Origin of the sequence: Rhizobium sp. Root1212, from assembly GCF_001424985.1 — a bacterium.
GTDB lineage: Bacteria > Pseudomonadota > Alphaproteobacteria > Rhizobiales > Rhizobiaceae > Pararhizobium.
In genome coordinates this window covers 115,344-230,686 of record NZ_LMDA01000023.1, presented here as the reverse complement: position 1 = coordinate 230,686, position 115,343 = coordinate 115,344, and the positions used below count along the sequence as shown (strand labels likewise).

101 protein-coding genes and 1 tRNA gene (2 of these 102 cut by a window edge) are annotated in these 115,343 nt (G+C 62.2%); 60 read left to right on the top strand and 42 right to left on the bottom strand.

Annotated features, from left to right (window positions below; genetic code table 11):
* The 6 genes from ASC86_RS19140 to ASC86_RS19115 all read right to left on the bottom strand — a co-directional run.
* Positions 1-422, bottom strand: partial view of an FAD-binding dehydrogenase gene (locus tag ASC86_RS19140; RefSeq protein WP_056324835.1) — the start only. Its footprint begins 1,216 nt before the window's first position; 422 of the gene's 1,638 nt are visible here — the first part of the coding sequence; its start codon is at positions 420-422; its stop codon lies beyond the left edge, outside the window.
* 135 nt (positions 423-557) lie between these two features.
* Complete coding sequence (locus ASC86_RS19135) at positions 558-1,589, bottom strand: peptidoglycan -binding protein (RefSeq protein WP_056324832.1); 1,032 nt, start codon at positions 1,587-1,589, stop codon at positions 558-560.
* 3 nt (positions 1,590-1,592) lie between these two features.
* Complete coding sequence (locus tag ASC86_RS19130; protein WP_056324829.1) at positions 1,593-2,669, bottom strand: MotA/TolQ/ExbB proton channel family protein; 1,077 nt, start codon at positions 2,667-2,669, stop codon at positions 1,593-1,595.
* Between the two features lie 137 nt (positions 2,670-2,806).
* Positions 2,807-3,607, bottom strand: coding sequence for an inositol monophosphatase family protein (locus tag ASC86_RS19125; protein WP_056324827.1), 801 nt, complete (start codon positions 3,605-3,607; stop codon positions 2,807-2,809).
* A gap of 286 nt (positions 3,608-3,893) precedes the next feature.
* Complete coding sequence (locus ASC86_RS19120; protein ID WP_244477653.1) at positions 3,894-4,991, bottom strand: tetratricopeptide repeat protein; 1,098 nt, start codon at positions 4,989-4,991, stop codon at positions 3,894-3,896.
* 78 nt (positions 4,992-5,069) lie between these two features.
* Entirely contained in the window at positions 5,070-5,723 is a 654-nt protein-coding gene (locus ASC86_RS19115) for a thiamine phosphate synthase (RefSeq protein ID WP_056324822.1), read from the bottom strand.
* Between the two features lie 88 nt (positions 5,724-5,811).
* On the opposite strand from ASC86_RS19115, the gene ASC86_RS19110 reads away from it, so the two are divergent.
* A complete protein-coding gene (locus ASC86_RS19110; protein ID WP_056324819.1) occupies positions 5,812-6,591 on the top strand; it encodes a sulfite exporter TauE/SafE family protein in 780 nt (259 codons plus the stop codon).
* Between the two features lie 106 nt (positions 6,592-6,697).
* Complete coding sequence (locus ASC86_RS19105; protein ID WP_056324816.1) at positions 6,698-6,958, top strand: metalloregulator ArsR/SmtB family transcription factor; 261 nt, start codon at positions 6,698-6,700, stop codon at positions 6,956-6,958.
* A 115-nt stretch (positions 6,959-7,073) separates the two neighbouring features.
* Here ASC86_RS19105 and ASC86_RS25370 read toward each other — a convergent pair whose 3' ends face one another.
* Entirely contained in the window at positions 7,074-7,244 is a 171-nt protein-coding gene (locus tag ASC86_RS25370; protein ID WP_082510305.1) for a DUF465 domain-containing protein, read from the bottom strand.
* Positions 7,245-7,455: 211 nt separating this feature from the next.
* Here ASC86_RS25370 and ASC86_RS19100 point away from each other — a divergent pair, with 211 nt between their 5' ends.
* The 6 genes from ASC86_RS19100 to ASC86_RS19075 all read left to right on the top strand — a co-directional run bounded on the left by ASC86_RS19100 (position 7,456) and on the right by ASC86_RS19075 (position 11,321).
* On the top strand, positions 7,456-7,659 hold the full coding sequence (locus ASC86_RS19100) for a YdcH family protein (RefSeq protein ID WP_056324814.1): 204 nt from the start codon (positions 7,456-7,458) through the stop codon (positions 7,657-7,659).
* A 49-nt stretch (positions 7,660-7,708) separates the two neighbouring features.
* On the top strand, positions 7,709-8,173 hold the full coding sequence (gene purE, locus ASC86_RS19095) for a 5-(carboxyamino)imidazole ribonucleotide mutase (RefSeq protein WP_056325186.1): 465 nt from the start codon (positions 7,709-7,711) through the stop codon (positions 8,171-8,173).
* The gene (locus ASC86_RS19090) at positions 8,170-9,225 is read left to right on the top strand and encodes a 5-(carboxyamino)imidazole ribonucleotide synthase (protein WP_056324811.1); all 1,056 of its coding nucleotides are present in this window, start codon (positions 8,170-8,172) and stop codon (positions 9,223-9,225) included. Before purE ends, ASC86_RS19090 begins: the two co-directional genes overlap by 4 nt.
* Before the next feature lie 176 nt (positions 9,226-9,401).
* Positions 9,402-9,527, top strand: a complete 126-nt coding sequence (gene ykgO, locus ASC86_RS19085) for a type B 50S ribosomal protein L36 (RefSeq protein ID WP_018327898.1) — start codon at positions 9,402-9,404, stop codon at positions 9,525-9,527.
* A gap of 158 nt (positions 9,528-9,685) precedes the next feature.
* Positions 9,686-10,279, top strand: coding sequence for a hypothetical protein (locus ASC86_RS19080; protein ID WP_156387115.1), 594 nt, complete (start codon positions 9,686-9,688; stop codon positions 10,277-10,279).
* A 43-nt stretch (positions 10,280-10,322) separates the two neighbouring features.
* On the top strand, positions 10,323-11,321 hold the full coding sequence (locus ASC86_RS19075) for an alpha/beta hydrolase (RefSeq protein WP_056325181.1): 999 nt from the start codon (positions 10,323-10,325) through the stop codon (positions 11,319-11,321).
* 54 nt (positions 11,322-11,375) lie between these two features.
* On the opposite strand, the gene pyk is transcribed toward ASC86_RS19075, so the two are convergent.
* The gene (gene pyk / locus ASC86_RS19070; protein WP_056324806.1) at positions 11,376-12,815 is read right to left on the bottom strand and encodes a pyruvate kinase; all 1,440 of its coding nucleotides are present in this window, start codon (positions 12,813-12,815) and stop codon (positions 11,376-11,378) included.
* Complete coding sequence (locus tag ASC86_RS19065; protein WP_056325179.1) at positions 12,815-13,261, bottom strand: DUF1036 domain-containing protein; 447 nt, start codon at positions 13,259-13,261, stop codon at positions 12,815-12,817. The genes pyk and ASC86_RS19065 overlap by 1 nt, the downstream gene beginning before the upstream one ends.
* Positions 13,262-13,486: 225 nt before the next feature.
* Between ASC86_RS19065 and ASC86_RS19060 the strand changes: the two genes are divergently transcribed.
* The 3 genes from ASC86_RS19060 to ASC86_RS19050 all read left to right on the top strand — a co-directional run bounded on the left by ASC86_RS19060 (position 13,487) and on the right by ASC86_RS19050 (position 14,967).
* Complete coding sequence (locus ASC86_RS19060) at positions 13,487-14,281, top strand: N-formylglutamate amidohydrolase (protein ID WP_056324803.1); 795 nt, start codon at positions 13,487-13,489, stop codon at positions 14,279-14,281.
* A 22-nt stretch (positions 14,282-14,303) separates the two neighbouring features.
* Positions 14,304-14,597, top strand: coding sequence for a DUF1244 domain-containing protein (locus ASC86_RS19055; RefSeq protein ID WP_056324801.1), 294 nt, complete (start codon positions 14,304-14,306; stop codon positions 14,595-14,597).
* 106 nt (positions 14,598-14,703) lie between these two features.
* Complete coding sequence (locus ASC86_RS19050; RefSeq protein ID WP_056324798.1) at positions 14,704-14,967, top strand: DUF2312 domain-containing protein; 264 nt, start codon at positions 14,704-14,706, stop codon at positions 14,965-14,967.
* A gap of 116 nt (positions 14,968-15,083) precedes the next feature.
* On the opposite strand, the gene ASC86_RS19045 is transcribed toward ASC86_RS19050, so the two are convergent.
* Both ASC86_RS19045 and ASC86_RS19040 read right to left on the bottom strand, forming a co-directional pair.
* Positions 15,084-16,910 carry a DUF882 domain-containing protein gene (locus tag ASC86_RS19045; protein ID WP_056324795.1) on the bottom strand — a complete coding sequence of 609 codons (1,827 nt, stop codon included), beginning with the start codon at positions 16,908-16,910 and terminating at the stop codon, positions 15,084-15,086.
* Between the two features lie 183 nt (positions 16,911-17,093).
* A complete protein-coding gene (locus tag ASC86_RS19040; protein WP_056324793.1) occupies positions 17,094-18,635 on the bottom strand; it encodes a sigma-54 dependent transcriptional regulator in 1,542 nt (513 codons plus the stop codon).
* Positions 18,636-18,891: 256 nt separating this feature from the next.
* On the opposite strand from ASC86_RS19040, the gene ASC86_RS19035 reads away from it, so the two are divergent.
* From ASC86_RS19035 to ASC86_RS19025, 3 genes are read left to right on the top strand one after another with little or no spacing between them, the layout of a single operon-like run.
* Positions 18,892-20,742, top strand: coding sequence for a M3 family oligoendopeptidase (locus tag ASC86_RS19035; RefSeq protein ID WP_082510303.1), 1,851 nt, complete (start codon positions 18,892-18,894; stop codon positions 20,740-20,742).
* A 19-nt stretch (positions 20,743-20,761) separates the two neighbouring features.
* The gene (locus ASC86_RS19030) at positions 20,762-21,919 is read left to right on the top strand and encodes an aminodeoxychorismate synthase component I (protein WP_056324790.1); all 1,158 of its coding nucleotides are present in this window, start codon (positions 20,762-20,764) and stop codon (positions 21,917-21,919) included.
* A complete protein-coding gene (locus ASC86_RS19025) occupies positions 21,916-22,542 on the top strand; it encodes an aminotransferase class IV family protein (protein ID WP_056324787.1) in 627 nt (208 codons plus the stop codon). The genes ASC86_RS19030 and ASC86_RS19025 overlap by 4 nt, the downstream gene beginning before the upstream one ends.
* A gap of 6 nt (positions 22,543-22,548) precedes the next feature.
* On the opposite strand, the gene ASC86_RS19020 is transcribed toward ASC86_RS19025, so the two are convergent.
* Entirely contained in the window at positions 22,549-23,457 is a 909-nt protein-coding gene (locus ASC86_RS19020; RefSeq protein WP_056324784.1) for a sensor domain-containing diguanylate cyclase, read from the bottom strand.
* A gap of 346 nt (positions 23,458-23,803) precedes the next feature.
* Between ASC86_RS19020 and ASC86_RS19015 the strand changes: the two genes are divergently transcribed.
* From ASC86_RS19015 to ASC86_RS18985, 7 genes are all read left to right on the top strand, one after another.
* Complete coding sequence (locus tag ASC86_RS19015; protein ID WP_056324779.1) at positions 23,804-25,255, top strand: homospermidine synthase; 1,452 nt, start codon at positions 23,804-23,806, stop codon at positions 25,253-25,255.
* A gap of 165 nt (positions 25,256-25,420) precedes the next feature.
* The gene (locus tag ASC86_RS19010) at positions 25,421-25,786 is read left to right on the top strand and encodes a hypothetical protein (RefSeq protein WP_056324777.1); all 366 of its coding nucleotides are present in this window, start codon (positions 25,421-25,423) and stop codon (positions 25,784-25,786) included.
* 222 nt (positions 25,787-26,008) lie between these two features.
* On the top strand, positions 26,009-27,859 hold the full coding sequence (locus tag ASC86_RS19005) for a 5'-nucleotidase C-terminal domain-containing protein (protein WP_056324774.1): 1,851 nt from the start codon (positions 26,009-26,011) through the stop codon (positions 27,857-27,859).
* 129 nt (positions 27,860-27,988) lie between these two features.
* The gene (hemH, locus tag ASC86_RS19000) at positions 27,989-29,023 is read left to right on the top strand and encodes a ferrochelatase (protein WP_056324772.1); all 1,035 of its coding nucleotides are present in this window, start codon (positions 27,989-27,991) and stop codon (positions 29,021-29,023) included.
* A gap of 91 nt (positions 29,024-29,114) precedes the next feature.
* Positions 29,115-30,116 carry an SPFH domain-containing protein gene (locus ASC86_RS18995; RefSeq protein WP_056324769.1) on the top strand — a complete coding sequence of 334 codons (1,002 nt, stop codon included), beginning with the start codon at positions 29,115-29,117 and terminating at the stop codon, positions 30,114-30,116.
* 3 nt (positions 30,117-30,119) lie between these two features.
* Positions 30,120-30,578 carry an NfeD family protein gene (locus tag ASC86_RS18990; RefSeq protein ID WP_056324768.1) on the top strand — a complete coding sequence of 153 codons (459 nt, stop codon included), beginning with the start codon at positions 30,120-30,122 and terminating at the stop codon, positions 30,576-30,578.
* Positions 30,579-30,659: 81 nt separating this feature from the next.
* Entirely contained in the window at positions 30,660-32,120 is a 1,461-nt protein-coding gene (locus ASC86_RS18985) for an outer membrane beta-barrel protein (protein ID WP_056324766.1), read from the top strand.
* A gap of 135 nt (positions 32,121-32,255) precedes the next feature.
* On the opposite strand, the gene galU is transcribed toward ASC86_RS18985, so the two are convergent.
* On the bottom strand, positions 32,256-33,143 hold the full coding sequence (galU, locus tag ASC86_RS18980) for a UTP--glucose-1-phosphate uridylyltransferase GalU (RefSeq protein ID WP_056324763.1): 888 nt from the start codon (positions 33,141-33,143) through the stop codon (positions 32,256-32,258).
* A gap of 350 nt (positions 33,144-33,493) precedes the next feature.
* On the opposite strand from galU, the gene ASC86_RS18975 reads away from it, so the two are divergent.
* Positions 33,494-34,666: a lytic murein transglycosylase gene (locus ASC86_RS18975; RefSeq protein ID WP_244477652.1), complete on the top strand. Its 1,173-nt coding sequence runs from the start codon at positions 33,494-33,496 to the stop codon at positions 34,664-34,666.
* A gap of 118 nt (positions 34,667-34,784) precedes the next feature.
* Positions 34,785-36,026, top strand: coding sequence for a DUF459 domain-containing protein (locus ASC86_RS18970; protein ID WP_082510301.1), 1,242 nt, complete (start codon positions 34,785-34,787; stop codon positions 36,024-36,026).
* A gap of 69 nt (positions 36,027-36,095) precedes the next feature.
* On the opposite strand, the gene ASC86_RS18965 is transcribed toward ASC86_RS18970, so the two are convergent.
* Positions 36,096-37,553, bottom strand: coding sequence for a glutamate synthase subunit beta (locus ASC86_RS18965; protein ID WP_056324759.1), 1,458 nt, complete (start codon positions 37,551-37,553; stop codon positions 36,096-36,098).
* A 149-nt stretch (positions 37,554-37,702) separates the two neighbouring features.
* Positions 37,703-42,418, bottom strand: a complete 4,716-nt coding sequence (gene gltB, locus ASC86_RS18960) for a glutamate synthase large subunit (RefSeq protein WP_056324756.1) — start codon at positions 42,416-42,418, stop codon at positions 37,703-37,705.
* A gap of 522 nt (positions 42,419-42,940) precedes the next feature.
* Between gltB and ASC86_RS18955 the strand changes: the two genes are divergently transcribed.
* On the top strand, positions 42,941-43,987 hold the full coding sequence (locus tag ASC86_RS18955; RefSeq protein ID WP_056324754.1) for a low specificity L-threonine aldolase: 1,047 nt from the start codon (positions 42,941-42,943) through the stop codon (positions 43,985-43,987).
* 133 nt (positions 43,988-44,120) lie between these two features.
* A complete protein-coding gene (locus ASC86_RS18950) occupies positions 44,121-45,113 on the top strand; it encodes a bile acid:sodium symporter family protein (protein ID WP_056324751.1) in 993 nt (330 codons plus the stop codon).
* A 59-nt stretch (positions 45,114-45,172) separates the two neighbouring features.
* Here the strand turns inward: ASC86_RS18950 and ASC86_RS18945 are convergent, their stop codons facing one another.
* Complete coding sequence (locus ASC86_RS18945; RefSeq protein ID WP_056324749.1) at positions 45,173-45,649, bottom strand: Hsp20 family protein; 477 nt, start codon at positions 45,647-45,649, stop codon at positions 45,173-45,175.
* A gap of 450 nt (positions 45,650-46,099) precedes the next feature.
* On the opposite strand from ASC86_RS18945, the gene ASC86_RS18940 reads away from it, so the two are divergent.
* Complete coding sequence (locus ASC86_RS18940; protein ID WP_056324746.1) at positions 46,100-47,104, top strand: alpha/beta hydrolase; 1,005 nt, start codon at positions 46,100-46,102, stop codon at positions 47,102-47,104.
* A gap of 3 nt (positions 47,105-47,107) precedes the next feature.
* Here the strand turns inward: ASC86_RS18940 and hisN are convergent, their stop codons facing one another.
* Positions 47,108-47,881, bottom strand: a complete 774-nt coding sequence (hisN, locus tag ASC86_RS18935) for a histidinol-phosphatase (RefSeq protein ID WP_056324744.1) — start codon at positions 47,879-47,881, stop codon at positions 47,108-47,110.
* Between the two features lie 20 nt (positions 47,882-47,901).
* Here hisN and ASC86_RS25910 point away from each other — a divergent pair, with 20 nt between their 5' ends.
* Positions 47,902-48,153, top strand: a complete 252-nt coding sequence (locus tag ASC86_RS25910; protein ID WP_156387114.1) for a hypothetical protein — start codon at positions 47,902-47,904, stop codon at positions 48,151-48,153.
* Positions 48,154-48,298: 145 nt separating this feature from the next.
* Here ASC86_RS25910 and ASC86_RS18930 read toward each other — a convergent pair whose 3' ends face one another.
* A complete protein-coding gene (locus ASC86_RS18930; RefSeq protein ID WP_056324741.1) occupies positions 48,299-49,183 on the bottom strand; it encodes an N-formylglutamate amidohydrolase in 885 nt (294 codons plus the stop codon).
* A 194-nt stretch (positions 49,184-49,377) separates the two neighbouring features.
* Here ASC86_RS18930 and cpdR1 point away from each other — a divergent pair, with 194 nt between their 5' ends.
* Positions 49,378-49,740, top strand: coding sequence for a response regulator CpdR1 (cpdR1, locus tag ASC86_RS18925; protein WP_056324737.1), 363 nt, complete (start codon positions 49,378-49,380; stop codon positions 49,738-49,740).
* 108 nt (positions 49,741-49,848) lie between these two features.
* Positions 49,849-49,923: transfer RNA gene (locus ASC86_RS18920), tRNA-Val, on the top strand.
* Between the two features lie 135 nt (positions 49,924-50,058).
* Here ASC86_RS18920 and ASC86_RS18915 read toward each other — a convergent pair.
* Both ASC86_RS18915 and ASC86_RS18910 read right to left on the bottom strand, forming a co-directional pair.
* Positions 50,059-50,325, bottom strand: coding sequence for a DUF1488 domain-containing protein (locus tag ASC86_RS18915; RefSeq protein WP_056324735.1), 267 nt, complete (start codon positions 50,323-50,325; stop codon positions 50,059-50,061).
* A 663-nt stretch (positions 50,326-50,988) separates the two neighbouring features.
* Positions 50,989-52,302 carry a calcium-binding protein gene (locus tag ASC86_RS18910; RefSeq protein ID WP_056324732.1) on the bottom strand — a complete coding sequence of 438 codons (1,314 nt, stop codon included), beginning with the start codon at positions 52,300-52,302 and terminating at the stop codon, positions 50,989-50,991.
* A 472-nt stretch (positions 52,303-52,774) separates the two neighbouring features.
* Here ASC86_RS18910 and ilvD point away from each other — a divergent pair, with 472 nt between their 5' ends.
* Positions 52,775-54,619, top strand: a complete 1,845-nt coding sequence (ilvD, locus tag ASC86_RS18905; RefSeq protein ID WP_056324730.1) for a dihydroxy-acid dehydratase — start codon at positions 52,775-52,777, stop codon at positions 54,617-54,619.
* Positions 54,620-54,688: 69 nt separating this feature from the next.
* Here ilvD and opgC read toward each other — a convergent pair whose 3' ends face one another.
* From opgC to ASC86_RS18885, 4 genes are all read right to left on the bottom strand, one after another.
* Positions 54,689-55,891, bottom strand: coding sequence for an OpgC domain-containing protein (opgC, locus tag ASC86_RS18900; RefSeq protein WP_056324728.1), 1,203 nt, complete (start codon positions 55,889-55,891; stop codon positions 54,689-54,691).
* Between the two features lie 140 nt (positions 55,892-56,031).
* Positions 56,032-57,000 (bottom strand): alpha/beta hydrolase family protein, encoded by a 969-nt coding sequence (locus ASC86_RS18895; protein WP_056324725.1) that lies wholly within the window; start codon positions 56,998-57,000, stop codon positions 56,032-56,034.
* Between the two features lie 108 nt (positions 57,001-57,108).
* Positions 57,109-57,510 (bottom strand): VOC family protein, encoded by a 402-nt coding sequence (locus ASC86_RS18890; RefSeq protein WP_056324724.1) that lies wholly within the window; start codon positions 57,508-57,510, stop codon positions 57,109-57,111.
* Between the two features lie 40 nt (positions 57,511-57,550).
* Complete coding sequence (locus ASC86_RS18885; protein ID WP_056324722.1) at positions 57,551-57,997, bottom strand: MarR family winged helix-turn-helix transcriptional regulator; 447 nt, start codon at positions 57,995-57,997, stop codon at positions 57,551-57,553.
* 73 nt (positions 57,998-58,070) lie between these two features.
* On the opposite strand from ASC86_RS18885, the gene ASC86_RS18880 reads away from it, so the two are divergent.
* The 13 genes from ASC86_RS18880 (at position 58,071) to ASC86_RS18820 (ending at position 80,034) form a co-directional block, all read left to right on the top strand.
* Positions 58,071-58,799 carry a thioredoxin family protein gene (locus tag ASC86_RS18880; protein ID WP_056325170.1) on the top strand — a complete coding sequence of 243 codons (729 nt, stop codon included), beginning with the start codon at positions 58,071-58,073 and terminating at the stop codon, positions 58,797-58,799.
* A 105-nt stretch (positions 58,800-58,904) separates the two neighbouring features.
* Positions 58,905-59,684: a VOC family protein gene (locus ASC86_RS18875; protein ID WP_056324720.1), complete on the top strand. Its 780-nt coding sequence runs from the start codon at positions 58,905-58,907 to the stop codon at positions 59,682-59,684.
* A 178-nt stretch (positions 59,685-59,862) separates the two neighbouring features.
* Positions 59,863-63,180: a transglutaminase family protein gene (locus ASC86_RS18870; protein WP_056324716.1), complete on the top strand. Its 3,318-nt coding sequence runs from the start codon at positions 59,863-59,865 to the stop codon at positions 63,178-63,180.
* A gap of 2 nt (positions 63,181-63,182) precedes the next feature.
* On the top strand, positions 63,183-65,594 hold the full coding sequence (locus ASC86_RS18865; RefSeq protein WP_056324714.1) for a circularly permuted type 2 ATP-grasp protein: 2,412 nt from the start codon (positions 63,183-63,185) through the stop codon (positions 65,592-65,594).
* Positions 65,595-65,626: 32 nt separating this feature from the next.
* Complete coding sequence (locus tag ASC86_RS18860) at positions 65,627-66,505, top strand: transglutaminase family protein (RefSeq protein WP_056325167.1); 879 nt, start codon at positions 65,627-65,629, stop codon at positions 66,503-66,505.
* A 173-nt stretch (positions 66,506-66,678) separates the two neighbouring features.
* Positions 66,679-67,914: a VWA domain-containing protein gene (locus ASC86_RS18855; protein WP_156387113.1), complete on the top strand. Its 1,236-nt coding sequence runs from the start codon at positions 66,679-66,681 to the stop codon at positions 67,912-67,914.
* Positions 67,915-68,171: 257 nt separating this feature from the next.
* Positions 68,172-70,637: a glycogen/starch/alpha-glucan phosphorylase gene (locus ASC86_RS18850; RefSeq protein WP_056324708.1), complete on the top strand. Its 2,466-nt coding sequence runs from the start codon at positions 68,172-68,174 to the stop codon at positions 70,635-70,637.
* A complete protein-coding gene (gene glgB, locus ASC86_RS18845; RefSeq protein ID WP_056324706.1) occupies positions 70,634-72,832 on the top strand; it encodes a 1,4-alpha-glucan branching protein GlgB in 2,199 nt (732 codons plus the stop codon). The genes ASC86_RS18850 and glgB overlap by 4 nt, the downstream gene beginning before the upstream one ends.
* 92 nt (positions 72,833-72,924) lie before the next feature.
* Positions 72,925-74,184, top strand: coding sequence for a glucose-1-phosphate adenylyltransferase (gene glgC, locus ASC86_RS18840; protein ID WP_056324703.1), 1,260 nt, complete (start codon positions 72,925-72,927; stop codon positions 74,182-74,184).
* A 1-nt stretch (position 74,185) separates the two neighbouring features.
* Positions 74,186-75,625, top strand: coding sequence for a glycogen synthase GlgA (gene glgA / locus ASC86_RS18835; RefSeq protein WP_056324701.1), 1,440 nt, complete (start codon positions 74,186-74,188; stop codon positions 75,623-75,625).
* A 4-nt stretch (positions 75,626-75,629) separates the two neighbouring features.
* On the top strand, positions 75,630-77,261 hold the full coding sequence (locus tag ASC86_RS18830; protein ID WP_056324698.1) for an alpha-D-glucose phosphate-specific phosphoglucomutase: 1,632 nt from the start codon (positions 75,630-75,632) through the stop codon (positions 77,259-77,261).
* A 238-nt stretch (positions 77,262-77,499) separates the two neighbouring features.
* Complete coding sequence (gene glgX, locus ASC86_RS18825) at positions 77,500-79,464, top strand: glycogen debranching protein GlgX (RefSeq protein WP_056324697.1); 1,965 nt, start codon at positions 77,500-77,502, stop codon at positions 79,462-79,464.
* Between the two features lie 81 nt (positions 79,465-79,545).
* Complete coding sequence (locus ASC86_RS18820) at positions 79,546-80,034, top strand: MaoC family dehydratase (RefSeq protein WP_056324694.1); 489 nt, start codon at positions 79,546-79,548, stop codon at positions 80,032-80,034.
* Positions 80,035-80,205: 171 nt separating this feature from the next.
* Here the strand turns inward: ASC86_RS18820 and ASC86_RS18815 are convergent, their stop codons facing one another.
* The 4 genes from ASC86_RS18815 to ASC86_RS18800 form a co-directional block, all read right to left on the bottom strand.
* The gene (locus tag ASC86_RS18815) at positions 80,206-80,754 is read right to left on the bottom strand and encodes a sarcosine oxidase subunit gamma (RefSeq protein WP_056324691.1); all 549 of its coding nucleotides are present in this window, start codon (positions 80,752-80,754) and stop codon (positions 80,206-80,208) included.
* Entirely contained in the window at positions 80,747-83,740 is a 2,994-nt protein-coding gene (locus ASC86_RS18810; protein ID WP_056324689.1) for a sarcosine oxidase subunit alpha, read from the bottom strand. The genes ASC86_RS18815 and ASC86_RS18810 overlap by 8 nt, the downstream gene beginning before the upstream one ends.
* Positions 83,737-84,078: a sarcosine oxidase subunit delta gene (locus ASC86_RS18805; protein ID WP_056324686.1), complete on the bottom strand. Its 342-nt coding sequence runs from the start codon at positions 84,076-84,078 to the stop codon at positions 83,737-83,739. Before ASC86_RS18805 ends, ASC86_RS18810 begins: the two co-directional genes overlap by 4 nt.
* Before the next feature lie 73 nt (positions 84,079-84,151).
* Positions 84,152-85,405: a sarcosine oxidase subunit beta family protein gene (locus ASC86_RS18800; RefSeq protein ID WP_056324684.1), complete on the bottom strand. Its 1,254-nt coding sequence runs from the start codon at positions 85,403-85,405 to the stop codon at positions 84,152-84,154.
* 358 nt (positions 85,406-85,763) lie between these two features.
* Here ASC86_RS18800 and rpsU point away from each other — a divergent pair, with 358 nt between their 5' ends.
* A complete protein-coding gene (gene rpsU / locus ASC86_RS18795) occupies positions 85,764-85,997 on the top strand; it encodes a 30S ribosomal protein S21 (protein ID WP_056324682.1) in 234 nt (77 codons plus the stop codon).
* 239 nt (positions 85,998-86,236) lie between these two features.
* On the top strand, positions 86,237-87,142 hold the full coding sequence (locus ASC86_RS18790) for a tetratricopeptide repeat protein (protein WP_082510298.1): 906 nt from the start codon (positions 86,237-86,239) through the stop codon (positions 87,140-87,142).
* A 106-nt stretch (positions 87,143-87,248) separates the two neighbouring features.
* On the opposite strand, the gene ASC86_RS18785 is transcribed toward ASC86_RS18790, so the two are convergent.
* The 3 genes from ASC86_RS18785 to ASC86_RS18775 all read right to left on the bottom strand — a co-directional run bounded on the left by ASC86_RS18785 (position 87,249) and on the right by ASC86_RS18775 (position 90,891).
* Entirely contained in the window at positions 87,249-87,473 is a 225-nt protein-coding gene (locus ASC86_RS18785; protein ID WP_056324680.1) for an aa3-type cytochrome c oxidase subunit IV, read from the bottom strand.
* Between the two features lie 185 nt (positions 87,474-87,658).
* Positions 87,659-88,426, bottom strand: a complete 768-nt coding sequence (locus ASC86_RS18780; RefSeq protein ID WP_056324678.1) for a hypothetical protein — start codon at positions 88,424-88,426, stop codon at positions 87,659-87,661.
* A 161-nt stretch (positions 88,427-88,587) separates the two neighbouring features.
* The gene (locus ASC86_RS18775) at positions 88,588-90,891 is read right to left on the bottom strand and encodes an EAL domain-containing protein (RefSeq protein ID WP_056324675.1); all 2,304 of its coding nucleotides are present in this window, start codon (positions 90,889-90,891) and stop codon (positions 88,588-88,590) included.
* A 412-nt stretch (positions 90,892-91,303) separates the two neighbouring features.
* On the opposite strand from ASC86_RS18775, the gene ASC86_RS18770 reads away from it, so the two are divergent.
* Positions 91,304-92,071, top strand: coding sequence for a gamma-glutamyl-gamma-aminobutyrate hydrolase family protein (locus ASC86_RS18770; protein ID WP_056324673.1), 768 nt, complete (start codon positions 91,304-91,306; stop codon positions 92,069-92,071).
* Between the two features lie 61 nt (positions 92,072-92,132).
* Here the strand turns inward: ASC86_RS18770 and ASC86_RS18765 are convergent, their stop codons facing one another.
* The 3 genes from ASC86_RS18765 to ASC86_RS18755 form a co-directional block, all read right to left on the bottom strand.
* Entirely contained in the window at positions 92,133-93,110 is a 978-nt protein-coding gene (locus tag ASC86_RS18765) for a 2-hydroxyacid dehydrogenase (RefSeq protein WP_056324671.1), read from the bottom strand.
* 61 nt (positions 93,111-93,171) lie between these two features.
* Positions 93,172-94,191 (bottom strand): LacI family DNA-binding transcriptional regulator, encoded by a 1,020-nt coding sequence (locus ASC86_RS18760; protein WP_056324669.1) that lies wholly within the window; start codon positions 94,189-94,191, stop codon positions 93,172-93,174.
* Between the two features lie 80 nt (positions 94,192-94,271).
* Entirely contained in the window at positions 94,272-94,781 is a 510-nt protein-coding gene (locus ASC86_RS18755; RefSeq protein WP_056324666.1) for a MarR family winged helix-turn-helix transcriptional regulator, read from the bottom strand.
* 94 nt (positions 94,782-94,875) lie between these two features.
* Between ASC86_RS18755 and ASC86_RS18750 the strand changes: the two genes are divergently transcribed.
* From ASC86_RS18750 to ASC86_RS18740, 3 genes are all read left to right on the top strand, one after another.
* Positions 94,876-95,667, top strand: coding sequence for a creatininase family protein (locus ASC86_RS18750; RefSeq protein ID WP_056324664.1), 792 nt, complete (start codon positions 94,876-94,878; stop codon positions 95,665-95,667).
* Between the two features lie 249 nt (positions 95,668-95,916).
* Positions 95,917-97,041, top strand: coding sequence for a GTP-binding protein (locus tag ASC86_RS18745; protein WP_056324662.1), 1,125 nt, complete (start codon positions 95,917-95,919; stop codon positions 97,039-97,041).
* Positions 97,041-98,030, top strand: coding sequence for a WD40 repeat domain-containing protein (locus ASC86_RS18740; protein WP_056324659.1), 990 nt, complete (start codon positions 97,041-97,043; stop codon positions 98,028-98,030). Before ASC86_RS18745 ends, ASC86_RS18740 begins: the two co-directional genes overlap by 1 nt.
* Positions 98,031-98,039: 9 nt before the next feature.
* On the opposite strand, the gene ASC86_RS18735 is transcribed toward ASC86_RS18740, so the two are convergent.
* Both ASC86_RS18735 and ASC86_RS18730 read right to left on the bottom strand, forming a co-directional pair.
* Entirely contained in the window at positions 98,040-98,495 is a 456-nt protein-coding gene (locus tag ASC86_RS18735) for a glyoxalase superfamily protein (RefSeq protein WP_056324657.1), read from the bottom strand.
* A gap of 282 nt (positions 98,496-98,777) precedes the next feature.
* Complete coding sequence (locus ASC86_RS18730; protein ID WP_056324654.1) at positions 98,778-99,083, bottom strand: hypothetical protein; 306 nt, start codon at positions 99,081-99,083, stop codon at positions 98,778-98,780.
* A 243-nt stretch (positions 99,084-99,326) separates the two neighbouring features.
* Between ASC86_RS18730 and ASC86_RS18725 the strand changes: the two genes are divergently transcribed.
* Complete coding sequence (locus ASC86_RS18725; protein WP_056324651.1) at positions 99,327-99,893, top strand: hypothetical protein; 567 nt, start codon at positions 99,327-99,329, stop codon at positions 99,891-99,893.
* Positions 99,868-100,488: a hypothetical protein gene (locus ASC86_RS18720; RefSeq protein WP_056324649.1), complete on the top strand. Its 621-nt coding sequence runs from the start codon at positions 99,868-99,870 to the stop codon at positions 100,486-100,488. The genes ASC86_RS18725 and ASC86_RS18720 overlap by 26 nt, the downstream gene beginning before the upstream one ends.
* Before the next feature lie 54 nt (positions 100,489-100,542).
* Here the strand turns inward: ASC86_RS18720 and ASC86_RS18715 are convergent, their stop codons facing one another.
* On the bottom strand, positions 100,543-101,133 hold the full coding sequence (locus ASC86_RS18715; protein ID WP_056324646.1) for an N-acetyltransferase: 591 nt from the start codon (positions 101,131-101,133) through the stop codon (positions 100,543-100,545).
* A 94-nt stretch (positions 101,134-101,227) separates the two neighbouring features.
* Positions 101,228-102,361 (bottom strand): ornithine/lysine decarboxylase, encoded by a 1,134-nt coding sequence (odc2, locus tag ASC86_RS18710; protein ID WP_056324644.1) that lies wholly within the window; start codon positions 102,359-102,361, stop codon positions 101,228-101,230.
* Positions 102,362-103,065: 704 nt separating this feature from the next.
* Between odc2 and ASC86_RS18705 the strand changes: the two genes are divergently transcribed.
* The 3 genes from ASC86_RS18705 (at position 103,066) to ASC86_RS18695 (ending at position 105,691) form a co-directional block, all read left to right on the top strand.
* Positions 103,066-103,959, top strand: coding sequence for a LysR family transcriptional regulator (locus ASC86_RS18705; RefSeq protein ID WP_056324641.1), 894 nt, complete (start codon positions 103,066-103,068; stop codon positions 103,957-103,959).
* An 83-nt stretch (positions 103,960-104,042) separates the two neighbouring features.
* The gene (locus ASC86_RS18700) at positions 104,043-104,684 is read left to right on the top strand and encodes a DUF1007 family protein (protein ID WP_056324639.1); all 642 of its coding nucleotides are present in this window, start codon (positions 104,043-104,045) and stop codon (positions 104,682-104,684) included.
* Entirely contained in the window at positions 104,678-105,691 is a 1,014-nt protein-coding gene (locus ASC86_RS18695) for a nickel/cobalt transporter (protein ID WP_056324637.1), read from the top strand. Before ASC86_RS18700 ends, ASC86_RS18695 begins: the two co-directional genes overlap by 7 nt.
* 4 nt (positions 105,692-105,695) lie before the next feature.
* On the opposite strand, the gene ASC86_RS18690 is transcribed toward ASC86_RS18695, so the two are convergent.
* The 3 genes from ASC86_RS18690 to ASC86_RS18680 form a co-directional block, all read right to left on the bottom strand.
* Positions 105,696-105,911, bottom strand: coding sequence for a hypothetical protein (locus ASC86_RS18690; RefSeq protein WP_056324634.1), 216 nt, complete (start codon positions 105,909-105,911; stop codon positions 105,696-105,698).
* 116 nt (positions 105,912-106,027) lie between these two features.
* Entirely contained in the window at positions 106,028-106,771 is a 744-nt protein-coding gene (locus ASC86_RS18685) for a tellurite resistance TerB family protein (protein ID WP_056324630.1), read from the bottom strand.
* A 117-nt stretch (positions 106,772-106,888) separates the two neighbouring features.
* Entirely contained in the window at positions 106,889-107,527 is a 639-nt protein-coding gene (locus ASC86_RS18680; protein WP_056324628.1) for a 2-dehydro-3-deoxy-phosphogluconate aldolase, read from the bottom strand.
* Positions 107,528-107,726: 199 nt separating this feature from the next.
* On the opposite strand from ASC86_RS18680, the gene ASC86_RS18675 reads away from it, so the two are divergent.
* From ASC86_RS18675 to ASC86_RS18650, 6 genes are all read left to right on the top strand, one after another.
* A complete protein-coding gene (locus tag ASC86_RS18675) occupies positions 107,727-108,200 on the top strand; it encodes a CYTH domain-containing protein (protein WP_056324625.1) in 474 nt (157 codons plus the stop codon).
* A 56-nt stretch (positions 108,201-108,256) separates the two neighbouring features.
* Positions 108,257-109,216: a rhodanese-related sulfurtransferase gene (locus ASC86_RS18670; protein ID WP_056324622.1), complete on the top strand. Its 960-nt coding sequence runs from the start codon at positions 108,257-108,259 to the stop codon at positions 109,214-109,216.
* Positions 109,217-109,535: 319 nt separating this feature from the next.
* Complete coding sequence (locus tag ASC86_RS18665) at positions 109,536-110,588, top strand: LacI family DNA-binding transcriptional regulator (RefSeq protein WP_056324620.1); 1,053 nt, start codon at positions 109,536-109,538, stop codon at positions 110,586-110,588.
* A gap of 9 nt (positions 110,589-110,597) precedes the next feature.
* Positions 110,598-112,049, top strand: coding sequence for a xylulokinase (gene xylB / locus ASC86_RS18660; protein ID WP_056324617.1), 1,452 nt, complete (start codon positions 110,598-110,600; stop codon positions 112,047-112,049).
* A gap of 24 nt (positions 112,050-112,073) precedes the next feature.
* Positions 112,074-113,381, top strand: a complete 1,308-nt coding sequence (xylA, locus tag ASC86_RS18655) for a xylose isomerase (protein WP_056324615.1) — start codon at positions 112,074-112,076, stop codon at positions 113,379-113,381.
* Between the two features lie 305 nt (positions 113,382-113,686).
* On the top strand, positions 113,687-115,198 hold the full coding sequence (locus ASC86_RS18650) for a globin-coupled sensor protein (RefSeq protein ID WP_056325161.1): 1,512 nt from the start codon (positions 113,687-113,689) through the stop codon (positions 115,196-115,198).
* Positions 115,199-115,231: 33 nt separating this feature from the next.
* Here ASC86_RS18650 and ASC86_RS18645 read toward each other — a convergent pair whose 3' ends face one another.
* Positions 115,232-115,343 carry the final stretch of a LacI family DNA-binding transcriptional regulator gene (locus tag ASC86_RS18645; RefSeq protein ID WP_056324611.1) on the bottom strand. 920 nt of this gene lie beyond the right edge of the window, so the window shows 112 of its 1,032 coding nt (coding positions 921-1,032); its start codon lies off the right edge, out of view; it ends in the stop codon at positions 115,232-115,234.

Below are 115,343 nucleotides of genomic sequence, written 5' to 3'. Positions count from 1 at the left end.
GTGACATGGAAGCGCGGCACGGAGTTGCCGTGGCCATGGGCTAGCCCGCCACCACGCTCGGCCCATCCGACCACCGGAAACCAGCGCATGCCGAGACTATGCAGCCACGAGCGTTTCTCGCCCGCCGCGAAATCGAGATAGGCATCCGCCCAGAGCCGCGGCCAGTGGTCCTCCGGCCGGTCGAAGCCGGCGGAGCCCATCCAGTCCTGCCGGGCAAGGGCGAGGCTGTCGCGGATGCGCATGCGCCGCTGCTCGGGACTATCGACGAGGAACAGGCCGCCCAGCGACCAGAAAGCTTGCCCACCGAGATTCTGCTCGCCTTCCTGATCGACGATGATGACGCTGCGGCCACGCTCCGCAGCTTCCGTCGCAGCGACAAGGCCCGCAAGCCCCGCGCCGATGACAAGCACTTCGCAATCCATGCGCTCCCTCCCGATATTCGCCAAAAGCTTACGCGGACGTAAGGGTAAAGCAACAGCAAAGACGGGAACGAGATAGGTTGAGGGCGATGCCGTGGATACCCTTCTCCCCGCGGTGAGAAGGGAAAACCGCCGCCGCTACTTTTCCGTCAGCTTCAGCTCGATGCGGCGGTTCTGGTCGCGGGCTTCCTTGCTGTCGCCTTCGGCGATCGGCTGGAATTCGCCGAAACCGGCAGCCACCAGCCTGTCGGCCGGCACGCCCCTGGAGATCAGGAATTTCACCACCGACGTCGCGCGCGCCGATGAAAGCTCCCAGTTGTCGGCATAACGGCCGGAGCCGGAGAGCGGCACGTTGTCGGTGTGACCGTCGACGCGCAGCACCCAGTTGATTTCCGGCGGAATTTCCTTAGCGAGATCGAGCAGCGCCGTCGCCAGCTTCGCCATCTCCTCCTGCCCTGCCGGATTGAGTTCGTTGCCGCCGGAAGGAAAGAGCACTTCCGACTGGAAGACGAAGCGGTCGCCGACGATGCGGATGTTTTCGCGGTCGGACAGAATTTCGCGCAACCGGCCGAAGAAATCGGAGCGATAACGGTTCAGCTCCTGCACCCGCTGGGCCAGCGCCACGTTAAGCCGGCGGCCCAGATCGGCGATCTTGGTCTGCGAGGCCGTATCCTTGGCCTCGGAGGCCTGCAAAGCGTTTTCGATGGCGGCGATCTGGCTGCGAAGGGCGGCGATCTGCTGGTTGAGCAGATCGATCTGGCTCATCGCGCGGGCGCTGACCTGCTTTTCGGTATCGAGCTGCCCCGTCAGGTCGCCGATCCGCTGATTGGCAACATCCGAGCTACCGGTGCCCTGATCGAGCAGCGCCTGCAGCCGGGAGCGCTCACCCTCGGAGGTCGCCAGCGATGCCTGCAGGTTGGCGAGCGAATCCTCCAGATCCTGCTTGCCGCTCTTTTCCAGCGCCAGAAGCTGGGTCAGTTCGTTGATCTGACTGTTCAGTCGGTTCAGCACATCGTCCTTGCCGCTGATTTCACGGCTGAGCAGGAACTGCGCCAGCACGAAGACCGACAGCAGGAACATGATCGCCAGCAACAGGGTCGACAGGGCATCGACGAAGCCCGGCCAGTAATCGACCGTGCGATGGCTTCGGCCCTTGCGCGCCAGAGCCATCGATCATTCCCCCGCTTCGTCGCGCAACGCGCGATTGGTGCGTTCGCTATGAACGGGCTTTTCGCCGATGCGGGCGGAAAGCTTGTCGAGCGTCTTGCGCATCGATTTCGCCTCCTCCTGCTGCGCCTCGATCCAGTCGCGCAGCATCTGCTGCTCGCCGCGCATGTTCTTGACGAGGCCCTGTATGCCTTCGGCGAGGCTTGCCATGGCAGCCGTGGTGCGCTGGCTCATGCCGCCGTCCTGGTTGAGGCGGTAGAGCTGTTCCGTCAGGGCGCGCAGTTCCTCGCTCGGGGCACCGTTCGGGCCGTCGGAGACGACGGTATGATCGGAAGAGACATCTGTGACGGAGGAGAGCCAGTTTTCAAGCTCGGTGTAGAAGCGGTTCTGGGCGCGGCCGGCCTGCAGGTCGAGGAAGCCGAGGATCAGCGAACTCGAAAGACCGAAGAGCGAGGTCGAAAACGCGGTGCCCATGCCCGAGAGCGGCGCGGAAAGGCCGGTCTTCAGGGCGGAAAGCACATCCTCGGTGCTGCCGGAGCCGGCATCGAGCGACTGGATGACCGTGTTGATCGAGCTGATCGTGCCCAGCAGACCCCAGAAGGTGCCGAGCAGGCCGAGGAAAACCAGCAGGCCGATGAGGTAGCGGGACGTATCGCGCGATTCGTCGAGGCGAGTGGCGATCGAATCGAGGATCGAACGCAGCGCCGCGGTCGAGATCGCCATCGAATGCCGCTGGCCGATCAGCGCCCGCATCGGTGCGAGCAGCACCGGCTCGCGGCCGACCTTGTCGGCACTACCGGCGGCGCGGAAGGAATTGAACCAGCGCACTTCCGGGCGAAGGCCAAGCACATGATGGAAAACGAGCAGGATACCGATCAGCAAAACGCCGAGGATCAGGCCGTTGAGGCCCGGATTGCTCATGAAGGCCGCATGGGCCTGACGAAACAGAATGGCGCCGACGAACGCGACGATGATCAGGAAAATCACCATGATCCAGAAGAAGATCATGGGGCTCGTCAGTTTCTGGGGATTGTATCCGTCACTGAGGCCGCTGTCCCAGCCCGACAGTTCAACTTTCGCCATAGGGCTTCAGTCTCCGCTTTTGCATTGCGCAGCTGCACACAAAAATAGGTGCGTCGCGGCGTTGGCCGGGAGACTAGAGGAACTTTGTGCCGAATTGAAGAGCAAAGGCGCCGGTTTGCACCGGCGCGACGCGGTGCTTACTTGCCCGGAACCGGACGGTGCAGGACCTCGTGCAGGGCCTTGCGGATATATTCGTTGCCGGCAACGATCGAGCCGTCTTCTATCGGCTTGTTGCCTCCGTCGATATCAGCGACCCAGCCGCCGGCTTCGCGGATGAGCAGGATGCCGGCTGCGAGGTCCCAGGCGTGCAGGTCGCGCTCCCAGAAACCGTCGAAGCGGCCGGCCGCGACATAGGCGAGATCGAGCGCGGCGGCGCCCATGCGGCGGATGCCCGCGACTTCGCCCATGACATGGCGCAGCTCGACGAGATAGGTGCCGTGGTTGCTGTGGCCGAGATGCGGCGTGCCGGTGCCGATGACGGCATCCGACAGGTTCTTGCGGGCCGCGACGCGCAGGCGGCGATCGTTGAGGAAGGCGCCGCCGCCGCGTTCGGCGGTGTAGAGTTCGTCGGTCGCCGGGTTGAGGACGACGCCGGCGACGATTTCGCCCTGGCGTTCCAGCGCGATCGAGATGGCGAAGTGCGGAATGCCGTGCAGGAAGTTGGTGGTGCCGTCGAGCGGATCGACGATCCAGCGATGGGCGCCGTCCGTGCCGATGATCTCTTCGCTCTCCTCGCCGAGGAAGCCGTAGGTCGGGCGCGCCTTCAGGAGTTCTTCGCGGATCAGCTTCTCGGCCTTGCGGTCGGCCTGCGAGACGTAGTCGCCCGGACCTTTCAGCGACACCTGCAGGTTCTGAACTTCGCCGAAATCGCGGGCCAAGCCCTTGCCGGCCTTGAATGCGGCCTGAACCATGACATTGAGAAGAGCAGAACGGGCCATCTTGGCTTCCTTTGGAACGGAAATGCCGGCCGCAGCAACGACCGGCAGAAAATAGACTTACAGAGCGCCGCATCGGAAGTCGATGCAGGGGCGCTCACCTTATTCAAACATCGGGGTCTCGGCGCGGATGACACCATCGGGAGATCGCAGTCGTGCCGGACCAGTCAAGGCAGAGCCTGAGGCGCACGGCATTGCCGACCGTCTGACCCACGATCAGCCGACCGGGCGCTTCAAGACCACAAACGCGGCCAAAATTCAAGCCTCGCCTTGAAAAGAGGGTAAAGCCTCAGGATGGGCGGTGTTTGTTGGCCGCATCGAGCGCCGCCTTCTGCTGGTCGTCCTCAAGGCCGAGATAGAAATCCTCCAGCGCCGGATCGGTGAGGCCGGCGCGGCGCGACAGCACATACCACTTGGCCGCCTCGATCGGATCGGGCCGCGTGCCGATGGCGTTGACATAGAGGTGGGCAAGCTTGTTCTGCGCCACGACATTGCCGCGTTCGGCCGCCCGGCGCATCCACTTGAATCCCTCTTCCAGATTGCGGTCGCCGCCGACGCCATCGACAAGCCAGATGGCAAGGTCGAGCTGGGCGGTGTCGTAACCGGCCTTGGCGGCGCGCGTCAGCCATTGCCGCGCCGTCTCGCGCTTGGCCTCGTCGATGCCGTCGACATTGAGATAGATTTGCGACAGCGCATATTGCGCATCGGCAATACCTTGCTCGGCGGATTTCTCATAATAGGGCTGGGCCGCCTTCAGGCCCTTCGGTCCCGGCATGTCTGCGACGAGAAGTTGGCCGTAGTTGAATTGCGCCAAGGCATTTCCGCTGTCGGCCGCCTTCTTCATCATCTCTTCGGAGCGTTTGCGGTCGCGGGGAACATCGCGGCCATCCATCAGAATGAGAGCGTATTTGAACATCGCCGAGGGATTGCCGGCATTGGCAGCCTGTTCATACCAGAAGGCCGCATCCTTGGTGTTTTTCGCAACACCAAGCCCTTGCGAGAAAATCTCGGCAACCAGCGTCTGGGCAGCGGCATCGCCGAGCTGCGCCTTCGGCAGGGCGATTTCGAGCGCCGTCAGATAATAGCCGCGCTGGAAGGCGCCGTAGGCATCGTCCGGCTTGCCCTCGAACGGCTTCTCGGCCGGAAGCGCCGGCAGCACCGCGCCCATGCGGTCGAACACGCCGACGCCGCCGGAGGGCTTGACCGGCTCTTCCGCCTTCGTCTGGATCTTCTTGGCATCGACCGGCGGCTGCAGCCGCAGAACCTCGTCTTCCGGCAGGGCGGCGCCATTGAACGGCGTGATACGGCCGCGCTTTTCGGCCGGTGCCTGTTCCGGCTCCTGCGTCACGCCCGGCAAGGCCTCCTGCGCGAAGGCGACGGAATGCATTCCCACGACCGGACCAAGGGTCAGGCCGAGGCAGAGCATACTGGCGGTCAGGCGGCGGCGATGTGACATGGAATGGTCTTAATCTTCAAACCGTGGCGCTTTTTCGTCAAGAAGCGCGTTAACGTTCGAAACGATCGAGGCAGCCTGCTCCGGCTCGGCAAAGACGGCAAGGCGCAGCGCCACGAATTCCGCCCCCGTTTCCGCCACCGCAAGCGCCGATTCCGGATCAGTGCCGCCCATGACGATGCAGGGGATTTCCACCATCGAGGCCCACCATTCGCCGAGCCCCAGGTTTTTCGGATGGGCCTCAGGCTTGATGTCGCCATCAAGCTTGCCGAAGAAGATGTAATCCGGCCGCACCTCGCCCATTTCCAGCGCGTGGTGGCGGTCGGCCGCATTGCCGCCGCCGACGATCAGCTTCGGCGTGAATTTTTCGACCGCTTCCCCCAGCACTTCGGCATTGCCGGTGACATGCAGGCCGTCCGCCTTGGCGCGGCCGGCAACACGGCTGTCGCCGGCGATGAGCGCAGCGGCTCCCGCCTGTTGCACGACCGGCACCAGCGTCTCGGCATGTTTCTGGAAGGCATGCTCGTCGAGGCCGTATTGCGGCAGGATGACGGAGGCGACATCGCCGCCCCGCAGCGCATCGCCCACCACCCGCGCGCACGCCTCGGCATCGGCGATATCCGGCGCGACGAGAACGAGGCGGCAACGATTGTCTGTAGTGCTCATGTGTCTCTCCATGAGGGACACGGGGGCCCACTCGATTTGATTTCAGAAAAGCGATAGACCGTGCAGGCAAAAGGATCAACCGACACGCATGCTTCCCGATTTTGATTTCTACCTGATCGCCATCCCCGCCGTGCTGCTGGTCGGCTTTTCCAAGGGCGGCATGGGCGAGGCGCTTTCGCTGATGGGCGTGCCGCTGATGTCGATCGCCGTGCCGCCGGTGGAGGCCGCTGCACTTCTGCTTCCGATCCTGATCGCCATGGATATCGTCTCGCTGTGGATGTGGCGCCGCCATGGCGACGGCCGCACGCTGCGCATGCTTCTGCCCGGCGGGCTGATCGGCATCGCCATCGGCTGGGCGACCTCCGCCTATGTGCAGCGGGATGCGCTGAAGCTGATCATCGGCCTTCTCGTCGTGCTCTTCGTGCTGCGGTATGTCTGGCACAGTTGGCGCACCCGCCGCGGCACCTTCGTCGCGCCGAAGCCGCAGCGCGCCGGCGCCGCAGCCGTGCTCGGCACCTTTTCCGGCTATGGCAGCTTCGTCGCCCATGCCGGCGGCCCGCCCTTCCAGATCTATGCGCTGCCGCTGCAACTGCCGCCGCGGGACTATACCGGCACGATCGTCCGCTTCTTCGCGATCCTGAATGCCGTCAAGCTCGTGCCCTATTTCGCGCTCGGCCAGCTCGATCTCAGCAATCTGAAGACGTCGCTGACGCTTTTCCCGCCGGCCATGGTCGCGACGGCAGCCGGCGCATGGGTGGTGCGCCACATGAAGCCGCAGGTCTTCTATCCCTTCATGTATACGATGGCCTGCCTTGCCGGCCTCAAGCTCGTCCATGACGGCGCAGCAGCGCTGGCGGCGGCGTGGTAAGCACCGGAAATCGGGCACTTCCGCATATTGTTGCAATTGCGAGAATATTTCTTTCGCACTGCACAAATTACTTGCCGGAGGCCGGGATTTCCCTTAGCTTCCGGCCATGGCCCACGCTGATCCCTTCGATGCGATCTCCGACCCGAACCGCCGGCACTTGCTGGAAGAACTCCGTCGCGCGCCGAGAACGGTCAACGAACTGGCGCAAGGCCTGCCGATCAGCCGCCCCGCCGTTTCGCAGCATCTGAAGGCGCTGCTTGATTCCAATCTGGTTTCCGTCTCCGCAAGCGGCACGAAGCGCATCTATGCGATCAACAAGCCCGGTTTCGACCGGGTCAATCTGTGGCTGGACCAATTCTGGTCCTAGAGTTTGTCAGGGAAAAGTGTGCCGCGGTTTTGCGACGACGACATGCGTCTCTAAAATGCGAACCGCCCGGAACAGGCGTTCCAGGCGGCTTTCAATCCGTCAAATCATGGAAGCGTCAGTGGGACGAACGCAGCTTTTCGATCTCGTCCTTCAAGCGCAGCTTGCGTCTCTTGATATCCGCAATGTCCTGGTCCTTGAACGAGGGCTGGGCCATGGCCGTGTGGAGTTCCTGCTCCAGCGCGCCGTGTTTTTTCTCAAGCGTTGCAAGATGAGCCTCAATCGTCATGTGGCAGTCCCTTCCGTTAGCTTGCACCCGATCTTTGAAAGCCGGATGTTCCGTTTGTAACTTTCGAAGTGTGCCACGCTATTTTTCATTTGTCGAAGGCGAAATCGTGGCCAAGGGTAACTTCCCGTTACCGGCATTTCTGTGCTAGAGCGACCACAAATCGATGTGGATGGCGGGCGAACCGCCGCTGCGCCGCGACGGGGAAAATTGAATGCCAGATCAGGATCAGGCCGAACTCAGACTGGGCGTTGCACGGCTGAGACAGGAACATGAAGACTACGATGCGGCGATCAACGCCATGATCCAGACCGGTTGCGATGCCTTGCGCATCCAGCGGATGAAGAAGAAGAAACTGGCGATCAAAGACAAGATCACCAAGATCGAAGACCAGATCATTCCCGATATCATTGCCTGAGGAAGCGCACGCCTTGACCAAAGCAGCGTCCCCGCCCGTCGCCATCATCATGGGCAGCCAGTCCGACTGGGAAACCATGAAGAACGCCGCCGATACGCTCGATGCGCTGGACATCGCCTATGATGCCCGCATCGTTTCGGCGCATCGCACGCCGGACCGGCTGGTGAGCTTCGCCAAGGGCGCCCGCGACGAAGGCTTCAAGGTGATCATCGCCGGCGCCGGTGGCGCAGCCCACCTGCCCGGCATGGCCGCCTCGATGACGCCGCTGCCGGTTTTCGGCGTGCCGGTGCAATCCAAGGCGCTTTCGGGGCAAGACAGTCTCCTGTCGATCGTGCAGATGCCGGCCGGCATTCCCGTCGGCACGCTGGCCATCGGCCGCGCGGGCGCCGTCAATGCCGCCCTTCTCGCAGCCGCCGTGCTCGCCCTCTCCGATCCCGAGCTTGCGGGCCGGCTCGACGACTGGCGCGAGGCGCAGTCGGCATCCGTCGCCGAATATCCGGTCGACCAGACATGAAGACGATCGGCATCATCGGCGGTGGCCAGCTCGGCCGCATGCTGGCCATGGCGGCCGCCCGTCTCAACTTCCGCACCGTCATCCTCGAACCGCAGGCCGATTGCCCGGCAGCGCAGGTCGCCAACAGCCAGATCGTGGCGGCCTATGACGACGAGGCCGCTCTTGTCCGCCTAGCCGCCGAATGCGACATCGTCACCTATGAATTCGAAAACGTGCCGGTTGCTGCCGCAACCCTGCTTGCCCGCGCCAAGCCTGTCTATCCGCCGCCGAAGGCGCTCGAAGTCGCGCAGGACCGGGTGACGGAAAAGCGCTTCCTCAATGCAAGCGGCATCGAAACCGCGAAATTCCACGTCATCGACAGCCAGGCCGACCTCGAAGCCGGCCTCGCCGATTTCGGCGGCAAGGGCGTGCTCAAAACACGCCGCCTCGGCTACGATGGCAAGGGCCAGCGCGTCTTCAAGGGCAGCGACGACAGCCCCGTCGGCGCCTTCGATGCGCTCGGCGGCGTGCCGATGATTCTCGAAAGCTTTGTGCCCTTTGTGCGCGAAGTCTCGATCATTGCCGCCCGTGGCCAGGACGGGGCCATCGCCTGCTTCGACCCGGCCGAGAACGTCCATCGCAACGGCATCCTCCACACCTCGACTGTGCCGGCCGCCATTTCCGACGAAACCGCGACCGCAGCCAAAGCCGCTGCCAAGGCAATCCTCGAAGCGCTGGATTATGTCGGCGTCATCGGCGTCGAATTCTTCGTGACACCCGATGGCGGACTGATCGCCAACGAGATCGCCCCGCGCGTCCACAATTCCGGCCACTGGACGGAAGCCGCCTGTGTCGTCTCGCAATTCGAACAGCATATCCGCGCCGTTGCGGGCCTCGCGCTTGCGGATGGCGCGCGCCATTCCGATTGCGTGATGCAGAACCTGATCGGCGACGACATAAACGACGTGCCGGCATGGCTTCAAAAACCCGCGACGCTCGTGCATCTATACGGCAAGAGCGAGGCCCGTCCGGGCCGCAAGATGGGCCATGTCACGTGGCTGACCGGGCGCTGAGAACAGAGGAAATAGCCTCCGATCTCAGGAAAACCCGCCGGGCATGGTTGACAATCCGGGAGCCTCGGGTTACTTGCCTGCCAACCTAAAGGCGCGCCCGTCCTCATCGGTCTGTCGGCGTGCTTTTGATTGTTAAAGACCTGGGAACTCTTCCCCCGAAACTGCGGATCAGAAAAATGAAGATCAAAAATTCGCTCAAGTCGCTGAAGGCTCGTCACCGCGAAAACCGTCTGGTTCGCCGCAAGGGCCGTATCTACATCATCAACAAGCTGAACCCGCGCTTCAAGGCTCGTCAGGGCTGATGGCGTTTCCGGCCGAAGCAAGCTTCGGCGGACAAGCGGGCATGCGAACAGGCGCGGGGCATCTTTGCCGATCCCGGCGCCTTCTTCGTTGGATGATACCACAAATTTGATTTGATCTTCGGCCATGGCGCGATACCCTTTCCGTCATGGCTAAAAGCATGTCTCCCTATCTCATTCCCCTCCTCGCTGTTTTGATGACGCATGCCGGTGCGGTGGCCGTAGCTGCCGACACAGCGACCAAACCTGCCGTCTCCGCCGAGCTTCCGACCCGCCAGCAGCGGCTCGATATGCTGTTTGCGGAGCTGAAGAAGACCAGCGACGCCGACAAGGCCAAGGATATCGCCGACCGCATCCGGCTCGAATGGCAGGAGTCCGGCAGCGCCTCGGTCAATCTCCTGATGCAATGGGCGGCCAAGGCGGCCGAATCGAACAAGCAGGCGGTGGCGCTCGATCTCTACGATCAGGCAATCGCGCTCGCGCCCGATTACGTCGAAGGCTGGAACCAGCGGGCGACGCTGCATTACCAGATGGGCAACTATCGCAAGTCGATGTCGGACATAAACCGCGTGCTGATGCTGGAGCCGCGCCATTTCGGCGCGCTGGCGGGCATGGCGGCTATCCTCTCCGCTTCCGGTAAGGACGAATTGGCCCTGCGCGCCTGGGAGCAGTTCCTCGCCGTCTATCCCGCCGACCGCAAGGCGCAGGAGCAGTTCGGCGAGATCGAAGAAAAACTGGCGGGAAACCGGACCTGACCGTGCCGGCAAGCCCCTCCCCATCTCGCAGACAATGCGCCTGATGCTGCTCCTCTCGTCCCTTGCGCTCCTTGTTCTCGTGGTCGGCTATGGCTACAGCGCCCGTCAGGCTGCCCGTTTCGCGCGCCGGCGCAGGAATAACGGCGAACTGATCGATGTCGGCGGGTTCCGCATGAACAGCGTGCATGTGCCGCGCCCTGCGACCGCAGACCTGCCGCCGCTCGTCTTCATCCATGGTGCAAGCGGAAACCTGCTGGATCAATTGCACGCCTTCCTGCAGCCGCTTTCGGGCCGCGCGGAAATGCTGTTCGTCGATCGTCCGGGCCTTGGCCATTCCGAACGTGGCGGGCCGGAAAACGACCTGCCGGACGGCCAGGCCCGCGCCATCGCCACGCTGATGGAAAAGCGCGGGATTAAAAAGGCGATCATCGTCAGCCATTCCTTCGGCGGGGCGATTGCCGCAAGCTTCGCGCTCCAGCATCCTGAAAAGGTGGCGGGATTGCTGTTTCTGGCCCCAGCTACCCACCCCTGGCCGGGCGGTATCGACTGGCATTACAAAGTGACGCGAATGCCGGTTCTCGGCTGGTGGTTTTCCAGGGTCATCGCCCCGTCCGTCGGCAGCATGCTTCTGGAAAAAAGCGTGACGTCAGTTTTCGCGCCCAACCCGGTCCCCGCGGGTTATATCGAGGACACCAACCCATTCCTCGCTTTGCGGCCCACGGTCTTCCGCAGCAACGCCACGGATATTGCCAATCTCTTCGACTATGTGACGCGCATCGCACCGCGCTATAGCGAAATCAACGCGCCGACGATCATCATCACCGGCGAGAGCGATGGCATCGTCTATGCCCATATCCATTCGAAGCAGTTGCACGAGGCTATCGCCGGCTCGCGTCTGATCAGCGTCCGCAATCTCGGCCACAAACCGGACTATGCAGCAAACGATCTTTCCGTCGCCGCCATCGAGGTGCTGGCCGGCAAGGCGCGCGACCTCGACGGCATTACTAAGGCCGTGGAAACCCGCATCGCCCCGCGGCAATAAAAAAGGCCGGCGGCCTCGTAAGACCGCCGGCCCGTATTGTTGCTTTCGCGTCGATCAGACGCCGCTCAGGCCATCCGAGCCGATATAGGCGATGCGCAGCATGTTGGTCGCGCCCGGCGTTCCGAGCGGCACGCCGGCCGAGATGATGATACGGTCGCCCGGCTTGCCGAAACCTTCGCTGGCGACAATACGGCAAGCGCGGTTGACCATGTCGTCGAGGTCGGTCGCATCCTCGGTGACGACGCAATGCAGGCCCCAGACGACCGAGAGGCGGCGCGCGGTCTGGATGACCGGCGACAGCGCCACGACCGGCACCTGCGGGCGCTCGCGCGCGGTGCGCAGGCCGGTGTTGCCCGACGAGGTGTAGCAGACGATGGCCGACAGCTTCAGCGTTTCAGCAATCTGGTGGGCGGCCAGCGAAATAGCGTCGGCGCCGGTCGCTTCCGGCGGCGTGCGCTGCGCGTAGATGATGCCGGAATAATGCGGGTCGCGCTCGACCTTGCTGGCGATGGAAGCCATTGTGGCAACGGATTCGACCGGATAATCGCCCGAAGCGGATTCGGCCGAAAGCATCACGGCATCGGCGCCTTCGAACACGGCGGTCGCGACGTCCGAGACTTCGGCGCGGGTCGGCACCGGCGCCGAAATCATCGATTCCAGCATCTGGGTTGCAACGACGACCGGCTTGCCCGCGCGGCGACAGGCGCGGATCAGTTGCTTCTGCAGGCCAGGAACAGCCTCGAGCGGCATTTCGACACCGAGGTCGCCGCGGGCGACCATCAGGGCGTCGGAAAGCTCGATGATCTCGTCGATGCGCTCGATCGCCTGCGGCTTTTCGATCTTCGACATCAGGCCGACGCGGCCGCGGGAAACCTTTCGCACTTCCGAGAGGTCTTCCGGGCGCTGGATGAAGGAAAGCGCCACCCAGTCGATTTCATCGGTTTCGAGCACGGCGTCGAGATCGGCGCGGTCCTTCTCCGTCAGCGCACCGACGCCGAGCAGCGTATCGGGCAGGCTGACGCCCTTGCGGTCGGAAATCTTCGTGCCGGAGACGACCTTGCAGACGATCTTCGTGCCGTCGGAACTTTCGGCCTGCAGGTGCAGCTTGCCGTCGTCGATCAGCAGGCGATGGCCGGGCTTGACGGCCTCGAGGATTTCCGGATGCGGCAGGTAGACACGGGTATTGTCGCCCGGCACGTCGCGGTTATCCAAGGTAAACGTCTGGCCCGGAACGAGATCGACCTTGCCGTCCGCGAACTTGCCGACACGCAGCTTCGGCCCCTGCAGGTCGGCGAGGATGCCGATCGGCCGGCCGCAACGCGCCTCGACGCTGCGGATGCGCTTGACGAGCGTGCGCATCAGGTCGTGGCTGGCATGGCTCATATTGATACGGAAGAGATCGGCGCCGGCTTCATGAAGCTTCTGGATCATCTCCTCTTCGCCCGATGCCGGACCGAGCGTGGCGAGGATTTTGGCTTTTCTGTTCCGTATCATCAATTCTGGCTCTCTTGTGTACCGGGGGTGTCGGAAAGCTGAACCATCCAGCTCCCCTGCCGACCCGTATCATATTCCTTGAATCCCATGCGCTGGAAGCCGCGCGCGAAGCAGTCCTGCACGCCGGTTATCTTGAACTCGTTTTCAGCGACGCACATGTTGATGCCGCCCGTCCAGCGGCCGCCGCGGGCCGCATCCTCGGCATAGAGATAATAGTAGCGGGATTGCAGCTCGCCTTCGATCAGCGTGGCGCAGGTGGTGGCCGGAACCTGCCACCAGCCTTCGGTGATCCAGCCTTCCTTGGCGCGGTAACCGATGGCGACGCCGACGAGATTCTGGGTGCCGTTGCAGACGCGAAACTCGGCGTGGGCTTCTTGCGGCATCAGGAAGGGCACAGCCCCGGCCAGCAGGAACAGCGCAACTGCTCCAAGAAAACGGCGCGGCATGGCGAACCTTTTGGAAGAATGGTCGGACACGGTTTCCACTGGGTCTCCGTTGCGATTTGTCGTGGCACTTTCTTGCGACGCGGCGACTTGAAAGTCAACGAAAGTCTAATCGATTACAGTCGGCTCTGTGATGAACAGAATCAGCAAAAACGTGGCTTTACATTGCGATTGCCTCCCCGTCATGTCATCAAACTTTCGCGCAGGGGCAAAACGGGTTGTGAGAGCATGGTCGAGCACACGGCATACGAAACGATCGAGGGCGACGCCGCCCGCGGCCTCGTGCTGCTCGCCGATCATGCCACAAACCGCCTGCCGCCGGAATATGGCAGCCTCGGCCTGCCACCCGGCGCCTTCGAGCGCCATATCGCCTATGACATCGGCATCGAGAAGCTGACGCGGCGGCTTGCCGCGCGGCTCGGCGTGCCGGCCGTGATGAGCTACTTTTCACGATTGCTGATCGACCCCAATCGCGGGGAGGACGATCCGACGCTGATCATGAAGATTTCCGACGGCGCGATCATTTCCGGCAACCACCCGATCACGCCGGAGGAGTGGGAAAACCGCCTCAACCGCTTCCATCGCCCCTATCACCGCGCCGTCTCCGAAACGATCGCCCACGTCGGTATGGAGAGCCGTAAGGCGCCGCTGGTGATTTCGCTGCATTCCTATACGCCGGCCTGGAAGGGTGTGCCCCGCCCCTGGCATGCCGCCGTGCTCTGGGACGGCGATCCCCGTGCCGTCCATCCGCTGATTGCGGCGCTGGAAGCACCGGGCGACCTTCTGATCGGCAATAACGAGCCCTACGACGGGGCGCTGCGCGGTGACACCATGTATCGCCATTGCATGGAAACCGGCATCGCCCATGCGCTGATCGAGGTGCGGCAGGACCTGATTGCCGACGACGCTGGTGTGGAAAACTGGGAGCAGCGGCTCGCCCCGATCCTTGACGATCTCAACGCCCGTCCCGATCTTCACGTCATCAAACGACATCCGTCCAGAACCGGCGATTGCGCCTTCTGAGGCATCCACCACGGAGACGATCATGAGCACCCCGGAAACCGAATTCGAAGCCGCCGCCTTCCGCCGGCTGGTGGCGCATCTGCGCGAGCGCAGCGACGTCCAGAACATCGACCTGATGAACCTCGCCGGCTTTTGCCGCAACTGCCTGTCCAACTGGTATCGCGAGGCCGCCAACGCCAGCGGCGTCGAGATGGACAAGGAGCAATCCCGCGAGATCATCTACGGCATGCCCTACGAGGAATGGCGCGCGAAAAACCAGAGGCAAGCCTCCGACGACCAGCAGGCCGCCTTCGAACAGAACAGGCCGAAAGAATAAGGCCATTTCGAGAATTGCGCCGTTTCCCGCGCAATCTCCCTTGACCTCGCCGTGACTTCGCGGCAGGTCACAGCCTTCGAATTTCTATCCCCAAAAGGAGATCATCATGTCGGATGCACACGGCGTCGCGCGCGACCAACTCCGCTCGTTCATCGAGCGCATCGAACGCCTTGAAGAAGAAAAGAAGACCATTGCGGACGACATCAAGGACGTCTACGGCGAAGCCAAGGGCACCGGCTTCGACACCAAGATCCTGCGCAAGGTCATCCAGATCCGCAAGCAGGACAAGGACGAGCGCATGGAGCAGGAAGCGATCCTCGACACGTACCTCGCCGCGCTCGGCATGATCGACGCGCCGGAAGCCGAATAAGCCTTTCGATTGCCCAACAAAAAACCCGCCTAGCCGGCGGGTTTTTTCATGCCGGTTTTCCCGAAAAAACAATCGAGAGGCTCTCTGGTTCAGTTTGAACCTGAGAGACTCTCAGATCAGTCGAAGCGTTTCACTTCCATGAAGTTGACTGCCGTGCCCGAGAACCGGGCCGTATCGACCGCGCCGGACGTCGGCTGGAAGCCGGCGGAATAGACCGTCGTCGGCGAAGCCCGGAGCGACTTGCTGACGAAGCGCGGCGCCTTGACCGGCTTCGAGAAGGTCGCCATACGGCCCGTCGTCAGCGCCCATTCCGAAATGATCTGCTGAGTCAGCTTCGGCTCGGTGCGGACCGAGGTGCGAGCCGCGGCCTGGGCCTCGTCCTTGTTCGGGCGCTTGCCCTTGGCCGGCACTTCGGCGGCAGCGCCATCGAAGACATTGTCGAACACGGCGGCGCGGGCGGCAGCGCCCGATTGCGGCACAAAGGATGCAAGCTCGACCGGGCGATCCGTCGGCGCGGCAAGCGCGACCTTCGTTTCCGCCTTGGCCTCGACCGGTTCCTGTGCCAGCGCCGCAGCCTGCGGCTTGGCATGATCGGTGAATTCCGGCACGGCGACGTAAGCGGCAGCCGCCGCCATCATCGCGGCTTCCCCAGCCGGACGCATGGCCGGAACCGGCACGAAACCGAGCACGTCGGCATCCGCGTCGGTCGATTCAGCCGAGGCGAGCATCATCGCATTGCCGGCGTCGCCGTTCATGCCACGCTGGCCGAGCATCTGCGGCACCGGGATCTTGTAGTTGCCGAGATCGGCGAATTCGGGCTGCGACGGCATGGCGGCAGCCAGCGCGTCCTGGGCCGGATTGGCAGCAGGCGCAGCAAGCGCCATGGCAACGCCGGTTTCAGCCGGGTCCTTGAAGGCCGGGCGGGAGCCCGGCACCGGAGCCTTGACGGCAGCGATTGCCACCTGCTGGTCCTCGGCGCCGATCACACCGGCAAGAACGGGCTGCTGGTTGGTCGCGGCAGGCGCGGTCTTGGCAGCCGGCTGCTCGTCGCCGCCGCCTTCATCACCGCCACCACCGCCGGCGATTGCTTCGGGTTCTTCATCCTCGTCGCCGCCCTGGCCGAAGAGCATGGCAAACAGCGTCGCCTTGCGCTTGGTCGTATCCTTGTCGCCCGGACCCTTGGCCCCGCCGCCGGCAACCTCGATCGACTTGTCGCCGACGCGGCGCTTGTAATCGGCAACGGCCAGTTCGTAGCCCGGCAGCGGCTTGCCGTCCGAGGGAATATGCAGGGTCTTGCCATCGGGGAACAGGCGGGCAAGCTCGGCGCGGCTCATACGCGGCCAGGCGCGAACGCCGCCGACATCCATGTGCACGAAGGGAGAGCCGGAGGTCGGATAGAAGCCGACGCCGCCGACCTGGAATTTCATGCCGATCTCACGCAGCGTCTTCAGCTTCACGTCGGGCAGATAGAAGTCCATCGCCTTGCCGAGCATGTGCTGGCTCTTCTTGGCCACGCCCTTGGTGCGCGAACGCAGCATGTTGTTGGTGGCCGGCGAACGATAGGCGGAAACGACGTGGATATAATCGCGCGAACCGCTCTTCTGGTAGACTTCCCAGACGAGGTCGAGCAGGCGCGGGTCCATGTTGGTGGGCTCGTTGCGGCGCCAGTCGCGCAGCATGCGGTTGACCTGCTGCAGGCCCTTCGGATCATATCGGCCATTGCGCTTGAAGGTGATCTCGGCCTTTTCCTGGGTATGGATGAAGTAGATCTTCAGGGTGCGCGTCTGGCCGGCGGCTTCCACCGTCGGCGCCACGCCGGGCGATACCATGGAGGCCGCAATCAACAGCGAAGCGAGCACTCGCGGCATCTTGCTGGCGACACGCCCGCAAAGATCGCGGAGCGTCATGCCGCTGGGCTGTCTGATTCCGAACAAATTTTTCAAACCTGATCCCCGTCCGACGGACAACGCGTCCAGTGGCTGCCCAATGACTGTCAATTAAGGTAACAGCATGGCAAATATGCCACAGTCGTCACTTATCCTTATAATATAGTGAATAGATCACTAACAAGGTCTAAACGACGACCGTGGCATATGACGGTTCGTAACGATTCGTTATCCCTAACTTTATGCGGCTTCGCTGAAGGGATCATCGGGATTGATGCCGTAATCCTTGAGTTTCCGGTACAAAGTCGAGCGGCCGATACCGAGTTTTCGGGCCACCTGGCTCATTTGGCCACGGTAGAATTTCAGCGCGAAGCGAATCAGTTCCTCTTCCACATCGGCGAGTTTGCGGACATTGCCGCCATCGTCGATGCTGGAGATAGCGCCGCTCGAACCAGCCGGTTCCGCTGCGGCAGCCGTCTTCTCCGCGCCGCCGAAATCCGGGTAGACAGGCGGCAGCGCCTGCGCCTCCACAACCTGCGGCCGCGATGGACCGGCCTCGCCCCAGCTGAAGCCGCTCTTTTCGGCGACAACATAACCGGGAATCTGGGTCGCGACCTGCGGAAAATCCTTCACCGTCAGTTCCTGGCCCTCGGCGAGCACGACCGCACGGAAGATGGCGTTTTCCAGCTGGCGGATATTGCCCGGCCAGTCGTAGGCCGTCAGAAGCGCAAGCGCCCCGGAGGTCACCGTCAGCGGTGTGGAAAGGCCCTGCTCGATCGAGAAGCGCTCGACGAAGGACCGCACCAGCACGGGCACGTCTTCCTTGCGCTTGCGCAGCGCCGGAATGGTGATCGGGAAGACGTTCAGGCGATAGTAGAGGTCTTCGCGGAAGCGGCCTTCGCGGACCTCATTGATCAGGTCCTTGTTGGTGGCCGAGATCAGCCGGACATTGACCTTCTGCGGATGGCGGGCGCCGATCGTCTCGATTTCGCCCTGCTGCACGGCGCGCAGGAGCTTAACCTGCACTTCCAAAGGCAGATCGCCGATCTCGTCGAGGAACAGCGTACCGCCATCGGCATCGACGAACTTGCCGGTGTGCTTCTCGGTCGCCCCGGTGAAGGCGCCCTTCTCGTGGCCGAAGAGAATGCTTTCGACCAGATTGTGTGGGATCGCACCGCAATTGACGGTGATGAACGGCTTGCCGGCGCGATCGCTCGCCGCCTGGATGGCGCGCGCCACCATTTCCTTGCCGACGCCGGATTCGCCTTCGAGCACGATCGGAATATTCGACTGGGCGGCGCGGCGGGCGAGATCGAGCACGCGGATCATCGCCGGGCTGGCGGAAACGACGTCGTCGAAGCCGATGGCGCCGCTACGGGCGCGGCGGGCGGGACGGGCGCGGCCATCCTGATGTTCCATCTTCAGCGCGTTGTTGAGGGCGACCGAAAGACGCTCCGGCGACACCGGCTTGACGACGAAGTCGAAGGCGCCGGCCTGCATGGCGAGAACAACGGTCTCGATGCCGCCCTGCCCCGTCTGCACGATGATCGGAATATCGATGCCACGTTCGGCGATCGCTTCGAGGAAACCGTGGCCGTTCATTTCCGGCATCATCAGATCGAGCAGGATGGCGCTGATCTGGCCGCGCTTGCGCTCCAGGAGTTCCAGGCCGCTACGGCCATTGTCGGCGAGATGGGCGATATGGCCCAGCCGCTCGATCATGTTGGTCAGAAGCCGACGCTGGACCGGATCATCGTCGATGACAAGAATCTGTGACGTCATGGAAGCCTCCTGCTCATTTTTCGACAACCGCGACAACCTCATGTGCCGCACGATGGGACATTCCTGTCACAGGAGGGCTGAACATCCCCTTTGAAGAAAAGCTCGGATTTTAATCATTCCTAACAATGCTGGTTGGAACCGGAAGGCCTCGGAAACAGGCTGGAAAAGCGGTTCCGGTTTGCAGGCCGATAGGCTAGGGTCGGCACCGATTTGCGCCGCGCGAGGATGCGGCTGCACCAAAACGAGAGTGAAAGCCATGTATCGTCCGTTTTCCGCCCCGACCATCCCACTTTTTGCAGCTGCAACCGGCGGCGGCGCAGCCGAGCTGGGGGACCTGCCGAACTGGCGGCTGGAAGACCTCTATCCGTCGCCGACCTCGGACGAATATCGCAGCGATGTGGCAAAGGCCGAGGCCGACAGCCTCGCCTTCGAGGCCAAGTGGAAGGGCAAGCTGGCGGAAGCCGCGACCAAAACCGGCGATGCCGGCATCGGGGCGGCCGTGCGCGAGTTCGAAGCGCTGGAAGACCTGATGGGCAAGATCGGCTCCTATGCCGGCCTCACCTATTTCTCAGATACGTCGAACCCCGCCAACGGCAAGTTTTTTGGAGACGCACAGGCCAAGCTCACCGATCTCGCAAGCCACCTGCTGTTCTTCTCGCTGGAGCTGAACCGCATCGATGACGCGGTGATCGATGCGGCCTTCGCGACCGATCCGCTCGCCGCACATTATCGCCCGTGGCTGGTGGACCTGCGCCTCGACAAGCCCTACCAGCTCGACGACAAGCTGGAACAGCTCTTCCTCGAAAAGTCGATGACCGGTTCCGGCGCCTTCAATCGTCTGTTCGACGAGACCATGGCGGCGCTGACCTTCACGATTGACGGCGAGGAACAGCCGCTCGAAGTCGCGCTCAGCATGTTGCAGGAGGCGGACCCGGAGGTGCGCCGCAAGGCAGCAGCGGCGCTGACCGCCACTTTCAAGGCCAACAGCCGCGTCTTCACGCTGATCACCAACACGCTCGCGAAGGACAAGGAAATCTCCGACCGCTGGCGCGGCTTCGAAGACATCGCCGATAGCCGCCACCTTGCCAACCGCGTCGAGCGTGAGGTGGTCGATGCATTGGCAGCAGCGGTCAAGGATGCCTATCCGCGCCTGTCGCATCGCTATTATAAGATGAAGGCCAAGTGGCTCGGCATGGAACAGATGGAATTCTGGGATCGCAACGCGCCGCTGCCGGAAACCCCGACGGCGCTGATCTCCTGGAAGGACGCCAAGGACACCGTGCTTTCGGCCTATCACGGCTTCGCGCCCGAGATGGCTGACATCGCCGAGCGCTTCTTCGATGGCGGCTGGATCGATGCGCCGGTGCGCCCCGGCAAGGCGCCGGGCGCCTTCGCGCACCCGACCGTGCCCTCTGCCCACCCTTACGTGCTCGTCAATTATATGGGCAAGCCGCGCGACGTGATGACGCTCGCCCATGAGCTGGGTCACGGCGTGCATCAGGTGCTCGCCGGCGCGCAGGGCGCGCTGATGGCCTCGACGCCGCTGACGCTCGCCGAAACCGCCTCGGTCTTCGGCGAAATGCTGACCTTCCGCGCCCTTCTCGAAAAGACCAAGGATAAGAAGGAGCGCAAGGCGATGCTCGCCCAGAAGGTCGAGGACATGATCAATACGGTCGTGCGCCAGATCGCCTTCTACGAGTTCGAGCGAAAGGTACACACCGCCCGCAAGGAAGGCGAGCTGACCGCCGAGCATATCGGCAATCTCTGGCTCTCCGTGCAGGCGGAAAGCCTCGGGCCGGCGATCCGCATTTCGGAGGGATACGAGACCTACTGGTCCTATATCCCGCACTTCATCCACTCGCCGTTCTACGTCTATGCTTATGCCTTTGGCGATTGCCTGGTAAACTCGCTCTACGCCGTCTACCAGAAGGCCGAAAGCGGCTTCCAGGACAAGTATTTCGAGCTTCTGAAAGCCGGCGGCAGCAAGCATTATTCCGAACTGCTCAAGCCATTCGGTCTCGATGCCAGCGATCCGTCGTTCTGGGCAAAGGGCCTGTCGATGCTGGAAGGCCTGATCGACGAACTGGAAGCGCTTGATAAGGCGTGACATCGCCAGGTTTGAAGACATGACTGATCACGGCCCCTTCGTCCTGTTCCGGGATGACAGCGCGAACAGGACCACTGTCTTCGCGGAGCCCTTGCGCGTGATCACCGCACGCACCAAAGCCGAATTCCGGCGTGGGCTGGCGGAGATGGAGAAGGCACAAAAGGCAGGCCAATGGCTCGCCGGCTTCATGAGCTATGAGGCCGGCCATCTGTTCGAAGATAAGCTCGCTCCCTTCGCCGAGGAAAACCGGGAAACACCGCTGATGTCCTTCGGCGTCTTCGATGCGCCGCAGGAGGACCACGCCCTTTCGCAGCCAAGGCGGCGGGTCGAAAACGAGCCGTTCCTCACCGAGCCGAAGGCTGGCTGGGACTTTGCCGCCTATCGCGAGCGGTTCCAGAAGCTGCATCAACACCTGCGGCAGGGCGATTGCTATCAGGCAAACCTCACCATGCCGATCTCGGCCCGCTGGTCGGGCGATCCGCTTTCCGCCTTCTGGTCGCTGATTGAACGGCAGCCTGTGAAATACGGCGCTTTCGTTTCGCTCGACGGCCCGATGCTGCTGTCGCGCTCGCCGGAACTGTTCTTCCGGGTGGACAAGGATCGCTGGATCGAAACCCATCCGATGAAAGGCACTGCTCCGCGTGGTGCCACGGCAGCCGAAGACGAAGCGCTGATCGCGGAAATGAAGGCCGATCCGAAATCGCAGGCCGAAAACCGGATGATCGTCGATCTGCTGCGCAACGATATCTCGCGGATCACCGAAGTCGGCACGCTCGACGTGCCGAAACTCTTCGATGTCGAGACCTATCCGACCGTGCACCAGATGGTGAGCCATGTGCGCGCCCATTTGCGCCTCGACATCGGTATCCGCGATATCTTCGAGGCGCTGTTTCCCTGCGGCTCGATCACCGGCGCGCCGAAAATGCGCGCCATGGAAATCCTGCACGATCTGGAGACCGGCCCGCGCGATGCCTATTGCGGCGCGATCGGCTTCATCGCCCCGGACGGCACCATGCGCTTCAATGTCGCGATCCGCACGCTGTCGCTGTATCCCGATGGAAAGGCCGTCTTCAATGTCGGCGGCGGCATCGTCTTCGATTCCAACGCCGAATCCGAATATGCGGAATGCCTGCTGAAGGCCCGTTTCGCCCTCGGCGACATCAGGGTCGAGCAATGACGGATTTTTCGCTGATCGAGACCATGCGCTACGAGCCGGAAACCGGCATCGTTCGCGAACGCCTGCATCTCGCCCGCCTGCAACGCTCGGCATCACGGCTCGGCTTCAAGGGCGCTGAAAACGCAAAAGGCGAACTGGCAAAAGCTTTACAGGATGCCGGACAGTTGTTGCGCGTGCGGCTGACCCTTTCTGCCGAAGGCGAGATCGTCGTCACCACGGCGCCGTTCACGCCGTTGGCGGAGGATACCGTCTGGAAAGTGCGCGTGGCATCGCACCGGCTGAATTCGCGCGATCCCCTCTTGCGTTACAAGACCAGTCGCCGCGCGATCTACGAAGCAGCGCGGGCGGAGTATAGTGCCGAAGAGGCGGATGAAGTGCTGCTGCTCAACGAGAAGGGTGAAATCTGCGAGGGCACCATCACCTCCTGTTTCTTCGATGACGGTTCGGGCATATTGAAGGTACCGCCGATTTCCAGCGGGCTGCTGGCAGGCGTGCTGCGCACGCAGTTCATCTGCGAACGCCGTGCCCGCGTCCAGCGCCTGACGCTTGCAGATGTGAAAAAGGGCCGCCTCTTCATGGGCAACTCCCTGCGTGGCCTGATTGCCTGCCGGCTGGAAAACTGACTTTGCTCAGGCTGCCGCGACGATGATCCTGTCGCGGCCGGATTGCTTGGCATCGTAAAGTGCTGCATCGGCGCGGGAGTAGAGCGTCTTTGCGCAATCGCCCGCGACCATCACGGAAAGCCCCGCCGAGCAGGTGTAGCGAAACAGCGGCGCCCCCGGCAGCGGCCGGGAAGCCCGCACCACCCCCATGATGCGTTCGACAATCGCTTCGGCTTCCTCACGCGTCGTATCCGGCAAAAGCAGCATGAACTCCTCGCCGCCGACCCGGCCGAAACAATCGCGCCGGCGCACGATCGGCTGCACCCTGCGGGCAAAATCCAAGAGCACGTCGTCGCCCACCTGATGCCCGTAGAGGTCGTTGATGCCCTTGAAGAAGTCGATATCGAGGATGCACAGGCATCCGTCGCGCGGCTGCTCCGGCCGGTTGCCGACCACCATCTCCTCGAGCTTGCCCATGACATAGCGGCGGTTGGAGATGCCGGTCAGTTCGTCGGTCTGCGAGGCCCGCATGGCGAGATCGCGGTCCTGGCGCAGGTTGCGCTCTTCGACGCGAAGATGGGTGATGTCGCTGGCGATACACAGCATCCAGCCGTCGCGGTTGACCGTTTCCGTCATCCACAGCCAGCGGCCGTCGACGAGATCGGTCTCATAGGCGCGGAACGGCGCCTTACCGCGGCGCGACTGCGCAGAAGCGATCCAGGCATCGAAATTGTCGACGCGGATCACCGTGCCGAGCCCGCGCGCGCGATTGCGCCGCATCATGTCCGGCCAGAGCGGGGTTTCATCGGCATCGAGCGCGAAGGTGGCGCGAAAGGCGTCATTGGCATAGCGCAGCCGGTCGTCGGCGTCATAAAGCGCAATCAGAACATCGGTCGCATCCCTGAGCTCGGCAAGGCTGGAGGCAATTTCATCCATGGTATCGGTCTCGCATGCCCGGCTGACTTTATAGACAAGCCCCGGCAACAGGAATTGCAAAATCTAGCGGATTGCATCCCGGCATAGCCGAAGGACATGACTATGCTTAACGACCCGCCGGCTTTGACCGGATAAGGAACAGAGACCGAGAGGGAGAACGACCCCGCCCTCCAGGCGTTCGCCCTGTTTGCGACCCTGCGCAGGCGCTGCGAAGATTAAGCACGATCGAAGCCACTTGCCCCTCACCTCTTTATTGTGACAGGAATCTGTGCTCTAGGCCTTCCAAAGCAGCATCGGGGCATTTTCGACCCCAAAACAATCCGCTATCCGCAGGAGAAAGACCAAAATGGCAGAAACCAACCATACGGTTTATGGCGAAATCACAGGTCCGATCGTGATGATCGGTTTCGGCTCGATCGGCCGCGGCACCCTGCCGCTGATCGAACGCCACTTCAAGTTCGACAAGAGCCGGATGGTCGTCATCGACCCGCGCGACGATGCAGCCGACATGGAAATCCTCGCCAAGCACGGCGTCCGCCATATCAAGGCCTATGTCACCAAGGACAACTACAAGGAACTGCTGAAGCCGCTGCTCACCGAAGGCGGCGGCCAAGGCTTCTGCGTCAACCTCTCGGTCGATACCGGCTCGGTGGACTTGATGCGTCTCTGCCGCAAGCTCGACGTGCTCTACATCGACACGGTCATCGAGCCCTGGCTCGGCTTCTATTTCGACAAGAACATGAAGAACGCCGACCGCACCAACTATGCGCTGCGCGAAACGCTTCGCCATGAAAAGAAGAAGAACCCCGGCGGCGCAACGGCCGTTTCCACCTGCGGCGCAAATCCGGGCATGGTCTCGTGGTTCGTCAAGAAGGCGCTGGTGAACCTCGCCAACGATCTCGACATCAAGTTCGACGAGCCGGACCAGCACGACCGCGAAGGCTGGGCCAAGCTGATGAAGAAGGTCGGCGTCAAGGGCATCCACATTGCCGAGCGCGACACCCAGCGCACCAAGAACCCGAAGCCGTTCAACGTCTTCTGGAACACCTGGTCGGTCGAAGGCTTCATCTCGGAAGGCCTGCAGCCGGCCGAACTCGGCTGGGGCACCCATGAAAACTGGATGCCGAAGAACGCCAAGAAGCACAAGAAGGGCTGCAAGGCCGCCATCTATCTGGAACAGCCGGGCGCCAACACCCGCGTTCGCACCTGGTGCCCGACGCCCGGCCCGCAGTATGGCTTCCTGGTGACCCACAACGAGTCGATCTCGATTGCCGACTACTTCACCGTCCGCGACAAGGACGGCGACGTCGCCTACCGCCCGACCTGCCACTACGCCTATCATCCGGCCAACGATGCCGTACTGTCGCTGCATGAGATGTTCGGCAATGGCGGCAAGGCCCAGCCGGTCCTCCACGTTCTCGACGAGAACGAACTGGTCGACGGCCTCGACGAACTCGGCGTGCTGCTCTACGGCCACGACAAGAACGCCTACTGGTACGGTTCGCGCCTGTCGCTGGAAGAAACCCGCCGTATCGCGCCCTACCAGAACGCTACCGGCCTGCAGGTGACCTCGGCCGTTCTGTCCGGCATGGTCTGGGCGCTTGAAAACCCGAAGGCCGGCATCGTTGAAGCCGACGAGATCGACTACAAGCGCTGCCTCGAAGTGCAGTCGCAGTATCTCGGCCCGGTCGAAGGCCACTACACCGACTGGACCCCGCTCGAAGGCCGTCCGGGCCTCTTCCCCGAAGACCTCGACGAGAAGGACCCGTGGCAGTTCAAGAACATCCTCGTGCGCTGATTGCGCGAAGGATAGAATATTGGGAAAGCGCCCGGGGAACATCTCCGGGCGTTTTTCATTTGGCATGAAGGGTGTGGCTTGGCCGCCCTTGCATTCAACCAGCGTTCACGGCATGGTTTTTGCGACGAAAAGACGTGAACGTTTCACGCCTACCGGGAGATAGTAATGAAGCCGATCACCATGCTTGCCATCCTGTCCGCAGTCGGGCTTGCCGCCTGCCAGGCGCCACGGGAGGTGCAGGTCTCGCAGCCGCAGCGCACCGCGCCGGCCGGCGTGGAAGGAAGCTGGGTCGGAGCGCAGGGCGTCATCTCGACCTTCTCCAGCGGGCAGTTCCAGACGCGCACGAGCGACGGGACGAACCAGCAGCTGGGATCGGGCACCTACACGACCAACGGCAACGTCACCCAGATCAACCTCTATTCCAACATCAAGCAGACGTCGTCGCTGGTGAACTGCGCACTGGTCACCTCCAGCCAGCTGAACTGCACGACCCAGACCGGCGCACAGTTCACGCTGACGCGGCAGATTTAAAGCCGCTTACGGATAGAGCCTGTTTGAAGCCGGCCGCGCCCTGCGCGTGCCGGCTTTGTCTTGCCCGTTAACCCTCGAAGAGCTGAGGCAGGCGAAGGCGAAATTATGGCTTGATGTCAGCGCAATCGAGTGAAACGATCCGTCCCGAGCGGCAGCCTTCGCAGGCTGCCGTGGTCCAAGCCGACGCCGGCAAACCGGCGATCCGACAACCGGGAGATTTCCATGATCAGACATTTGCGAACCGGGCTGATGACAGCCTCGATCCTTGCGCTTTCGTCCGGCGCTGCCTTTGCCGATTATGAGCTGAACATCCTTCACATCAACGACCTGCATTCGCGCATCGAATCAATCAACAAATTCGATTCCACCTGCTCGGCGGAAGAGGAAGGCAAGAACGAATGCTTTGGCGGCGTCGCCCGGCTGAAGACCGCCATCGACGAGAAGCGCGCCGCCCTTTCCGGCAAGAACACGCTGCTGCTCAACGCCGGCGACAATTTTCAAGGGTCGCTGTTCTTCACCACCTACAAGGGCATCGCCGAGGCCGAATTCCTCAACCTGATGAAATTCGATGCGATGACCGTCGGCAATCATGAATTCGACGAGGGCGAGGATGGCCTCGTAGGTTTCCTCGACAAGGTCACCTTCCCGGTCCTCAGCTCCAACGTGCTGCCCGGCTACAAGTCCAAGCTCGGCGACCGCATCAAGCCGTCGCTGGTGCTCGATGTCGGCGGCCAGAAGATCGGTATCGTCGGCGCCGTCGCCAACGATACGCCGGAGCTTTCCTCGGTCGGCGACGATGTGCTGATCGGCCAGGATGTGGATACGATCACCACTGCCGTTCAAGACCTGAAGAAGCAGGGCGTCAACAAGATCATCGCGCTCACCCATGTCGGCTATCCGCGCGACCTCGCCGTCATCGCCAAGATCCCGGATGTCGATGTGGTCGTCGGCGGCCATTCGCACAGCCTGCTTTCCAACACCGACGAGAAGGCCGAAGGCCCCTATCCGACGATGGTCGACAATCCCGGCGGCTACAAGGTTCCGGTGGTGCAGGCCGGTTCCTACAGCAAGTATCTCGGCGATCTCGTCGTCACCTTCGATGACAGCGGCGTCGTCAAGGCGGCCAAGGGCGATCCGATCCTGATGGACAGCTCGGTCAAGCCCGATCCGACGGTTCTCACCCGCATCGCCGAGCTTGCAAAGCCGATCGACGATCTACGCAAGAAGGTCATCGGCAAATCGGACGCCGCCATCGACGGCGACCGCAAGGTTTGCCGCGTCCAGGAATGCCAGATGGGCGATCTCGTTGCCGATGCCATGCTCGACCGCGTCAAGGGTCAGGGCGTGACGGTTGCCATCGTCAACGGCGGCGGCTTGCGCGCATCTATCGATGCCGGCGATGTCACCATGGGCGAAGTGATCACCGTTCTGCCGTTCCAGAACACGCTATCGACCTTCCAGGTGAAGGGTGCGGCGATCACCGAGGCGCTGGAAAACGGCCTCAGCAAGATCGAGGAAGAGGGTGGCCGCTTCCCGCAGGTGGCGGGGCTGAAATTCTCCTTCGACAAGTCGAAGCCGGCCGGCAGCCGTGTCGTTTCGGTCGAGACCAGGCAAGGCGACGCCTTCGTGCCGCTTGATGCGAACAAGACCTACAACCTCGTCTCCAACAATTTCATGCGCGCCGGCGGCGATGGCTACAGCGTCTTCAAGAAGGCCGAGAACGCCTACGACTACGGTCCGGGACTGGAAATCGTGCTCGCCGACTATCTGGCCGCACATCAGCCCTACAAGCCGATGACGGACGGCCGCATCACCGAGGTTGCCGCCACGGCTGCCGGCACAACCCAGCAACCCGCGGCGGAAACCACGATGCCCGAGGCGAAGCCTGCCGAAACCGCTGCCGCACCGACCGGTGAAGCAAAGCATGTCATCGTCAAGGGCGACACGCTCTGGGATATCGCCAAGGCGGCCTACGGCGACGGCGAGCAGTGGCACCGCATTTCCGATGCGAACGGCAATCCGGCGCCGCGCCGGCTGCTGGTCGGCAAGGAATTGACGATTCCGGCCAAGTAAGACAATTTGTCCCTGTCATCCCAGCCGGTCCGGGCTTTCCCGGACCGGCTTTTATTTTTAAGAACAGCACTGAACCGAATGGTCGCTTCAACCGTAACGGTGCCGTGATCCACTTTTGCAGGAAACCCGATGTCCCTCGCTGCCGAAACATTCCCCGCCAACCACCCGCCTGTCGCCCATGGCAAGGTCGGCGTGCTGCTGGTCAATCTCGGCACGCCGGACGGCACCGACAAGGTATCGATGCGGCGCTATCTCAAGCAGTTCCTGATGGATCGCCGCGTCATCGAATGGTCTCCGCTTTACTGGTACCCGATCCTGTTCGGCATCGTGCTCAACCGCCGCCCGGCCAAGGTGGGCAAGGCCTATGAGACCATCTGGAACAACGACCTGAACGAAAGCTACCTGCGCACCTATACCCGCAACCAGGCGGAACTGATGGCGAAGTCGTTCGCCGGCTACAGCAATGTCGTCATCGACTGGGGCATGCGCTACGGCCAGCCCTCGATCCCGTCACGCATCGAAGCGCTGCAGAAGCAGGGCTGCGAAAAGATTCTCGTTTTCCCGCTCTATCCGCAATATACGGCCGCGACGACGGCAACGGTGAACGACGAGGCCTTCAAGACGCTGCTCAAGATGCGCTGGCAGGCGGCGCTGCGAACCGTGCCGCCCTATCACGACGATCCGGTCTATATCGACGCGCTCGCCAATTCGATCAAGACCCACCTCGCCACCCTCGACTGGGAGCCGGAAGTGGTGCTCACCTCCTTCCACGGCATCCCGAAATCCTATTTCGAGAAGGGCGACCCCTACTACTGCCAGTGTCAGAAGACGGCGCGGCTGCTGCGCGAAAAACTGGGCTGGTCGAAGGAGAAGCTGCAGGTCACCTTCCAGTCCCGCTTTGGCCCGGAGGAATGGCTGCGGCCCTATACCGACAAGACCGTCGAGAAACTGGCGCAGGACGGTGTGAAGCGCATCGCCGTGATCAATCCGGGCTTCGTGTCGGATTGCCTCGAAACACTGGAAGAAATCGCCGAACAGGCGGCCGAAAGCTTCCACCATTCGGGCGGCGAGAAGTTCACCCACATCCCCTGTCTCAACGACAGCGCCGACGGCATGGCGGTGCTGGAGCATGTCGTGCGTCGTGAATTGCAGGGCTGGGTGTAATCGCTTTCAGCGATGGGTTGCAAATAATCGGCGGATGTCCCACGTCTTGGTTTAGGATGTTTCGGCATCCCGTCCAAGAAGGGAGAATTCCATGCCGCTTGCCGGTCTCGATATCGCCGTCATTGCCTTTGTCGTCTTCGTCATCCTGGTGCTGTTTGCCGGCATCAAGACCGTGCCGCAGGGCTTTCGCTATACCGTCGAGCGCTTCGGCCGCTACACGCGCACGCTCGAGCCCGGCCTCAACCTGATCATCCCGTTCATCGACAAGATCGGCGCGCGCTTGAACGTCATGGAGCAGGTGCTCAACGTGCCGACGCAGGAGGTGATCACAAAGGACAATGCCAGCTGCTCGGCCGATGCCGTCGCCTTCTACCAGATCCTGAATGCCGCGGAGGCCGCCTATCAGGTCTCCAACCTGGAAAGCGCCATCCTCAACCTCACCATGACCAACATCCGCTCGGTCATGGGCTCGATGGACCTCGACGAACTGCTGTCCAACCGCGACACCATCAACGACCGGCTGCTGCGCGTCGTCGATGAAGCGGTCGGCCCGTGGGGCATCAAGGTCACCCGCGTCGAGATCAAGGACATCCAGCCGCCCAAGGATCTGGTCGATGCGATGGCGCGGCAGATGAAGGCCGAGCGCGAGAAGCGCGCCCAGGTTCTGGAAGCCGAAGGCGCCCGCAATGCGCAGATCCTGCGCGCCGAAGGCGCAAAGCAATCCGCCATCCTTCAGGCCGAAGGCCAGCGCGAAGCCGCCTTCCGCGACGCCGAAGCCCGCGAGCGTCTGGCCGAAGCCGAGGCCAAGGCGACCAAAATGGTTTCCGAAGCCATCGCTGCGGGTAACGTGCAGGCGATCAATTACTTCGTCGCGCAGAAATACACCGAAGCCATGGCCTCCATCGGCACGGCCGCCAATTCCAAGATCGTGCTGATGCCGATGGAAGCCTCCTCGCTGATCGGCTCGCTCGGCGGCATCGGCGCGATCGCCCGCGAGGTCTTTGGCGATAACGGCCCAGCCCAGCCACGGCCCGCGGCCTCCCGCACGCCGGTCGTGCGCAATCCCTTCGATCCCTCCCGCGGCGAGACCTGATCGATGATCGAGCGCATCCTCTTCGAGCTTGGTCCGTGGGCGTGGTGGGTTCTCGGCCTCGTGCTTTTGGCAGCCGAGATGATCGTGCCCGGCGTCTTTCTCGTCTGGATCGGCATCGCGGCGATCCTGACCGGCGTGCTCTCGCTGTTGTTCTGGCCGTCCGATGTCTGGCTGTGGCAGGTGCAGCTGGTGATTTTCGCGCTGTTTTCCATTGCCGCCGTGTTCGTTGGACGGCGGCTGGTGACCCGCTCGGCCGAGACGACGGACGAGCCGTTCCTCAACCAGCGCGGCGCGGGTCTCGTCGGGCGCACCGCCGTTCTGGAGGAGCCGATCCACGAGGGCCGTGGCCGCATCCGGCTCGACGATACGACATGGCGGGTCGATGGTCCGGACCTGCCCGCCGGCGCCCGCGTCCGGGTGGTTGCAAGCAGCGGCCGGCAGCTGACGGTGGAGGCCGCTTAAGCCGAAATCCGCGCCGCTTAAAGGATTGATTAACCACAACGGTTTACGGTTGATCAACACTTTGAAACGGTTTGCGGGCATATGCGGCAGGGGACGCCAGATTTTCAACCGACCAGAGGCCATTACGCCTCGCGTCCGGCGACGAGGCTCGCCTGGCTGCTGGCGGGCTGCGTCCTCTTTCTTCCCGGCCTCGCCGCAGCACAAAGCCTGACCGATACAGCGGATCAGCAGGCCTACCCTCCCCTCGTCGGCGACCTGGCCGCGCAACCAGCAGATAGCGGAGCGGCAAAGACCACCCTTGCCAGCCCGGATACCGTCGATGATCCGCAATTCGATGCCGCAATTCAGGAAGACTTCAGCCGCCTGAACCTGCGCGAAGGTACGGTTGACGGCCTGCGCAGTCGCTACAACAGCACCAGCGATGCTCCCGGCGTGCGCGTCGGAACCTTCATCCTGAAGCCGACGCTCGGCCAGAGCTATAACCACGAGATCAACAAGGGCAGCGGCGACGAGGACAGGGGCTATCTCGAAACCGGCCTCAAGGGAACGCTGACCTCGGACTGGTCACGCCACCAGCTGACGGTGACCGGCGAAGGCATCTGGCAGAAGAACGTCTCCGGCAGCGGCGAAACCGAACCGCTCGCCGATATCGATGCCGAGTTGCGCCTCGACTTCAGCGAAGACACCATCGGTCGCCTGCGGGCCGGCTATCACTTCGAACGCGAGGATTCGACCGATCCCAACGCGATCGAGGCGGCCACGACCCAATCCGGCATCAACCAATATACGCTGGGCGCCGGCATCGAACATGATTTCGGCCTGCTGCGTGGCTCCGCGCGGGTCGATTTCGACCGTTACGACTATAGCCCCGCCGAATTCGACAGCGGCACGACGCTGTCGATGTCCGACCGCAACCGCAATGCCGGTACAGTGACCGGCCGCATCGGCTATGAAATCTCGCCGGCCATCATCCCCTTCCTGGAGGCGGCAGCCGGCAAATCCGTCTATGACGAGGAATACGATCGCTTCGGCTATCGCCGTTCCTACGACACCTATGCCGGCCGCGCCGGTGTGCAGGTCGATCTCGGCGAAAAGCTCTCGGGCGAGATCGCGCTCGGCTACGAGACTTATCGTTTCGACGATCCGCGCCTCAAGGATGTCGATGGCTTCACCATTGACAGCCTCATGAACTGGTCGCCGATGCGCGGCACCAACATCTACTACGGCCTCTCCACCGGCATCGAGCCTTCGACCACGCCGGGCGAAAGCGGCGCGCTCGTCTATGCCCTCAACAGCCAGGCGACGCGCGAGCTGCGCTCCAACCTCGTGGCGCGGCTTTCCAACAGCCTCACCTTCCGCAAATACCCCCCGGAAAGCTTCTCCAGCGACCAGACGGTGTGGAACACCGGCGCCGGCCTGACCTGGGACCTCAACCGCTATCTCGCTCTCACCGGCGATGTCAGCTACGAGAAGACCAATCAGGACGACGCCCCCTCCTCCAGCGTCACCAAGATCGGTGTCGGGCTGACGCTCCGGCGATAGAAATCCCTCCGTCATGGTCGGGCTCGACGCGACCATCCATCAGCCTCTCCATACGGTGAGAGGGCGGCAGATCCTCGGCTCAAGGCCGAGGATGACGATAGGGTGTGGGATGGCTTTTCGTTTCCCGAACGGACCTTACTTCAAGCTGGCCAGCAATTCCTTGAGCGGCCCTTCGACCACCGAGCGGATATCCGGGCGCTGCAGCGAGAAGGCGACGTTTGCCAGGATGAAGCCATCCTTGGCGCCGCAGTCATAGGTCGTGCCCTGGAAATGATAGGCGGCGAAGGCCTGTTCCCTGGCAAGCTTGATCATGCCGTCGGTCAGCTGGATTTCGTTGCCGGCGCCGCGTTCCTGCGTCTCCAGGATCGGGAAGATTTCCGGCTGCAGGATGTAGCGGCCGTTGATGTAGAAATTCGACGGCGCGGTGCCCGGAGCAGGCTTTTCGACCATGCCGGTGATCTTGTAGCCCTCGGCGATGCGGTCGCCGACACCGACGATGCCGTATTTATGGGCCTGATCGGGCGCGCATTCCTCGACGGCGACGACGTTGCCGCCGCTGTGCTCGTAAAGATCGACCATGCCCTTCAGGCAGCCCTTCTCGCCCTGCATGATCATATCCGGCAGCAGAAGCGCGAAAGGTTCGTTGCCGACGAGTTCGCGGGCGCACCAGACGGCATGGCCAAGGCCGAGCGGCGCCTGCTGGCGGGTGAAGCTGGTGGTGCCGGCCGGCGGCAGGATGCCTTCGAGTAGCGTCAGTTCGGCCTGCTTGTTGCGCTCGCGCAGCGTCTGGTCGAGTTCGACCTGAATATCGAAATAATCCTCGATGACCGCCTTGCCGCGGCCGGTGACGAAGATCAGGTGCTCGATGCCGGCTTCCAGAGCCTCATCCACGACATACTGGATGACCGGCTTGTCGACGACGGTCAGCATTTCCTTCGGCACGGCCTTGGTGGCGGGAAGGAAACGGGTTCCGAGACCCGCGACCGGGAATACGGCTTTACGAACTTTGCGCTTGTCACTCATTGACGTCTCCGAATCACGATAATGTGAATTTCAGTGGGATGGGTATCAAATAGGGCGGGAATACAGGGCAAATTGCTATTTTTTTACGAAGGAAGACGAAACCGGCTCTTCATGGTAAAGAATTTGTTGACCTCATTTTCCTAGACTAGGCTTTCGGCACAGCCATCAACTCAGCGTGCCCCGAAACGACGCAGTAGGTCCTACATATTTTTGCGTGTCCTCTACTGCAAGTCTGTAAATGTGTAGCTGATCCGCCCTGTCTTGTTGAGACAAGGCGGCGATGAAACGGAACGACGCCCATGACGAAGAAACAGACGTCCTTGCTTTGCCGCGCCGCAACCGCAGCCTTCATGACAGCCGCCGTTTTCACGGCGTCCACACCGGCTTTCGCCGACCAGGGTTTCCAGACCTGGATCAACAGCTTCTATGAGACCGCCGCCAAGGCTGGCATCACCAAGGCGACTTACCGGGCCGCCTTTTCAGGCGTGAAATCGCCCGACCCGGTGGTGCTTGAGAAGGCGCAGTACCAGCCCGAGTTCAAGCACAAGATCTGGGAATATGTCGACAGCCGCGTGAACCCCTACACCGTGCGCATTGGCCGCGAGATGGCGGCCAAGCATGCCCGCACCCTTGCAGCGCTGGAGCGCCACTTCGGCATCGACCGCACCGTGCTGCTCGCCATCTGGTCGATGGAATCGAATTACGGCGCCGTGCTGGAGAAAGACGACCGGCTTCATTACGTCCCGCGCGCCTTGGCGACGCTTGCCTATTCCGATCCGAAGCGCGCCAAATATGCCAAGACCCAACTGATCGCCGCCCTGAAAATCCTGCAGGCCGGCGATGTGAGCCCGCGTGAGCTGAACGGCTCCTGGGCCGGCGCTATGGGCCACACCCAGTTCATCCCGACCAGCTATCTGCTCTATGCGATCGATGCCGACGGCAACGGCCATCGCGATATCTGGAACTCGATCCCGGATGCCCTGGCGACGACCGCCAACCTCCTGAAGAAGAACGGCTGGCAGCCCGGCCAGACCTGGGGCTACGAAATCGCCGTGCCGAAGAATGGTGCCCAGTATGCCGGCCAGAGCAAGACGCTCGGCCAGTGGGAAGCGCTCGGCTTTACCCGTCCGAACGGCAAGGGTTTCCGCAATCCCGACCAGCGCGCCGAGCTGAAAATGCCGGGCGGCGGCGGCGGCCCCGGCTTCCTGATGACCAAGAACTTCTTCGTCATCAAGCGCTACAACGCGTCGGATTCCTACGCGCTCGGCGTCGGCCTGCTGGCGGATGAAATCGCCGGCTATGGTGGCATGCAACAGGCCTGGTCGCGGCCGGACGGCTCGCTCGACATCAAGCAGAAATTCGAGTTGCAATCCCGCCTGAAGGAACTCGGCTATTACGACGGTGAAGTGGACGGCAATTTCGGCTCCGGCTCCAAGGCCGCGATCCAGGCCTTCCAGAACCGCAACGGCATGGCGCCGGATGGCGAGCCGACCCAGCAGCTTCTGAAAGCGCTGCGCAACTGATGTGCCCAAGCGGGCGCCGGGCAAACCGGCGCGCGCCGGTTGCCTCCCGGCAGGATAAGCGCCATCTTCCCATTTCGGGCACATTTGCCGGACATTCTGAAGGCGGGAGGCTCGTCACATGACCACGGACAAGATGACCCTTTTCAGCTTTCGCCGCCTTCGGCATCTTGCCGTTCTCGCCCTGACGGCCTTCGCCTTCGTCGCAACATCCTTCGTCGTCGTGCCGCATGAGGTGCAGGCGCAGGAACGGCGCACGCTGCTCGAATTCCTCTTCGGCCGCCGCAAGCCGCGCGAACCCGTCTATGACGACGTTCCCGTCTACGAGCCGCGCCAGCCCCGCCGGCAACAGCAGGACCAGCAGGCGCGGCCGCAGAAGAAGAAACAGAAATCCGTCGTCACCGTAACCACCGAGCCGCCGCCGCCCGTCGTCGAGAAATCGGCGACGGCGAAGAAGGTGCTCGTCGTCGGCGATTTCGTCGCCGGCAGCCTTGCCGACGGCCTCGACGAGGCCTTCCTGACGACACCGGGCATCGTCGTCGAAAGCCGCGCCAGCGGCTCCTCCGGTCTCGTGCGCGAGGACTATTTCAACTGGCAGAAGACGCTGCCGACCTATATCGGCGAGCTGAAGCCCGATCTCGTCATCGTCAGCCTCGGCGCCAACGACCGCCAGCAGATGGTGATCGGCGACGGCAAGGAGAAGTTCAAGACCGATGCCTGGCTCGCCGAATATACCCGCCGCGCCTCGGCCCTTGCCGCGGCTGCCCGCGCCAGCGGCACGCCGTTGCTCTGGGTCGGCATGCCGGCCTTCCAGTCGACGGCGATGACGGCCGACATGGTGACCTTCAACACGCTGTTCCGCGCGGAGGCGGAAAAGGTCGGCGGCACCTTTGTCGATGTCTGGGATGGTTTCGTCGACGAGGCCGGCAAGTTTGTGATTACCGGCTCCGATATCAACGGCCAGCAGGTGCGCCTGCGCGGCTCGGACGGCATCAACCTGACCAAAGCCGGCAAGCGCAAGCTCGCCTTCTATGCGGAAAAGGATATCCGCAAAACCCTCGGCGATGCCGCCGCAGCAAGCTCCGACATTCCCGGCAGCGATGGTTTGAAAGACATCATCGTCACCGCACCGGCCACCAACGAGGACATCACCCAGACGCCGCCGATCAGCCTCAGCGACCCGGACCTCGACGGCGGCGCAGCGCTTCTGGATGGCAACGCTATCCCGGCCGGAAACGGCAAGAGCCCACGTGACATGCTGGTGGACAAGGGCGAGGTCGCGACCGCGCCTGATGGCCGGGTCGATGATTTCCGGCTTGCGAAGCCGGCAACGATTTTGAGCAATCCGGTTATTCGTAATTGAGGCGTTGAAACCGCCAAGCATAAAAAAGGCCAGATTTCTCCGGCCATTTTCGTTTGATTCGTCACCCCATCAGCGCGGCAGGGTGGTCGAGCCCATCAGCGCGATATCGATGGCGCGTGCCGCCTGACGGCCTTCGCGGATCGCCCAGACGACCAGCGACTGGCCGCGACGCACGTCGCCCGCGGTCCACAGCTTGTCGACCGAGGTCTTGTAGTCGACGTCATCGGCGATGACGTTGCTCGAGCCGCGCTTATCCGTGTTGATGCCGAGGCGGTCGCCGAGATCCTTCAGCACGCCGTCGGTGGCGGGGCCGCGGAAACCGATGGCGATGAAGGCGAGATCGGCCTTGATCACGAATTCGGTGCCGGCGATCGGCTTGCGGCGCTCATCGACCTGGCAGCACTTCACGCCGGTCAGGATACCGTCCTCGTCGCCGACGAATTCGAGTGTCGCGACCTGGAATTCGCGGATCGCGCCTTCGGCCTGGCTGGAGGAGGTACGCATCTTGGTGGCCCAGAACGGCCAGACCGAGAGCTTGTCTTCCTTTTCCGGTGGCTGCGGGCGGATGTCGAGCTGGGTGACCTTGACCGCGCCCTGGCGGAAGGCAGTGCCGACGCAGTCGGAAGCCGTATCGCCACCGCCGACGACGACGATATGCTTGCCACCGGCGAGGATCGGATCGGAGGGCCAGCCGACGCTGTCGATGTTTTCGCGGCCGACGCGGCGGTTCTGCTGCACGAGATACGGCATCGCATCATGCACGCCGGCGAACTTGACGCCGGGAATGCCGGCATCGCGCGGCGTTTCCGAGCCGCCGCAATAGAGCACGGCATCATGCTCTTCGATCAGGCTGTCGACGGTGCGGTCGACGCCGACATTGACGCCGCAATGGAAGGTGACGCCTTCGCCGCGCATCTGGTCGACGCGACGATCGATGAAGTTCTTCTCCATCTTGAAGTCCGGGATGCCGTAGCGCAGCAGGCCACCGGGCTTGGTCTCGCGTTCGAAGACGTGAACCTCATGGCCGGCGCGGGCGAGCTGCTGGGCCGCCGCCATGCCGGCGGGGCCGGAGCCGATGACCGCGACCTTCCTGCCGGTCTTCACGACGGCCGGTTGCGGCACGATATAGCCCATCTCATAGGCCTTGTCGGCAATCGCCTGCTCGACGGTCTTGATGGCGACCGGCGCGTCCTCAAGGTTCAGCGTGCAGGCTTCCTCGCAGGGCGCCGGGCAGATACGGCCGGTGAACTCCGGGAAGTTGTTGGTCGAATGCAGGTTGCGGATCGCCTCTTCCCAGTTGCCGTTATAGACCAGATCGTTCCAGTCCGGGATCTGGTTGTGCACCGGACACCCCGTCGGACCATGGCAGAACGGAATGCCGCAATCCATGCAGCGTGCCGCCTGCTTTTCCACTTCCGGCTCGGACATGGGGATCGTGAATTCGCGGAAGTGGCGAATACGATCGGAAGCCGGCTGGTACTTTGCCAGTTGCCGGTCGATTTCCATGAAGCCTGTAACCTTGCCCACTGTCATCCCTCACTTAAATCTTGGCGCCCTGCGCCTCGTCTGTCGGCCACGCCGCAGCAGACACGTTGATCCTGATCGATCCCGCCTTCTCGACCGCGACCGCCGGGTGGCGATCGCAGGAAGCGGCATCATGCGAAATCCTCGCCGCGTTATTCCGCGGCGACGCTCATGCGCATGCGCTCCATCTCCAGAAGGGCGCGCCGGTATTCGATCGGCATGACCTTGCGGAATTTCGGGCGGAACTCGACCCAGTGGTCGAGGATTTCCTTGGCGCGCGGCGAACCCGTGTAGTGCAGGTGGTTCGAGATCAGCTGGTACAGGCGCTCGTCGTCGTGACGCGTCATGTCACTGGCAACGTCGACCATGCCTTTGTGCATGAGGTCGCCGCCGTGATGATGCAGCTTTTCGAGCAATTCATCTTCTTCCGGCACCGGCTCAAGCTCGACCATCGCCATGTTGCAGCGCTTGGCGAAATCGTCGCTCTCGTCCAGCACATAGGCGACACCGCCCGACATGCCGGCTGCGAAGTTGCGGCCGGTCTCGCCGAGAACGACGACGACACCGCCGGTCATATATTCGCAGCCATGGTCACCCACGCCTTCGACGACCGCGACCGCACCGGAGTTACGCACAGCAAAACGCTCGCCGGCCACGCCGTTGAAGTAGCACTCGCCGGAGATCGCGCCGTAGAGCACGGTATTGCCGACGATGATCGACTGGGCCGGCACGATCCGGGCATTTTCCGGCGGCCGGACGATGATCTTGCCGCCCGAGAGACCCTTGCCGACATAGTCGTTGCCGTCACCGATAAGTTCGAAGGTGACGCCGTTTGCGAGGAAAGCGCCGAAGGACTGGCCGGCCGTTCCGCGAAGCTTGACCGAGATGGTATCTTCCTTGAGGCCCTTGTGCTTGTAGCGCTTGGCGACTTCGCCGGAGAGCATGGCGCCGGCCGAGCGGTCGACGTTCTTGATCTCGACGTCGATCGAAACCGGAGTCCTGGCTTCGAGCGCCGGCATCGCCTCGGCGATCAGCTTGCGGTCGAGGATGTCGTGGATCGGGTGGTTCTGCCGCTCGGTCCAGTAGGTCGCCTTCTTCGGCGCATCGACCTTGTGGAAGATGCGGCTGAAGTCGAGGCCATTGGCCTTCCAGTGCGAGATCATCGCATCCTTTTCCAAGAGTTCCGACAGGCCGATGATGTCGTCGAACCGGGCGAAACCGAGCGAGGCCAGGATTTCGCGCACTTCTTCGGCGACGAAGAAGAAGTAGTTGATGACATGCTCCGGCGCACCCTTGAAGCGCTTGCGCAGCACCGGGTCCTGGGTCGCGACACCGACCGGACAGGTGTTGAGATGGCACTTGCGCATCATGATGCAGCCGGCGGCGATCAGCGGCGCTGTCGAGAAGCCGAACTCGTCAGCACCGAGCAGCGCGCCGATGATGACATCGCGGCCGGTCTTCAGGCCACCATCCACCTGCAGCGCGACGCGCGAGCGAAGGCCGTTCAGCACCAGCGTCTGGTGGGTTTCGGCAAGGCCGATTTCCCAGGGGCTGCCGGCATGCTTCAGCGAAGTGAGCGGCGAAGCGCCCGTGCCGCCGTCATAGCCGGAGACGGTGATATGATCGGCGCGCGCCTTGGCGACGCCGGCGGCAACGGTGCCGACGCCGACTTCCGAGACGAGCTTGACGGAGATATCGGCCGCCGGGTTGACGTTCTTCAGGTCGTAGATCAGCTGGGCCAGATCTTCGATCGAATAGATGTCGTGATGCGGCGGCGGTGAGATCAGGCCGACGCCGGGGGTCGAATGGCGGGTCTTGGCGACGGTCGCATCGACCTTGTGGCCGGGCAGCTGGCCGCCTTCGCCGGGCTTTGCACCCTGCGCCACCTTGATCTGCAGCATGTCGGCATTGACCAGATATTCGGTCGTGACGCCGAAGCGGCCCGACGCCACCTGCTTGATGGCGGAGCGTTCGGGGTTCGGCGAGCCGTCATGCAGCGGGAAGTAACGGTCGCTCTCTTCGCCGCCCTCGCCGGTGTTCGACTTGCCGCCGATCCGGTTCATGGCGACGGCGAGCGTCGTGTGGGCCTCGCGGCTGATCGAGCCGAAGGACATGGCGCCCGTCGAGAAGCGCTTGACGATATCGGCAGCCGACTCGACCCGATCGACCGGGATCGGCTTGCGGCCGATGGCGGCAGCATCCTTGATGTTGAACAGGCCGCGGATGGTGTTCATGCGCAGCGCAGCGCCGTTCACCATCTCCGAAAACTCGCTGAAGCGATCCTTGGCATTGCCACGAACTGCATGCTGCAGCGAGGCGATCGAATCCGGCGACCAGGCGTGGCTTTCACCGCGCATGCGATAGGCATATTCGCCGCCGATATCGAGCGTGCGGTTGAGCAGCGGATCGGAACCGAAGGCCGCTTGGTGGCGCGCGAAGGTCTCGCGGGCGATCTCGTCGAGGCCGATGCCTTCGATCTGGGTCGCCGTGCCGAAGAAGTAGCGGTCGATCAGCTCCGAGGAGAGGCCGACGGCATCGAAAATCTGGCCGCCGCAATAGGACTGGTAGGTCGAGATGCCCATCTTGGACATGACCTTGAGGATGCCCTTGCCGATCGCCTTGATGAAGCGATAGACGACTTCGCTCGCATCCACTTCTTTCGGGAATTCGCCGCGCTTGTGCATGTCGAGCAGCGTATCGAAGGCGAGATAGGGGTTGATCGCCTCGGCGCCATAGCCTGCCAGCAGGCAGAAATGGTGCACTTCGCGCGGCTCGCCGGTTTCGACGACGAGACCGACCGAGGTGCGAAGCCCCTTGCGGATCAGGTGATGATGCACGGCCGCCGTTGCCAGCAGCGCCGGGATCGCGACGCGATCTGGCCCGATCTGCCGGTCGGAAAGCACGATGATGTTGTAGCCACCCTTGACCGCGGCTTCTGCGCGCTCGCAGAGCCGGTCGAGGATTTCGAGCATGCCTTCGGCACCGCGTGCGACATCGTAGGTGAAGTCGAGTGTCTTGGTGTCGAAGCGGTCTTCCGTGTGGCCGATCGAGCGGATCTTTTCGAGATCGCCATTGGTCAGGATCGGCTGGCGCACTTCAAGCCGCTTGGCATGCGCTGCGCCCTCATGGTCGAGGATGTTCGGGCGCGGGCCGATGAACGACACGAGGCTCATCACCAGCTCTTCGCGGATCGGATCGATCGGCGGGTTGGTGACCTGCGCGAAATTCTGCTTGAAATAGGTGTAAAGCAGCTTGGTCTTGTCCGACATCGCCGAGATCGGCGTATCGGTGCCCATCGATCCCACCGCTTCCTGACCAGTGGTCGCCATCGGCGACATCAGGATCTTGGTGTCTTCCTGGGTATAGCCGAAGGCCTGCTGGCGATCGAGCAGCGACACGTCGCGGCGGAGCGCCCGCGGCTCGACGGGCTTCAAGTCTTCCAGGATGAGCTGGGTGTTGTCCAGCCACTGGCGATAGGGGTGACGGTTGGCGAGCGTCGACTTCAAATCCTCATCGGAAATGATGCTGCCCTTTTCCATGTCGATCAGCAGCATCTTGCCGGGCTGCAGCCGCCACTTCTTGACGATGCGCTCTTCCGGTACCGGCAGCGTGCCGGCTTCCGAGGCAAGGATCACGCGGTCGTCGTCGGTGACGAGATAGCGGGCCGGACGCAGGCCGTTGCGGTCGAGCGTCGCGCCGATCTGGCGGCCATCGGTAAAGCAGACCGCAGCGGGGCCGTCCCACGGCTCCATCAGGGCGGCGTGGTATTCGTAGAACGCCTTGCGCTCGGGCTGCATCAGCTGGTTACCGGCCCAGGCCTCGGGGATCAGCATCATCATCGCATGGGACAGCGAATAGCCGCCCTGCACGAGGAATTCGAGCGCGTTATCGAAACAGGCCGTATCCGACTGGCCTTCATAGGAGATCGGCCAGAGCTTGGAGATATCGTCGCCGAACAGCGGCGAGGACACCGACGCCTGGCGCGCCGCCATCCAGTTGACGTTGGAGCGCAGCGTGTTGATTTCGCCGTTGTGGGCGACCATGCGGTAAGGATGCGCCAGCTTCCACGACGGAAAAGTGTTGGTCGAGAAGCGCTGATGCACGAGCGCAACGGCCGTCTCGAAGCGCGGATCGGCGAGGTCCTTGTAATAGGCGCCGACCTGATAGGCGAGGAACATGCCCTTGTAGACGATGGTCCTGGATGACAGCGACACCGGATAGAAACCGGTTTCGGCGCCCTGATAGGCGTCGTAGATGCGGTTGGAGATCACCTTGCGGAGCGTGAACAGCCGGCGCTCGAACTCGGCATTGGTAGCGGCATCGCGGCCGGCGCCGATGAAGACCTGCACATGGCGCGGCTCGGTGGCGGCGATCTCGGGCGCCTTGGAGAGCGAGGAATTGTCGACCGGCACGTCACGGAAGCCGAGCAGAACCTGCCCCTCTTCGGCTACGACATCGGCAATCACCTTCTTGAAGTGATCGACCTGCGCTTCTTCCTGCGGCATGAACATATAGCCGACGGCATAGTCGCCCGCCTTCGGCAGGGTGATGCCCTGCTTGGCCATTTCCTCGCGGAAGAAACGGTCGGGGATCTGCACGAGAATGCCCGCACCATCGCCCATGAGAGGGTCGGCGCCGACGGCGCCGCGATGGGTGAGGTTTTCGAGGATGAACAGGCCGTCCTTGACGATCTGGTGCGACTTCTTGCCCTTCATATGGGCGACGAAGCCGACGCCGCAGGCATCGTGCTCGTTGCGCGGATCGTAGAGCCCCTGTTTTTTCGGGAGGCCGAACGTGGTTTTCTCAGCCGTCGCAGCCGTCGGCGCACGGTTGAGTTCCAGTTCCTGTGATGGCGTGAAATCCGTCATCGTCTTCCCTCCTGTTGGGCCCATCATCGGGCAATCCCTGCAGTCCGGGCGGGGCCGCGGTTAAACCGCTGGCCGCTCCGGCATGATCGTCTCATGATCCTGGTGCAGCCGCAAACGATGCGTCACGCGATCAGGCTCGGCGACCGTTGCGATGTGAGCGCGCGCCCGTGGCGGGCTGCTGCTTTCGATCGTCGGCCGCAGGCGCTTGGAGGCGTTGGTGCGGCCGGTTCCGGTCTTCAGACCGAAATAGGACAGGCATACTGTCCTATTTCAGAAGCTCTATGCCAGAAAGCTTGAGAAGCCGCAAGAGTACCAATACAAAATAATCGGGCGAATATTGCCAAAGATTGCCGTTCGTTTCATTTTTGAGTAATTTAATTTCGCCACTCGGCACATTTCTTCACTTTGGTTTCAAACTGGTATTAGATTGTCCTTGTCTTGAGGAAGGTCTTGCGCAGCCCGTCAGGCGGTTTATGGTCGGGCCGAGCCGCATTCGCGATCTTTCATCACAGGACAATCTTCATGATCTTCTCATCCGACAATTGGGCCGGCGCCCATCCCGTTATTGCCGAGAGCCTGGTCAAGGCGGCCGGCGGTTTCGCCTCCGCCTACGGCACCAGCGACCTGGACCACAAGGTGGAGAAGAAGCTCTCGGAGATCTTCGAGCACGAGGTTTCGGTGTTCTTCGTCGCCACCGGCACGGCGGCCAATTCGCTGGCGCTCGCCAGCGCCAACAAGCCGGGTGGACATATATTCTGCCATAGCAAAGCCCATGTGAACGTCGACGAATGCGGCGCGCCGGAGTTCTTCTCCCACGGCGCCCGCATGGCGCCGGTCGATGGCGAGAACGGCAAGATGGACCCAGTCAAGCTCGAAGCCGAGATCAAGCGTTTTCCGCCCGGCTTCGTCCATGGTGGGCAGCCCATGGCGATCACTATGACGCAGGCGACGGAAGCCGGCACCGCCTACAGCATCGCCGAAATCGACGCGATCGCCACGATTGCCAAGCACCACCGCCTGCCGCTGCACATGGATGGCGCACGCTTTGCCAATGCGCTGGTGACGCTCGGCGTCAGCCCGGCCGAGATGACCTGGAAGCGCGGCGTCGAGCTTCTCTCCTTCGGCGGCACCAAGAACGGCTGCTGGTGCGCGGAAGCGCTGATCCTCTTCAACCCGGCGCGCGCTTCGGAAATGCACTACCTGCGCAAGCGCTCGGCGCAGCTGTTCTCCAAGTCGCGCTTCATCGCCGCCCAGTTCGATGCCTATCTGGAAAACGATCTCTGGCTCGATCTTGCCCGCCAATCGAATGGTATGGCCGGCAAGCTGGCAAAGGGCATCGAAGCTTCCAGCACCGCGCGGCTCGCCTGGACCAGCGATGCCAACGAACTCTTCGTCATTCTGAAGAAGTCCGTGGCCGACGCCCTGATGAAGGATGGTGCCGTGTTCTACGACTGGCCGGTGCCGCACCAGCTGGCAAGCTTCGTCGCTACGGATGAAGGCCTCTACAGGCTCGTCACTAGCTTTGCGACGACAGAGGACGATGTGGCCGCTTTTCTGAAAAAGCTCTGATCACGACCGTCCGGCGGCAGGCAAAACCTGCCGCCGGGTAATATCTCGCCTCTTCGCGGGAGCCATTATGCCTTGCATTCGAGGCCGCAATGACAATGATGCGGCGCTTCCGTTTCAAGGACTGCCAATAGATATGCGCCGTTTCCTACCCGATACCTTCACCATCTTCCTCGTGCTCACGGTGGCGCTGGCCTCGGTGTTGCCGATCTCCGGCGAGCCGGCGGAATGGTTCGGTCTTGCGACGAAAGTTGCGATCGGGCTTCTGTTTTTTCTGCACGGCGCCCGCTTGTCGCGGGATGTGGTGCTGGCGGGCCTGCTGCACTGGCGCCTACATCTGGTCATCCTGGCGATGACCTTCGGCGTTTTTCCGCTGCTCGGCCTTGCCGTCGGGCTGATCCCCGAATCGATCCTGCCGCCGGCGCTCTATACCGGCATTCTCTTCCTCTGCGTGCTGCCCTCGACGGTGCAGTCGTCGATCGCCTTCACCTCGATGGCCGGCGGCAATGTTCCGGCGGCAATCTGCGCGGCTTCCGCCTCAAACATCTTCGGCATGTTCCTGACGCCGCTGCTCGTCGGGCTGCTGTTTACCGCGGGCGGACACGGCGGCATTTCGCTGGATGCGCTGCAACAAATCCTACTGCAGCTTCTGGCCCCGTTCGTCGTCGGCCAGATCCTCCAGCCGTGGATCGGCGATTTCATCCGGGCGCGGAAAAAACTGCTGATGCCGGTCGATCGCGGCTCGATCCTGATGGTGGTGTATCTCGCCTTCAGCGAGGCAGTGACCGAAGGCCTGTGGCATACATTCTCGGTGCGCGATCTTGCCGTCGTCATCGGGCTCGATATCCTGCTGCTTGCCATAGTGCTTACTGTCACGATGTTCGGCAGCCGCAAGCTCGGCTTTTCCCGTGAGGACGAGATCACCATCACCTTCTGCGGCTCGAAAAAGAGCCTGGCGAGCGGCGTGCCGATGGCCAACGTTATCTTTGCCGGCCAAAGCATCGGCAGCATCGTCCTGCCGGTGATGCTGTTCCACCAGATCCAGCTGATGGCCTGCGCCGTCATCGCCCAGAAATACGCCGAGTACAGCCGGCGCAAGCGCGAAGCCGAGACGGCGGCCACGGCCTGACGTACAAAAGGCGGCGCCCTGAGGGCACCGCCTTCATCAAACCTGACGTTCCGGTGGCCTTAGTTGGCCGATGCCTCGATCTGGGTCGCTTCGATCTGCTTCGACTGCGAGGGGGCAGCCGAGATTTCGATCTTGCGCGGCTTGGCGGCTTCCGGGATCTCGCGCAGGAGGTCGATGTGGAGCAGGCCGTGCTTCAGCGAAGCGGACTGGATTTCCACATGATCGGCGAGCTGGAAGCGGCGCTCGAAGGCACGCTTGGCGATGCCGCGATAGAGGAACTGGTTCTCGGAAGCCTGCTCTTCGCTCTTTTCACCCTTGACGGTCAGCGTGTGCTCGCGCGCTTCGATCGAAAGCTCGGTTTCGTCGAAGCCGGCGACGGCCATGGTGATCCGGTAGGTGTTTTCACCCGTCCGCTCGATATTGTAGGGCGGATAGGTCTGCGACTGGTCGGGCTGGCCCAGACTGTCGAGCATGGTGAAGAGACGGTCGAAACCGACGGTGGAACGGTAGAGGGGGGAAAAATCAACGTGACGCATGGTGTCCTCCTGAAAGAGCAACGGTTTTGCGGTTCTTGATCCCGTCACCCCAAAAAGAGGCGGTGGCGGAACCGGTGAACAGGCCCGTCTTCGGCGCCTGTGACAAGGAGATGGGAACGGCTCCCGCCGGGTTCAAGACCCTTTTTCGCCTGTCTCGAAAACCGATCATAAATGCAGGATGAACGGCCGGTTCCGGCTGCGTTCAGCAAGCCCGGCGTAAAACGAAACCATCGGATCAGCCCAAACGGCCAAGCGGTGAACGTCCCTTCTCCCGACCTGGCCGCCAAAGCCCCGACCCATGGCCGGAAGCGATACACAATCCAGTCCCCCGTCGCTTCCGGCCCTTTTTCTTTCTGACGCCGCCTTTGGCGCGCCCAATCCCTCCGGTATAAACGATATCGCAAAGCCTCTGCGGCACACTCGCCGGACTGGGCAAGACAACGGATACCGATGATAGACATATTGCATCCGACCGCCGACAATCCGATCCCTCCCGGCAAGGTCCACGGCCATACGGTGAGCTTCTTTGAAGGCGTCAGGGGAACGAAAATCCGCTATGCGATTTTCCGCTCGGATGCGGCCGTCGCCAAGGGAACGGTGGTGCTCCTGCAGGGGCGCAACGAATCGATCGAGAAATATTTCGAGACCATCGGCGAGTTGCTCGACCGCGGCCTGTGGGTCGCGACCTTCGACTGGCGCGGACAGGGGGGCTCCGGGCGCATTCACAAGGTCACCCGACGCGGCCATGTGCGCCGCTTTTCGGATTACGAGAAGGACCTTTCGACCTTCCTCGAAAAGATCGTTCTGCCCGACACCCGCCTGCCCTTTTTTATGGTCGCCCATTCCATGGGGGCGTTGGTGGCGCTGTCGCAGGCGCCTTATCTTTCCAGCCGCATCGACCGGCTCGCCCTTCTTGCCCCCTTCGTCGAGCTGGGTGGGCAAGCTATCGGCCACCGCGCCATCGGCATGCTGGCGGCCGCGACCACCTGTGTCGGCCTCGGCTTCCTGCCGCTGACCCGCGACAACGGCTCGCTCCCCTTTTCCCGCAATCTCCTGACCCATGACCCGGTACGCTTCGCCCGCAATAGCGGGGTCACCGAGGCGCAAGCCGGGTTGGCGCTCGGCCCACCTTCCGCCCGCTGGCTGCACGAAACCTTCAAGGCGATCCGCCGCATCACCCGCCGCGAACACCTGACGCAAATCCGTGTGCCGACAATCCTGATCGCGCCGACGCAGGACCAACTTGTGCCTTACCGATCGATGGAATTGCTGGCCCGCAATTTTCGCGCCGGCCACCTGATCCCGATCGACGGCGCCCGCCATGAATTGCTGATGGAAAGCGACCACTACCGCGCCCAGGCGCTGGCCGCGATCGAGGCCTTCATCCCCGGCAATTCCGCCGAACTGAATGAAGACATCGCCGCCCAGGGCACGATGGAAGCAGGAGCCGACTGAGCGTCAACTGTTCAGCAGTTCGAGCACCTGCGCATGCAGCGCCGGGTCGCCGGCCGCGATCACCTCGCCGCCCATTTCCGCCGGGCCGCCATCCCAATTGGTCATGATGCCACCCGCCTGCTCGATCAGCGGAATGAGCCCGCCGACATCATAGGGCTTCAGCCCGGCTTCGATCACCAGATCGATATGCCCGGCAGCCAGCAGCGCAAAGGCGTAGCAATCGCAGCCGTAGCGCGAAAGCCGCGCCCGCTTCTCGACGTTGTCGAAACGGCGCTTGATATCGCCGGTGAAGAGATAGGGCGTCGTCGTGAACATGATGGCATCGGAAATATCGGCACAGGGCCGCGTCGCAAGCACCTTTTCACCCTCGGGTCCGCGATAGACCGAGCGGCGGCCATCGGCGAAATAGCGCTCGCCGGTGAAGGGCTGGTCCATCAGCCCCATGACTGCCTCACCCTCGTTATAAAGGCCGACCAGCGTGCCCCAGACCGGAAGCCCGGAAATGAAGGCGCGAGTGCCGTCGATCGGATCGATCACCCAGACATATTCCCGATCCAGCCCGACGCTGCCATATTCCTCGCCGAGAATACCGTGCTCGGGAAACTCGCGCTCGATCAGCGCCCGGATCGCGGCTTCCGCCGCCCGGTCGCCTTCCGTCACCGGATCGAAGCCGGCAGCTTCCTTGTTGGCGACGCCGATCCCGGTACGGAAACGTGGCAGGGTTTCAGCACGCGCGGCATCGGCAAGACGATCGAAGAAAGCACGGTCGGGCAGCATGAAACCTCACAAGTAATGACGTGGGAAAAGGGGCGCGAAAAGATCGAAAAATCTGCTTTTCCCGTCTTAAAACAGATTTTTTCAAAAAAGAAGAGGATGCCAAATTCGCCGGGAATAGGTTCTTTTTGGGCGAAGCTTTGCCCAACGCGATGGCAAAACCCCAGAGAATTATCTCTAAAAGCGCTTGGAAGCGGGAAAAACCGGTTAATTTCGCCGATTTTCTCGATGTCTTGATTTGCGCAACGCAGCAAAACGGCCGCAACATGGCTTGACACTTGTGCGATGCAGCATTAATTTTTCCTTACAGTCACTTGTGGCTGTAAATACCCTCCTTGGGTGTTTCCTCCCTAGACTTAAACCGCGCCCCGTGCGCGGTTCTTTTTTGGCGATATGCCGGAAATCTAGAGCAATGCGGCTTTACTCTGCCGCCAGCGCCGCAGCGTCGCCGTCTTTTTCCACATAGAGCGAAAGCGCCCGGAGGAACGCATGGAGCGCTTCGGCAAACAGCCGGAATTGCGGCTTCTTCTCCAGCGTCACTTCATCCACATAGAGCGAGCGATTGATCTCGATCTGCAGCGCATGCAGACCGCGGGCGGGGCGGCCGTAATGCTCGGTGATGAAGCCGCCGGCATAGGGCTTGTTGCGCGCCACGCTGAAGCCCAGCTCTTCGAGCAGCGAAACCGCCGTGTGGGAAAGATCCGACGATGCGCTGGTGCCGTAGCGGTCACCGATGATGAAATCCGGCCGCTGGCTGCTGCCGGCAACGCGGATATTGCCGGGCATGGAATGGCAATCGATAAGTACGGAAAGCCCGAACTGGACATGAGTGCGAGCGATCAGCCGGCGCAGACACGCGTGATACGGCTTGTAGATGGTCTCCACCCGCTCCAGCGCCTCAGCGACGGGAAAGCGACCCTTGTAGATATCCATGTTTTCCGCCACCAGCCGCGGCACCGTGCCGAGACCGCCGGCAACGCGCATCGAGCCGATATTGGCATAGGGCGGCAAGGCACCGTCGAACATGCGCGGATCGAGTTCGTAAGGCTCGCGGTTGACATCGAGGAAGGCGCGGGGGAAATGCGCCAAAAGCATCGGCGCCCCGAGATCGGTGACGCTGTGGAAAAGCTCATCGACATAATGATCTTCGGAGCGGCGAATCGACAGCGCGTCGAGCCGAGACTGTTCCAGAAAGGTACGACTATAGCGACGCCCGCTATGGGGCGAATTGAAGACGAAGGGAATGCGCTGGATTTCCGGCTCGCGAACCTCGAACAGATCGGCGTCGCTGTCGTGCCCGCTCATGGGAGGCCTTTACCATGTCGTCATGTTGCAATTTCGTGTATGTTGCCAGCAGTCGGCAACTGTGTCCATAGTACCCACCTGCCGGTTGCGCGGGGCTTGACCCGTGCTCTTCACCGGATATTTACCCATCAGCGGTTTCATGATGCAACCGCGCATCAGACACCTCGACGCTACCAGCAACGGCATATAACCCCATGAATCCCAAAATCCTTCTCGCCGAAGACGACAACGATATGCGCCGCTTCCTTGTGAAGGCCCTCGAAAAGGCCGGATACAAGGTGCAGTCCTTCGACAATGGCGCCAGCGCTTATGATCGTCTGCGCGAAGAGCCTTTTTCGCTGCTCCTCACCGACATCGTCATGCCGGAAATGGACGGCATCGAGCTGGCGCGCCGCGCCACCGAGCTCGATCCGGACCTGAAGGTGATGTTCATCACCGGCTTTGCTGCCGTCGCGCTCAATCCTGATTCGAAGGCCCCGAAGGACGCGAAAGTCCTTTCCAAGCCCTTCCACCTTCGCGACCTCGTCGACGAAGTCAACAAGATGCTGGCCGCCTGACCCTTGTAAACCAGGGTGTCGGCGGGGCCGCAAAACTTCCTGTCAAAAAGTGCAAGAAAGCCTATTGACGCCGGAAAGGGTTTTGTGGTCTATGCGCCGACATCGGATGGGCGTGTAGCTCAGCGGGAGAGCACTACGTTGACATCGTAGGGGTCACAGGTTCAATCCCTGTCACGCCCACCATCCAAATTCGCTGAAAAGCCAAGGGCTTCCGGGAAACCGGGAGCCCTTTTTACATTGTGCCGTCGCGTTCGGCGGACCGCCGTCAGGCTCCGGCGAGGCGGGAGAGAAGATCACAGCAAGAGCTTGATGGTCCGATCAGTGAAAATGCGACCGATCCAGCAGGATGGTTGCCTGCGGCCTGGACTTATAGACGCGTCTGGCTGTTTCCAAGATTTGTGCGCGCATATCGTCAAATGCGGCAAGATACGCTTTTTCGGTGGCGTTCCGCGGCGAGAGCTCTCCTGAAAACACGTCCACGGAGAGAAAGCACTTAATCTCGAACATGCCGTCATAGCCCGTGAAACGGACGCGCATGTGGGTTTCGTCATAGCTTCTGGCAGCATTGGGGAACGAAAGTGTCATGGGGCTCCGCCGTTGGACGAAAACAGCCTATCTCAAGGCGAAATAGGTCACGAAGATCAGCGATAGTATCAGGGACGACTTGATCAGGAGCAGCGTCAACACGCTGGAAAGCGGTACGGCCTTATTCATCGGTGCGCCCCTCCTCCGGAGGCGGTGCGAGCTGCAGGAATCTCCACCACGCTCCGCGTCCGTCGCTCCAATTATAAACTGCGATGCCGGCGAGCGGATAAGGTCTCGTGCGCCTGCGAAGAAGCGACCTGCTCTCGAAGTCAGAGGAAAAATCACCTCCTATGGCCGCACGTCCGTCAGCTGCCGTCTGGAAGCGGTTCGACATGAAGGGGGGTGGCGCCGAACGGGTTTCCGTCCCAATGCCGAGGTCTGGCAAATCCCGCGCCGCAGCGGAGCGGCGAATGGGCCTCAACTGCATTGTCTTCAGAAAATCATGGTGATGACTGGAAGACACATCGTCCTCCTTTGTTGAGGCGAGGGCACCCGACCCTCAGGCGGCAGCGCCCGTATAATTTGCTGCCGAAGTCGCAAGCATGCGCTCTCACCCCCTCTTTAGCAAGCGCCGAATACAATCGGCTCTCCGCAAGAGATGCGCGTCTTTGGTGTCGGGACGAAAAGACCCTCGCACGAAGCGAGGGTCTTCTGACGAGAGGCTTACGCGATCACAAAGAAATCGAGATTGGTCAGCGTCAGGCCCTTGTCGAGCAGGGCAAATTGCACGGCAGCGCCGCCGCCATTGCCGTCGGCATCGTAGAACAGCTTGCCGCTCACTTTGTCGTAGATGATCCGGTCGTCTGAATCATGGGCAGCAGAGCCTGTCCAGAAGGCAGCAGACGCCAGGTCGCCCGTCTTTCCGACCTTGGTGAAAACGTCGTCGTCCAGCCAGATCACATCGTCGGCGGCGATGAGATCGTCGATCGTATCGACATTGCCGGCGCCGAGCTTCGTGTCGAAAACATAGGTATCCTTGCCGGCGCCGCCGAACAGCGTATCGGCGCCGAGGCCGCCGGACAGCCTGTCATTGCCGGCATTGCCCTTCAGGATGTTTGCGTCGTCGTTACCCAGAATAATCTCGTTGCCAATCCCCCCTACGGCATTCTCGAAACCACGGACGATAAAATTTCCATTACCGGTTTTGATCGTCGCGCCCTCGCGAATGTCGATCGTGAAATTGGCCGTGAATTTCGAAAAATCGACGGTATCGGAATCCTTTTGCGAAGCGTCGGACACGCTTTCGCCGCCGCCCAGCAACACCGTATCCGGCTCGGTGAGCTTCGAGAGGATGACGGTGTCGGCATCACGGCTGAGAACGACCGACCCCGCCCCGCCGGCACCCAGATTGACGGTATCGGCCCCACGGCCGGTATCAATCAGGCCGACATAGCCGGTGGATGTCGTGACCTTGTCGGTATGACCGCCGGTAAACAGGAATTCGATTTCACCCGCCCCGACCGTGACCGTGTTCTTGCCGCTACCGGCGACGAGGCTGACGATATAACCGCTGCCGACCGTGATCGTGTCGTCGCCCCCGCCCATCGTGATGGTTTCGACATTGGCGACACCTGTCTTCAAGACATTGTTGCCGTTTCCGAGCTGGATGGACTGATAGTAACCATTGCCCAGCGTCACCTGCTCCACACCATCTCCGCCAAGCAGATGGTTGATCGACGTGGATTTCAGCTCGATGACATTGGTGCCGACCGCTCCGGTGAGGTCGAGGATCTTGATCGCCCGGTTGGGGGTGGTATCGAGATCTTTGATCACCGCGCGGATGTTGCCGGAGAGATCAAGGGTGTTCATCGTCCAGAAAGAGGAAAAATTGAACGTGACGGTTTTGACCGGGCTCGCAGGCGCATAGAGATCCACATATTGCAGATACTTGGTGCCCCATTGAAAAAGGTGCCCGCCGACGCTGAACGATGTAACGCCATTGAAATTCAGTGTGATATTGCCGCTGACATTAGCCATAATGGTTCCCCCGACCGAAAATTGATGTAACCCCGCCGTGATCTATAACATATCCATCGCGGATGAAAATAAAACCGACCCCAGAGATGGCATTTTTGCTGAGAGACGTCTGCAAAAACGGTCCATAACGAAAAGCCCCTCTTCCGTGGCTTGAAGAGAGGGCTTCGACAAAGGTTTTCGTTCTGAAATAGCCAGCTCTTGCAAAGGTCCTGGCCGGTCCAATAGAACCTGTTCCGAAAAAACCCGCATCCCCCAAATGGGGGTACCGGGCAATATTTTCACCGCAATCAGCATTCCGGGCCTTGTCAAGGCCACCTGCCCCCGCCTTTGCAATGGACCGGGGTGCGATCTGGCCGTATAACGAAAGAATGCTACGAAAACCGTGACGGAGACGCAATTTTGCGCTAAGGACCGGCCCTTGCGATCTCGGGATCGCTAACCCGTTCACCGTCGATGTTCAAGGAAGACGACCATGCCAGCCTATCGTTCCCGAACCACCACCCACGGCCGCAACATGGCCGGTGCGCGCGGACTCTGGCGCGCAACGGGCATGAAGGACGGGGATTTCGGCAAGCCGATCATTGCCGTGGTGAACTCGTTCACCCAGTTCGTGCCCGGCCACGTGCACCTCAAGGATCTCGGCCAGCTCGTTGCCCGCGAAATCGAGGCCAATGGCGGCGTCGCCAAGGAATTCAACACCATCGCCGTCGATGACGGTATCGCCATGGGCCATGACGGCATGCTCTATTCGCTGCCGTCGCGCGAGCTGATCGCGGATTCGGTCGAATACATGGTCAATGCGCACTGCGCCGATGCCATGGTCTGCATTTCCAACTGCGACAAGATCACCCCCGGCATGCTGATGGCGTCGCTGCGCCTCAACATCCCGACCATCTTCGTTTCCGGCGGCCCGATGGAAGCCGGCAAGGTCGTGCTTTCCGACGGCAAGACCCACGCGCTCGATCTCGTCGACGCCATGGTCGCCGCCGCCGACGAGAAGGTGTCGGACGAGGACGTCAAGGTCATCGAGCGCTCGGCCTGCCCCACCTGTGGCTCCTGCTCCGGCATGTTCACAGCCAATTCGATGAACTGTCTGACGGAAGCGCTCGGCCTGTCGCTGCCGGGCAACGGCTCGACGCTCGCCACCCATTCGGATCGCGAAAAGCTGTTCCTGAAGGCCGGCCGCGATATCGTCGGTCTTGCCAAGCGTTATTACGAAGCCGAAGACGTCACCGCCCTGCCGCGCACGATCGCTTCGAAGGGCGCCTTCGAAAACGCCATGACGCTCGATATCGCCATGGGCGGCTCGACCAACACGGTTCTGCACATCCTCGCAGCCGCCCATGAGGGCGAAGTCGATTTCACCATGGACGACATCGACCGCCTGTCGCGCAAGGTGCCCTGCCTTTCCAAGGTGGCGCCGGCCAAGGCCGACGTTCACATGGAAGACGTGCATCGCGCCGGCGGCATCATGGCGATCCTCGGCGAACTCGATCGCGCCGGCCTGATCAACAGCGACCTGCCGACCGTTCACTCCAAGACGCTGGGCGAAGCGCTCGCCAAGTGGGACATCGCCGTCACCGACAATCCGGCCGCGTTCGAACTCTTCAGCGCCGCCCCCGGCGGTATCCCCACCCAGGTGGCCTTCAGCCAGAGCGCACGCTGGAAGGAACTCGACATCGATCGCGAAAACGGCGTCATCCGCGATGCGCAGCACCCCTTCTCCAAGGATGGCGGCCTTGCGGTCCTGAAGGGTAATATCGCCATCGACGGCTGCATCGTGAAGACGGCGGGTGTCGATGAATCGATCCTGAAGTTCTCCGGCCCGGCCTGCGTCTTCGAAAGCCAGGATGCGTCGGTCAAGGCGATCCTGTCGAACGAGGTCAAGGCCGGCGATGTCGTCGTCATCCGCTACGAAGGCCCGAAGGGCGGCCCCGGCATGCAGGAAATGCTCTATCCGACGAGCTACCTGAAGTCGAAGGGCCTCGGAAAGGCCTGCGCACTCATCACCGACGGCCGCTTCTCCGGCGGCACCTCCGGTCTTTCGATCGGCCACGTTTCGCCGGAAGCGGCCAATGGTGGCATCATCGGCCTGGTGCGCAACGGCGACATGATCGATATCGACATCCCGAACCGCACCATCAGCCTGCGCGTTTCGGAAGAGGAAATCGCCACCCGCCGCGCCGAGCAGGACGCCAAGGGCTGGAAGCCGGCCGAGGAGCGCAAGCGCAAGGTGACGACCGCCCTCAAGGCCTATGCCGCCTTTGCGACCTCTGCCGACCGTGGCGCGGTTCGCGATCTCGGCGACCTCGGATAAGATTTTACACGGTACAAGAAAAAGGCCGCGTTTCCGTTGGGAACGCGGCCTTTTCTGTTGCGGGAGGGATTAGCGGCGCCCGGTTCGAATAACCGCCTTTTGCGGCGGCTTGCCGAGCAAGTTGTCCCGCTCGCGCCAGAGCGCCGGGAGGGAAAGGGTTGCAACGGCAATCAGCGCGATCAGCGTCTTTTCCAGCTGGTTGAACATCGGCGTCTGCTGGTCGATGTAATAGACGCCGTAGACGATCGCGACGTGCCAGACATAGACATGCAGTGAATGGCGCCCGAGAAGCCGCAGGAAGCCGAGGGAGAAAACCCAGCGCAGGGCAGCCGCAATCCGGCGGATGGCGATATGCTCGTGCTTCGGGCCGGCAACGATGAGCCAGGTCACGAGGAAGGCCGCCGCCGGGAAGCTGACGAGATAGACGAGGCCGAAATCGGCACGTACTTCCATGGTCGAAAACTTCGCCAGCACCGGCTCCGGCAGGAGATCATGGGCCGTCAGGATACGCAATGGCAGGAAGAACAGGAGAAGACCGGCCGCGATTTTAGGAAAGAAGGTCTGCTTCGGATCGAAAACCCGTGACCAGTCGATCCGGTTCGAGGACGTCAGGACACCGAGCACCAGTCCGGAGAAGAACACGATCTGCCATCCCAGCAGGTTGAAGCTGACGCGAATACCCTGTTTGTCCGGCCCCATGATCCAGCTGTTGATTGGATCGGTCAGGAGCCGCTGCAGGCCGAGCTGGCCGGCGAGCCAGAGCACGAGCGACACGACCATGACTTCCGCCCACCGCCCCTTGAGGCACAGCCAGATCACCGGCGGCGCAAACAGCATATAGACGACATATTGCGGCAGGATATCCATGAAAGTCGGCTGGAACAGGAAAGCTGCGACCGCGGCCAGCCGCAACGGATCGTCGAAATTGGTCGAGCCGATCCAGTTGAACCAGACCTGCGGCGCATGCGGCAGCACCAGGGCTGCTGCAAGCACACCGATCACGATGCCCATCGCATAACGATAAAGCTCGAAGGCGCGCGCGGTGACTTTTTCGCTGCCGGCGAAATAACCGTCCTTCAGCATCTTGCGGCTATAGACCATGCCGACAAGCAGGCCGGACAGGAACACGAAGCCCTGTGCGTCCTCCACGAAGGCGAGCTGGTTGTGATTGAGGAACAGCAGCCAGTACCCGCCGGCAAAGACGAGATGGTTGATCAGCATGAAAACGAGGAAGTATCCCCGCATGCCGTCCATGATTTCATTACGTTTCATCGCATCATCCACCGGCAAATCGATACCGATAAAAGGGTATGGTTCGCGTATGAACCGGCAATGAACGGTTTAATTACGGCATTTCGAGTTGAAATACCGATTATATTAGCGTCACAAAAATGTTATACAGCAAAATGGCGTCACTGTTTCGCCACAATATCGCCGGTTGCCCATTGTTTGTCGATAAACTTGAGCACATCGACAATTTCGCTGCGCCACACGCTCCAGTGATGATCGCCATCGGTGAGACGCAGCTCTGCCTTGCGCCCATGGGCCTGCAGCATGTCGTAAAGCGCGATGGCGCCGCGCCATAGGCGGAAACCGTCGTCATCGCCGCAGGTGAGATAGGTTGGCGGCAACGCGCCGCCCTTTTCGATCCGGCGGGCGGCGATGGTGAAGATGTTCTTTTCGTTGAAGACCCGCGCATCGAACGGCGTGCCGAACGAGCCGGAAAAATGGTCGCCCACAGAAGGCAGCACGATGCCAGCCAGAATGGTCTCTGCATTGACCTTGCGGAAGAACATCTCGTCGTAAACGAGCTTCATCTCTGCCGGCGTTTTGGAAAATTCGGTCTCCGGAATGTTGTGCCAGATAGCGCCGGAAAGGCTGGCGACGGAATCGTAAAGTTCCGGGTGGCTGTAGGCGAGACGCAATGCGCCGTAGCCACCCATCGAGAGGCCGGCGATGGCGCGGCCGTCCCTGTCCTTGCGCACCGGCAAAGTCGCCTCGATCTGCTTGCGCAGATCGGCGGTCAACGCCGTTTCGTAGTCGCCGGGACCTCCGGCAACGCGGGAATCGACGTACCAGCTGTTTTGGGCGGCCGGCATGACGACGACCAGCGGCTTGATCGCATGGTCGGCAATCATACGATCGAGCGTCGGCTCGATCTTGCCGAGATCGCGCCAGCTGTTCTGGTTTCCGCCGTGACCGTGGAGGAGATAGAGCACCGGCCAGCCTTCCAGCGGCGGGCGGCCGTCGGGGACATAGACGTTGACCTTGAGGTCGGCGTCCAGGGCGGCACTCTTGAAGGTGGCGTCGCGCAGTTCGCCGGAGAAGGCAAGCGACGGAAGAGCCATCACGAGAGCAAGAAAAAGCGTCAGCCGGAGCATGAGGCGTGCGTCTCCAGGGGTTGCATCCGGGTTCATGCGGAATCTATCGGCACAGCCCCGGCCGATCAAGCACGCCGGGCCTCGCAAGCATCCCTAGATTTCGTGACGTCAGGCGGCGGGCGCCTGCGGCTCCATATGGGCGAGTTCCCAGACGTGACCATCGGGATCGCGGAAGCTGCAACCATACATGAAACCGTAGTCCATCACCGGCCGCCACGGGCTGCCGCCGAGCTCCAGCGCCTTGGCGAGGGTATCATCCACGTCCTTGCGGCTGCCGGCGGAAAGGCAGGTCAGGACTTCCGTGCCCTTGGCGGTATCGCTGACCTCGCCGATCAGGAACGTCTTGAAGCGATCCTCATGCATCAGCATCACGAAGATATTTTCCTCGACGATCATGCAGAGCGTCGTTTCATCGGAATAGTCAGGGTTGAAGCCGAAGCCCAGGCCGGCAAAGAACGCTTTCGAGCGCGCCACGTCCTTGACCGGAAGGTTCACAAAAATCATTCGCATTGGGCAGTTTCCTCCTCGTGTGAGCGTCGTTGTTTTTGGCTCAAGCCAGCGCCAGGAGATCGCCGCGCAGCCGGCCCGGCACGCCTTCGCCCAGGGCTTCATCGACCTCCGCATGCGTCTTCGTCCAGATCGGCATCGCCTGCGCCAGCAGTGCATGGCCGGCAGGCGTCAGCTTCATCCGCCGCTGGCGGCGATCGGCGTGGTCGATGAGGATCGTCAGGAGACCGCGCTTTTCCAGCGGTTTCAAGGCGGCGGTCAGCGTCGTGCGGTCCATGGCGAGCAGATGCGCCACCGGCGCCATCGGCGGCGGCTCCGGCCGGTTGAGCGACATCAAGAGCGAAAACTGGCCATTGGTGAGATCGAGCGGCCTCAGCGCATCGTCGAACTTGCGCGCAAGGGCCCGCGCCGCGCGCTGGACATGCAGGCACAGGCAGGTATCGCGGACACGAAGGGTCGTCTCGAATGGAATCACGATAGGCTTTGACATGACCGGATAATGTTGATATCAACCTATTACGTCAACGGGAACGAAACGTGATTTCTTGGAGGAAGGAACGATGTTGGACAATCCGGTTGTATCGCGCCAGGAATGGCTTGAGGCACGCCGCAGCCTGCTCGCCATGGAAAAGGAAGAAACCCGGCTGCGCGACAAGGTCCGTGCCGGCCGCCAGGCCATGCCCTGGGTGAAGGTCGACAAGGTCTACACATTCGACACTCCCAGCGGAAAAAAGACGCTCGCCGATCTGTTCGAAGGCCGCAGCCAGCTGATGATCTATCATTTCATGTTCGGCCCGGAATGGGATGCCGGCTGCCCCGGCTGCTCCTTCCTTGCCGATCATCTCGGCGGCACCCTGCCTCACCTCAACAACCACGATGTGACGATGATGGTGGTCTCCCGCGCGCCCCTCGACAAGATCGAGGCATACAAGAAGCGCATGGACTGGCATTTCCCCTGGGTGTCGTCCCACGGCAGCGACTTCAATTTCGACTACCACGTCTCCTTCACCAGTGAGCAGCTGGCGAGCGGCAAGGTCTTCTACAATTTCCGCGAAACGCCGAGCGAAGACGCCCATGACGAACTGCCGGGCATGAGCGCCTTCTACAAAGACGAAGACGGCGCGATCTACCACACCTACTCGGACTATGCCCGCGGCGGCGAAGAGATTCTCACCACGCTGATGATCCTCGACCGGGCGCCGAAAGGGCGAAACGAAACCTCGACCCTGAGCTTCGTCAAGCGCCACGACGAATACGAAGAGCCTGCCAAGACGCAGTCCTGCTGCGGCTGAGCGCCGAACAAAGGTCACGAAACAGCGATATTGTCAGGCTGCGGGGCCATTGTCCCGCCGTGCGACGACTTTCTTTTCCCAGAAACCCAAAGCGAGGAGACGGCAATGCAGGACGCGCATGGAACATTCGTCTGGTACGAATTGATGACGACGGATACCAAGGCCGCAAAAGCCTTTTACACGACGGTTGCCGGCTGGACCGCCAAGGATTCCGGCATGCCGGGCATGGACTACACGCTTTTCTGTGCGCCGAACGGCGCCCATGCCGCCGGCCTGATGACCATGCCTCCGGGCGCTTCCGCCATGAATGCCCCGCCGGCCTGGCTCGGCTATATCGCCGTGCGCGATGTCGATGCCTCGGCTGCCGAGGTCACCGCCAATGGCGGCACCGTGCATCGCGCGCCGGATGACATTCCGGGTGTCGGACGCTTCGCCGTGGTGGCCGATCCGCATGGCGGCGTTTTTTCGCTCTTCCGCGGCACGGACGGCGAAGCGCCGCCCACCGCGCCGATGGGCACGCCAGGCTTCTTCGGCTGGAACGAGCTGATGGCTGGCGATCTGGCGAGCGATTTCGCCTTCTACTCCAAGCTGTTCGAGTGGACCAAATTCGATGCCATGGACATGGGTGCGATGGGCGTCTACCAGATTTTCGGCAAGGGCGAGGCCATGTTCGGCGGCATGATGACCAAGCCGGCCGGCACGCCGATGCCGCCCTGGTGGACTTTCTATATCAATGTCGAAGCAATCGACGCGGCGATCGAGCGCGTCAACGCCGCCGGCGGCAAAGTGACGAACGGCCCGATGGAAGTGCCCGGCGGCGCCTGGATTATCCAGGGCATGGACCCGCAGGGCGCGGGCTTTGCCCTGGTGGCGCCAAAACGCTAGGCTTTACCCCGCTTCGCCGGGCGGCAAAAATCCGCCGTCCGGCCAAAGACTATCCCGCCTGCGACAGCTTTCCCGCCGTATTTGCAGCAACCGAAATTCCAGCCTTGCTTTCTCTCCCTGCATTCAACAAAGTCCTGAAATGGGGCGGAAAATCCGCCGATAAGGGACAAGAGGCTGCATGACGATCAAGGCTGCGATCTACCACCTGACCCATTATCAATACGACAAGCCGGTCCGCCTCGGGCCGCAGATCATCAGGCTCAAGCCCGCAGCCCATTCCAAGACGAAGGTCATCAGCCATTCGTTACGCGTTTCGCCCTCCAACCACTTCGTCACCCTGCAGCAGGACCCCTACGGCAACTATCTCGCCCGCTACGTCTTTCCCGATCCCGTCACCGAGCTGAAGATCGAGGTCGATCTCGTCGCCGACATGACGGTCTACAATCCCTTCGATTTCTTCATCGAGGAAGAGGCCGAGACCTGGCCCTTCGACTATGCCGAAGACATCCGCGACGACCTTGATATCTACAGGCAGGTCGAACCGGCAGGCCCCGCCTTGCAGGCCTATCTCGATCAGATCGACCGCACGCCCGAGCGCACCATCGATTTCGTCGTCGGTATCAACATGCGGCTGCAGCAGGCGGTCAATTACGTGATCCGCATGGAGCCCGGCGTGCAGACGCCGGAAGAGACACTGACGCTGGCGCTCGGCTCGTGCCGCGATTCGAGCTGGCTGCTGGTGCAGATCCTGCGCCATCTCGGCTTTGCCGCCCGCTTCGTCTCCGGCTATCTCATCCAGCTCGCACCCGACCTGAAGGCGCTCGACGGCCCGTCCGGCACGGAAGTCGATTTCACCGATCTTCATGCCTGGTGCGAGGTCTACATCCCCGGCGCCGGCTGGGTCGGCCTCGATCCGACTTCCGGGCTGCTGACCGGCGAAAGCCATATCCCGCTCGCCGCCACCCCGCATTACCGCAACGCCGCGCCGATCTCCGGCGGTCTCTATGGCGACGCCAACACGACTTTCGCCTTCGACATGACGGTGTCGCGCGTCGCAGAACATCCGCGCATCACCAAGCCCTTCTCCGACGAGAGCTGGGAGGCGCTGAACGCGCTCGGCGAGCATGTCGACAAGGTGCTGGCCGCCAACGACGTGCGCCTCACCATGGGCGGCGAGCCGACCTTCGTTTCGATCGACGATTTCGAATCCGGCGAATGGAATACCGATGCCGTCGGCCCGACCAAGCGCGACAAGGCCGATCAGCTCATTCGCCGGCTACGCGAACGTTTCGCGCCGGGCGGCTTCCTGCACTACGGTCAGGGCAAGTGGTATCCGGGCGAAAGTCTGCCGCGCTGGACCTTCTCGCTCTACTGGCGCAAGGACGGCAAGCCGATCTGGCGCAACCCCGACCTGATCGCCGCCGAAGGCAGCGATGCGAATGTCGGGCCTGAAGATGCCGAAAAGCTGATGACGGCAATCGCCGTCGAACTCGCCATCGCGTCGGACATGGTGATCCCCGCCTATGAGGACCCGGCGGAATGGATCATCAAGGAAGGCAGCCTGCCGGAGAATGTCGACCCCTCGAATTCCAGGCTGAAGGACCCCGAGGAGCGCAGCCGCATCGCCCGCGTCTTCGAACGCGGCCTGACGGTGCCGACCGGCTATGTCCTGCCCGTCCAGGCATGGAACGCCAAGGCCGATGGCCCGCGCTGGCGCAGCGAAAAATGGCGTACCCGCCGCGGCAAGATCTTCCTCATCCCCGGCGATTCACCCGTTGGCTACCGCATGCCGCTCGGCGCGCTGCCGTTCGTGCCGCCATCGGCATTTCCCTATATCCACCCGGCCGATCCTTCGATCCCGAGAACGCCCTTACCGGACTTCGAGCCGGCCGGTCGATCGATGGCGGAAGCCTCGTTCCAGGCAAGCGAGCCGCAGCAGGACCGCAACGAGCAGGTGCTCGGCGAGATCGGCGGCGCGGTGCGCACCGCCATGAGCGTCGAGCCCCGCGACGGGCGCCTCTGCGTCTTCATGCCGCCGGTCGAGCGCATCGAAGATTATCTCGAGCTGGTCGCTGCGGCCGAGAGTGCTGCCGCGTCGCTCGACCTGCCCGTCCATATCGAGGGCTATGCCCCGCCGCAGGATGAGCGCATCAACGTCATGCGCGTCGCGCCCGATCCCGGCGTCATCGAGGTCAATATCCACCCGGCCTCCCGCTGGGGCGAATGCGTCGACATCACCACCGCGATCTACGAGGAGGCGCGCCTGACACGTCTCGGCGCCGACAAGTTCATGATCGACGGCCGCCACACCGGTACCGGCGGCGGCAACCATGTGGTGGTTGGCGGACAGAACCCCAATGACAGCCCCTTCCTGCGCCGGCCGGACCTGCTGAAGAGCCTCATCCTCCACTGGCAGCGCCACCCGTCGATGTCCTACCTGTTTTCGGGCATGTTCATCGGGCCGACCAGCCAGGCGCCGCGCATCGACGAGGCCCGCCACGACAGCCTCTACGAACTCGAAATCGCCATGGCGCAGGTGCCCGCACCCGGCATGGGCGCGCCGCCCCTGCCCTGGCTCACCGACCGACTGTTCCGCAACCTCTTGACCGACGTCACCGGCAACACCCACCGCTCGGAAATCTGCATCGACAAGCTGTTTTCGCCGGATGGACCGACCGGCCGCCTCGGCCTCGTCGAGTTCCGCGGCTTCGAGATGCCGCCGAATGCCCGCATGAGCCTTGCCCAGCAGCTGCTCGTGCGCGCGCTCATCGCCCGCTACTGGCAGAACCCGGCAGACGGCAGCCTCGTGCGCTGGGGCACCACCCTGCACGACCGCTTCATGCTGCCGCATTACGTCTGGCAGGATTTCCTCGACGTGCTCGCCGACCTGAAGAGCAACGGCTTCGACCTCAGACCCGAATGGTTCGAAGCCCAGCTCGAATTCCGCTTCCCCTTCTGCGGCGAGGTCGAATACGAGGGCGCCAAGCTCGAACTGCGCCAGGCGCTGGAACCGTGGCATGTCATGGGCGAACAGGGCGCGATCGGCGGTACCGTGCGTTATGTCGACAGCTCCGTCGAGCGCCTGCAGGTGAAGCTCGAAACGGCCAATCCCGAACGTTACACCGTCGCCTGCAACGGTCGCGCCGTTCCGCTCAAGGCCGCCGGCACGTCCGGCATGGCGGTGGCCGGCGTGCGCTACAAGGCCTGGCAGCCGGCGTCTGGCCTGCACCCGGTGCTGCCCGTTAACACGCCGCTTACATTCGATATTTATGATAGATGGTCGAAGCGTTCGATCGGCGGCTGCATTTATCACGTTGCCCATCCGGGCGGGCGCAGTTACGACACGTTTCCGGTCAACGGCAACGAGGCGGAAGCCCGCAGACTGGCGCGTTTCGAGCCCTGGGGACACACCCCCGGCGGCTATACCCTCTTGCCCGAGACGACATCGCAGGAGTTTCCGCTGACGCTTGATCTAAGGCGTCCGGCAGGGTTGTAAGAATGGCAAAAAAGCAGACCAGCGAAGCGGCGAAGGCAAGCCGAACTTCGGACGATCCGGTTTTCGGCTATCGGGCCTTGCCCGGCATCGCCGACGAAATGGTCGATATCGACGGCAATGTGCGCCCTGTCTGGCAGCACCTGCTGTCGACCATCGGCCGCATGGACGAGACCGAGCTTGCCAACCGCTTCGCCCGCGCCGACCGCTACCTGCGCGATGCCGGCGTCTTCTACCGCGCCTATGGCAGCAAGGAAAACTCCGAGCGCAACTGGCCGCTCTCGCATATCCCCGTCCTGATTGACGAAAGCGAATGGGACAACCTCAGCAAGGGCCTCATCCAGCGCGCCGACCTCCTGGAAAAGCTGGCCGCCGATCTCTATGGGCCGAACCGGCTGGTCTCGGACGGCGTCCTGCCGCCCTCGCTGATTGCCGCCAATCCGCAATTCCTGCGCCCGATGGTCGGTATCACGCCGGCCGACGGGCATTTCCTGCATTTCTGTTCCTTCGAGATCGGCCGCGGGCCCGACGGCAACTGGTGGGTGCTGTCCGACCGCACCGAAGCTCCCTCCGGCGCCGGCTTCGCGCTGGAAAACCGCGTGGCGACCACCCGCGCCTTTTCCGACCTCTATGCCGAAACCCACGTGCATCGTCTCGCCGGCTTCTTCGGCGCCTTCCGCGACATGCTGCAATCGCGCAAACGCCACCCGGACGACCGCATCGCCGTCCTGACGCCCGGCTTTGCCAACGAAACCTATTTCGAGCACGCCTATATCGCCCGCTATCTCGGCTTCATGCTGCTGGAGGGCGAGGACCTGACGGTGGTCGATGATCGTGTGATGGTGCGCACGGTGGCGGGGCTGAAGCCCGTCGGCGTTCTCTGGCGCCGGCTCGATGCCGCCTTTGCCGATCCGCTGGAACTCAACCAGCGCTCCCATATCGGCACGCCCGGCCTCGTCGAAGCCTTGCGCGCGGGCTCGGTGACGGTCGTCAACGCCATAGGCTCTGGCATGCTGGAAACCCGCGCGCTGCTGGCCTTCATGCCGGTCATCTGCCGCCAACTGCTCGGACAGGACCTCATCCTTCCCTCGATCGCCACTTGGTGGTGCGGTCATGAGCCGGAGCGCGACCATGTCGCCGCCAATATCGAGAAAATGGTCATCGGCCCCGCCTATTCGACGCGTCCGTTCTTCGACGACAACGGCCAGTCCGTGCTCGGTTCGTCCTTGCGCGACACCGCCCAGCATTCCGTCGCCGACTGGCTGAAATCCGACGGCGGCAAGCTCGTCGGCCAGGAGGCCGTGACGCTCTCCACCACGCCGGCCTGGGTCAACGGCAAGCTGACGCCGCGGCCCATGAGCCTGCGCGTCTATGTCGCCCGCACGCCCAACGGCTGGCAGGTGATGCCCGGCGGCTTTGCCCGCATCGGCAACGGCGCGGATGCGGCGGCGATCGCCATGCAGGCGGGCGGCTCGGCCGCCGATGTCTGGATCGTCAGCAACCGGCCGGTGGAGCGTGTCACGCTGCTGCCGCAGGAAAGCGATTTCATCCGCACCATGCCCGGCAGCCTGCCGAGCCGGGCGGCAGACAACCTCTTCTGGCTCGGCCGCTATATCGAGCGGGCGGAAGGGGCGTTGCGCATCCTGCGTGCCTGGAACGGCCGCTTCGCCGAAAGCGCCGACAGCGAAATGCCGCTGCTCAAGAACATCTCGGATTATCTCGCAGCACTCGATATCGACACCAGGCAGGCCGTGCCCGACAGCCTTATCGCCAATATCGACAGCGCGCTCTTCAGCGCCAGCAACATCCGCGACCGCTTCTCCGCCGATGGCTGGCTGGCGCTCAACGACCTCGCCAAGACTGTCCGCAAGTTCCAGGCGACGGTCGAGGTCGGCGACGATGCGACCCATGCGATGACCGTACTGCTGCGCAAGCTCGCGGGCTTCGCCGGCCTCGTGCATGAGAATATGTATCGCTTCACAGGCTGGCGCTTCCTGTCGATCGGCCGCTATCTGGAACGCGGCCTGCACATGACCCGCCTGCTCGGCCATATGTCGGGCGAGGATGCGCCGGACGGCGCATATGACATGCTGCTCGAAATCGGCGACAGCGTCATGACCCACCGCCGCCGCTACAACGTCAACACGGAGGCGCTCACCGTCACCGATCTTTTGGCGCTCGACCCGCTCAACCCGCGCTCGGTGCTTTACCAGCTGAACGAGATCAAGACGGAGGTCGAGCAGTTGCCGAACGCTTTCGGTAACGGCCAGATGTCGTCCTTCTACCGCGAGGCGATGCGCCTGCATGCCGGCCTTGCCGTCATGACGCCGGAGGCGATGAACACGGATGTCTATCGGCGGCTGGAGCAGGAACTCGAGCGCTTTTCCGACATCCTCGCCCAGACCTATCTCGGCTGAGCGGCTTCAACAGAATGCAACAGGCTTCCGGCATGCTCTACGATATCAGCCTCAGGATCACCTATGCCTATGAAGTCCCCGCTTCGGGCGGGCGTCATATCGTGCGCGTGCTGCCCCTGTCGCTGCCGGGCCGGCAGCGGCTGATCGCCGGCACCGTCAATTTCACGCCGTCGCCGGCCGAACGCAGCGATACCGTCGATTTCTTCGCCAATCCCGCCGCCTCGATCGTCTACCGTTCGGCCCATGACCGGCTGGTCATCCGCATGCAGGCGCGCGTGCAGCTCGATGCGCAGCCGCTTAGCGCCGATTTCTCACCGCCGCTTGAAGGGCTCGCCGCAGAGATCGACGAAATCCTGTCGGTCGCGCCGGATGCGCCCCATCATTTCCTCGGCGCAAGCCCGCTGCTGCCCGCCGACCCCACGATTGCGGCCTATGCCGCCTCGATCGACAAGCCCGGCATGAGCGTGCGCCAGATCGCCGAGACGATCTGCGAGCGCATCCACCGCGATTTCACCTATGACGGCAAGGCGACCACCGTCGACACGCCGCCGCACGAAGCCTTCAAGATCAAGCGCGGCGTCTGCCAGGATTTTGCCCATGTGATGATCACGGCGCTGCGCAGCCTCGGCATTCCCGCAGGCTATGTCAGCGGCTTCCTGCGCACCATTCCGCCTCCGGGCAAGGAACGGCTGGAAGGGGCCGATGCCATGCATGCTTGGGTGCGCGTCTGGTGCGGCCGGGCCGGCGGCTGGCTGGAACTCGACCCGACGAACAATATTTTTGCCGGCACCGATCACATCGTCGTCGGCCATGGCCGAGATTACAGCGACGTCGCGCCGGTCATCGGCGTGCTGAAAAGCTACGGTTCCCATGAAACCGAACAGGCCGTCGACGTCATTCCGCTGGAGTGACCCGAAACGGGACCGGCGACCGTCCCTTTTTCGGACAGGCGCGCAGGCCAACAAGCCAGGCTTTCCGGGGCTTTCGGGAAATTGCTTAAAACTTGACCGAAATTGCAAACCCGGCTGAAAGTTTCGGCTGTTAACGTACCCATCATCGGTCATGAAACCCGTAGGTGGGCAAGATGTTGAAGCAATCTAAAATCAGACGTCACGCGGCAGAACTGCTTCGCGATCGGAAGGGCAATTTCGGTATCATGGGGGCGATTGCGCTGCCGGTCGTACTGGTTGCCGCAGGTGTCGCCATCGATGCGACCAATCTTGTCATGGCCAGGAACCATCTGCAGGATGCCTCCGATTCGGCCGCTCTCGCCGCCTCCTCGGCGCTGGTCAACCAGAACATGTCGATCGCCGACGCCAAGCTGCTCGCCGTCAACTACCTCAAGGCCCAGATGTACAACTGGAATGCCGGAAGCGGCCTGACGGACGAAGAGGTAAAGAAGCTGGCCGAAGAGTTCACCTCCAACACGGTGGTCGATATCAAGGAAGTTCCGGGCCTCGGCAACAACAAGAACTATTACGTCGACGTTTCGACCAAGCTTGCGGTCAAGCTCAACCCGATGACCCAGATCACCGGTAACAAGACGGCGAACGTCACCACGCGCAGCAAGGCCGAAGCCTCGACCGAAGCCAAGAACGCGCTGTCGATGTATCTGGTGCTCGACCAGTCCGGCTCGATGGGTGACAACACGGCGACTGCCGATCCGGCTGCCCCCACGAAGCAGGAAAGTTACACCTGCGGCAAGAAGACTTGCTACCGCACCGTGACGAACTATCTCACCAAGATCGCGGCCCTGAAACGTGCGACCGCGGACCTCCTGACGCAGCTCAAGAACGCCGACGTGACGACATCGCTGGTCCGCACCGGTGCCGTCTCCTACAGCTCGAAGATGTTCACGCCGACGAGCTTGGACTGGGGCGAGCAGCACGTCCTGAATTACGTCAACGCGCTTCCGGCCAGCGGCAGCACCGACTCGAGCGCCGCCTTCGCCAAGGCTTATGCCGACATTTCGGCCGCAACGGAAAAGACCGCTCACAAGAACAAGAACGGCCAGGTTCCGACGAAGTACATCGTCTTCATGACCGACGGCGAAAACAACTACTACAACGGCAAATCCAACAGCGACTCCGGAAAGCTTTCCGATGCCGCAACCAAGAAATCCTGCGACGACGCGCGCACCGCAGGCATCCAGGTCTATACTGTTGCCTTCATGGCGCCCGACGCCGGCAAGAAGCTCCTGAGCTACTGCGCAACCGACGCGAGCCACTATTTCTCCGCCGAAGATGCGACCCAGCTGACCGCCGCCTTCAAATATATCGGCGAAAAGGCTTCGCAGCTCTCGGTCCGCCTGACCCAATAAAAAGCCAGGCATCTGCGCCCTTTACAGCCGCCCCGGACCACCGGGGCGGTTTTTCGTTATGGGCCTGAAACGGCTGCGGATATTTTACACCGCCTTCGAAAGCCGCTCCGCTAGAAATTTCATCCCCTTGAAAACATTTATCGCAAGCGCTTCAAAACACTTATTGCAAGCGCTTCGTATCAATGCATAAATCGCTCATATAACCGCTGGCGTCCGCCACTGGCCTCCCAACCCGCGAGAGAAGGATCAATCTTTTCATGGTGAACCGCACGGTCAACGAGGCAATTCCTCATGCCGCACCTCGTGCTTCAACGGCAGACGTGCTGGCGCAGGAAATCATCGAGCGCCTCACATACCGCATCGGCAAAGACCCGAAAGTTGCAAAACCGCACGACTGGCTGACAGCCGCCATTCTTGTCGTGCGCGACCGCATTACCGACAACTGGATGGAATCGACCCGCAAGGCCTATGCCACCGATGCCAAGCGCGTCTATTACCTATCGCTCGAATTCCTCATCGGCCGCCTGATGCGCGATGCCGTCACCAATATCGGCCTGATGGAAGAGCTGCGCGAGGCGCTGGCCACCTTCGGCGTCGATCTCGACATCATCGCCGGCCTGGAGCCTGACGCCGCGCTCGGCAACGGCGGTCTCGGCCGCCTCGCGGCCTGTTTCATGGAAAGCATGGCGACCGTCGATATCCCGGCCTATGGCTACGGTATTCGCTACGTACACGGCCTTTTCCGCCAGCAGATGGCGGACGGTTGGCAGGTGGAACTGCCGGAAACCTGGCTTGCCCACGGCAACCCATGGGAGTTCGAGCGCCGCGAAAGCTCCTATGAAATCGGCTTCGGCGGCCTGGTCGAAACCATCAATATCGACGAGGAAGTGACCCGCTACGTCTGGAAGCCGGCGGAGCGCGTCATCGCCATCGCCTGCGACACCCCGGTCGTCGGCTGGCGCGGCAAGCGCACCAACACCCTGCGTCTCTGGACCGCCCATCCGATCGACCCAATCCTGCTCGACGCCTTCAATGCCGGCGACCACATCGGCGCGCTGCGTGAAAGCAACAAGGCCGAAAGCCTTGCGCGCGTGCTCTATCCGGCCGATGCGACGCCGGCCGGCCAGGAACTGCGCTTGCGCCAGGAGTTCTTCTTCTCCTCGGCCTCGCTGCAGGACATCCTGCGCCGCCACCTGCAGCAATATCCGGATTTCACCTCCCTGCCGGACAAGGTGGCGATCCAGCTCAACGACACCCATCCCGCCGTCTCCGTTTCCGAACTGGTGCGTCTGCTGACCGACGTGCACGGGCTGGATTTCGAGACCGCCTGGGACCTCACCCGCCGCACCTTTGCCTATACCAACCACACGCTTCTGCCCGAGGCACTGGAAACCTGGCCGGTGCCGCTGTTCGAGCGGCTCCTGCCGCGGCATATGCAGATCATCTATGCGATCAACGCCAAGATCCTGCTCGAAGCCCGCAAGGGAAAAGGGTTCAGTGATCAGGAAATCCGCAATATCTCGCTGATCGACGAATCGGGCGAACGCCGGGTGCGCATGGGCAATCTCGCCTTCGTCGGTTCGCACTCGATCAACGGCGTGTCTGCCCTGCACACCGAGCTGATGAAGGAAACGGTGTTTGCCGACCTGCACAAGCTCTATCCGACCCGCATCAACAACAAGACCAACGGCATCACCCCGCGCCGCTGGCTGATGCAGTGCAATCCCGATCTCTTCGGCCTTATTCGCGAAACGATCGGCGATGCGTTCATGGACAATGCCGAGGCGCTGCAGGCGCTCGATGCCTTCGCCGACAACAAGGATTTCCAGGAGAAGTTCGCCGTCATCAAACGGGCGAACAAAGTCAAGCTCGCTCAGCTTGTGCAGGCGCGCATGGGCGTGCGCATCGATCCTTCGGCGATGTTCGATATTCAGATCAAGCGCATCCATGAATACAAGCGTCAGCTCTTGAACATCATCGAGGCGGTAGCGCTCTACGACCAGATCCGCTCGCATCCCGAACTCGACTGGGTACCCCGCGTGAAGCTTTTCGCGGGCAAGGCGGCGCCGAGCTATCACAATGCCAAGCTGATCATCAAACTCGCCAACGACGTCGCCAAGGTCATCAACAACGACCCGGCGGTGCGCGGCCTGCTGAAGATCGTTTTCATTCCCAACTATAACGTCTCGCTCGCCGAGATCATGGTGCCTGCCGCCGACCTGTCGGAACAGATTTCGACCGCCGGCATGGAAGCCTCGGGCACCGGCAACATGAAGTTCGCGCTGAACGGCGCGCTGACCATCGGCACGCTCGACGGCGCGAACGTCGAGATGCGCGACTGGGTCGGGGAAGAAAACATCAAGATCTTCGGCATGACCGCAGAAGAGGTGACGAAGGTGCGTGCCGAGGGCCACAACCCGCGCGCCATCATCGAGCAGTCGAGGGAATTGTCGCAGGCGTTGGCCGCGATTTCCTCCGGTGTGTTCTCACCTGACGACCGCAACCGCTTCACCGGCCTGATCGACGGCATCTACAACCATGACTGGTTCATGGTTGCCGCCGATTTCGATGCCTATGCCAAGGCCCAGCGCGAAATCGACGCGATCTGGACCGATACCGGCAGTTGGTATTCCAAGGCTATTCGCAACACCGCACGGATGGGCTGGTTCTCATCCGATCGCACAATCCGGCAATATGCCGGGGAAATCTGGAGAGCCGGATGAGTTCCAAGCAGAAAGACGCCATGCAGCGCAAACCGGCTGCGGAGGAGATGGCGGCTCTTCTGGCCGGGACCCATGGCAATCCCTTCGCGGTTCTGGGTGTGCATGCGGACGGCAAGGAATTCCTTGCCCGCTGCATCATCCCCGGCGCCGAAACCGTCACCGCGGAAACGCTCTCCGGCAAGGAGATCGGCGCACTGGAAAGGCTGGACGACGCCGGCTTCTTCCAGGGCAAGATTGCCATCCGCAAACAGCAGCCCGTTCGCTACCGCGCCCGCAACGACGGCGGCGAATGGCTGGTCGTCGATCCCTACAGCTTCGGCCCGGTTCTCGGGCCGATGGACGACTACTATATCCGCCAGGGCTCGCATCTGAGGCTCTTCGACAGGATGGGCGCCCATCCGCTTTCCCATGAAGGTGCGGATGGTTTCCACTTCGCCGTCTGGGCGCCGAATGCACAGCGCGTGTCCGTCGTCGGCGATTTCAACGGCTGGGACGGCCGCCGCCACGTCATGCGCCTGCGTCAGGATACCGGCATCTGGGAAATCTTCCTGCCGGGCATCGAGCGGGGCGCGATCTACAAATACGAGATCATCGGCAAGAACGGCGAACTGCTGCCGCTGAAGGCCGACCCCTTCGCCCGCCGCTCGGAACTCAGGCCCAAGAACGCCTCGGTCACCGCAGCCGAAATCGACCAGACCTGGGAAGACGCCGAACACCGCGCCTTCTGGGCCGGTACCGATGCTCGCCGCCAGGCGATCTCAATCTACGAAGTGCATGCCGCCTCCTGGCAGCGGCGCGAAGACGGTGAGATGCTGAGCTGGGACGAGCTGGCCGACCGCCTCATCCCTTACTGCGTCGATATGGGCTTCACCCACATCGAATTCCTGCCGATCTCGGAATATCCCTTCGATCCCTCCTGGGGTTACCAGACGACCGGGCTTTATGCCCCGACGGCCCGCTTCGGCGAGCCCGAAGGTTTTGCCCGCTTCGTCAACGGCGCCCACAAGGTCGGCATCGGCGTCATCCTCGACTGGGTGCCGGCGCATTTCCCGACCGATGCCCACGGGTTGCGCTGGTTCGACGGCACCGCTCTCTATGAGCACGAAGACCCGCGTCAGGGCTACCACCCCGACTGGAACACGGCGATCTACAATTTCGGCCGCGCCGAGGTGTTCTCCTACCTCATCAACAACGCGCTCTACTGGGCGGAGAAATTCCACCTCGACGGCCTGCGCGTCGATGCCGTCGCCTCGATGCTCTATCTCGACTATTCGCGAAAGCATGGCGAGTGGGTACCGAACAAATATGGCGGCAACGAAAACCTCGATGCCGTGCGCTTCCTGCAATCGATGAACCGCGAGGTCTATGGCAGCCATCCCGGCATCCTGACGATCGCCGAGGAATCCACGTCGTGGCCGAAGGTTTCGGCCCCCGTCCATGAAGGCGGCCTGGGTTTCGGCTTCAAGTGGAACATGGGCTTCATGCACGACACGCTGCAATATTTCTCGCGTGAGCCCATCCACCGCAAGCATCACCACAACGACCTGACCTTCGGCCTGCTCTATGCCTTCAGCGAGAATTTCGTGCTGCCGCTTTCCCATGACGAGGTGGTGCACGGCAAGGGCTCGCTGATCGCCAAGATGGCCGGCGACGACTGGCAGAAGTTCGCCAACCTGCGCGCTTACTACAGCTTCATGTGGGCCTATCCCGGCAAGAAACTGCTGTTCATGGGCCAGGAATTCGCGCAGTGGCAAGAGTGGTCGGAAAGCCGCGGCCTCGACTGGAACCTGCTCGAATACCCCCTGCACGAGGGCATGCGGCGGCTGATCCGCGACCTGAACGGCACCTACCGCAATAAGCCGGCGCTGCACGCCCGCGACTGCGAGGGCGACGGTTTCGAATGGCTGATCGCCGACGATCGCGACAACTCGGTCTTTGCCTGGCTGCGCAAGGCGCCGGGCGAAAAACTGATCGCCGTCATCAGCAATTTCACCCCCGTCTATCGCGAAAACTACGCAATACCGCTGCCGGTGGAGGGCAGCTGGCGGGAAATCCTGAACAGCGACGCCGAAATCTACGGCGGATCGGGCAAAGGCAACGGAGGAACGGTCAAGGCGGTCAAGCGTGGCACGGGGGCGATTTCCGCCTCGATCACGCTGCCGCCGCTGGCGACATTGATACTGGAACAGGATTGAGGCCGGCCAAAAGCCGGATGGGGACAGGACGGGGCGGCGCCGGTTTTTGAAGCGCGCCGCCTGAAGGAAAGATTTACCGGGAGGAAAAACCAATGGAAAAGAGATCGCAGCCCCTCGCCCGTGATGCCATGGCTTATGTTCTTGCCGGCGGCCGGGGTAGCCGCCTGAAGGAGCTGACCGACCGGCGCGCCAAGCCGGCCGTGCATTTCGGCGGCAAGGCCCGCATCATCGATTTCGCGCTGTCGAACGCGCTGAACTCCGGTATCCGACGCATCGGCGTCGCCACCCAGTACAAGGCGCATTCGCTGATCCGCCACATGCAGCGCGGCTGGGACTTCTTCCGCCCGGAGCGTAACGAAAGCTTCGATATCCTGCCCGCCTCCCAGCGTGTCTCGGAAACCCAGTGGTACGAAGGCACCGCCGATGCCGTGTTCCAGAACATCGACATCATCGAGGACCACGGCGTCGAATACATGGTCATTCTCGCCGGCGACCATATCTACAAGATGGACTACGAGCTGATGCTGCAGCAGCACGTCGATTCCGGCGCGCAGGTCACCATCGGCTGCCTGGAAGTGCCACGCATGGAAGCAACCGGCTTCGGCGTCATGCATGTCGACGAGAAAGACCAGATCATCGCCTTCGTCGAAAAGCCCGATGATCCGCCGGCCATTCCCGGCAACCCGGACATGGCGCTCGCCTCCATGGGCATCTACGTCTTCCACACCAAGTTCCTGATGGATATCCTGCGCCGCGATGCGGCCGATCCCTCTTCCAGCCGCGACTTCGGCAAGGACATCATCCCTTATATCGTCCAGCACGGCAAAGCCCAGGCGCATCGCTTCACAGCCTCCTGCGTCCGTTCCGATTTCGAGCGCGAGGCCTATTGGCGCGACGTCGGAACCATCGATGCCTATTGGCAGGCGAACGTCGACCTCACCCACGTCACCCCCGAACTCGACATTTACGACAGCTCCTGGCCGATCTGGACCTTCGCGGAAATCAAGCCGCCGGCGAAGTTCGTCCATGACGACGAAAACCGCCGCGGCTCGGCCACATCCTCGCTGGTTTCGGGCGATTGCATCATCTCCGGCGCCTCGCTGAACCGCAGCATGTTGTTTACCGGCGTGCGGGTGAACTCCTATTCGCGACTCGAAAACGCCGTCATCCTGCCGAATGTCCGCATCGGCCGGCATGCGCAGCTCAAGAACGTGGTGATCGACAGCCGCGTCGTCATCCCGGAAGGCCTCGTCGTCGGTGACGATCCCGAATTCGACGCCAAGCGGTTCCGCCGCTCCGAAGGCGGCATCTGCCTGATCACACAGCCTATGATCGACAAGCTGGGTATGTAGGATGCAGGTTCTCTCGGTCGCTTCCGAAGTTTTTCCGCTCGTCAAGACGGGCGGGCTTGCCGATGTGGCGGGCGCCCTGCCGGGGGCGCTTGCCCCCCATGGCGTCCATGTGCGCACGCTGATGCCGGGTTATCCCGCAGTTATGCGCGCGATCGAAGCCCCGCGGATCGTTGGCGGCCTTGCGAACCTTTTTGGCGCACCGGCCTCCATCCTGGCGGTCGAGCATAAGGGGCTGGACCTGCTGGTGCTCGACGCCCCCCATCTCTACGACCGGGACGGCGGCCCCTATGTCGATCGCGCCGGCCGCGATTATCCCGACAATTTCCGCCGCTTCGCCGGCCTTTCGCTGGCGGCGGCCGAAATCGCCGGCGGCAGCCTCATCGACTGGAAACCCGATCTCGTCCACGTGCACGACTGGCAGGCGGCGCTGACCCCCGTCTACATGCGTTTCGGTGCCGCCCACCAGACGCCATCGGTGTTGACCATCCACAATATCGCCTTCCAGGGCCAGTTCGGCCCCGATATCTTCCAGGAACTGGCCCTGCCTCCCGAGGCCTTTTCCGTCAACTATGTCGAATATTACGGTGATGTCGGTTTCCTCAAGGGCGGCCTGCAGACGGCCTGGGCGGTCACCACCGTCAGCCCATCCTACGCGCAGGAAATCCTCACCCCGGAATTCGGCATGGGCCTCGAAGGTCTGCTTGCCTCGCGGCTGTCTTCGCTGTTCGGTATCGTCAACGGCATCGACACCGATGTCTGGAACCCGCAGAAGGACGCCAATCTCAAGGCGACGTACACCGCCTCGAGCCTGAAGAAGCGCGACGCCAACAAGCAGGCCCTTGCCGCCCGCTTCGGCTTCGATCTGACGCCCGGCCCGATCTTCTGCGTCGTCAGCCGCCTGACCTGGCAGAAGGGCATGGACGTGCTGGCCGAGGTGATCGACGACATCGTCGACCACGGCGGCAAGCTTGCCGTTCTCGGCGCCGGCGATCCCGCACTGGAAGCGGCCTTCCTCTCGGCCGCCGCGCGCCATCCCGGCCGCGTCGGCATCGTCATCGGCTATGACGAGCCGCTGTCGCACCTGATGCAGGCAGGCAGCGACGCGATCCTGATCCCGTCCCGCTTCGAGCCCTGCGGCCTCACCCAGCTTTACGGCCTGCGTTATGGCTGCGTGCCGGTGGTGGCGCGCACCGGGGGGCTTGCGGATACCATCGTCGATGCCAACGAGGCTGCCCTCGCTGCCGGCGTCGCGACCGGCTTCCAGTTCTCCTCCGTCACCGCCGATGGGCTGCGGCAGGCGCTCCGGCGGGTCTTCACCCACTATCAGGACACCAAGGCCTGGAACCGCATGCAGGTTCAGGGCATGAAATCCGATGTTTCCTGGAATCTGAGCGCCGCCCGCTACACCGCGCTCTATTCAAGGCTTCTTGCGAAAGGCTGATACCATGACCATCAACACCGTCTCGACCACGCCCTATACCGACCAGAAGCCCGGCACGTCCGGCCTGCGCAAGAAGGTGCCGGTCTTCCAGCAGAAGAACTATGCCGAGAATTTCATCCAGTCGATCTTCGACAGCCTCGACGGCTTCAAGGGTGAAACGCTGGTGATCGGCGGCGACGGCCGCTATTACAACCGCGAAGTCATCCAGCTTGCCATCAAGATGGCGGCGGCCAACGGTTTCGGCCGCGTGCTCGTCGGCCGGGGCGGCATCCTCTCGACACCGGCCGCCTCCAACGTCATCCGCAAGTACAAGGCCTTCGGCGGCATAGTACTGTCGGCCAGCCACAACCCCGGCGGCCCGACCGAGGATTTCGGCATCAAGTACAATATCGGCAATGGCGGCCCGGCCCCGGAAAAGGTCACCGACGCCATCTACGCCCGCACCAAGACCATCGACAGCTACAAGATCGCTGCGGTCGCCGATATCAATCTCGACACCGAAGGCAGCCAGGATATCGAGGGCATGGAAGTCGTGGTGATCGACCCGGTCAGCGACTATGCCCAGTTGATGGAAGAGCTGTTCGATTTCGGCGCGATCCGCCGCCTGCTGTCGAGCGGCTTCCGCATCGTCTTCGACGCGATGAGCGCCGTCACCGGCCCCTATGCCAAGGAAATCCTCGAAAACCGACTGGGCGGCGCCAAGGGTTCGGTGCTGAACTTCATTCCGCTGCCGGACTTCGGCGGCCATCATCCCGATCCGAACCTCGTCCACGCCCGCGCTCTCTATGACGAGATGATGGGCGAGAACGCGCCGGACTTCGGCGCCGCGTCCGATGGCGACGGCGACCGCAACCTGATCATCGGCAAGGGCATCTTCGTCACCCCGTCCGACAGCCTTGCCATGCTGGCCGCCAATGCCCAGCTCGCGCCCGGCTATTCCAAGGGCCTTGCCGGCATCGCCCGCTCGATGCCGACCTCGGCCGCAGCCGACCGCGTGGCGGAAAAGCTCGGCATCGGCATCTACGAGACGCCGACCGGCTGGAAGTTCTTCGGCAACCTGATGGATGCCGGCCTCGTCACAATCTGCGGCGAGGAAAGCGCCGGTACCGGCTCCAACCATGTGCGCGAGAAGGACGGTCTCTGGGCCGTGCTGCTCTGGCTCAACATTCTCGCCGTGCGCCAGGACAGCGTGCAGGAGATCGCCCGCCAGCACTGGATGATCTACGGCCGCAACTACTATTCGCGCCACGACTACGAGGAAGTCGATTCCGCCGCCGCCAACGGCCTGATGGACGCCCTGCGTGCGCAACTCGCCACGCTGCCGGGCAAGAGCTTCGGCGCCCTGAAAGTCGCAACGGCCGACGACTTCTCCTACAACGATCCGGTCGATAAGTCGGTCAGCAACAATCAAGGCATCCGCATCCTGTTCGAGGGCGGCTCGCGCGTGGTCTTCCGCCTCTCCGGCACCGGCACCTCGGGCGCGACGCTGCGCGTCTACATCGAGCGCTACGAGCCCGACGCCGCCCGCCACGACATCGACACGCAGGAGGCACTGGCCGACCTGATCACAGTCGCCGACGAGATCGCCGGCATCAAGACAAGGACCGGCCGCCAGGAACCGAGTGTCATTACCTGAGCCAAGAAGGCGTGGAATACCCCTTCTCCCCGCCCACGGGGAGAAGGTGGCCGAGAGGCCGGATAAGGGGCACGGCTACGACACCAGCGAATGCCGAAACTTCGCCCCCCCGCCTTGACCTCTTCCTCCACACGCGGGGAGACGGGACAATTGAGCGCTTGACGTTGCAACCTCTTGTCCCGACTGCGGAGAGGTCGAAGAGCGTCGCGGCAATGGAAAGACATCACAGGACAACCTCATGTCGAACATCACCTCCCCCTCGCCTCTGGGCGCCGTCATCGGCTCCGAGGGCACGACCTTCTCCGTCTTTTCGGCCACGGCAAGCGGCATCGAGCTTTGCATGTTCGACGGAGAACGGGAGGTGCGCCGCCTGCCGATGCAACGCGGAGAAGACGGCATCCACCGGCTGACGGTTACCGCGCCAGCCGGCACGCGCTATGGCTATCGCGCCTCCGGGCCTTATGCCCCCGATGAAGGCCTGTGGTTCGATCCTGCCAAGCTGCTCGTCGATCCTTACGCCACCGAACTCGACCGCCCCTTCCGCCACGATGCCCGCCTGATCCACTTCGGCGAGGATACGACCGATCTCGTGCCGCGCGCCATCGTCACGGCACCCTCCCATCGCCAGCCGGAACCCGTCCGCTTCACACCCGGCGGCCTTGTCTACGAGGTCGCCGTCAAGCCCTTCACCATGCGCCACCCGGATGTGCCGAAGGAAATCCGCGGCACGGTCGCAGCTCTCGCCCATCCGGCCGTCATCGCCCATCTCAAGCACATCGGCGTTTCCGCCGTGGAACTGATGCCGATCACCGCCTGGATCGACGAACGCCACCTGCCGCCGCTCGGCCTTTCCAACGGCTGGGGCTACAATCCGGTCGCCTTCATGGCGCTCGATCCGCGCCTTGTGCCGGGCGGCGTCCGGGAACTGCGCGAGACCGTCGATGCGCTTCACAAGGAAGGCATCGGCGTCATCCTCGATCTCGTCTTCAACCATTCCGGCGAAAGCGACCGCTGGGGCACGACGCTGTCGATGCGCGGGCTCGACAACCTCACCTACTACCGACATGCCACCGATCGCCCCGGCGACCTCGTCAACGACACCGGCTGCGGCAACACCATCGCCTGCGACAATCCTGTCGTGCGCCGTCTGATCCTCGACAGCCTTCGGCATTTCGTGCTTTCCGCCGGCATCGATGGCTTCCGTTTCGACCTCGGTTCGATCCTCGGCCGCGATAGGGGCGGCTTCAGCCGGGATGCGGCGCTGCTGCAGGAGATGCTGGCCGATCCCATCCTCAAGGACCGCGTGCTGATCGCCGAGCCCTGGGATATCGGACCGGGCGGCTACCAGCTCGGCAATTTCCCGCCGCCCTTCCTCGAATGGAACGACCGCGCCCGCGACGACATCCGCCGCCACTGGCGCGGTGACGAGCGCACGGTCGGTTCGCTGGCGACCGTGCTGGCCGGCTCCTCCGACATCTTCTCCCGCCATGGATCGACGAACACGCGCAGCGTCAATTTCATCGCCGCCCATGACGGCTTCACGCTGATGGACCTCGTTTCCTATGCCGAAAAGCATAACGAAGCGAACGGCGAGCAGAACCGCGACGGCCACAATGAAAACTATTCCTGGAACAACGGCGTCGAGGGCAAGACGGAAGACAAGGAGGTGCTTTCCTGGCGAAAGCGGGATGTGAAAGGCCTGCTCTCCACCCTCTTTGCTACGCGCGGCACCGTGATGCTGACGGCCGGCGATGAAGGCGGGCGCAGCCAGTACGGCAACAACAACGCCTATTGCCAGGATAACGACATCACCTATGTCGACTGGACCACGCTGGACAAGGACCTGATCGATCACACGGCCGCGCTTTCAGCCCTCCGCGCCCGCTTTGCCGCCCTGCGGCAGCAGGCGTTTTTCACCGGCGATGGCGATGTCGAATGGCTGCGCTTCGATGGCATGCCGATGACGACGGGCGACTGGGAAAGTTCCGAGACGGATACTTTGCTGATGATGATTGCGTCAGGGGATGCCGTTCAGAAGAAAAACACCCGGCTTGCCATCGCCATCAACCGCTCCCATGCGCCACACAGGACGGCACTTCAGGCAAGGGACGGTGCCCGCTGGCAGGCACTGCTCGGCACCGAAACGGCAACGCCCGATGCTACGCCCGCCCGAAGTGTCAGTTTTCACGTCGAAATTTATTGATCCTCCCTCTCGCGGCAATTGCCGGATATCCGGTCAACGGCTTATAACAGCGCTGGGGGGAGCCTTTATTTCGGGGAAATCATGCCGCAGGAAATTTCGCTCTCGGATGTCAAAGGTTTGGTCGGCAAGGAGATCGGCGTCTCCGATTGGATCACCGTGACGCAGAAGACCATCGACAGTTTTGCCGATGCGACGGACGATCATCAGTTCATCCATACCGACCCGGTACGCGCCGCGGCCGAAACACCCTTCGGCGGCACCATTGCTCACGGTTTCCTGTCGCTGTCGCTGCTGTCCGCCATGAACTACAATTGCCTGCCCAAGGTGCGCGAGCAGACCATGGGTATCAATTACGGTTTCGACAAAGTGCGGTTCATGACGCCGGTGAAAAGCGGTGCGCGTGTGCGTGGCCGTTTCACCATGGTCGAAGCCCGCTTTCGTGGCGGCGGCATGATCATGGTCACTTACGATGTGACGGTGGAAGTCGAGGGAGAGCGTAAGCCGGCGCTGACGGCAAACTGGCTGACGATCATTCAGTTCGATCCCAAGGATCGGCCGGCGGACGCCTGAGAGAGTTACATGCTCCGTCGTCCCCTCGCCCCGCTTGCGGGGAGAGGGCTAGGGTGAGGGGCAAACTCTTATCCCCGATACTGGAACGGCTTTGGCCCTCATCCGGCCCGTCGGCCACCTTCTCCCCGCGAGCGGGGAGAAGGGAGATGCGGCGAATACCGCACCGAATCCTCAGTGCCCGGAATCTTCAGCACCTTCCGCCAACAGCCCGGAAACATAAGGCGCAAACGAGCGCCAGCATTCCACCCGGAAAGCATCTTCCGCCGTGCGCAGCAACACGATTTCCGCCTTGCCGAACACCGTGCGCGAGCAGCCGCCGACCGGGAAGATGGCGAGCGAAAGGTCTTGGGGGCAGCCGCTGTTGAGGGTCGCTTCCGCACCGGGTCCCTTGACCAACAGCGCGGTGTTGCGGTGGGAGACATCTGTTGCCGAATGCATCACCCCGCTCGAAGCGGCAGAAGAGAGAAGATCGGCTTCCGTCTCGTCGATGATCAGCCATTCATCCGGCCCGAGCCAGAGCGCATGGCGGCCGCCGGAGGAGGCGGATGCCTTCGGCCGGGTCGGCAGCTCGATGCCGAGCGCTGCCGAGAGGCTTGCGACCGCATCCGGCTTGGCCCGAAGCGACAGGCGGCTTGCCGGCGCTGCGGGAGAGACTGAGGCGGAGGCAGAGCCGCCGTGAAAGCCGGAAAGCGGCAATGTGCGCGTTGCGAGATCAGCCATTGAGCCGCACTCCTTCCTTGTCGATAAACACCATCTCGCTCACCTCGACCGCAATCGTGCGGTCGGGCATGGGCACGTAAAGCGTCTGGCCAAGCTTTGCCTTGCCATCGACGACAAGCGCCATGGCGATGGACCGGCCGCAATTTTCCGACCAGTAGGACGACGTGACATGGCCGAGCATGGTCATCGGCTTCGGCTGGTTCGGATCGGCAACGATCTGCGCGCCCTCCTCCAGCACCACCTTCGGGTCCTTGGTCAGAAGGCCGACCAGTTGCTTGCGGCCGGACTTGACGAGATCCGGGCGCTTCAGGCCGCGGATGCCGACGAAATCCGGCTTCTTCTTGCCGACCGCCCAGCTGAGGCTGGCATCATCGGGGGTCACGGTACCGTCCGTGTCCTGGCCGACGATGATATAGCCCTTTTCGGCGCGCAGGATGTGCATGGTCTCGGTGCCGTAGGCACAGCCGCCGGCCTTTTCGACTTCCGCCCGGATCGCTTCCCAGATTGCTGGGCCGAAATCGGCGGGCACGTTGACTTCGAAGCCCATTTCACCGGTGAACGACATGCGGAACAGCCGGGTCGGCACGCCGCAGATCTTGCCTTCGCGCACGCTCATGTGCGGGAAGGCCTCGTTGGAAAGATCGATGCCCTCGACCAGCGACGCGATGACGTCGCGGGCCTTCGGTCCCTGAACAGCGATCACCGCCCACTGCTCGGTGGCCGAGGTCAGCCAGACGTTGAGATGGGGGAACTCGGTCTGCAGATAGTCTTCCATATGGTTCATGACGCGGGCGGCACCGCCGGTCGTCGTCGTCACATGGAAACGATCTTCCGCCATGCGGCCGACGACGCCGTCGTCATAGACGAAGCCGTCTTCCCGCAGCATGATGCCGTAGCGGCAGCGGCCGGGTTTCAGCGTATCCCAGCTGTTGGTGTAGATCAGGTTGAGGAAGGCGGCCGCATCCGGGCCGACGACCTCAATCTTGCCGAGCGTCGAGGCATCGAACATGCCGACCGATTCACGCACGGTCTTGCACTCGCGGTTGACCGCCTGGTGCATGTCTTCGCCGGCGCGCGGATAATACCAGGCGCGCTTCCACTGGCCGACATCCTCGAACACGGCACCTTCCGCTTCTTCCAAGGCATGCATCGGCGTCTTGCGGGTGGGGTCGAACAGTTCGCCGCGCGAATGGCTGATCAGCGTGCCGAAGGTGACCGGCGTATAGGGTGCGCGGAAAGTCGTGAGACCGACTTCCGGAATACCGCGTCCGAGCGCTTCGGCGGCGATCGCCAGACCATGCAGGTTGGAAAGCTTGCCCTGATCGGTCGCCATGCCGTTGGTGGTGAAGCGCTTGATATGCTCGATCGAGTGCATGCCTTCGCGCACGGCCAGACGAATGTCCTTGGCGCAGACGTCGTTCTGGAAGTCGATGAACGCCTTGACGGTGGTGTCTTCGCCGGCACCTTCCGCAGCGCCGGACATGCCGCCGGTCCACTGGAAGGCGTTCTTCGCCTGCAGCTCGACCTTGCTGGCCGCCTCGAAGCCCGAAGCCTTGGCCATCAGCTCGCCGGCAGCCAGTGCTTCCTCGATGGTGGCCTGCAGATCGTTGGTGCCGTTGCAGGCGCCGATCGAAAGGCAATCCTGCGCATAGACGCCCGGCAGGAACGCACCGCTCGCCGCGTCGTAGGCGACCTTGCCGCGCGACTGGGAGAACATATGCACCGAAGGCGTCCAGCCGGCCGAGGTCAGGAGCGCGTCGATGGCGATATTGCGCTTGGCCGTAGAGCCGTTGCGGGCAACCGACATGCCGGCGACACGCAGCTTGCCGGAGGTGTCGATAACGCTGTGACCGGTCAACACCTCGATGCCCAGTGAACGGGCTTCCGCGAGAACGGCTTCACCCGGCTTTTCACGGCAATCGACGATGGCGGCGACGGTCACCCCGGCGCGCTTCAGGTCGAAGGCGGCTTCATAGGCCGAGTCATTGGCGGTGTAGACGCCGACCTTGCGGCCGACGGCAACGCCGAAATGGTTGAGATAGGTGCGCGCCGCAGACGCCTGCAGGATGCCGGGACGATCGTTGTTGGCGAACACCATGTGGCGTTCGATCGCACCGGTGGCGATGATCACGCGCTTGGCACGCACCTGCCACATGCGCTCACGCGGCAGGCGGCGGTCGGGCTTGGAGACATGATCCGTCACGCGTTCGACGAGGGCGACGAAATTCTGGGCGTAATAGCCGAAGGCCGTCGTGCGGGTCAGCACCGTAACATTCGACATCTTGGCGAGATCGGCCGCCGTCTTCTGCGCCCAGGTAAAGCCATCGACGCCGTCGACGGTGACGCTCTTGTCATAGTGCATGGCGCCGCCGACTTCCGGCTGCTCGTCGCAGAGGATGACACGGGCACCGGTCTTTGCCGCCGCAAGGGCTGCCGAAAGGCCGGCGATACCGCCGCCGATCACCAGCACGTCGCAATGGGCGTAGCGGCTGGCGTAATGATCCGGATCTTCCTGTGTCGGCGCAACGCCGAGGCCGGCAGCGGCGCGGATCTGCGGCTCATAGATGTGCTTCCAGGCCTGCTTCGGCCACATGAAGGTCTTGTAGTAGAAGCCGGCGGCGAAGAACGGTGACAGCAGGTTGTTGATCGAGCCGACGTCGAAGGAGAGCGACGGATAGCGGTTCTGCGAGATCGTCTTCATACCGTCGAAGACTTCCTGCACGGTGGCGCGCACGTTCGGCTGCTGGCGCGCGGCGTCTCGTTCGACACCGATCAGGGCGTTCGGCTCTTCAGGGCCAGCGGAGACGACGCCGCGCGGGCGGTGATATTTGAACGAACGGCCGACGAGATGTACGCCGTTGGCAAGCAGCGCCGAGGCGACGGTGTCGCCCTCAAGCGCGGTATAGCTCTTGCCGTCGAAGGTGAAGCGCGCGGTCTTTGCCGGGGTCAGGCGGCCAGCGCCGGGAATGCGGTTTGCGCCGGTCATTTCGCGTTGGACTCCGTGGCTTCATAGGTTTCGACAAGGGCAGCGGCTGGTGCCGCCGCATCCAGATCCGGCTTCGGTTCGCCGGCCTTGTAGGTCAGCTTGAACTTGTCGCTGACGGTATCGCGCGCCGCATTGAAAAAGCGGCCACAGCCGTTGATGTGCCGCCAGCGCTCGAAGATCAGCCCTTTCGGGTTGTCGCGCAGGAAGAAGAACTCTTCGAATTCTTCGTCGGTGATATCGGCGATGTTGGACGGCCGGACGATATGGGCATCGCCTGCACCGCGGAACTCAAGCTCGGAACGCTCTTCCTCGCAATAGGGGCAATAGATCAGCAGCATGGGAAGCTCCCGGCACTTTGAAATGTCGAAGACGGATAGACCGCCATGATAGAAACGCGCATGGCAGACCCCGTCAGTGCGCGACGGCAGCCGCGGCTGCCTCGTCGATCAGGCGTCCGGTACGGAAGCGATCGAGTGTGAGGCCCGCAGCCAGCCGGTGCGGCTCGCCCCTGGCGATGAGGTGGGCGAAGAGGTTGGCCGAGCCCGGCGTCGCCTTGAAGCCGCCGGTGCCCCAGCCGCAGTTGACGAACAGGTTCTGGACCGGCGTCACGCCCTGGATCGCCGAGCGATCCGGCGTGTTGTCGGTGATACCGCCCCACTGGCGCATCATCTTCACACGGCGGAAGATCGGGAACAGTTCGCAGATCGCATCCAGCGTATGGGTGATGATTTGCAGGCCACCGGTCTGGGAGTAGGAATTGTACTGGTCGGTGCCGGCGCCGATGACGAGCTCGCCCTTGTCGGACTGCGAGATATAGGCATGCACCGTGTTCGACATGACGACGCAGGGGAAGATCGGCTTCATCGGCTCGGACACCAGTGCCTGCAGCGGCACCGAATGCAGCGGCACGCGCACGTCGGCCATCGCCATGACGACGGAGTTATGACCCGACGCGGAAACGCCGATCTTCTTCGCGCCGATAAAGCCGCGGTTGGTATCGACACCGGTGACTTCACCGTTCGGACCGCGGCGGATGCCCTTCACTTCGCAATTCTGGATGATATGGACGCCGCGATCGGCGGCCGCGCGGGCGTAACCCCAGGCAACGGCATCGTGGCGGGCCGTGCCGCCGCGACGCTGGAGGGCGGCGCCATTGATCGGATAACGCGCACCGGCTGCGATATCGAGCGGCGGGCAGAAATCCTTTGCCTGCTCCGGTGTCAGCCATTCGTTGTCGATGCCGTGCAACCGGTTGGCATGGATATGGCGCTTGAATACCTGCTGGTCATGGACATTGTGCGACAGCATCATGACGCCGCGCGGCGAATACATGATGTTGTAATTGAGCTCCTGGCTGAGGTTTTCCCACAGCTTCAGGGAATGCTCGTAAATGTCCATGCTCTCGTCATAGAGATAGTTGGACCGGATGATCGTGGTGTTACGGCCGGTATTGCCGCCGCCGAGCCAGCCTTTTTCCAGCACCGCAACATTTGTGATGCCGTGCTCCTTGGCGAGATAATAGGCAGCGCCGAGGCCATGACCGCCGCCGCCGACGATGATGACGTCATATTCCTTGCGCGGCTCGGGCGAGGTCCACTGCGCCTCCCAACCCTTGTGGCCACGCATCGCTTCGCGAGCCACGGCAAAAACCGAATATTTGCGCATCCGCCTTTAAACTCCGTCCATCCGGGGAATTCCGTTTCGATCATAGAAATGGCAAATCCTGCGTTTCCGCAACGGTTCTTTTGCGACGCATAACAGCGCTTCCTGCGTATGTTGCGACATCGGCCCAACATCGCCCGCTCTCGCCGAACAGGGCCGCGTCCGGCTCCATCCAATGTGAAAATTCGGGTCATCCGGCAATTTTCGCCGCTTGCCGGTAACTGGCGGCTGGACTTTGGCCGGACGATCTGGTATCCGCTCTCTCCAATCGTAAAGCTCTAGGGCTCCGCGAATATCATTTTATTGCCTCGTCGACCTGACTTCGTGAGGCTGATAACTCGAACAAAGGAACGGGATTAACGTGCAGGTACTAGTCCGCGACAACAACGTCGATCAAGCGCTTCGCGCACTCAAGAAGAAGATGCAGCGCGAAGGTATCTTCCGTGAAATGAAGATGCGCGACTACTACGAGAAGCCGTCCCAGAAGCGCGCCCGCGAAAAGGCCGAAGCCGTTCGCCGCGTTCGCAAGCTGGCTCGTAAGCGCATGCAGCGCGAAGGCCTGATCAGCGGTGGCCGCACCGCAGCTGCACGCTGATCCGCGGTTTCGACGCCTAGACGACATACCCGGCGGGGGCGACTTTTGTCGCCACCGCCTTTTCTGTATGCGGCGGGGTTTTCCGCCGGAAGCTTGCCGAAGCCGGTCGATCCGGTCCGTGGCGGCGGCGCGCGAGACGCGCCATAATGTCTTCGGACATGGAGCGCAGCATCGACGGAGATGCTCCCGATTCGCTCTTCACTGGAAGTGCACATGGCTTGAACGGACACCGTCGGCGCATGTGTGACGAGCATCGTTTAATTGAGGAATCGATCTTGACATCGACTGCCAGGACTGCGGATTTTTCCGGTAAAATCTCCTTCGCCCGTCTGATCGGCCTTGCCGGCGTCCTGACGGTCGGCGCCATCGGCCTTTCCGGCTGCCAGACGGCCGATACCTCGGCCAACATGATGCGTGTCGAGCGCGAGCAGGGTTCCGAGCAGAACATCGCCTCGCTCTCCAACGTCATCGCCGCCAATCCGAGCGATCCGGAAGGCTACAACGTGCGCGGATCGGCCTATGGCCGCGCCGGCGAATTCCGCCGCGCGCTTGCCGATTTCAACAAGGCGCTGGAACTCAATCCGCAGTTCTACCAGGCCTATGCCAACCGGGCGCTGGTCGAGCGCAATATGGGCGACCTGTCGCAGGCGCAGGCCGACTACAACCGTGCCATCCAGCTCAACGCCCGCTACGACGTCGCCTATATCGGCCGCGGCAATCTCTACCGTCAGGCCGGCCAGCTCGATTCAGCCTTCGCCGATTTCAACAAGGCGATCGAACTCGATACGACCGATCCGCGCGCCTATCACAATCGCGGCCTGATCTATCAGGCCCGCAACCAGCATGCCCAGGCGATCGAGGACTTCTCGACGGCGATCTCGCTGTCGCCGAACTCGCCAGAGCCCTACAACGGCCGCGGCATCTCCTATGTCGCACAGAACGACAACGACAACGCCTTCTCCGATTTCAACACCGCCATCACGCTCAACGGCAACATCGCCGAATCCTGGGCGAACCAGGCGCTGGTCTATGAGCGCCAGGGCAATATGGAAAAGGCCAAGCGCTCCTATTCGCACGCTCTGAAGCTCGATCCAAAATACGAGCCGGCACGCGCAGGCCTCAACCGCATCAACGGCGGCGCCTGACCGAAACCGGCCTTCCCCGCGAAAAGCACATACAAAAATGCCCGCGTGACGCGGGCATTTTTCGTTTCAACTCTTTAACTTCAACGTCGCCGTTGCGGGCGCGCTATCAGCGCAGCAGCACGAAGCCGGCGATGTTGAGAAGAATGAACAGCACGAGTGCCGAGAAGAAGCCGGCGCTGGTGAAGAAACCGGCAGCCATGGAGATCAGCAAAGCGATACAGAACAGCGTGCCGAACTTCGATGCGACCAGGAAGAAATTGTAGGTCTTTTCGTGCTCGGCATAGTCCATCGGTGCACCCGTTTCGACCGGTCCGGTATGATGCTCAGCCATCGTCCATTGTCTCCCTGACATCCGGCAGCCGCAGGCGGCCTCGCCGTCACAATTCGTTTTACCTATGGAATGCCGAACGCCTCACTTCGGCAACCCTCTCTAGCAGCCCTTACACAAAGCCGGCCGCAAGCGCAACGAAAACCCGCGAAAACACTGCGTCATAAGGCTGCACAACGCCGCGAGACTCAGGCCCGCCGGCCGGCAAGATGGGAACGCGCCCTGCTCTGCGCCGTCATCGCCAGCCGCGCCGTCGGCAGGATGGTGAGCGGCGTCGGCCTGACGCGGCGGTCGCCGAACATCATGCGGCGCTCGAAGGGCTCGCTGTCGAAGAAAGGAAAGCGCTTGTAGAGCCACGGGCGGATTTCGCGCACGCGCGCCGCCAGCAGTGTCAGGTCGATCTTGTAGTCGCCGCAGTTCTTCTGCGGTTCGACGATGGTATCGGCATCGAACACCCGCTTGTAGAAGGCCGCATGCTGCGGCTTCACCAGCGACAGACAGCGATCGACGTCGAAATGTTCCGATGCCATGGTCGCCACACGCAGCGTCAGATAAGGAATGGCCGGCATTTCCCGGACCACCTGCGGATCGGCCGCCAGCCGCACCGGATCGATCAGGCTCATGCCGGCATCGAGAAAGGCGTGGATTTCCTTGCCGAAGATCGTCGCCGACGAGCTGACGCGATGCTCCGGCGTCACGTGATGCACGCGCACGGTGCTGATCAGCCGCTCCCGGTAGTAAATCCCGAAGACATAGGCATGGCTGTCGAAATCGACGTCATCGATCAGCTGCGAACCGGAAACCGGCAGGATATCGGCCATCTGGTAGGCCTTGGCGCGGATGCGGGCCACCTCCTCCATATCCTCGCCCGTTTCGACGCGGCGATACTCGACGCGATCCAGGATTTCAAGCAGCCGGTCGGCAAACCGGCTCTCCGACGCAATACTCTTGTCCATCGACGATGCCCCTTTAACGAAGCATTCATCTTATAAAGGGCGGGCCCTCACAATACGTTAATAGATTTTTAACGATAAACCATTTGTTAACCTTAACAAATGGTTAACGCTAATGGAGCGCGCGTTGTCGCCGGCGTTGAAAACGTTGATTTGAAAGGCTTTCAGGCGATGCGCCGGTCGAACGGCGAGCCGTTCTTCTTGGAGAGCGTCTCGTCCAAGGCTTCGACGGCCTGCGAGGTCATCGGGGCGGCAAAGACGTAGCCCTGCACCAGATCGGCACATTTGAACTCGTTGACCAGCGCCAGCTGGTCGCTCGTCTCGACGCCTTCAATCACCGTCTTCAGGTCGAGTTCGCGTGCGAGGTTGACGGTGCCGCGCAGCAGCTTGAAGCGGCGGGCATCCTCGCGGATGTTGCGCACGAAGGACCGGTCGATCTTGATGATGTCGAGCGGCAGCGCATCGAGATAGCTGAGGCTCGAATAGCCGGTGCCGAAATCATCGATGGCGATGGTGATGCCGCGGGCGCGCAGTTCCTGCAGGATGGTACGGACCTTCGCGGTCTCTTCCATCAGGCAGCTTTCCGTGACCTCCAGATGCAGGCGCGACGGCGGCAGGCCGGTCTCCGCGAGCGTATCGGCCACCAGCCCGACGATTTCGCTGTTGTGCAGGTCGAGCACCGAGAGATTGACCGAGACCGAGATATGCGCCGGCCACGACATGCAGTCGAGGCAGGCCTGGCGCAGCATGAAGCGGGTGATGTCGCCGACAAGGCCGATCTCTTCGGCGAGCGGAATGAACACGATCGGCGAAACGGGTCCCCGTTCCCCATGGGTCCAGCGCGCCAAAGCTTCGCAGCATTCGATGCGCGATCCGTCCGGCACGAACATCGGCTGGTAGGCGACGGAAAGTCCGCCATGCTCCACCGCCTCGCGCAGATCCGCTTTCAGTTTCTGGCGGTCGAGATAGTTGGCATCCATCTCCGCCTCGAAGGCCATCGCGCCGCCCTTGTTGCGGCTCTTGCTTTCGAAAAGCGCCAGATCCGCCTTGATCTGCATGTCCTCGATACGGAAATCGCTGCTGGAGACGATGACGTAGCCGGCGCTCATCGAGACGTTGAAGGTGAAACCATCGGCATGATAGGCGCCGCGCAACTGGGCGTGCAAAGCGCGCATGCGATCTTCGAGATCGCGCCGGTTGGTCTCGTTCGGAAAGAACAGCACGAACTCGTCGCCCATCAGGCGGGCGACGATGGCCTTATCCGTGGCGAGCCGCTTCAGCCGCTCGGCAATGGCGCAAAGCAGGCTGTCGCCGACGATATGGCCGCGGGTGTCGTTGACATGCTTGAACTCGGCGACATCGACGACCATGTAGCCGACCTTGCCGGCGCGCTTGCGCTCGGAAAGCGCGGCCTGGGCCAGCTCGGCAAAATAGTCGCGGTTCGGCAGGCCGGTCAGCGTGTCGAACCGCACCATCTGCAGGATTTTCTTTTCCGCACGCACCCGCGCCGTCACGTCCTCGAAGATCAGGACGATGCCGCCGTTCGGCCGAGTGCGGGCGGCGAATTCGAGATAAAGCTCTTCCGAAAACGGCACGAGCGCACGCGATTGCTCGCCGCGCATCAACCGGTCGAGCTGGCGCAGCACCTGTTTGGCCTGCTCCTGTTCCAGAAAGGTATGCCGCACGCCGTAGCGCAGCACGGCATCGAGATGAGCATCCTTCAGCCGCGTCTGTTCGCCGAGATTGAGAAGCTCGCAGGCGCGCCGGTTGGCGACCAGAATGCGACCATCGGAATCGAGCATGAACAGACCGTGCGTCATGTTGTTGAGGGCAAGGTCGAAGCGTTCGGCGATCGTCGAGATTTCGTGGGCGGCGATGACGTTCTTGTAGAGGAATTCGCGCACGCCCCTCGCCATCGCCCAGGTCGTCAGCATGAAGGGTACGAGCAGCAGCGCCAGCAATGCCATATAACCATCGCGCAACGCTAGGAGCCCGAAAATGATCGGACCGCAGGCCGACAGCGTCATGACAATGACGGCGCGGGCCGAACCGTAATTGCGCCCGACGATCGACACCATGGTCGCCAGCGTCACGGAGATGCAGGCGAATTCGGCAAAGGAATCGCGGCTGACGAGAATGCTGTAGGCGCACGCAAGGCCTAGCGTCACTGTCGCGCAGATCGCGCCGATATTGTAGCGGTTTTCCCAGACGCGGATGCCCTCCTGCCCCATGGCCGAAAGATCGACCTTGTCGAACCGGCGCATACCAAAACCGCGTGCTGTCCAGATCAGGACGATGGCGGCGCAGCAGCCGACATAGAAGAGGTCACCGGTCTTGGCGAAGACGAGCAGATAGGTCACGACATGCGACAGCATGCCGATCAGAAGCGTCTGGCGGTTTTCATAGAGAGAACTCACGAACGATCGATAGACATCGATCGCGAGTGTGCTCTGTTCCTTGGACTGCATGAACCCTCTGCTCCGGTTTGGCGAAGTGTTATTCCCGAGGGTTTAACGAATGATTTCGCCAGGATAACAGCAAAATGGCAGTCATCGCGCGCGAAAAAACACGTCCCGACAGAAATTCAACTCAATATTGCAGCGGGAATCAAGCATTACTGTATTTCACAACCATACATGGGTATTCCAATCATCAGTCTGCTACCGCACACAACCTCTGTTCTATATTTTACAACAGCCGATCCGGCAAAGTGGTTACCATGATCATAATAAACATTGGCCAGATTTCGCGCGTCGCGTTTCCTCGCGCCAGCGGAGCGGGACGGCCGAAACGCTTGACCGCTCGCTTGCGAATGACCTGGCAATCGGCTAGGCCAATAACCACATAGCCAGCGTCAGCCAGCACTCTCCGGAGAGGTCCATGTCGAAGCCTTTTGTTGTCATTCCCGCCGATTTCCGGCCCTTCGACGGCAATGTCTGGCATGCGGTGCAGCATCAATATGTACGGGCCGCCGTCGAGGGAGCCGGCGTGATGCCGCTCATCGTGCCCGCGCTCGAAGCCGGCAACGATGCCGACGCCATTCTCGACCGGGTCGACGGCCTGCTTCTCAGCGGTTCGCGCAGCAACGTCCATCCCTCCTATTACAGCGACGGAGAGGCGAAGGAAGCCGACGGCCCCTTCGATACCGGGCGCGACGCAACCGTAATGCCGCTGATCCGCCGCGCGCTGGAGCGGGGCATTCCACTGCTCGCCATCTGCCGCGGCATCCAGGAACTCAACGTCGCGCTTGGCGGCACGCTCGCCTCCGACATTCAGGAGCAGCCCGGCATCTGGGATCACCGCAAGCCGGACGTGGCGGAACTCGACATCGCCTATGGCATCCGTCAGACAGTGCTGGTGAAGGAGGGAAGCTGCCTTGCCTCCGTGCTCGGCGCTGGCGAAGTCCGTGTCAACTCCCTGCACCGACAGGCTATTTCCAAGACCGCGCCCCAGCTCGCCATCGAAGCCCTGGCGGAAGACGGCACAGTCGAGGCCGTTTCCGTGATCGGCTCCAAGGCCTTCGCGGTCGGCGTCCAGTGGCATCCGGAATACTGGGTCGGCAAGGACACGCCGTCCAACAAGCTGTTCGAAGCTTTTGGCGACGCCGTGCGTGCCTATGCCGACAGCAAGCGGAAGGTTACGGCCTGATCGACCCGCGATCTCCCGCTTCTCCCCACCGGGGAAAAGGGAAGAGCGCCAATCTTCAATCTCAGGACGAATGGCGCAGGAACGGTGTTTCCGGCACCGGCGTCAGCGCCTCGCCCTTCTCGAACCAGGCGATAAGATTGTCGACCACCAGATCGCCCATGGCGTTGCGGGTTGCCTGCGATGCCGAACCGACATGCGGCAGGACTGAGACATTCTCCATCCCCAGCAGCGCTTCGGGCACTTCAGGCTCGTTTTCGAAGACATCAAGGCCCGCCGCCGCGATCACCCCGTTCTGCAGCGCCTCGACAAGCGCGCCCTCGTCCACCGTGCTGCCGCGCCCGACATTGATCAGCACCCCGCTTTTGCCAAGCGCAGCCAGCACCTCCGCATTGACGGTGCCGCGCGTGCTTTCCGAGCCCGGCACGATGGCAATCAGCGTATCGACCGCCTCGGCCATGCTCGTCAGCGTCGGATAATAGGCATAGTCGAGCCCTTCGCGCGGATGGCGCGTGTGGTAGGCGATGGAAACGCTGAAATTCTCAAGCCGTTTTGCGATCGCAAGTCCGATGCGTCCAAGCCCGTAAAGGCCAACGGTCCGGCCTCGCAGCGTCAGCGGCGACAACGGAAAGGCGCCGTCCTTGGCCCAACGCCCCGTGCGCACCCATTGCTCGGCAACAGGAAAACGGCGCAGCGTGTTGAGAAGAAGCCCGATGGCCGTATCCGCCACCTCCTCCGTCAGCACATCCGGCGTATTGGTCACGACGATACCGCGCGAGGCAGCCTGCGCCGCATCGACGCCGTCATAGCCGACACCGAAATTCGCGATGATTTCCAGCTGCGGGAGGGCATCGACCAATTCGCACGGCAGCCTGCCCTGGATCGCAATGCCCTGCACCCGCTCGGCCATCCGCGGCGTCACCAGAGCCGGATCACCGGCCGCAAGCTGCACCAACTCGAAATGCTCCGGCAGACGTTCGAGAACCCGCTGGCTCATCCGCCCCGGAATAAGGACGACGGGACGGGTTTGCTTCTCAGCCATGGCGATTTCTCCGGTTCACTGACGCGAGAAACAATAACGCGCAGACGCCGAACGGAAAGGCTTATCCCGCGCGAAGCGGACCCGTCGACTGGCGGATGCGCATTTCCGGCTTGATGAGATGGATGCCGTCCGGCTCGTGGCTGCCGTTCAGCTTGTCGAGCAGCGCGCGGGCCGCACTGCGGCCGACTTCCGACTGGCCGTTCGAAACCGTGGTCAGCGCCGGCGTCGAGATCGAGGCTTCCTCGAGATCGTCATAGCCGGTCACCGAAACATCGCGGCCGGGCACTAGACCGGCGCGGGCGATGCCGTTCATCATGCCGATCGCCACCAGATCGTTCCAGCAAACCACGGCTGTCGGTTTCTGCGGCAGGGAAAGCAGATGCACCGCCGCCTCGAAGCCGCCCTGCATCGTGCGGGGGCCGGGGATGCGCAGGTTCGGATCGACCTCGATATTGGCCTTGCGCAGCGCCATCACATAGCCCTGGTAGCGGTCGCGGCCGGTCGAGGTGAGATCCGTGCCGCCGACCATGGCGATGCAGCGATGGCCGAGGCTGATCAAGTGATTGGTGGCAAGCGAAATGCCATAGGCATCGTCGCCGCGGAAGATCGGCACGTCGACACCTTCGATGGTGCGGGCGATCAGGATCGCCGGCATGCCGTTGTCCTCGGCAAGCTGGATATCCTCCGGCGGGGTGCCGATTGCCGGCGACATGATCACGCCATCGCCGCCGAGTTGCAGCAGCGTCTCGATGAAGGCCCGCTGTTTTTCGACGGAATCGTAGTGATTGGAGAGAATGAAGGTCTGGCGGTCGCGGTCGAGTTCCGCCTCGATCGCCTTCAGGATTTCCCCGTAGAACGGATTCATGATGTCGTGCACGACGACGCCGATGATGCCGGAGCGGGAGGTGCGAAGGCTGGCGGCGCGACGATTGTAGATATAGCCCAGCGCGCGGGCCTGTTCCTTGATCTTGTCGCGGGTGACGGTCGCCACCAGCGGGCTGTCGCGCAGGGCAAGCGAAACGGTTGCCGTCGATACGCCGAGCGTTTCGGCGATCGTCGAAAGCTTGATCTTCTGGGCCAAATTGCCTCCCCCGCCCCTACGGCACGGATACCCGTCTTTTTAAATTCCTCTTAAACTGTTTAAATGAAAGCCGCAACGAGTCAATCTTCGTCGGCTTCCGGCGGCGCCAGACCGTGCAGATTGCCGTCGACAACCCGCAGCAGCTTCATCAGCGTGCGCACCTGCTTGTCGCTCAGGCCGCGCGTCGCCGTCTCCTCCAGGGATTTTCCGGCCGCAGCGATGGTCTCTAACCGGTCGCGGCCGAGCGTGGTGAGATAGACCTTGGTCAGCCGGGCATCGTCCGTATCGGCCCGGCGCTCAAGAAAACCCTGCGCTTCCATACGGCCGATGGTGCGGGTCATGGTCGGCGCCTTGACGCCGAGGCGGGCGGCAAGTCCGCCGGCCGTCAGGCCGTCGGTTTCGGCCAGCGACATCATCACGCCGTCCTGGCCTGCATAGAGACCGCTTTCGGAAAGACTGCGCGACATGACGGTGCGCATGGAACGCGCCGCCTGAACCAGCGCCGTCGCCAGATCGGCGGCTTCGTTGAGGGCGACGTCGCGCTTCTTCTTGCCCTTGGCTTTCTTCTCGGCCTTGCTCTTCTTTCCCATCGATCCTCCAGCAAACGACTTGCGCGGCCTTGCATGCCTTGTATGACTCGAATGACACCGACACCGCAAGCGGCAGCAGAGAGCGAAAGAGACGATGGCAAGGCCGGCACCCCATTGGAAAGACAATGTTTCCGCCCTTGCACCGGCGGAGCGCGCAAGCTGGATCGCCGTTCTGCCACTCGGCGCCCATGAGCAGCACGGCCCCCATCTGCCGCCGGAAACCGATGCGATCATCGCCACCGGCCTTGTCGAACGTACGATCGCCCGCCTGCCGACGACGCTGCCCGTGACCTTCCTGCCAACGGAAGCGATCGGCTATTCCATCGAACATGCCGATTTCGCCGTAACCCGCAGCCTCTCTTACGACGAGGCGATTTCCCGCTGGCTCGCCATTGCCGAAGATCTGTCCAGACTTGGAATCCGCAAGCTGGTGCTGTTCAACGCCCATGGCGGGAATTCGCCGCTGATCACCATCGCCACGACCGAAGCGCGCGTCCGCTTCAATATGCTGGCGGTGGCGACGAGCTGGACGCGCTTCGGCCAGCCGCAGGGTCTCATCGATCCCGCTGACAAGGCGATCGACATTCATGGCGGCGATATCGAGACATCGGTGATGCTGGCGCTTGCGCCGGCTCAGGTGAAGATGGAAAAGGCCGCCGCCTTCCCCTCCCGTCAGAGCGATTTCATCCGTGATTTCACCCATCTGCGCGCCTATGGACCCCATGCCTTCGGCTGGAAGATGCAAGACCTGAATGACGAGGGCGTGGCCGGCAATGCGGCCGCCGCCACGGCCGAACGGGGCGAGCAACTGATCGACCATGCCGTCACCTGCTTCATCGAACTGCTTGAGGATGTCGACCGCTTCGATCTCTCGATGCTGCGATGATGGAACAAGAGGTTGCCGCTTGTCCCTTCTCCCCGCCTGCGGGGAGAAGGTGCCCGAAGGGCGGATGAGGGGCCTAAACCGTAGCACCCGCCCCTCACCCTAACCCTCTCCCCGCGCGCGGGGAGAGGGAACGACAGAGGACAATCAACCCAACACTTTTCGCGCCGCCCATTTGCGCTTGCCGCTTTCCTCTCCTATATCAGCAACGACCGTGCCCGCAGGCACCAGTGCATTTCCCTCGAGGTTCCCATGACCGAAGCTTCCGCACACAAGCCCATCCCCGTCACCGTCCTGACAGGCTATCTCGGCGCCGGAAAGACGACGCTTCTCAACCGCATCCTCTCCGAAAACCATGGCCGCAAATATGCCGTCATCGTCAACGAATTCGGCGAGATCGGCATCGACAACGACCTCATCGTCGAGTCCGACGAAGAAATCTATGAAATGAACAATGGCTGCGTCTGCTGCACCGTGCGCGGCGACCTGATCCGGGTCGTCGAGGGCCTGATGCGCCGCCCCGGCCGCTTCGACGCCATCATCGTCGAGACCACCGGCCTTGCCGATCCCGTGCCGGTCGCCCAGACCTTCTTCATGGACGACGACGTGCGCGCCAAGACCGAGCTTGATGCCGTCGTGGCGCTGGTCGATGCCAAGCATCTGCCGCTGCGCCTGAAGGACAGCCGCGAAGCCGAAGACCAGATCGCCTTCGCCGATGTCGTGCTGCTCAACAAGACCGACCTCGTCACCCCGGAAGAGCTGGCGAAGATCGAGGCGACCGTGCGCGTCATCAATCCCTCCGCCCGCATCTACCGCACCCAGCGCTCCGAAATCGACCTGAGCAAGGTTCTCGACCAGGGTGCCTTCAACCTGGAACGGGCACTCGAAAACGACCCGCACTTCCTCGATCACGATCACCACGATCATGACCATGCCTGCGGCCCGGATTGCGACCACGACCACCATCACCACCATGATCATGATCATGATCACCACCATCACGACCATGATCATCACGACCATCACCATCACGATGCCCCTTCGCCGATCCATGACGTGACGGTTCAGTCGGTATCGCTGCGCGGCGGCGAGATGAACCCGGATCGCTTCTTCCCCTGGATTCAGAAGATTACCCAGACTGAAGGCCCGAACATCCTGCGCCTCAAGGGCATCATCGCCTTCGCCGGCGACGCGCAGCGTTATGTCGTACAGGGCGTTCACATGATCATCGAGGGCGATCACCAGCGCGACTGGAAGGAAGGCGAAAAGCGCGAAAGCCGCCTCGTCTTCATCGGCCGCGAACTGGATCGCGAAAAGCTGGAACGCACCTTCAAGGCCTGCGAAGCCACCGTGGCCAGTGAGGCGCAGCCGAACTGATGCCGACCGTCGCCCCCCTCGATCTCGAAGGCCACGTCGTCGGCGTGGCCTATCTGAAGGACGTCCCGGTCTTTGCCGAGGCCTCCGGCCTCGTCTACCGCCTCGATCATGGCCAGAAGGTCTGTGAAGTCCATGAAGGGCTTCTCGCCGCCGTCCACGATACGGCAACCGACACGCTGCTGACATCAGGCGAAGACGGCCGCGTCGTCCGCATGGCCGCCGACGGCACGACGACGGAACTCGCGACCATCCCGCGCAAGTGGATCTCTCAAGTTGCCGCCGGTCCGCAGGGCGCGGTCGGCTATGCCTCGGGCAAGACCGCCTATGTGCGGCTCGCGGACGGCACGACCAAGGAATTCACCGAACAACGCACCATCGAAGGCATCGCTTTTGCGCCGAAGGGCATGCGCGTCGCGCTCGCCCGCTATAACGGCGTGACGCTGCACTGGGTGGCGACGTCAGGCCAGCCGGTCGATCTCGAATGGAAGGGCGCCCACACCGGCGTCACCTTCTCGCCGGACGGCCGTTTTCTCGTCACCACCATGCAGGAAAACGCCCTGCACGGCTGGAAGCTCGATACCAAGCCGGGCGCCGAAACCCGCCACATGCGCATGACCGGCTATCCCGCCAAGGTCAAATCCATTTCCTGGTCCGCCAAGGGCAAGTGGCTGGCCTCCTCCGGCGCACCGGCCGCCATCGTCTGGCCTTTCCAGGCCAAGGACGGCCCGATGGGCAAGGCGCCGCTGGAACTCGGCACCCGCGCCAACATCATGGTCACGCAGGTCTGCTGCCACCCGGCGGAAGACATCGCAGCCCTCGGCTTTGCCGACGGCATGATCCTTGCCGTGCGGTTTGCCGACAGCAAGGAAGTACTGCTGCGCCGCCCCGGCAAGGGGGCGATCTCGGCCATGGCCTGGAACCGCGACGGCCGCCAGCTCGCCTTCGGCAGCGAAACCGGCGACTGCGGTGTGATCGATATCGCCGGCTGAACCGCCACCCTACCAGAACAGCTCCAGCTGCGGCCGGCCGTTCGAGGTCTTCTCGACGGTGCGGCCGTTTTCGCCGATGGTGCAGTGGACACGCTGGCGAAAGGCCGAGAAGCTGTCGAAGGTCACGACATCGACGGGCTCGGCGAAATGCAGCGTCAGCCGGTAGCGTCCCGGCTGCGACTGGATCGCCTGCACGCCCAAAATCTCGGCCTCGAAGGGCTGGCCGAGATAAAGCCCCTTCACCTTCGAGCCGAGCATCCACGGATTGAGCGGCGGCCGGTTGCCGACGACGGCATGCAGCGTATTCCAGTCGCGAAAGCCGTATTGGCTGGCGATGAGTTCCAGAGCTTTCGAATGGCTTGTGTCTTGTCCCTGCGCTTCGAGCGCTGCCCGCAGGCGTTTGGCCTGTTCCTTCAGGCCTTCCAGGGATGGTAGCGGCACAGTGCCGCTTGATGCAGTACCCATGACAGGTCTCCTTCAACGACATGCTTCTTGATGGAGGGGTCCGCATTGCCACCGGATCGCATGCCATGAACATGGATAACCGTGTCTACGTCGAGAGCTTCACCTTGGCTTTCGCCAGCGGACGGCCGGGGCTCTTTCCCGTTGGCCCGGCTCTAGGCCAATCCGTAACCCCTGTCAATTCCGACCACAAAACCAAAGCGGCGCCCGGATAGCCGGACGCCGCCTGAAGGGGTGGCTACGCTGGGGAGGAGGGCCACCACCCCTTTTTCCGTATGGCCTCGATCAGTGGCGGTGCTTCTTGCCGCCGCCTTCCGTGATGTTGCCGTTGCCGGAGAGGATGTTGAGACCCAGCAGGCCGCCGTTCTGCGACAGGATGTTGTTCAGCGAGCCGTTCAGCGCCTGGTTCAGCACGTTGTTTCCGGACAGAACGTCGCCAACGTTGACCGAGGGGCCGATGACAACGTCATTGCCGTTGCCGATACCGAGGTTCTTGCCCGAAAAAAGGCTCAAGCCTCCGGCGGAAGCGGGCGAAACAGCCAGGATCGAGGATGCGGCAGCGATGCAGGCGATAGCGAATTTGGTCTTCATGTCCCGTTCTCCTTTGTGAAAGTGCAAGTCGTTTGCACAACCAAGAGAATATGTTTCGAAATAGAATTCGCAAGCATAGATGGAAAACGTAATAAATAATTAACCATAATAAATACAACTTTAAGATACACACTTATATAGTTTATTTAGATATTTAATACGCGCAAAGAGTGCTTTTGTTACCTTTCGTTAACCAGCCAAGGGCATAGTCCTCTTATAAAATCATGGGTTGAGTATCTTGAGATGAAGGCCGCATCGGCAGTCCTGTTTTTCAGCCTCGCCGCCGCCCTTCCCTCTAGGGCTGCGGCCGAAATGAAGTTCGATTACCTCACCGAAATCGGTCATTCGAGCAATCTTTTCGAGGACGCGAACAACCTTTCCGGCACATTTTGGCAGGAAACGCTGAAGCTGCGCGGCAGTCTGGAGCAGGATGGCACAAAACTCAGCTACGCCATCCGCCAGGCGGAAAAGCGCACCGGCCGCTATCGCTTCGGCGATACCAATGAAACCGAACTCAACCTCGGATATAGTTTTGCCTTGGGAAAGGATGCATTGTTCGAGCTGGAAGCCGCCTATCTGCGCAGCACCTCCGGCGACGTGCTGCTCGCCCTGCCGCAATCGGTCATCGGCTACCGGACGACGGACCGGCAGCTCCAGTTCGCCGGCCAATACACAACTTCAAGCTTTATCGGCAAGACGGTTGCGGCCGTGAAGGCATCGACCCTCAAAAACGGAGATGCACGTTTTACGATCAATCTGCTGCGACCGACGAAGCTCGATCCCGATGTCTCGCTGGCCGGCTTCTCTTAGCCATTATGTGCCGGCGCTCGGCGGCGAACTCTGCTTCTGCGGCGAGATCGAAGGCAGCTTCATCGAGAACGAGGAACAGAAGAAATATGCCCGCTTTCCCGCCACCAAGCTGCGCGGCGCGCTCGCCTATGCGCGGGTGGTCGGCACGCTGACTCTGATCGGCGAGGCCGGCTTCACCATCCTCTCCAGCGATAGCCTCGCGCCGCTGGAGCGTATCAGTTACCCGTACCTGCGCGCCGAAGCCATGTGGAAGCCGAATTCGGTTCTGGAAGCATCCCTCGGCTACAAGCGCAGCCTGTCGATCGGCGATATCGACGATGCGGTGGCCGAGGATACCAGCCTCTACAGCGCCGCCCTTGCCCTCCGCATCGCACCGGCGGTGGCGGCAGGCCTCAGCTACACCTTCGCCGACAGCGAATATGTCTATTACATCTATAACCGCAAACGCCGCAGCCTTTCGGCAAAGCTGGTGCTCGGCGCCGACGACAAGCCGAAGCTCGAAATCGAATATGCCCGCATCGTGCAAAGCGAGAGCGACGCCGACGCAAACTATAAGGCAAACACCATCGGCGCCCGCCTGAACGGATCGTTCTGAAACGAAAACGCCCGGAGACTATCCGGGCGTTTCGGAGCAACCTTTTCGGCGCCTTCACGCTGCCTTGCGCAGCGACGGGCGCGCAAGCTTGCGTCCGCTCGGGGTCAGAAGACCGACGGCGCCGTCCAGCCAGCCGGCCTTGAGTTCGAGACCGAGGAACCGATGGCGCTCGAACGGGCCGGGCATGACGAGGTGCTTCGCCTTGTCGGCGAAGAAGCCGAAGCGCTCGTAATAGGGGGCGTCACCCACGAGCAGGATCGCGCCATGGCCGCGCTTCTTGGCTTCAGCGATGGCCGCCCGCATCAGCGCGCCGCCGATGCCCTTGCCTTCCTGCGCGCTATCAACGGCGAGCGGACCGAGCAGCAGTGCCGGAACGGAGCTGCCGTCGCGGTCGACACCGGCTTCGACATTCCACAGCCGCACCGTGCCGATGACATGGCCATCGGTATCGCGGGCAACGAGGGCAAGACCTTCGGCCGGAACGCGGTTGCGGCGCAGCGCTTCCGACGACTTGCGGCGGCGGTTCGGCCCCATGGCGCGGTCGAGCAGGTTTTCGCGCGCGACGATGTCGCCCGGATTTTCCTGGTCGATGGTGAAGGTGTTGTGCGCAAAGAACGCACGGACAGAATCAAGAACAGCGGCCATCGTGGCCTCCGAAACTCAAAACCGTTTCAGACGGTGTCAGACGAAAATTGTGAAGGTGCGGCTCCCGTCCCAAAGGCTCGGGAGCCGCAAAACGTCAGATGACGTAGGACTTCAGCGGCTCAAAGCCATTGAAGGCGACGGCCGAGTAGGTCGTCGTGTAGGCGCCGGTGCCCTCGATCAGAACTTCGTCACCGATCGAAAGCGAGAGCGGCAGCGGATACATGTTCTTCTCGTACATGACGTCGGCCGAATCGCAGGTCGGGCCGGCCAGCACGCAGGGCTCCATCTCGTCGGCGTCATGGGCGGTGCGGATCGGGTAACGGATCGCTTCGTCCATGGTTTCGGCGAGGCCGCCGAACTTGCCGATGTCGAGGAACACCCAGCGATGGGCGTCATTGTCCGACTTGCGCGAGATCAGCACGACTTCCGACTTGATCACGCCGGCATTGCCGACCATGCCGCGGCCCGGCTCGATGATCGTTTCCGGCAGGTTGTTGCCGAAGTGCTTGCGCAGCGCGCCGTAGATCGCCTGACCATAGGCTTCGGCAGACGGAACGTCGCGCAGGTACTTGGTCGGGAAACCGCCGCCCATGTTGACCATCTTCAGCTCGATGCCCTGCTTGGCAAGCGAGACGAAAACGCGCTTGGCGTCCGACAGGGCCGCATCCCAGGCGTCGAGCTTGGTCATCTGCGAACCGACATGGAACGAGACGCCATAGGAAACGAGGCCGAGCTGGCGGGCGTAGACGAGAACGTCGACGGCCATCTGCGGAACGCAGCCGAACTTGCGCGACAGCGGCCATTCGGCGCCTTCGCCATCGGTCAGGACGCGGCAGAACACACGGGCGCCCGGAGCAGCACGGGAAATCTTCTCGACTTCCTCATGGCTGTCGACCGCGAAAAGCGACACGCCGAGCGCATGCGCGCGAGCGACATCGCGCTCCTTCTTGATGGTGTTGCCATAGGAGATGCGCTGCGCGGTCGCGCCGGCATTAAGCGCCATTTCAATTTCAGCGACGGACGCGCAATCGAAGTTGGAACCCATGCTGGCGAGAAGGCGCAGGATTTCCGGCGCCGGGTTGGCCTTGACGGCATAGAAGATCGCGCTGTCCGGCATGGCATGACGGAACGCCTTGAAGTTGTCGCTGACGACGTCGAGATCGACCACGAGGCAAGGACCGTCGGGACGTCGGGTGTTCAGGAAGTCGGCGATACGTGCAGTCATCATGGTGGTATTCCCCATATTCCATAGGCTCCGGAAACCCGGAGGACAAAGGGCATACGAGTGCGCGCATAGGAACCAGCCGGTGGAGACCCCGGTACCACGCATGCGCTCGTACAGCGCGGATGATGGATCAACGCCCTGCCAAGAGCTTTTGATCCGCTTTGTCTGCCATGGATTGGTGGGGGAACCCGACCGCACTTCCGGCAATGAAGGTGTGCCTCTAAGTAACCCCGGCTGATGGAAAGCCGGCAGAGAACAAAAAGGCCCGCACCGTCGTTGCTTCAAGATGTCCTCGCATTTCCCGGTTGGCCGGAATAGCGACTGGAGCGGTTAGTTCCAGGTACCTTACCGATGACCTCACCTTAGGGACGTATCCCAGTTCGAGGGTCGGCGGACACCCACAGGCACGTGCGACTTTGGGCAAGGGGGAGATAAGAAAAATCATTGTCGTAATCAAGAGGATTTTTCCGGCAGGGAAATATTTTTTGAAGTGAAACGGAAGGCTCTTTTCCGTTCACATTTAGCGAACAATTTCCTTGACCTCCCGGCCAAATCCAACCTACTGTTTTCACATAATTTTCTGAGAATTTTAGCAGCGCGAAAAACACGCGCCGAAATGGCGACCCCAAAGGGCGGTTTCTTTTCGCCGCTCCGGCCGGAATGACGAACCGCCGCGAATCGGGTGCCTTGAGAATCAGGAGAGCTGAATGGATACCTTGACCCGCATCCGCGCCTTCATCGATGTCGTCGATGCCGAAGGCTTCTCCGCCGCCGCCCGCAAGGTCGGTCGCTCCAAGGCGCTGCTTTCCAAATATGTGCGCGAACTGGAAGACGAACTCGGCGCCCTGCTCTTGAACCGCACCACGCGCCAGTTCTCGCTCACCGAAGCCGGCCATACCTATTACCGCACGGCATCCGAAATCCTGAAGGAGATCGACAATCTCGCCGATCTCGTGCGCGCCGGCAATTCCGACCTCAAGGGCAAGCTCAGGATCACCGCGCCACGCACCTTCGTCGATGCCGAGATCGGCCAGTCATTGATCGATTTCGGCAAGGCGCATCCCGAACTGTCACTGGAAATCGTCTCCGACGACCGCTTCGTCGATCTGGTGGAGGAAGGCTTCGATGTGGCGATCCGGGTCACCAAGCTTGAGGATTCGGCCCTCATCGCCCGCAAGCTTGCGGATTTTCAGTTGAAGATCTGCGCCTCGCCGCGTTTCCTGGCGATGACCGGGCCGATCGTCCACCCGTCCGAACTTTCCAAGATCGCCTGCGTCATCGACACCAACGGCCGCTCCTACAGCAACTGGCGCTTCGTCGAGAAGGACGGCACCGGCTTCAGCGTGCCGGTGAGCGGCCCGATCGAGGTCAACAGCCCGCTTGCCGCCGTGCGCGCCGCCGAATCGGGCGTCGGTGTCGCCTCCGTGCCGGAGTTCATCGCTCGCCCGAAGATCGCCGCCGGCACGCTCGTCTCGCTGTTCGAGGAATACCTGCCGAACGACCGCGGCATCTATGCCATCTATCCGCATCGCCGCTATCTGCCGACCAAGGTACGCACCCTCGTCGATTTCCTGACGGCGTGGTTTCGCAAGAACAGCTGACGCGGGCCAGTCCCAATTCCGTCCCATTTCGGCCGCATGCATCGCCACGATGCCTGCTGTCGTCTCCAGGCAAGGGAAGCCTCATGAACCGTCTATCCGTCCTTTTTGCTGCGGCCGCAGCACTCTTGCCATCGATGGCCATTGCCCATCCGCATATCTTCGCCGAGGCGCGGCTCGAAATCGTCACCGACGACAAAAATGAGATTTCCGAACTGCGCAACGTCTGGCGTTTCGACGACCTGTTCACGGCCAGTGTGGTGATGGATTTCGACAAGAATTCGAACGCACAGCTCGACCCGGACGAACTCCAGGAGATCGGCCAGACGGTTCTGGATTCGCTGCAGGAATACAACTATTACACGACCATCCTCGACAACGGCAAAAGCGTGAAAGTCACCAAGCCGGACGGCATCGTCGCCGACTATAAGGATGGCCAGCTGCTGCTGATGTTCGCCGTCAAGCCCGCCGAGACCATCCCGCTCAAGGGCAGGCTCTCCTTCGGCGTCTACGATCCCACCATGTATACCGCGATCGATTTTCCGACCGACGACGATCTCGCGCCGGTCGGCGACAAGATCAGCGCCTGCGAGCACAAGGTGGTTCGCCCCGATCCCGACGAGGTGCTGTCGGAAAATAAGGCAAGCCTGACGGACGCCTTCTTCAACGACCCGACCGGCACCGACATGTCGAAGATGTTTGCCACAAGGATCGAGTTCACATGCTGAAAGCCCGCCGGCCGATCGTCCTTGCCCTGACCGCCCTCGGCATCGCGGCCACGTGGGCCACGCTCGCCCATGCGCAATCGCCGCTCGGCATCGGCACGGCGGAGCCCGCCTTCAACATGACCGGGCCTTTCGGCGGCTTCTTTGCCTGGGTCAACCGCGAACAGCAGGGTTTTTATCACACGTTGACGGCCGCGCTCAAAGGCATGCGCGAAAACCCGTGGCAGCTCTGGTCGCTGATCGGGCTTTCCTTCTCCTATGGCGTTTTCCATGCGGCCGGCCCCGGCCACGGCAAGGCCGTCATCTCCTCCTACATGATCGCCAACGAGACGGAGCTGAAACGCGGCGTCGTGCTTTCCTTCCTCTCCTCCTTCCTGCAGGGCATCGTCGCCATCCTGCTGGTCGGCGCCGCTTATCTGGTGCTGCGCGGCTCCTCGATTTCGATGACGCAAGCGACCCAGTTTCTGGAAACCACCAGCTACGCCCTGATCGCCGCCTTCGGCGGATGGCTGCTCTATCGCAAGCTGAAGGCAATGATGGTGCGCGAACCGGCGCTCGTGCCCGCCTTGGCAACCGATCACCATCACCATGACCATCATCATGATGGCCATCACCACCATGAGGCCGGCGAAGTCTGCTCGACCTGCGGCCACGCCCATGCGCCCGATCCTTCCATGTTGAAGGGCGAAACCTTCGATTGGCGCGAGGCATGGTCGGCGATCGTCGCGGTGGGGTTGCGCCCCTGCTCCGGCGCGCTGATCGTGCTGAGCTTCGCGTTGCTGAACGGCCTTTATATCGGCGGCGTGCTGTCGGTCTTAGCCATGTCGGTCGGCACGGCCATCACCGTCTCGGCACTGGCGACCCTGGCCGTCACCGCCAAGGATTTTGCCGTGCGTTATGCCTCATCGGCAACTACGGCGACGCGCATCGGCAATGCCATCGAGATTTTCGGAGCCTTGCTGGTGCTGGTGCTGGGACTGGTGCTTCTGGGCGCGGCGCTGCAGGCTTGAGACGTCAGAGCCCACGCTTGCGCTGGTAGCGAGCGCGCAGCCAGAAAATCAGAAAGAAGCCGAGCACGCACAGCGTGCCGAACACGGCCGCCAGCCACGGTGAAAAATCGCCGATCCAGAGCATCGCCTTCGGGAGCAGGAAGAAGCCGAAGCCGACCACGAGAAGAATGACGGCGGCGGCAATGGCCGGCGAACGTTCGTTATCCTTGCCCTCGGCCATATCATTCTCTCCTTGATCCTGTGCGGCTATCGCTAACGAAATTCCGAAACGAAAGCCAGTCACAAAAAACCTCCGCGCCGGTTTCGGAGCGGAGGCTTGATGATCGTGTCAAAACCTTACGCCCAGGGATTGGACCCTGTCGGCGCCACCGGTGCCTTGGCCGCGGAAACCGTCGCCTCGATATGATCGACCAGCGCATCGGCAAGACCGAGACGGCCGGCGAGCAGATCGAGATAACCCCGCTCGGCGCGGCTATCCGGCTCGATGGCCAGACGCGAAGCGGTATAAAGCTCCACCTTCTCCTCTTCCGTCTGGGCCGCTGCGACGATGGCATCGAGATCGGTGGGCTTGGTCAGTTCGTCGTTCAGGAACTGCTCGGCTTCGGCATCGAGACCGGCAAGTTTCACCTTGTCCATAATCCGCGCGCGCTCGGTATCGTCGATATGGCCATCGGCGCGGGCGGCCGCGATCATCGCCCGCACGAGAAACAGCACGAAATCGTTGCGCACCACGGCAGGCTCCGTACTAAAGCCGGAATCGGCCGGCGGCGGCAGGAGTTCGGGCTGGGCCTGCGGCTGCGCGGGATCGGGTTGAGCGACCGGCTCCTTGCCGGCCTGATAATTCTTGTAGGCCTGATAGCCGAGGCCGGCGATGGCCGCGAGACCGCCAAGCTTTGCCGCGGTTCCGGCCACGTCGCGCCCGGTTTCGGTGCCGAGCAGCACGGCGGCAAGGGCGCCCGCCTTCCAGGGATTGTCCTTGGCCATCTGGATCGCTTGGCCCGCGCGGTCGCGCACGGTGCCGCCGGCACCGGGGATTTCGCTGCCGAGGAACTGATCCAGAAGTTTCTTCGCGTCGAACATGTGGGGCTCACTCCCTTGCTGGTTGAAGCAGGATTGAGACATAGGAACATGAAGAAGGGAATACAAATGACAAGGCCGCCCAAAGGCGGCCCCGCGGATAAAAAAGCTCTTTCAGGATCAACCCTTCAGCGCGAAAGCCTCGGAAGCGAGCTTCGTGATGCCCGCCCAGTCGCCCTTGGCGACCAGATCCTTCGGCGCGACCCAGGAGCCGCCGACGCAGACGACGTTCGGCAGCGACAGGTAATCCTTCGCATTCGACAGCGAAATGCCGCCGGTCGGGCAGAACAGCGTGCCGGCGAGCGGCGAAGAGAGAGACTTCAGATAGGCCGCACCGCCGGCCTGCTCGGCCGGGAAGAACTTCATCACCTCATAGCCTTCTTCGCGCAGGCCCATGACTTCGCTCGCCGTCGCAGCGCCCGGCAGCAGCGGGATGTCGCTGTCATTGGCAGCATCGATCAGTTCCTGCGTCGTGCCGGGGCTGACGATGAACTGCGAACCCGCCTTGACGGCCTGCTCGTACTGCGCGGCATTGAGGATCGTGCCGGCACCGGCAACGGCGCCTTCGACCTGATCGGCCACCGCGCGGATGGCGTCGAGAGCGGCCGGCGTGCGCAGCGTGATCTCGATGGCTTTCAGGCCGCCGGCGACCAACGCACGGGCCAGCGGCACCGCCGTTGCCAGATCGTCGATGACCAGGACCGGAACGACCGGCTGCAGCTTGAGAACGGAAAGCAGTTTGTCGGTCTTCGTGCTCATGCAGGCCTCCAGGCTTTTAAAACGATTAGATACCGTTGCAATACTCCCGCGCACGCCCCATGTCGAGAGGTGCGTTATCATTGCAGCCTTGCAAGACGTGCAGCCCGGCAAACAAAGGCAAGAAAGCAGGATTTGCAAAAATCTTAAGGATTGCTAGTCTCCCGCGGCCACAAGATCAACCACACCAGGGGCAGAATTGATGGCGAAGGAAATAGAGCGCAAGTTCCTCGTCGCCGGCGACCGCTGGCGCAAGCTGACCGACGGCGGCACCCGGCTGAAACAGGCCTATATCGTCGCCATGGACGATCGTTCGGTCAGGGTGCGCATTTCCGGAGGAAAGCGGGCGCAACTCACCACCAAGATTTCCAAGAGCGCGGTGGTGCGCGAGGAATTCGAATATGACATTCCGCTCGATGACGCCGAAGACATGATGCGCCAGGCAATCGGCGTCGTTATCGAAAAGACGCGCTACTGCGTTCCCCACGGCGGCTTCACCTGGGAGATCGACGTCTATCAGGGCGACCTGCGCGGCCTTGTTATCGCCGAGGTCGAAATGGAAAGCGAAACCGACCTGCCGCCGATCCCGGACTGGATCGGTCGCGAGGTGACCGGAAACTATCGCTATTCCAACCACTACCTCGCTCTCGAAGGCCTGCCGCAGATGTCGGCTTGAACCGGCAACGCTGCGGCAGATTGCGCGAAACGCCGGAAAGCTGTATTTCACCGGCCATGACCGACACGCTCGACACCGCCCGCCCGGATGCCATCGCTCCGGCACAGGACAGCCCGTTTCTCGTGGCTGCGCTCTATCATTTTGTTTCCTTTCCACGTTTCGCCGATTTTCGTGCGGCCCTGCAGGCGCTTTGCGACGAAAACGGCGTGAAGGGCACGCTGCTCATCGCCCATGAGGGCATCAACGGCACCATCGCCGGCACCGATGCCGGCATTGCCGCTGTCCTCGCCTTCCTGCGGTCGCAGCCGGAATTCGCTTTGCTGGAGCACAAGGAAAGCCGCGCTTCCGCCATGCCTTTCCTGCGCATAAAGGTGCGGCTGAAGAAGGAAATCGTCACCATGGGCGTCGAGGATATCGACCCCAACAAGGTTGTCGGCACCTATGTCGAGCCGAAGGACTGGAACGCGCTGATCTCCGATCCGGAAACAATCGTCATCGACACCCGCAACGATTACGAGACGGCCATCGGCATCTTCAGGGGTGCGGTCGATCCTCAGACCAAGACCTTCCGCGAGTTCCCCGACTGGGTGAAGAACAACACCGGCCTGCACAACAAGCCGAAGATCGCCATGTACTGCACCGGCGGCATCCGCTGCGAGAAGGCGACGGCCTTCATGAAGGAGCAGGGCTTCGACGAGGTCTATCACCTCAAGGGCGGCATCCTCAAATATCTGGAAACCGTGCCGGAGGAAGAAAGCCTCTGGGAAGGCGCCTGCTTCGTCTTCGACGACCGCGTTTCGGTGACCCATGGCCTGAAGGAAGGCGAGCACACCCTCTGCCACGCCTGCCGCCAGCCGCTGACGCTGGAAGACCTGAAATCGCCTCATCATGAAGACGGCGTGGCCTGCGTTCACTGCCACGAGGTCCGCACCGACGAGGACCGGCAGCGCTACCGCCAGCGCCAGCAGCAGATCGAACTCGCCAAAAAGCGCGGCGAGAAGCATCTGGGAAGCTGAGATCGCCCGTCTGCCTTGCGTAGGCAATTGCGAGCCGACGGAGATGCCAAAATCCTCAGTCGTCCCCTCTCCCCGCCTGCGGGGAGAGGGCTAGGGTGAGGGGCATTCCTTGCCTGTAGGCCCCTCATCCGGCCTGTCGGCCACCTTCTCCCCGCAAGCGGGGAGAAGGGAAATGCCGCACCTTTCGCCCCACGAATACCGCCTACTGCATCAGAAATTCCAAATTAAAAACAACTACATTCTCAGCCGGCGCTATTGTCCGCTAATTTCTGATTTACGTACATCAAAAATTCCTCTAAAGCTTGCCGCGGAGGAAAAGATGCGCCCAACCGTTCATGACATTGCCGCTGCCGCGGGGGTGAGCCTTGCGACCGTCGACCGGGTACTGAACCTGCGTCCGGGCGTCCGCACCGTGACGCGCGAAAAGGTGGAAAAGGCGATCGAGCGTATCGGCTATATCAGAGATGTCGCCGCCGCCAATCTCGCCAAGAGCCGCATCTACCCGCTGGTCTTCATCCTGCCCGCCGGCGACAACTCGTTCATGCGCGGGCTGGAGGCCGAAATCCGCGCCGCCATCGAACGCTCAGCCTTCGAGCGCACCCAGATTTCGATCGTCACCGTACCGGCCTTCGACGCCCCTGCCCTGCAGGCTGCTTTGGAAGAAGCTCACGCCATCCGTCCCGCCGGCATTGCCGTGGTGGCAGTCGATTCCCCGGAGGTAGCCGCCTCCGTCAACCGGTTGCGTGATGACGGCATCCCCGTCGTCACATTGGTCTCCGATCTCTCGGGTTCCAATCGGGATCATTTTGCCGGCGTAGACAACACCGCCGCCGGTCGCACCGCCGGCAACCTGATGGGCCGTTTCCTCGGCGAACGCCCCGGCCCGGTTGCCGTGCTCGCCGGCTCCATGCTGGTGCGCGACCATCGCGAACGTCTGGAAGGTTTTCGCGCCGTGCTGGACGCGGAATTTCCCGGCCGCACGATCCTGCCCGTTCTCGAAGGTCACGACGATCCGACCGAGGCTGAACGCCTGGTGCGCGGAGCCTTGGAAACCCATCCCGATATCGCCGGCATCTATTCGCTCGGCGCCGGCAATCGCGGCCTGATCACCGCGCTCAAGACAAGTCCTTCAAAACCCTGCGTCATCGCCCACGAACTGACGCCCCACACCCGACGCGCCCTGCAGGACAGCCTGATCGACGCCGTCCTGAATCAGGATGCCGGCCATGAGGTGCGATCAGCCATCCGCGTCCTGAAGGCGAAGGCCGATGGCCTTGCCGTCATCGGCGCGCAGGAGCGCATCCGCATCGATATCTTCCTCAAGGACAACCTGCCCTTCGACGAGGCGAGAACGCCCCGCGAAGACCTCTAGGAGAACAGCATGTATCTCGGTCTCGATCTCGGTACATCCGGGGTAAAAGCGCTTCTGATCGACGAAGCCCAGCGGGTGGTGGGCTCCGCCTCCGGCGCGATGGATGTTTCGCGCCCCCATCCCGGCTGGTCGGAGCAGGACCCGGCCGCCTGGGTCCGCGCCACGGAAGAAGCCGTCGCGGGCCTAAAAGCCGCCCATCCCAAGGAACTCGCCGCCGTCCGCGGCATCGGCCTTTCCGGCCACATGCACGGTGCGACGCTGATCGACGCCGATGACCGGGTCCTGCGCCCCTGCATTCTCTGGAACGATACCCGCAGCTACCATCAGGCGGCCCGCCTCGATTCCGATCCGCAATTCCGCGCCTTGACGGGCAACATCGTCTTCCCCGGCTTCACCGCGCCGAAACTCGTCTGGGTCGCGGAAAACGAGCCGGAAATTTTTGCCAAGGTCGCCAGGGTGCTGCTGCCGAAGGACTATCTGCGCCTGTGGCTAACCGGCGAGCATATTTCCGAAATGTCGGATAGCGCCGGCACCTCCTGGCTCGACACCGGCAAGCGCGCCTGGTCCGAGGCCCTGCTTGCGGCAACCGGCATGACGCTCGACCAGATGCCGTCGCTGATCGAAGGCACCGAGCCCGGCGGTACGCTGAAGGCCGAGATCGCCGCGCGCTGGGGTATGGGGTTAGGTGTGGTCATTGCCGGCGGCGCAGGCGACAACGCGGCGTCGGCCTGCGGCATGGGCACGGTGGGCGAAGGCCATGCCTTCGTCTCGCTTGGCACCTCCGGCGTGCTGTTTGCCGCCAATGCCAGGTACCTGCCGAACCCGGCCAGCGCCGTGCACGCCTTCTGCCATGCGCTTCCCAACACCTGGCACCAGATGGGCGTGATCCTCTCGGCCACCGATGCCCTCAACTGGCATGCCGGCGTCACCGGAAAAAGTGCCGCCGAACTGACCGGCGAGCTAGGTGACACCCTGAAGGCCCCGACCGGCGTCACCTTCCTGCCCTATCTTTCCGGCGAACGCACACCGCACAACGATGCCACCATCCGCGGCGTCTTTGCCGGCCTCAGCCATGAGAGCAGCCGGGTGGTGCTGACGCAGGCCGTGCTCGAAGGCGTCTCCTTCGCCATCCGCGACAGCCTTGAAGCGCTGAAATCGGCCGGCACGACGCTGTCGCGTGTCACCGCCATCGGCGGCGGCTCGCGTTCGCGCTACTGGCTGCGCTCAATCGCCACCGCGCTGAACCTGCCGGTCGATGTTCCAGCCGATGGCGATTTCGGCGCGGCCTTCGGTGCCGCCCGTCTCGGCCTTGTCGCTGCTACGGCCAAAGACCCGCTGTCGGTCTTCACGCCGCCGGCGACCGCCGAAACCATCGAGCCCGATACGGCGCTCCGCGAGGCCTATGAGGCTGCCTATCAGCGCTACCGGCGGCTCTACCCCGCCATCCGCGATGCCTATTGAAAACAGATCCAACAGGAGACACCCATGAGCACAGGCTTCTTCGGCGATATCGCCAAGATCAGATATGAAGGCCCGGAAAGCACCAATCCGCTCGCCTTCCGCCACTACAATCCCGACGAGATCGTTCTCGGTAAGCGCATGGAAGACCATCTGCGCTTTGCGGTCGCCTATTGGCACACCTTTGTCTGGCCGGGCGGCGATCCCTTCGGCGGCCAGACCTTCGAGCGTCCGTGGTTTGAAGACAGCATGAAGGCCGCCAAGCTGAAGGCCGATGTCGCCTTCGAATTCTTCTCGCTGCTCGGCACGCCCTACTACTGCTTCCACGACGCCGACGTCCGCCCGGAAGGCAAGAACTTCGCCGAAAACACCAGGAACCTGAACGAGATCGTCGATTATTTCGCCGAAAAGCAGGCCGCCACCGGCGTCAAACTGCTCTGGGGCACGGCAAACCTCTTCTCGAACCGCCGCTATATGTCCGGCGCCGCCACCAACCCCGACCCGGATGTCTTTGCCTTTGCCGCAGCGACGGTAAAGACCTGCATCGACGCCACCCAGCGTCTGGGCGGGGAAAACTACGTGCTGTGGGGTGGCCGCGAAGGCTACGAGACCCTGCTCAACACCAACCTGAAGCAGGAACTCGACCAGCTCGGCCGCTTCGTCAACATGGTTGTCGAATACAAGCACAAGATCGGCTTCAAGGGCGCGATCCTGATCGAGCCTAAGCCGCAGGAGCCGACCAAGCATCAGTACGACTACGATGTGGCGACCGTCTACGGCTTCCTCAAGAACTACGGCCTTGAAAACGAGGTGAAGGTCAATATCGAGCAGGGCCATGCGATCCTCGCCGGCCATTCCTTCGAGCATGAACTGGCACTTGCCAATGCGCTCGGCATCTTCGGTTCGATCGACATGAACCGCAACGACTACCAGTCCGGCTGGGATACCGACCAGTTCCCGAACAACGTGCCGGAAATGGCGCTCGCCTTCTATCAGGTTCTGGCCGGCGGCGGCTTTACCACGGGCGGCACCAATTTCGACGCCAAGCTGCGCCGCCAGTCCATCGACCCGGTCGACCTCCTGATCGGCCATATCGGCGGCATGGATTGCTGCGCCCGCGGCCTGAAGGCAGCGGCGAAGATGATCGAGGACAAGGCGCTCTCGGCTCCGCTCGAAGCCCGCTATGCCGGCTGGAAGACCGCAGAAGGCCAGAAACGCCTGAACGGCATGTCCCTTGACGAGATCGCGGCTTATGTCGAGCAGACGGACCTGAACCCGAAGCCGCGCTCGGGCCAGCAGGAACTGCTCGAAAACATCGTTAACCGCTACGTCTGATCGCGACCGCGATGCCAATTTCAAGGGGCGCCTCGGCGCCCCTTTTTATTTCGGGCGGCCCGGACATGCGACGATGGTCGGGTGCGTCATTTTGCCGGAGCCCTCCCTAACATTCGCTAGAACCCCAGAAAATACCAGAAAAAGCAGCATCTTACCGACGATGCGATTTTGCCGCAGCGGTATTTTATTCAGTCATTCTTAACTATGAAATCCTAACTCTATTTTCCAGATCGCGTGCCCTCCCCTGCCGACATGACGTCGAAGCTGCAGCCCGCATGTTTCTCTCGATGTCAAAGGATAGCAGCATGACTGCACATGGTTCCGTTAGTCGCGATCTCAGCGACCGGCTTGATTTCGTCGGCCTCGGCAAGGCCGAGCGCGACGCGCTGCGCCAGGCAAAGCCTGTTATCACCGCCTCGCTCGACGGCGCCCTCGACACCTTCTACAAAAAGGCGACCGCGCATCCCGTCACCTCGAAATTCTTCTCCAGCGAAGCGCATGTGAAGAGCGCCAAATCGCGCCAGGCAAAGCACTGGGAAAAGATCGCCGGCGCCGATTTCGATGCGGGATATGTCGAAGCGGTCACCGCGATCGGCCGCGTCCACGCCCGTCTCGGCCTGGAACCCCGCTGGTATATCGGTGGCTATTCCATGATCGTCGAATCGATCGTGCGCGCCGTCGTCGAAAAGCATCTGGACGGCTTTCTCTACAGGAAGAAGGCCAAGGACCTCAGCCTCGATATCACCGCCGTCATGAAGGCCGCCTTCATCGACATGGACTACGGCATCTCGGTCTATCTCGAAGCCTTGCAGGAAGCCCGCGAGAAATCGGAAGCCGAGCGTCGCCTGCTTGCCGACCAGCAGGATCACGCGATGCACGCCATGGAAACGTCGCTGGCGCGCCTCGCCAGGGGCGACCTCACCGCGACCATCGACGAAGACCTCGCGCCGCAATTCGACGCAATGAAGAACAATTTCAACTGCGCGCTGGCGACGCTCGACCAGGCGCTCGGTTCGATCGTGCAGGCCGCGGACGAAACCTCCGGCAATGCCAGCGAACTGGTCACCGGCACCGACAACATGGCCCGCCGCACCGAACAGCAGGCGGCGTCGCTGGAGGAAACCGCCGCCGCCCTCGAGGAGATCACCACCATCTCGAAGGAATCGGCGAGCCGCACGGAAGAAGCCCGGCGTGTCGTTGGCCATGCGACGGCGGAAGCCCGCAAGTCCGGCGAAGTGGTCGAGCAGGCGGTATCCGCCATGAGCGCCATCGAGGATTCCTCGCGCCGCATCACCCAGATCATCGGTGTCATCGACGAAATTTCGTTCCAGACCAACCTGCTCGCGCTGAATGCCGGCGTCGAGGCCGCGCGGGCCGGTGAGGCCGGCAAGGGCTTTGCCGTCGTCGCCCAGGAAGTGCGCGAACTCGCCCAGAAATCCGCCGATGCCGCCAAGGAGATCAAGGGCCTGATCGACAAATCCTTCGCCGACGTGCTGCGCGGCGTCAGCCTCGTCAACCAGACAGGCGAAGCGCTGAGCAACATCGGCGAACAGGTGGCCCATATCAACGGCCACATCGACGCGATCACCAGCTCGGCCCGCGAACAGGCGATCGGCATAGGCGAGATCAACACGGCGGTCGGCAGCATGGATCACATGACCCAGCAGAATGCCGCGATGGTAGAGCAGACCAATGCCGCGACCCACAACCTGATGCGCGTCAGCACCACGCTGACGGAACTTGCCGCACAGTTCACCGTGTCGAACGGCAAGCCTTCGTCCGCCGTTCAGCGCCCGGCGGCACGCCGTTACGGTTGAGTGGAGAAACCGGTCAGGCGCTGTTCGTAAGGATCAGCGCTTGATCCACTGCCGGGAAGGTGCGGCAACCGAATTGCGTACCACGAGATCCGGCCGCAGCAGGATTTCCGTCTCCGCCGGTTGGCCGTCGGACAGAAGCTCCAGC

Coding starts and splice junctions, on each gene's coding strand:
- ASC86_RS18850 (WP_056324708.1), top strand. CDS start 68,172: ATGGTGAACCGCACGGTCAACGAGGCAATTCCTCATGCCGCACCTCGT.
- hemH (WP_056324772.1), top strand. CDS start 27,989: ATGTCCCTCGCTGCCGAAACATTCCCCGCCAACCACCCGCCTGTCGCC.
- xylB (WP_056324617.1), top strand. CDS start 110,598: ATGTATCTCGGTCTCGATCTCGGTACATCCGGGGTAAAAGCGCTTCTG.
- ASC86_RS18990 (WP_056324768.1), top strand. CDS start 30,120: ATGATCGAGCGCATCCTCTTCGAGCTTGGTCCGTGGGCGTGGTGGGTT.
- ilvD (WP_056324730.1), top strand. CDS start 52,775: ATGCCAGCCTATCGTTCCCGAACCACCACCCACGGCCGCAACATGGCC.
- xylA (WP_056324615.1), top strand. CDS start 112,074: ATGAGCACAGGCTTCTTCGGCGATATCGCCAAGATCAGATATGAAGGC.
- ASC86_RS18690 (WP_056324634.1), bottom strand. CDS start 105,911: ATGGCCGAGGGCAAGGATAACGAACGTTCGCCGGCCATTGCCGCCGCC.
- ASC86_RS18675 (WP_056324625.1), top strand. CDS start 107,727: ATGGCGAAGGAAATAGAGCGCAAGTTCCTCGTCGCCGGCGACCGCTGG.
- ASC86_RS18670 (WP_056324622.1), top strand. CDS start 108,257: ATGACCGACACGCTCGACACCGCCCGCCCGGATGCCATCGCTCCGGCA.
- ASC86_RS18755 (WP_056324666.1), bottom strand. CDS start 94,781: ATGGGAAAGAAGAGCAAGGCCGAGAAGAAAGCCAAGGGCAAGAAGAAG.
- ASC86_RS18770 (WP_056324673.1), top strand. CDS start 91,304: ATGTCGAAGCCTTTTGTTGTCATTCCCGCCGATTTCCGGCCCTTCGAC.
- ASC86_RS18945 (WP_056324749.1), bottom strand. CDS start 45,649: ATGCGTCACGTTGATTTTTCCCCCCTCTACCGTTCCACCGTCGGTTTC.
- glgC (WP_056324703.1), top strand. CDS start 72,925: ATGGAAAAGAGATCGCAGCCCCTCGCCCGTGATGCCATGGCTTATGTT.
- ASC86_RS18745 (WP_056324662.1), top strand. CDS start 95,917: ATGACCGAAGCTTCCGCACACAAGCCCATCCCCGTCACCGTCCTGACA.
- ASC86_RS18915 (WP_056324735.1), bottom strand. CDS start 50,325: ATGACACTTTCGTTCCCCAATGCTGCCAGAAGCTATGACGAAACCCAC.
- ASC86_RS19075 (WP_056325181.1), top strand. CDS start 10,323: ATGCTGCTCCTCTCGTCCCTTGCGCTCCTTGTTCTCGTGGTCGGCTAT.
- purE (WP_056325186.1), top strand. CDS start 7,709: ATGGGCAGCCAGTCCGACTGGGAAACCATGAAGAACGCCGCCGATACG.
- ASC86_RS19010 (WP_056324777.1), top strand. CDS start 25,421: ATGAAGCCGATCACCATGCTTGCCATCCTGTCCGCAGTCGGGCTTGCC.
- ASC86_RS19065 (WP_056325179.1), bottom strand. CDS start 13,261: ATGCCGCGCCGTTTTCTTGGAGCAGTTGCGCTGTTCCTGCTGGCCGGG.
- ASC86_RS18725 (WP_056324651.1), top strand. CDS start 99,327: ATGAAGGCCGCATCGGCAGTCCTGTTTTTCAGCCTCGCCGCCGCCCTT.
- ASC86_RS19080 (WP_156387115.1), top strand. CDS start 9,686: ATGTCTCCCTATCTCATTCCCCTCCTCGCTGTTTTGATGACGCATGCC.
- ASC86_RS18715 (WP_056324646.1), bottom strand. CDS start 101,133: ATGGCCGCTGTTCTTGATTCTGTCCGTGCGTTCTTTGCGCACAACACC.
- ASC86_RS18650 (WP_056325161.1), top strand. CDS start 113,687: ATGACTGCACATGGTTCCGTTAGTCGCGATCTCAGCGACCGGCTTGAT.
- ASC86_RS18910 (WP_056324732.1), bottom strand. CDS start 52,302: ATGGCTAATGTCAGCGGCAATATCACACTGAATTTCAATGGCGTTACA.
- ASC86_RS18810 (WP_056324689.1), bottom strand. CDS start 83,740: ATGACCGGCGCAAACCGCATTCCCGGCGCTGGCCGCCTGACCCCGGCA.
- ASC86_RS19090 (WP_056324811.1), top strand. CDS start 8,170: ATGAAGACGATCGGCATCATCGGCGGTGGCCAGCTCGGCCGCATGCTG.
- glgB (WP_056324706.1), top strand. CDS start 70,634: ATGAGTTCCAAGCAGAAAGACGCCATGCAGCGCAAACCGGCTGCGGAG.
- hisN (WP_056324744.1), bottom strand. CDS start 47,881: ATGCTGCCCGACCGTGCTTTCTTCGATCGTCTTGCCGATGCCGCGCGT.
- ASC86_RS18930 (WP_056324741.1), bottom strand. CDS start 49,183: ATGAGCGGGCACGACAGCGACGCCGATCTGTTCGAGGTTCGCGAGCCG.
- ykgO (WP_018327898.1), top strand. CDS start 9,402: ATGAAGATCAAAAATTCGCTCAAGTCGCTGAAGGCTCGTCACCGCGAA.
- pyk (WP_056324806.1), bottom strand. CDS start 12,815: ATGATACGGAACAGAAAAGCCAAAATCCTCGCCACGCTCGGTCCGGCA.
- ASC86_RS19110 (WP_056324819.1), top strand. CDS start 5,812: ATGCTTCCCGATTTTGATTTCTACCTGATCGCCATCCCCGCCGTGCTG.
- ASC86_RS18765 (WP_056324671.1), bottom strand. CDS start 93,110: ATGGCTGAGAAGCAAACCCGTCCCGTCGTCCTTATTCCGGGGCGGATG.
- ASC86_RS18970 (WP_082510301.1), top strand. CDS start 34,785: ATGACCACGGACAAGATGACCCTTTTCAGCTTTCGCCGCCTTCGGCAT.
- ASC86_RS18720 (WP_056324649.1), top strand. CDS start 99,868: ATGTCTCGCTGGCCGGCTTCTCTTAGCCATTATGTGCCGGCGCTCGGC.
- ASC86_RS19130 (WP_056324829.1), bottom strand. CDS start 2,669: ATGGCGAAAGTTGAACTGTCGGGCTGGGACAGCGGCCTCAGTGACGGA.
- ASC86_RS19015 (WP_056324779.1), top strand. CDS start 23,804: ATGGCAGAAACCAACCATACGGTTTATGGCGAAATCACAGGTCCGATC.
- ASC86_RS18890 (WP_056324724.1), bottom strand. CDS start 57,510: ATGCGAATGATTTTTGTGAACCTTCCGGTCAAGGACGTGGCGCGCTCG.
- ASC86_RS18805 (WP_056324686.1), bottom strand. CDS start 84,078: ATGCTGCTGATCTATTGCCCCTATTGCGAGGAAGAGCGTTCCGAGCTT.
- ASC86_RS19020 (WP_056324784.1), bottom strand. CDS start 23,457: ATGGATGAAATTGCCTCCAGCCTTGCCGAGCTCAGGGATGCGACCGAT.
- ASC86_RS19115 (WP_056324822.1), bottom strand. CDS start 5,723: ATGAGCACTACAGACAATCGTTGCCGCCTCGTTCTCGTCGCGCCGGAT.
- ASC86_RS18895 (WP_056324725.1), bottom strand. CDS start 57,000: ATGCTCCGGCTGACGCTTTTTCTTGCTCTCGTGATGGCTCTTCCGTCG.
- ASC86_RS18665 (WP_056324620.1), top strand. CDS start 109,536: ATGCGCCCAACCGTTCATGACATTGCCGCTGCCGCGGGGGTGAGCCTT.
- ASC86_RS18855 (WP_156387113.1), top strand. CDS start 66,679: ATGTTGAAGCAATCTAAAATCAGACGTCACGCGGCAGAACTGCTTCGC.
- ASC86_RS18790 (WP_082510298.1), top strand. CDS start 86,237: ATGTGTGACGAGCATCGTTTAATTGAGGAATCGATCTTGACATCGACT.
- ASC86_RS18995 (WP_056324769.1), top strand. CDS start 29,115: ATGCCGCTTGCCGGTCTCGATATCGCCGTCATTGCCTTTGTCGTCTTC.
- ASC86_RS25370 (WP_082510305.1), bottom strand. CDS start 7,244: ATGACGATTGAGGCTCATCTTGCAACGCTTGAGAAAAAACACGGCGCG.
- ASC86_RS18860 (WP_056325167.1), top strand. CDS start 65,627: ATGCTCTACGATATCAGCCTCAGGATCACCTATGCCTATGAAGTCCCC.
- ASC86_RS19055 (WP_056324801.1), top strand. CDS start 14,304: ATGAGCACCCCGGAAACCGAATTCGAAGCCGCCGCCTTCCGCCGGCTG.
- ASC86_RS18985 (WP_056324766.1), top strand. CDS start 30,660: ATGCGGCAGGGGACGCCAGATTTTCAACCGACCAGAGGCCATTACGCC.
- ASC86_RS18785 (WP_056324680.1), bottom strand. CDS start 87,473: ATGGCTGAGCATCATACCGGACCGGTCGAAACGGGTGCACCGATGGAC.
- ASC86_RS18700 (WP_056324639.1), top strand. CDS start 104,043: ATGAACCGTCTATCCGTCCTTTTTGCTGCGGCCGCAGCACTCTTGCCA.
- glgA (WP_056324701.1), top strand. CDS start 74,186: ATGCAGGTTCTCTCGGTCGCTTCCGAAGTTTTTCCGCTCGTCAAGACG.
- ASC86_RS18685 (WP_056324630.1), bottom strand. CDS start 106,771: ATGTTCGACGCGAAGAAACTTCTGGATCAGTTCCTCGGCAGCGAAATC.
- ASC86_RS18705 (WP_056324641.1), top strand. CDS start 103,066: ATGGATACCTTGACCCGCATCCGCGCCTTCATCGATGTCGTCGATGCC.
- odc2 (WP_056324644.1), bottom strand. CDS start 102,361: ATGATGACTGCACGTATCGCCGACTTCCTGAACACCCGACGTCCCGAC.
- ASC86_RS19035 (WP_082510303.1), top strand. CDS start 18,892: ATGTATCGTCCGTTTTCCGCCCCGACCATCCCACTTTTTGCAGCTGCA.
- galU (WP_056324763.1), bottom strand. CDS start 33,143: ATGAGTGACAAGCGCAAAGTTCGTAAAGCCGTATTCCCGGTCGCGGGT.
- ASC86_RS19120 (WP_244477653.1), bottom strand. CDS start 4,991: ATGCATTCCGTCGCCTTCGCGCAGGAGGCCTTGCCGGGCGTGACGCAG.
- ASC86_RS18950 (WP_056324751.1), top strand. CDS start 44,121: ATGCGCCGTTTCCTACCCGATACCTTCACCATCTTCCTCGTGCTCACG.
- ASC86_RS18800 (WP_056324684.1), bottom strand. CDS start 85,405: ATGCGCAAATATTCGGTTTTTGCCGTGGCTCGCGAAGCGATGCGTGGC.
- ASC86_RS19050 (WP_056324798.1), top strand. CDS start 14,704: ATGTCGGATGCACACGGCGTCGCGCGCGACCAACTCCGCTCGTTCATC.
- ASC86_RS18975 (WP_244477652.1), top strand. CDS start 33,494: ATGACAGCCGCCGTTTTCACGGCGTCCACACCGGCTTTCGCCGACCAG.
- ASC86_RS18815 (WP_056324691.1), bottom strand. CDS start 80,754: ATGGCTGATCTCGCAACGCGCACATTGCCGCTTTCCGGCTTTCACGGC.
- ASC86_RS19125 (WP_056324827.1), bottom strand. CDS start 3,607: ATGGCCCGTTCTGCTCTTCTCAATGTCATGGTTCAGGCCGCATTCAAG.
- ASC86_RS19005 (WP_056324774.1), top strand. CDS start 26,009: ATGATCAGACATTTGCGAACCGGGCTGATGACAGCCTCGATCCTTGCG.
- ASC86_RS18750 (WP_056324664.1), top strand. CDS start 94,876: ATGGCAAGGCCGGCACCCCATTGGAAAGACAATGTTTCCGCCCTTGCA.
- ASC86_RS18730 (WP_056324654.1), bottom strand. CDS start 99,083: ATGAAGACCAAATTCGCTATCGCCTGCATCGCTGCCGCATCCTCGATC.
- ASC86_RS18885 (WP_056324722.1), bottom strand. CDS start 57,997: ATGTCAAAGCCTATCGTGATTCCATTCGAGACGACCCTTCGTGTCCGC.
- ASC86_RS19135 (WP_056324832.1), bottom strand. CDS start 1,589: ATGGCTCTGGCGCGCAAGGGCCGAAGCCATCGCACGGTCGATTACTGG.
- ASC86_RS18940 (WP_056324746.1), top strand. CDS start 46,100: ATGATAGACATATTGCATCCGACCGCCGACAATCCGATCCCTCCCGGC.
- ASC86_RS18865 (WP_056324714.1), top strand. CDS start 63,183: ATGGCAAAAAAGCAGACCAGCGAAGCGGCGAAGGCAAGCCGAACTTCG.
- ASC86_RS19100 (WP_056324814.1), top strand. CDS start 7,456: ATGCCAGATCAGGATCAGGCCGAACTCAGACTGGGCGTTGCACGGCTG.
- ASC86_RS19025 (WP_056324787.1), top strand. CDS start 21,916: ATGACGGATTTTTCGCTGATCGAGACCATGCGCTACGAGCCGGAAACC.
- ASC86_RS18955 (WP_056324754.1), top strand. CDS start 42,941: ATGATCTTCTCATCCGACAATTGGGCCGGCGCCCATCCCGTTATTGCC.
- ASC86_RS19060 (WP_056324803.1), top strand. CDS start 13,487: ATGGTCGAGCACACGGCATACGAAACGATCGAGGGCGACGCCGCCCGC.
- ASC86_RS18870 (WP_056324716.1), top strand. CDS start 59,863: ATGACGATCAAGGCTGCGATCTACCACCTGACCCATTATCAATACGAC.
- ASC86_RS18740 (WP_056324659.1), top strand. CDS start 97,041: ATGCCGACCGTCGCCCCCCTCGATCTCGAAGGCCACGTCGTCGGCGTG.
- ASC86_RS18680 (WP_056324628.1), bottom strand. CDS start 107,527: ATGAGCACGAAGACCGACAAACTGCTTTCCGTTCTCAAGCTGCAGCCG.
- ASC86_RS18695 (WP_056324637.1), top strand. CDS start 104,678: ATGCTGAAAGCCCGCCGGCCGATCGTCCTTGCCCTGACCGCCCTCGGC.
- opgC (WP_056324728.1), bottom strand. CDS start 55,891: ATGAAACGTAATGAAATCATGGACGGCATGCGGGGATACTTCCTCGTT.
- ASC86_RS19030 (WP_056324790.1), top strand. CDS start 20,762: ATGACTGATCACGGCCCCTTCGTCCTGTTCCGGGATGACAGCGCGAAC.
- glgX (WP_056324697.1), top strand. CDS start 77,500: ATGTCGAACATCACCTCCCCCTCGCCTCTGGGCGCCGTCATCGGCTCC.
- cpdR1 (WP_056324737.1), top strand. CDS start 49,378: ATGAATCCCAAAATCCTTCTCGCCGAAGACGACAACGATATGCGCCGC.
- ASC86_RS18820 (WP_056324694.1), top strand. CDS start 79,546: ATGCCGCAGGAAATTTCGCTCTCGGATGTCAAAGGTTTGGTCGGCAAG.
- ASC86_RS18780 (WP_056324678.1), bottom strand. CDS start 88,426: ATGGACAAGAGTATTGCGTCGGAGAGCCGGTTTGCCGACCGGCTGCTT.
- ASC86_RS18830 (WP_056324698.1), top strand. CDS start 75,630: ATGACCATCAACACCGTCTCGACCACGCCCTATACCGACCAGAAGCCC.
- ASC86_RS19105 (WP_056324816.1), top strand. CDS start 6,698: ATGGCCCACGCTGATCCCTTCGATGCGATCTCCGACCCGAACCGCCGG.
- gltB (WP_056324756.1), bottom strand. CDS start 42,418: ATGACGGATTTCACGCCATCACAGGAACTGGAACTCAACCGTGCGCCG.
- ASC86_RS18875 (WP_056324720.1), top strand. CDS start 58,905: ATGCAGGACGCGCATGGAACATTCGTCTGGTACGAATTGATGACGACG.
- ASC86_RS18735 (WP_056324657.1), bottom strand. CDS start 98,495: ATGGGTACTGCATCAAGCGGCACTGTGCCGCTACCATCCCTGGAAGGC.
- ASC86_RS19040 (WP_056324793.1), bottom strand. CDS start 18,635: ATGACGTCACAGATTCTTGTCATCGACGATGATCCGGTCCAGCGTCGG.
- ASC86_RS18775 (WP_056324675.1), bottom strand. CDS start 90,891: ATGCAGTCCAAGGAACAGAGCACACTCGCGATCGATGTCTATCGATCG.